The organism is Paludibacterium flexuosum, assembly GCF_037076605.1.
Taxonomy (GTDB): Bacteria; Pseudomonadota; Gammaproteobacteria; order Burkholderiales; family Chromobacteriaceae; genus Paludibacterium.
This window is the reverse complement of sequence record NZ_AP029060.1, coordinates 457,306-570,688: the sequence shown is the minus strand read 5'-3', so window position 1 is coordinate 570,688 and position 113,383 is coordinate 457,306. Positions and strand designations below refer to the sequence as shown.

At 61.8% G+C, this 113,383-nt stretch carries 110 protein-coding genes, 2 pseudogenes and 1 riboswitch (1 of these 113 cut by a window edge); of the genes and pseudogenes, 60 read left to right on the top strand and 52 right to left on the bottom strand.

Features of this window, described 5'->3' with window-relative positions; all coding sequences use genetic code 11:
• Positions 1-371: the beginning of a cysteine synthase A gene (gene cysK / locus AACH39_RS02750; protein ID WP_215782553.1), read on the bottom strand. 616 nt of this gene lie to the left of the window's left edge; 371 of the gene's 987 nt are visible here — the first part of the coding sequence; its start codon is at positions 369-371; the stop codon falls past the left edge of the window.
• 304 nt (positions 372-675) lie between these two features.
• Here cysK and AACH39_RS02745 point away from each other — a divergent pair, with 304 nt between their 5' ends.
• From AACH39_RS02745 to AACH39_RS02715, 7 genes are all read left to right on the top strand, one after another.
• Positions 676-990, top strand: a complete 315-nt coding sequence (locus AACH39_RS02745) for a DUF883 family protein (RefSeq protein ID WP_215782554.1) — start codon at positions 676-678, stop codon at positions 988-990.
• Between the two features lie 3 nt (positions 991-993).
• Positions 994-1,383, top strand: coding sequence for a phage holin family protein (locus AACH39_RS02740; protein ID WP_215782555.1), 390 nt, complete (start codon positions 994-996; stop codon positions 1,381-1,383).
• A 3-nt stretch (positions 1,384-1,386) separates the two neighbouring features.
• On the top strand, positions 1,387-1,647 hold the full coding sequence (locus AACH39_RS02735) for a hypothetical protein (RefSeq protein ID WP_338620830.1): 261 nt from the start codon (positions 1,387-1,389) through the stop codon (positions 1,645-1,647).
• Positions 1,648-1,661: 14 nt separating this feature from the next.
• A complete protein-coding gene (locus AACH39_RS02730; RefSeq protein ID WP_338620829.1) occupies positions 1,662-2,804 on the top strand; it encodes a DUF2827 family protein in 1,143 nt (380 codons plus the stop codon).
• Positions 2,805-2,812: 8 nt separating this feature from the next.
• Positions 2,813-3,463 (top strand): DUF1345 domain-containing protein, encoded by a 651-nt coding sequence (locus tag AACH39_RS02725; RefSeq protein ID WP_338620828.1) that lies wholly within the window; start codon positions 2,813-2,815, stop codon positions 3,461-3,463.
• 153 nt (positions 3,464-3,616) lie between these two features.
• Positions 3,617-5,110, top strand: a complete 1,494-nt coding sequence (gene fliD / locus AACH39_RS02720) for a flagellar filament capping protein FliD (protein WP_338620827.1) — start codon at positions 3,617-3,619, stop codon at positions 5,108-5,110.
• An 81-nt stretch (positions 5,111-5,191) separates the two neighbouring features.
• A complete protein-coding gene (locus AACH39_RS02715; RefSeq protein WP_338620826.1) occupies positions 5,192-5,668 on the top strand; it encodes a hypothetical protein in 477 nt (158 codons plus the stop codon).
• Here AACH39_RS02715 and AACH39_RS02710 read toward each other — a convergent pair.
• From AACH39_RS02710 to AACH39_RS02620, 19 genes are all read right to left on the bottom strand, one after another.
• On the bottom strand, positions 5,614-5,961 hold the full coding sequence (locus tag AACH39_RS02710) for a 2Fe-2S iron-sulfur cluster-binding protein (protein WP_338620825.1): 348 nt from the start codon (positions 5,959-5,961) through the stop codon (positions 5,614-5,616). The two genes, AACH39_RS02715 and AACH39_RS02710, sit on opposite strands and share 55 nt — an antisense overlap.
• A gap of 4 nt (positions 5,962-5,965) precedes the next feature.
• Positions 5,966-6,184, bottom strand: coding sequence for a hypothetical protein (locus tag AACH39_RS02705; protein WP_215782562.1), 219 nt, complete (start codon positions 6,182-6,184; stop codon positions 5,966-5,968).
• A gap of 22 nt (positions 6,185-6,206) precedes the next feature.
• Positions 6,207-6,683: a DNA-deoxyinosine glycosylase gene (locus AACH39_RS02700; protein WP_338620824.1), complete on the bottom strand. Its 477-nt coding sequence runs from the start codon at positions 6,681-6,683 to the stop codon at positions 6,207-6,209.
• A gap of 9 nt (positions 6,684-6,692) precedes the next feature.
• A complete protein-coding gene (gene rnhB / locus AACH39_RS02695; RefSeq protein WP_215782681.1) occupies positions 6,693-7,274 on the bottom strand; it encodes a ribonuclease HII in 582 nt (193 codons plus the stop codon).
• A 2-nt stretch (positions 7,275-7,276) separates the two neighbouring features.
• Positions 7,277-8,443, bottom strand: a complete 1,167-nt coding sequence (gene lpxB, locus AACH39_RS02690) for a lipid-A-disaccharide synthase (protein WP_215782564.1) — start codon at positions 8,441-8,443, stop codon at positions 7,277-7,279.
• 3 nt (positions 8,444-8,446) lie between these two features.
• Positions 8,447-9,232: an acyl-ACP--UDP-N-acetylglucosamine O-acyltransferase gene (gene lpxA / locus AACH39_RS02685; RefSeq protein WP_215782565.1), complete on the bottom strand. Its 786-nt coding sequence runs from the start codon at positions 9,230-9,232 to the stop codon at positions 8,447-8,449.
• A 1-nt stretch (position 9,233) separates the two neighbouring features.
• A complete protein-coding gene (gene fabZ / locus AACH39_RS02680) occupies positions 9,234-9,689 on the bottom strand; it encodes a 3-hydroxyacyl-ACP dehydratase FabZ (protein WP_215782566.1) in 456 nt (151 codons plus the stop codon).
• A complete protein-coding gene (lpxD, locus tag AACH39_RS02675; protein ID WP_338620823.1) occupies positions 9,682-10,728 on the bottom strand; it encodes a UDP-3-O-(3-hydroxymyristoyl)glucosamine N-acyltransferase in 1,047 nt (348 codons plus the stop codon). Before lpxD ends, fabZ begins: the two co-directional genes overlap by 8 nt.
• A 47-nt stretch (positions 10,729-10,775) precedes the next feature.
• Positions 10,776-11,264, bottom strand: a complete 489-nt coding sequence (locus tag AACH39_RS02670; protein ID WP_252346215.1) for an OmpH family outer membrane protein — start codon at positions 11,262-11,264, stop codon at positions 10,776-10,778.
• A 14-nt stretch (positions 11,265-11,278) separates the two neighbouring features.
• Entirely contained in the window at positions 11,279-13,561 is a 2,283-nt protein-coding gene (gene bamA / locus AACH39_RS02665) for an outer membrane protein assembly factor BamA (RefSeq protein ID WP_215782568.1), read from the bottom strand.
• A gap of 9 nt (positions 13,562-13,570) precedes the next feature.
• A complete protein-coding gene (rseP, locus tag AACH39_RS02660; protein WP_338620822.1) occupies positions 13,571-14,914 on the bottom strand; it encodes an RIP metalloprotease RseP in 1,344 nt (447 codons plus the stop codon).
• On the bottom strand, positions 14,914-16,095 hold the full coding sequence (ispC, locus tag AACH39_RS02655; protein ID WP_215782570.1) for a 1-deoxy-D-xylulose-5-phosphate reductoisomerase: 1,182 nt from the start codon (positions 16,093-16,095) through the stop codon (positions 14,914-14,916). The genes rseP and ispC overlap by 1 nt, the downstream gene beginning before the upstream one ends.
• 80 nt (positions 16,096-16,175) lie before the next feature.
• Complete coding sequence (locus tag AACH39_RS02650; RefSeq protein ID WP_215782571.1) at positions 16,176-16,982, bottom strand: phosphatidate cytidylyltransferase; 807 nt, start codon at positions 16,980-16,982, stop codon at positions 16,176-16,178.
• A 2-nt stretch (positions 16,983-16,984) separates the two neighbouring features.
• On the bottom strand, positions 16,985-17,734 hold the full coding sequence (uppS, locus tag AACH39_RS02645) for a polyprenyl diphosphate synthase (protein WP_215782683.1): 750 nt from the start codon (positions 17,732-17,734) through the stop codon (positions 16,985-16,987).
• A gap of 9 nt (positions 17,735-17,743) precedes the next feature.
• A complete protein-coding gene (gene frr / locus AACH39_RS02640) occupies positions 17,744-18,301 on the bottom strand; it encodes a ribosome recycling factor (RefSeq protein WP_215782572.1) in 558 nt (185 codons plus the stop codon).
• A 74-nt stretch (positions 18,302-18,375) separates the two neighbouring features.
• A complete protein-coding gene (gene pyrH, locus AACH39_RS02635) occupies positions 18,376-19,101 on the bottom strand; it encodes a UMP kinase (protein ID WP_215782573.1) in 726 nt (241 codons plus the stop codon).
• Between the two features lie 101 nt (positions 19,102-19,202).
• Positions 19,203-20,069, bottom strand: coding sequence for a translation elongation factor Ts (gene tsf, locus AACH39_RS02630; protein ID WP_215782574.1), 867 nt, complete (start codon positions 20,067-20,069; stop codon positions 19,203-19,205).
• Positions 20,070-20,148: 79 nt separating this feature from the next.
• The gene (gene rpsB, locus AACH39_RS02625) at positions 20,149-20,877 is read right to left on the bottom strand and encodes a 30S ribosomal protein S2 (RefSeq protein ID WP_215782575.1); all 729 of its coding nucleotides are present in this window, start codon (positions 20,875-20,877) and stop codon (positions 20,149-20,151) included.
• 142 nt (positions 20,878-21,019) lie between these two features.
• Entirely contained in the window at positions 21,020-21,205 is a 186-nt protein-coding gene (locus AACH39_RS02620; RefSeq protein ID WP_338620821.1) for a hypothetical protein, read from the bottom strand.
• 108 nt (positions 21,206-21,313) lie between these two features.
• On the opposite strand from AACH39_RS02620, the gene AACH39_RS02615 reads away from it, so the two are divergent.
• The 4 genes from AACH39_RS02615 (at position 21,314) to AACH39_RS02600 (ending at position 25,539) form a co-directional block, all read left to right on the top strand.
• Positions 21,314-22,513 carry a cation:proton antiporter gene (locus AACH39_RS02615; protein ID WP_215782577.1) on the top strand — a complete coding sequence of 400 codons (1,200 nt, stop codon included), beginning with the start codon at positions 21,314-21,316 and terminating at the stop codon, positions 22,511-22,513.
• A gap of 16 nt (positions 22,514-22,529) precedes the next feature.
• Positions 22,530-23,645, top strand: a complete 1,116-nt coding sequence (locus tag AACH39_RS02610) for a YbdK family carboxylate-amine ligase (protein WP_338620820.1) — start codon at positions 22,530-22,532, stop codon at positions 23,643-23,645.
• A gap of 73 nt (positions 23,646-23,718) precedes the next feature.
• A complete protein-coding gene (gene nudC / locus AACH39_RS02605; protein WP_215782579.1) occupies positions 23,719-24,519 on the top strand; it encodes an NAD(+) diphosphatase in 801 nt (266 codons plus the stop codon).
• Positions 24,520-24,525: 6 nt separating this feature from the next.
• The gene (locus AACH39_RS02600) at positions 24,526-25,539 is read left to right on the top strand and encodes an FUSC family protein (RefSeq protein WP_338620819.1); all 1,014 of its coding nucleotides are present in this window, start codon (positions 24,526-24,528) and stop codon (positions 25,537-25,539) included.
• Between the two features lie 22 nt (positions 25,540-25,561).
• On the opposite strand, the gene AACH39_RS02595 is transcribed toward AACH39_RS02600, so the two are convergent.
• The gene (locus AACH39_RS02595) at positions 25,562-26,047 is read right to left on the bottom strand and encodes a YajQ family cyclic di-GMP-binding protein (protein ID WP_338620818.1); all 486 of its coding nucleotides are present in this window, start codon (positions 26,045-26,047) and stop codon (positions 25,562-25,564) included.
• A 149-nt stretch (positions 26,048-26,196) separates the two neighbouring features.
• Between AACH39_RS02595 and AACH39_RS02590 the strand changes: the two genes are divergently transcribed.
• A complete protein-coding gene (locus tag AACH39_RS02590; RefSeq protein ID WP_215782582.1) occupies positions 26,197-26,754 on the top strand; it encodes a thymidine kinase in 558 nt (185 codons plus the stop codon).
• A 38-nt stretch (positions 26,755-26,792) separates the two neighbouring features.
• On the opposite strand, the gene AACH39_RS02585 is transcribed toward AACH39_RS02590, so the two are convergent.
• Together AACH39_RS02585 and AACH39_RS02580 are read right to left on the bottom strand one after the other, a co-directional pair.
• Positions 26,793-28,172, bottom strand: coding sequence for a glycosyl hydrolase family 28-related protein (locus tag AACH39_RS02585; protein ID WP_338620817.1), 1,380 nt, complete (start codon positions 28,170-28,172; stop codon positions 26,793-26,795).
• 133 nt (positions 28,173-28,305) lie between these two features.
• The gene (locus AACH39_RS02580) at positions 28,306-29,820 is read right to left on the bottom strand and encodes a peptide MFS transporter (protein ID WP_338620816.1); all 1,515 of its coding nucleotides are present in this window, start codon (positions 29,818-29,820) and stop codon (positions 28,306-28,308) included.
• Between the two features lie 308 nt (positions 29,821-30,128).
• Between AACH39_RS02580 and AACH39_RS02575 the strand changes: the two genes are divergently transcribed.
• The gene (locus tag AACH39_RS02575) at positions 30,129-30,764 is read left to right on the top strand and encodes a LysE family translocator (RefSeq protein ID WP_215782585.1); all 636 of its coding nucleotides are present in this window, start codon (positions 30,129-30,131) and stop codon (positions 30,762-30,764) included.
• Positions 30,765-30,778: 14 nt separating this feature from the next.
• Here AACH39_RS02575 and AACH39_RS02570 read toward each other — a convergent pair whose 3' ends face one another.
• Positions 30,779-30,922 (bottom strand): hypothetical protein, encoded by a 144-nt coding sequence (locus AACH39_RS02570; RefSeq protein WP_215782586.1) that lies wholly within the window; start codon positions 30,920-30,922, stop codon positions 30,779-30,781.
• A gap of 302 nt (positions 30,923-31,224) precedes the next feature.
• Between AACH39_RS02570 and umuD the strand changes: the two genes are divergently transcribed.
• The 5 genes from umuD to AACH39_RS02545 all read left to right on the top strand — a co-directional run bounded on the left by umuD (position 31,225) and on the right by AACH39_RS02545 (position 36,068).
• Positions 31,225-31,803 (top strand): translesion error-prone DNA polymerase V autoproteolytic subunit, encoded by a 579-nt coding sequence (gene umuD, locus AACH39_RS02565; protein ID WP_215782587.1) that lies wholly within the window; start codon positions 31,225-31,227, stop codon positions 31,801-31,803.
• Positions 31,804-31,850: 47 nt separating this feature from the next.
• On the top strand, positions 31,851-31,997 hold the full coding sequence (locus tag AACH39_RS02560) for a hypothetical protein (protein WP_215782588.1): 147 nt from the start codon (positions 31,851-31,853) through the stop codon (positions 31,995-31,997).
• A gap of 301 nt (positions 31,998-32,298) precedes the next feature.
• A complete protein-coding gene (locus tag AACH39_RS02555; protein ID WP_215782589.1) occupies positions 32,299-34,257 on the top strand; it encodes a lytic transglycosylase domain-containing protein in 1,959 nt (652 codons plus the stop codon).
• Between the two features lie 14 nt (positions 34,258-34,271).
• Complete coding sequence (locus tag AACH39_RS02550) at positions 34,272-35,495, top strand: multifunctional CCA addition/repair protein (protein WP_338621265.1); 1,224 nt, start codon at positions 34,272-34,274, stop codon at positions 35,493-35,495.
• A gap of 3 nt (positions 35,496-35,498) precedes the next feature.
• Complete coding sequence (locus tag AACH39_RS02545) at positions 35,499-36,068, top strand: GNAT family N-acetyltransferase (RefSeq protein ID WP_338620815.1); 570 nt, start codon at positions 35,499-35,501, stop codon at positions 36,066-36,068.
• Here the strand turns inward: AACH39_RS02545 and AACH39_RS02540 are convergent.
• The 9 genes from AACH39_RS02540 to ald form a co-directional block, all read right to left on the bottom strand.
• Complete coding sequence (locus AACH39_RS02540) at positions 36,050-36,841, bottom strand: RNA methyltransferase (RefSeq protein ID WP_338620814.1); 792 nt, start codon at positions 36,839-36,841, stop codon at positions 36,050-36,052. The two genes, AACH39_RS02545 and AACH39_RS02540, sit on opposite strands and share 19 nt — an antisense overlap.
• Before the next feature lies 1 nt (position 36,842).
• Positions 36,843-38,171 carry an HDOD domain-containing protein gene (locus AACH39_RS02535; RefSeq protein ID WP_215782591.1) on the bottom strand — a complete coding sequence of 443 codons (1,329 nt, stop codon included), beginning with the start codon at positions 38,169-38,171 and terminating at the stop codon, positions 36,843-36,845.
• Positions 38,158-38,889, bottom strand: coding sequence for a class I SAM-dependent methyltransferase (locus tag AACH39_RS02530; RefSeq protein ID WP_252346217.1), 732 nt, complete (start codon positions 38,887-38,889; stop codon positions 38,158-38,160). The genes AACH39_RS02535 and AACH39_RS02530 overlap by 14 nt, the downstream gene beginning before the upstream one ends.
• Before the next feature lie 23 nt (positions 38,890-38,912).
• Positions 38,913-39,809: a flagellar motor protein MotB gene (motB, locus tag AACH39_RS02525; RefSeq protein WP_215782592.1), complete on the bottom strand. Its 897-nt coding sequence runs from the start codon at positions 39,807-39,809 to the stop codon at positions 38,913-38,915.
• Between the two features lie 12 nt (positions 39,810-39,821).
• Positions 39,822-40,682, bottom strand: coding sequence for a flagellar motor stator protein MotA (gene motA, locus AACH39_RS02520; protein ID WP_215782593.1), 861 nt, complete (start codon positions 40,680-40,682; stop codon positions 39,822-39,824).
• Between the two features lie 161 nt (positions 40,683-40,843).
• Complete coding sequence (locus tag AACH39_RS02515; protein WP_215782594.1) at positions 40,844-42,208, bottom strand: aspartate aminotransferase family protein; 1,365 nt, start codon at positions 42,206-42,208, stop codon at positions 40,844-40,846.
• 69 nt (positions 42,209-42,277) lie between these two features.
• Positions 42,278-43,612 (bottom strand): glutamine synthetase family protein, encoded by a 1,335-nt coding sequence (locus AACH39_RS02510; RefSeq protein WP_215782595.1) that lies wholly within the window; start codon positions 43,610-43,612, stop codon positions 42,278-42,280.
• Between the two features lie 56 nt (positions 43,613-43,668).
• Positions 43,669-44,424: a gamma-glutamyl-gamma-aminobutyrate hydrolase family protein gene (locus AACH39_RS02505; protein ID WP_215782596.1), complete on the bottom strand. Its 756-nt coding sequence runs from the start codon at positions 44,422-44,424 to the stop codon at positions 43,669-43,671.
• Positions 44,425-44,437: 13 nt separating this feature from the next.
• Positions 44,438-45,562: an alanine dehydrogenase gene (gene ald, locus AACH39_RS02500; protein WP_215782597.1), complete on the bottom strand. Its 1,125-nt coding sequence runs from the start codon at positions 45,560-45,562 to the stop codon at positions 44,438-44,440.
• Between the two features lie 304 nt (positions 45,563-45,866).
• On the opposite strand from ald, the gene AACH39_RS02495 reads away from it, so the two are divergent.
• Complete coding sequence (locus tag AACH39_RS02495) at positions 45,867-46,412, top strand: cupin domain-containing protein (RefSeq protein WP_215782598.1); 546 nt, start codon at positions 45,867-45,869, stop codon at positions 46,410-46,412.
• Positions 46,413-46,484: 72 nt separating this feature from the next.
• A complete protein-coding gene (locus AACH39_RS02490; protein ID WP_215782599.1) occupies positions 46,485-47,975 on the top strand; it encodes an aldehyde dehydrogenase in 1,491 nt (496 codons plus the stop codon).
• 295 nt (positions 47,976-48,270) lie between these two features.
• On the opposite strand, the gene AACH39_RS02485 is transcribed toward AACH39_RS02490, so the two are convergent.
• The 4 genes from AACH39_RS02485 to AACH39_RS02470 all read right to left on the bottom strand — a co-directional run bounded on the left by AACH39_RS02485 (position 48,271) and on the right by AACH39_RS02470 (position 50,893).
• Positions 48,271-48,501 (bottom strand): zinc ribbon domain-containing protein, encoded by a 231-nt coding sequence (locus AACH39_RS02485; protein ID WP_215782600.1) that lies wholly within the window; start codon positions 48,499-48,501, stop codon positions 48,271-48,273.
• 12 nt (positions 48,502-48,513) lie between these two features.
• The gene (locus AACH39_RS02480) at positions 48,514-48,885 is read right to left on the bottom strand and encodes a group II truncated hemoglobin (protein WP_252346218.1); all 372 of its coding nucleotides are present in this window, start codon (positions 48,883-48,885) and stop codon (positions 48,514-48,516) included.
• A gap of 30 nt (positions 48,886-48,915) precedes the next feature.
• Positions 48,916-49,338 (bottom strand): tetratricopeptide repeat protein, encoded by a 423-nt coding sequence (locus AACH39_RS02475; protein ID WP_338620813.1) that lies wholly within the window; start codon positions 49,336-49,338, stop codon positions 48,916-48,918.
• An 82-nt stretch (positions 49,339-49,420) separates the two neighbouring features.
• Positions 49,421-50,893, bottom strand: coding sequence for a cobyric acid synthase (locus AACH39_RS02470; RefSeq protein WP_215782603.1), 1,473 nt, complete (start codon positions 50,891-50,893; stop codon positions 49,421-49,423).
• A 103-nt stretch (positions 50,894-50,996) separates the two neighbouring features.
• Between AACH39_RS02470 and cbiB the strand changes: the two genes are divergently transcribed.
• The 20 genes from cbiB (at position 50,997) to cobU (ending at position 74,247) form a co-directional block, all read left to right on the top strand.
• Positions 50,997-51,935 (top strand): adenosylcobinamide-phosphate synthase CbiB, encoded by a 939-nt coding sequence (gene cbiB, locus AACH39_RS02465; RefSeq protein WP_215782604.1) that lies wholly within the window; start codon positions 50,997-50,999, stop codon positions 51,933-51,935.
• Positions 51,928-52,920 (top strand): threonine-phosphate decarboxylase CobD, encoded by a 993-nt coding sequence (gene cobD / locus AACH39_RS02460; protein WP_338620812.1) that lies wholly within the window; start codon positions 51,928-51,930, stop codon positions 52,918-52,920. The genes cbiB and cobD overlap by 8 nt, the downstream gene beginning before the upstream one ends.
• Before the next feature lie 117 nt (positions 52,921-53,037).
• Positions 53,038-53,223, top strand: a riboswitch (cobalamin riboswitch).
• Positions 53,224-53,376: 153 nt separating this feature from the next.
• Entirely contained in the window at positions 53,377-57,396 is a 4,020-nt protein-coding gene (locus AACH39_RS02455) for a cobaltochelatase subunit CobN (RefSeq protein WP_338620811.1), read from the top strand.
• Positions 57,393-59,306, top strand: coding sequence for a putative cobaltochelatase (locus AACH39_RS02450; protein ID WP_338620810.1), 1,914 nt, complete (start codon positions 57,393-57,395; stop codon positions 59,304-59,306). Before AACH39_RS02455 ends, AACH39_RS02450 begins: the two co-directional genes overlap by 4 nt.
• Positions 59,303-60,064 carry a uroporphyrinogen-III C-methyltransferase gene (gene cobA, locus AACH39_RS02445; protein ID WP_338620809.1) on the top strand — a complete coding sequence of 254 codons (762 nt, stop codon included), beginning with the start codon at positions 59,303-59,305 and terminating at the stop codon, positions 60,062-60,064. Before AACH39_RS02450 ends, cobA begins: the two co-directional genes overlap by 4 nt.
• Complete coding sequence (locus AACH39_RS02440; protein ID WP_215782609.1) at positions 60,061-60,771, top strand: cobalt-precorrin-7 (C(5))-methyltransferase; 711 nt, start codon at positions 60,061-60,063, stop codon at positions 60,769-60,771. Before cobA ends, AACH39_RS02440 begins: the two co-directional genes overlap by 4 nt.
• A complete protein-coding gene (locus tag AACH39_RS02435; RefSeq protein ID WP_215782610.1) occupies positions 60,768-62,312 on the top strand; it encodes a precorrin-8X methylmutase in 1,545 nt (514 codons plus the stop codon). Before AACH39_RS02440 ends, AACH39_RS02435 begins: the two co-directional genes overlap by 4 nt.
• Positions 62,309-63,442: a cobalt-precorrin-5B (C(1))-methyltransferase CbiD gene (cbiD, locus tag AACH39_RS02430; RefSeq protein ID WP_215782611.1), complete on the top strand. Its 1,134-nt coding sequence runs from the start codon at positions 62,309-62,311 to the stop codon at positions 63,440-63,442. The genes AACH39_RS02435 and cbiD overlap by 4 nt, the downstream gene beginning before the upstream one ends.
• Positions 63,439-64,176, top strand: coding sequence for a precorrin-2 C(20)-methyltransferase (cobI, locus tag AACH39_RS02425; RefSeq protein WP_215782612.1), 738 nt, complete (start codon positions 63,439-63,441; stop codon positions 64,174-64,176). Before cbiD ends, cobI begins: the two co-directional genes overlap by 4 nt.
• Positions 64,173-64,976 carry a precorrin-4 C(11)-methyltransferase gene (cobM, locus tag AACH39_RS02420; protein ID WP_215782613.1) on the top strand — a complete coding sequence of 268 codons (804 nt, stop codon included), beginning with the start codon at positions 64,173-64,175 and terminating at the stop codon, positions 64,974-64,976. Before cobI ends, cobM begins: the two co-directional genes overlap by 4 nt.
• The gene (locus AACH39_RS02415; RefSeq protein WP_215776088.1) at positions 64,973-65,737 is read left to right on the top strand and encodes a cobalamin biosynthesis protein; all 765 of its coding nucleotides are present in this window, start codon (positions 64,973-64,975) and stop codon (positions 65,735-65,737) included. The genes cobM and AACH39_RS02415 overlap by 4 nt, the downstream gene beginning before the upstream one ends.
• Entirely contained in the window at positions 65,734-67,266 is a 1,533-nt protein-coding gene (cobJ, locus tag AACH39_RS02410) for a precorrin-3B C(17)-methyltransferase (protein WP_215776091.1), read from the top strand. Before AACH39_RS02415 ends, cobJ begins: the two co-directional genes overlap by 4 nt.
• Complete coding sequence (locus tag AACH39_RS02405; RefSeq protein ID WP_215776093.1) at positions 67,263-68,348, top strand: GTP-binding protein; 1,086 nt, start codon at positions 67,263-67,265, stop codon at positions 68,346-68,348. The genes cobJ and AACH39_RS02405 overlap by 4 nt, the downstream gene beginning before the upstream one ends.
• A gap of 21 nt (positions 68,349-68,369) precedes the next feature.
• Complete coding sequence (gene cobO / locus AACH39_RS02400) at positions 68,370-68,972, top strand: cob(I)yrinic acid a,c-diamide adenosyltransferase (protein ID WP_215776096.1); 603 nt, start codon at positions 68,370-68,372, stop codon at positions 68,970-68,972.
• A 1-nt stretch (position 68,973) separates the two neighbouring features.
• Entirely contained in the window at positions 68,974-70,275 is a 1,302-nt protein-coding gene (locus AACH39_RS02395) for a cobyrinate a,c-diamide synthase (RefSeq protein ID WP_338620808.1), read from the top strand.
• A complete protein-coding gene (gene cobT, locus AACH39_RS02390) occupies positions 70,275-71,309 on the top strand; it encodes a nicotinate-nucleotide--dimethylbenzimidazole phosphoribosyltransferase (protein ID WP_338620807.1) in 1,035 nt (344 codons plus the stop codon). The genes AACH39_RS02395 and cobT (AACH39_RS02390) overlap by 1 nt, the downstream gene beginning before the upstream one ends.
• Positions 71,309-72,079, top strand: a complete 771-nt coding sequence (locus AACH39_RS02385; RefSeq protein ID WP_338620806.1) for an adenosylcobinamide-GDP ribazoletransferase — start codon at positions 71,309-71,311, stop codon at positions 72,077-72,079. The genes cobT (AACH39_RS02390) and AACH39_RS02385 overlap by 1 nt, the downstream gene beginning before the upstream one ends.
• A gap of 26 nt (positions 72,080-72,105) precedes the next feature.
• Positions 72,106-73,140 carry a nicotinate-nucleotide--dimethylbenzimidazole phosphoribosyltransferase gene (cobT, locus tag AACH39_RS02380; protein WP_215776104.1) on the top strand — a complete coding sequence of 345 codons (1,035 nt, stop codon included), beginning with the start codon at positions 72,106-72,108 and terminating at the stop codon, positions 73,138-73,140.
• A gap of 4 nt (positions 73,141-73,144) precedes the next feature.
• Positions 73,145-73,711 carry a histidine phosphatase family protein gene (locus AACH39_RS02375; RefSeq protein WP_215776107.1) on the top strand — a complete coding sequence of 189 codons (567 nt, stop codon included), beginning with the start codon at positions 73,145-73,147 and terminating at the stop codon, positions 73,709-73,711.
• The gene (cobU, locus tag AACH39_RS02370; protein WP_215776111.1) at positions 73,696-74,247 is read left to right on the top strand and encodes a bifunctional adenosylcobinamide kinase/adenosylcobinamide-phosphate guanylyltransferase; all 552 of its coding nucleotides are present in this window, start codon (positions 73,696-73,698) and stop codon (positions 74,245-74,247) included. Before AACH39_RS02375 ends, cobU begins: the two co-directional genes overlap by 16 nt.
• A gap of 3 nt (positions 74,248-74,250) precedes the next feature.
• Here the strand turns inward: cobU and AACH39_RS02365 are convergent, their stop codons facing one another.
• The gene (locus tag AACH39_RS02365; RefSeq protein WP_215776113.1) at positions 74,251-74,682 is read right to left on the bottom strand and encodes a pyridoxamine 5'-phosphate oxidase family protein; all 432 of its coding nucleotides are present in this window, start codon (positions 74,680-74,682) and stop codon (positions 74,251-74,253) included.
• Positions 74,683-74,856: 174 nt separating this feature from the next.
• Between AACH39_RS02365 and AACH39_RS02360 the strand changes: the two genes are divergently transcribed.
• The 4 genes from AACH39_RS02360 (at position 74,857) to AACH39_RS02345 (ending at position 78,789) form a co-directional block, all read left to right on the top strand.
• Positions 74,857-76,131 carry an SGNH/GDSL hydrolase family protein gene (locus tag AACH39_RS02360; protein WP_215776116.1) on the top strand — a complete coding sequence of 425 codons (1,275 nt, stop codon included), beginning with the start codon at positions 74,857-74,859 and terminating at the stop codon, positions 76,129-76,131.
• Positions 76,132-76,174: 43 nt separating this feature from the next.
• The gene (locus AACH39_RS02355) at positions 76,175-76,948 is read left to right on the top strand and encodes a CDP-diacylglycerol diphosphatase (RefSeq protein WP_338620805.1); all 774 of its coding nucleotides are present in this window, start codon (positions 76,175-76,177) and stop codon (positions 76,946-76,948) included.
• Positions 76,945-77,394 (top strand): GNAT family N-acetyltransferase, encoded by a 450-nt coding sequence (locus tag AACH39_RS02350; protein WP_215776121.1) that lies wholly within the window; start codon positions 76,945-76,947, stop codon positions 77,392-77,394. Before AACH39_RS02355 ends, AACH39_RS02350 begins: the two co-directional genes overlap by 4 nt.
• An 84-nt stretch (positions 77,395-77,478) precedes the next feature.
• The gene (locus tag AACH39_RS02345; protein WP_215776124.1) at positions 77,479-78,789 is read left to right on the top strand and encodes an SGNH/GDSL hydrolase family protein; all 1,311 of its coding nucleotides are present in this window, start codon (positions 77,479-77,481) and stop codon (positions 78,787-78,789) included.
• Here AACH39_RS02345 and AACH39_RS02340 read toward each other — a convergent pair.
• Entirely contained in the window at positions 78,776-80,533 is a 1,758-nt protein-coding gene (locus tag AACH39_RS02340; protein WP_215776127.1) for an NAD-dependent malic enzyme, read from the bottom strand. The two genes, AACH39_RS02345 and AACH39_RS02340, sit on opposite strands and share 14 nt — an antisense overlap.
• A 103-nt stretch (positions 80,534-80,636) precedes the next feature.
• Positions 80,637-81,398: a sulfite exporter TauE/SafE family protein gene (locus tag AACH39_RS02335; protein WP_215776129.1), complete on the bottom strand. Its 762-nt coding sequence runs from the start codon at positions 81,396-81,398 to the stop codon at positions 80,637-80,639.
• Between the two features lie 107 nt (positions 81,399-81,505).
• On the opposite strand from AACH39_RS02335, the gene AACH39_RS02330 reads away from it, so the two are divergent.
• The gene (locus tag AACH39_RS02330) at positions 81,506-82,414 is read left to right on the top strand and encodes a LysR substrate-binding domain-containing protein (RefSeq protein WP_215776131.1); all 909 of its coding nucleotides are present in this window, start codon (positions 81,506-81,508) and stop codon (positions 82,412-82,414) included.
• Between the two features lie 14 nt (positions 82,415-82,428).
• Positions 82,429-83,310, top strand: coding sequence for a Kdo hydroxylase family protein (locus AACH39_RS02325; RefSeq protein ID WP_215776133.1), 882 nt, complete (start codon positions 82,429-82,431; stop codon positions 83,308-83,310).
• On the opposite strand, the gene AACH39_RS02320 is transcribed toward AACH39_RS02325, so the two are convergent.
• Positions 83,307-84,923, bottom strand: a complete 1,617-nt coding sequence (locus AACH39_RS02320; RefSeq protein WP_215776135.1) for a methyl-accepting chemotaxis protein — start codon at positions 84,921-84,923, stop codon at positions 83,307-83,309. The two genes, AACH39_RS02325 and AACH39_RS02320, sit on opposite strands and share 4 nt — an antisense overlap.
• A 173-nt stretch (positions 84,924-85,096) precedes the next feature.
• Entirely contained in the window at positions 85,097-86,089 is a 993-nt protein-coding gene (locus tag AACH39_RS02315; protein ID WP_215776136.1) for a LacI family DNA-binding transcriptional regulator, read from the bottom strand.
• A gap of 417 nt (positions 86,090-86,506) precedes the next feature.
• Here AACH39_RS02315 and AACH39_RS02310 point away from each other — a divergent pair, with 417 nt between their 5' ends.
• On the top strand, positions 86,507-88,180 hold the full coding sequence (locus AACH39_RS02310; protein WP_252346034.1) for a fructose-specific PTS transporter subunit EIIC: 1,674 nt from the start codon (positions 86,507-86,509) through the stop codon (positions 88,178-88,180).
• A gap of 7 nt (positions 88,181-88,187) precedes the next feature.
• Here AACH39_RS02310 and AACH39_RS02305 read toward each other — a convergent pair whose 3' ends face one another.
• Together AACH39_RS02305 and AACH39_RS02300 are read right to left on the bottom strand one after the other, a co-directional pair.
• A complete protein-coding gene (locus AACH39_RS02305; RefSeq protein WP_338620804.1) occupies positions 88,188-90,830 on the bottom strand; it encodes an ATP-binding protein in 2,643 nt (880 codons plus the stop codon).
• A complete protein-coding gene (locus AACH39_RS02300; RefSeq protein WP_215776139.1) occupies positions 90,827-91,486 on the bottom strand; it encodes a response regulator transcription factor in 660 nt (219 codons plus the stop codon). The genes AACH39_RS02305 and AACH39_RS02300 overlap by 4 nt, the downstream gene beginning before the upstream one ends.
• A gap of 138 nt (positions 91,487-91,624) precedes the next feature.
• Between AACH39_RS02300 and AACH39_RS02295 the strand changes: the two genes are divergently transcribed.
• Positions 91,625-92,260 carry a pyridoxamine 5'-phosphate oxidase family protein gene (locus AACH39_RS02295; protein WP_215776140.1) on the top strand — a complete coding sequence of 212 codons (636 nt, stop codon included), beginning with the start codon at positions 91,625-91,627 and terminating at the stop codon, positions 92,258-92,260.
• Positions 92,261-92,270: 10 nt separating this feature from the next.
• Here AACH39_RS02295 and AACH39_RS02290 read toward each other — a convergent pair whose 3' ends face one another.
• Positions 92,271-94,175 (bottom strand): DUF3857 domain-containing protein, encoded by a 1,905-nt coding sequence (locus tag AACH39_RS02290; protein WP_215776143.1) that lies wholly within the window; start codon positions 94,173-94,175, stop codon positions 92,271-92,273.
• A 144-nt stretch (positions 94,176-94,319) separates the two neighbouring features.
• Between AACH39_RS02290 and AACH39_RS02285 the strand changes: the two genes are divergently transcribed.
• Positions 94,320-95,612 (top strand): L-serine ammonia-lyase, iron-sulfur-dependent, subunit alpha, encoded by a 1,293-nt coding sequence (locus tag AACH39_RS02285; RefSeq protein WP_338620803.1) that lies wholly within the window; start codon positions 94,320-94,322, stop codon positions 95,610-95,612.
• A 3-nt stretch (positions 95,613-95,615) separates the two neighbouring features.
• The gene (locus tag AACH39_RS02280; protein WP_338620802.1) at positions 95,616-96,455 is read left to right on the top strand and encodes an MBL fold metallo-hydrolase; all 840 of its coding nucleotides are present in this window, start codon (positions 95,616-95,618) and stop codon (positions 96,453-96,455) included.
• A 22-nt stretch (positions 96,456-96,477) separates the two neighbouring features.
• On the opposite strand, the gene AACH39_RS02275 is transcribed toward AACH39_RS02280, so the two are convergent.
• The 3 genes from AACH39_RS02275 to AACH39_RS02265 all read right to left on the bottom strand — a co-directional run bounded on the left by AACH39_RS02275 (position 96,478) and on the right by AACH39_RS02265 (position 98,297).
• Complete coding sequence (locus AACH39_RS02275) at positions 96,478-96,678, bottom strand: DUF2788 domain-containing protein (RefSeq protein ID WP_215776152.1); 201 nt, start codon at positions 96,676-96,678, stop codon at positions 96,478-96,480.
• 91 nt (positions 96,679-96,769) lie between these two features.
• Entirely contained in the window at positions 96,770-97,993 is a 1,224-nt protein-coding gene (locus AACH39_RS02270; protein WP_215776156.1) for an argininosuccinate synthase, read from the bottom strand.
• Between the two features lie 103 nt (positions 97,994-98,096).
• Positions 98,097-98,297, bottom strand: a complete 201-nt coding sequence (locus AACH39_RS02265) for a hypothetical protein (protein ID WP_215776159.1) — start codon at positions 98,295-98,297, stop codon at positions 98,097-98,099.
• 263 nt (positions 98,298-98,560) lie between these two features.
• On the opposite strand from AACH39_RS02265, the gene dinG reads away from it, so the two are divergent.
• From dinG to AACH39_RS02225, 8 genes and pseudogenes are all read left to right on the top strand, one after another.
• The gene (gene dinG / locus AACH39_RS02260) at positions 98,561-100,684 is read left to right on the top strand and encodes an ATP-dependent DNA helicase DinG (RefSeq protein ID WP_338620801.1); all 2,124 of its coding nucleotides are present in this window, start codon (positions 98,561-98,563) and stop codon (positions 100,682-100,684) included.
• 81 nt (positions 100,685-100,765) lie between these two features.
• Positions 100,766-101,050: pseudogene (locus AACH39_RS02255) on the top strand (DUF3579 domain-containing protein); the annotation flags it as partial.
• A 279-nt stretch (positions 101,051-101,329) separates the two neighbouring features.
• Positions 101,330-102,487: a porin gene (locus tag AACH39_RS02250; RefSeq protein ID WP_215776167.1), complete on the top strand. Its 1,158-nt coding sequence runs from the start codon at positions 101,330-101,332 to the stop codon at positions 102,485-102,487.
• 101 nt (positions 102,488-102,588) lie between these two features.
• Entirely contained in the window at positions 102,589-103,386 is a 798-nt protein-coding gene (gene map, locus AACH39_RS02245) for a type I methionyl aminopeptidase (RefSeq protein WP_215776169.1), read from the top strand.
• A 300-nt stretch (positions 103,387-103,686) separates the two neighbouring features.
• On the top strand, positions 103,687-104,286 hold the full coding sequence (locus tag AACH39_RS02240; RefSeq protein WP_338620800.1) for a hypothetical protein: 600 nt from the start codon (positions 103,687-103,689) through the stop codon (positions 104,284-104,286).
• Positions 104,287-104,363: 77 nt separating this feature from the next.
• Complete coding sequence (locus tag AACH39_RS02235; RefSeq protein WP_338620799.1) at positions 104,364-105,071, top strand: response regulator transcription factor; 708 nt, start codon at positions 104,364-104,366, stop codon at positions 105,069-105,071.
• 1 nt (position 105,072) lies between these two features.
• Positions 105,073-106,356: an ATP-binding protein gene (locus AACH39_RS02230; protein WP_215776175.1), complete on the top strand. Its 1,284-nt coding sequence runs from the start codon at positions 105,073-105,075 to the stop codon at positions 106,354-106,356.
• Positions 106,357-106,474: 118 nt separating this feature from the next.
• The gene (locus AACH39_RS02225) at positions 106,475-107,332 is read left to right on the top strand and encodes a flagellin (RefSeq protein ID WP_338620798.1); all 858 of its coding nucleotides are present in this window, start codon (positions 106,475-106,477) and stop codon (positions 107,330-107,332) included.
• Between the two features lie 71 nt (positions 107,333-107,403).
• Here the strand turns inward: AACH39_RS02225 and AACH39_RS02220 are convergent, their stop codons facing one another.
• Genes AACH39_RS02220 through dnaB form a run of 3 tightly spaced genes read right to left on the bottom strand, consistent with a single transcriptional unit; the run spans position 107,404 to position 109,742 of the window.
• The gene (locus AACH39_RS02220; RefSeq protein ID WP_338620797.1) at positions 107,404-108,012 is read right to left on the bottom strand and encodes an alpha/beta fold hydrolase; all 609 of its coding nucleotides are present in this window, start codon (positions 108,010-108,012) and stop codon (positions 107,404-107,406) included.
• Positions 108,012-108,320 carry a (2Fe-2S) ferredoxin domain-containing protein gene (locus tag AACH39_RS02215; RefSeq protein ID WP_338620796.1) on the bottom strand — a complete coding sequence of 103 codons (309 nt, stop codon included), beginning with the start codon at positions 108,318-108,320 and terminating at the stop codon, positions 108,012-108,014. Before AACH39_RS02215 ends, AACH39_RS02220 begins: the two co-directional genes overlap by 1 nt.
• A 12-nt stretch (positions 108,321-108,332) precedes the next feature.
• The gene (gene dnaB / locus AACH39_RS02210; protein WP_215776183.1) at positions 108,333-109,742 is read right to left on the bottom strand and encodes a replicative DNA helicase; all 1,410 of its coding nucleotides are present in this window, start codon (positions 109,740-109,742) and stop codon (positions 108,333-108,335) included.
• 205 nt (positions 109,743-109,947) lie between these two features.
• Between dnaB and AACH39_RS02205 the strand changes: the two genes are divergently transcribed.
• Both AACH39_RS02205 and AACH39_RS02200 read left to right on the top strand, forming a co-directional pair.
• Positions 109,948-110,529, top strand: coding sequence for a Fe-Mn family superoxide dismutase (locus tag AACH39_RS02205; RefSeq protein ID WP_215776185.1), 582 nt, complete (start codon positions 109,948-109,950; stop codon positions 110,527-110,529).
• Positions 110,530-110,701: 172 nt separating this feature from the next.
• A pseudogene (locus AACH39_RS02200) lies at positions 110,702-111,407 on the top strand (IS3 family transposase); the annotation flags it as partial.
• 108 nt (positions 111,408-111,515) lie between these two features.
• On the opposite strand, the gene AACH39_RS02195 reads toward AACH39_RS02200, so the two are convergent.
• Entirely contained in the window at positions 111,516-113,360 is a 1,845-nt protein-coding gene (locus tag AACH39_RS02195; protein ID WP_338620795.1) for a peptidyl-prolyl cis-trans isomerase, read from the bottom strand.
• Positions 113,361-113,383 lie beyond the last annotated feature (23 nt).

Here is a 113,383-nt window from a genome sequence, read left to right as displayed (position 1 = left end):
CTCATTCCGCGCGCACCTTCGGTCAGAATCAGCTTGGCACCAAAAGACAGCAGCAGCTTGCGCCGTTCGATGCTCATGGTTTCCGGCATGGTCAGGGTCAGCGGAATGCCGCGGGCAGCAGCCACAAAGGCCAGCGCAATCCCGGTATTGCCGCTGGTCGGCTCGATCAGCTCTTTGCCCGGGCCGAGCAGACCGCGCTTTTCCGCATCCCAGATCATGGCGGCGCCAATGCGGCACTTCACCGAATAAGCCGGATTACGGCCTTCGATCTTGGCCAGAATCGTCGCGGGGGCGCCGTCGGCGATGCGGTTGAGTCGTACCAGCGGCGTATTGCCGATCGATTGGGAGTTGTCTGCAAACCATTGGGCCATGTCATGTTCTCCTGAGTGGCGATCCGTATGGGAACCTACTTTATACGCTCATTTATATAATTCAAAAGAATAAAAAATCATAATAGCCTGCAAAATGCGCATATACTGCCTGCCGCACGGCCTGGCACGCCCTGCCAAAGGGGGGAATTGATCCATCTCACATCCCCGGCGGAGATAGCGTACTATATTGAAGTCAGCCTCATACAAATGGCATAGTTTGTCGCGGAGTTTCAGGAAATTCGTCATGAAACCGGCGCCAGACAGCCATCCGAACAAGGTTTTTCTTGCGACAAGGAGCCTCTTGATGCCACACCAAGCCATGACAGCCGATAACGAACAGCTGCTGCAGGATGTCCGTCAGGTGCTGTCCAATACCGAAGACCTGCTCAACAGTGCCGGTGACGAAGGGGGTGAAAAGGTGCGCGAATTACGTCAGCGCATCGGCGCCAACCTGAAACAGGCCAAAACCCGTCTGATCGAAGCCGAGCAACTGATCGCCGGCAAAGCCAAGGCCGCAGCCAAGGCCACCGACCAGTACGTTCACGAGAATCCCTGGAAATCGATTGGCATCGCCGCAGGCGTGGGCCTGCTGCTCGGCATGCTGATCTCCCGCCGCTAAGCCATGACGGATTCCTCGCCACGCCCCGCCCGAGCCGGTACGATTCGTTCGTTGCTGGACCGGGCGGTCTCTTTGTTTCTGGTCCGCGCCGAGTTGTTCAGCATTGAGGCGCGCGAGCAGAAAGAAGCGCTGCTGGCGCAATTGCTGCTGGCCTTCGCGGCATTCTGCGCCCTGCTGCTGACCATGATGGCCGGCTTGCTGCTGCTGGTGGTGCTCACCCCTGCGGCCTGGCGCGCCTGGGTGCTGGCCGGCGTGACCCTGGTGGCGGCACTGAGCTGCCTGCTGCTGCTCTGGCGTCTGATGCACGCATTGCAGCATCAACCGCCCGCCTTCGCGACCACGCTGCAAGAGGTGCGCAAGGATTGCCAGACCTTATTCAAGCTGCAGGACTGACCGATGAATCGTCGAGAGCGTGAATTGCGCAAGACCCTGCTGCTGGTCAAGGGCGACGCCCTGCGCATGCAACTTGGGCTGGAACTGCAGCAACTGCAGCACACCCTTTCCCTGACCGGTTTACTGGGCCGATTGTTGCCACAGCTGATCGGTCTGGGAGGCCGGCAGGGTGGCCGCCGGCGCGGCTGGTGGCGCATCCTGCGGCTGTTGTTCGGCTCGCTCGGCATCTGGCGCACCCTGTCGGGCTGGTTCAAATCACGCTGACTGCCGGCCGCCACATGACCTCCCCCGCACCCAATATTGGTATCACCTGGTTTGCCACGCATCAGCCAGGCTATTCGATCTGGTCGAACGGCACCTTGCAGAATGTGCTGTTGCTGTTTCATTTGTTACGTCAGGCAGGTGCCGGGCAGATCTGGCTGATCAACGGCGGCGATGCCGACACGCTGCCGCCTGCCCTGCGCCTGGCTGAGCCGACACTGCCGCTGGTCCGTTTCGAGGAGGTGGCCGAGCAGCTGGACGTTCTGATCGAAGGCGGGGCGCAGGTTCAGCCCGCCCAGGCCGAGCAGGTCCACCGTCGCGGCGGCATCGTCCTGGCCTATCGCTGCGGCAATGACTATGTGATGGATGCCGAACGGATCTGCTTCGATTTGCCGGCAGGATCGGCCTTCAACGGCACGGTATTCGACGAAATCTGGACCCAGCCTCAGCACGAAAAGACTTGCCGGCACTTTTGGGAGCTGGCGCTTCGCGCCCCGGTGCGGATCATGCCGCATATCTGGAGCCCTCGTTTTATCCGCCAGGAGCTGGACAATCTGGCGCGCACCGACCCGGACGTCCATTTTGGCTACCAGCCGGGCAACGGCGCCAGACGGGTTGCGATCTTCGAGCCCAACCTGAATGTCATCAAAACCTTCATGACCCCCCTGCTGATCTGCGAAGCCGCCTATCGCAAGGATCCGGGGGCCCTGTCGGCCGTCTACGTCACCAATACCAGCGGCCTGACGTCGCATCCGAGTTTTCGTGACCTGACCGCCGCCCTGAGCGTCTGCCGCGACAAAGTAGCCTCTTTCGAGGCCCGTTACCGTATTCCGATGTTCCTGGGTCGCTATACGGATGTCGTGGTATCGCATCAATGGGAGAACGGTTTGAATTACCTGTATTACGACGTGCTGTATGGCGGCTACCCGTTGGTTCACAACTCACCCTGGTTGCGCGACTATGGCTACTACTACCCGGACTTTGATGCGAACGCCGGTGCCCAGGCGCTGCTGAGCGCGATTCGCCAGCATGATCAGCATGCCTTGCACTACCGTCAGCAGACCGAGCGGCTGCTGGCACGGGTCGACATCGGCCACCCCGACAACCAGCGTTGCCACATGCAGCGCATCCACGAGCTGCTGGCAGCCCGGCGCAACTGACCTTCACCATGAACCCGAAATCCTTGCTGACTGCCCGTCCGCGATTACTGCTGGCCATCCTGCTCGCGGCCCTGCTGATGTGCTTGCTGCCAACGGACCGACCGGTGCTGACGCGCGTCTTGCTGGCCTGGAACGGTGGCTGCTGGTTTTATCTGCTGTCGCTGTTGACCATGATGTTGCGTGCAACACCGGAACGCATTCGCCATGTCGCCCGCATCCAGGATGAAAGTGCCGCCATGGTGCTGACCTGTGTCTGTGTCGGGGTGGTGATGAGTCTGTTGGCGATTGTGCTGGAGCTGGCCAATGCCAAGGACCTGCACGGACTGGCGCGCAGCACCCATCTGGTGCTGGCCGCCAGTACCCTGCTCGCCGCCTGGCTGCTGGTGCCGACCATGTTTGCCATGCACTACGCCCATCTGTATTACGGCGCACGGGAGGATGCACGACCGCTGGTTTTCCCGGATCGGCCGGCCAGTCCGGACTATTGGGATTTTGCCTACTTTGCATTCACCATCGCCGTGGCCTCGCAAACCGCCGACATCGCACCTTTCAATCGCCGTGCGCGGCGCCTGGTGCTGGCCCAATCCATACTGGCGTTTGTGTTCAACACCAGCATTCTGGCCATGTCAATCAATGTGGCCGCCAGCCTGATCAGCTGACTTTCCTGGGCGCCAGCAGCGCCCGCCTTGCGATCGCGTTATTTCCTTGCAGAAAAATATAACTGACCTTATCCGCCATATCGGCAATCTCTGCAGAAACTTTAATCATTTTATCTATGATTAAACTGCGATGCATGTTACCGGTATGACATCATGAGCACTCTGAACAGCCTGTCCTCGCTCAGTTCACCGCTTGGCCTCTACTCAGCATTGAGCTCGGCCAGCAGTAGTCTGGCCACCACCACCGCCATCGGCAATGCCGCCAGTCAGAACAATCACGACCAGACGGTCATTTCCTCCTATGGGCAACTGCTCTCCAGCCTGTCGAATTTCATGTATGCGCTACAGCAGTTCGCCTATGGCGACAGCACCATGAATACGGTCAGCAGCAATAGCGCCGTGGCGACGGCTTCGGCTTATTCCTACGCACAAAAAGGGGTTTATCAGGTCAGCGTGAGTTCGCTGGCCCAGGCACAGGCCGTCAAGAGCACGACATTTGCCAGCGCCGGCACAGTGATTGGCAGCGGTACCCTGTCCATCCAGACCGGCACCTACAATTCGGGCAGCAATACGTTTGCCTCCGATGGTTCTTCACCCACCTCGATCAGCATCAGCAACGGCACACTAAGCAGCATCGCCAGTGCCATCAACAGCGCCGGCGCCGGGATCAATGCCAGCGTGGTACAGGACAGCGGCGGCTACCGCCTGCTGTTTACCGGCACCAAAACCGGCAGCACGGCCAACTACAGCATTACCGTCAGCAGCGATGGCGATGGCAACAATACGGACAACGCCGGCCTGTCCCAACTGGCCTACGACCCAACCGGCAGCAGCGGCGCCGGCAAGAACATGGTGCTGGCACAATCGGGCACGGATGCCGCCTATAGTGTCAACGGCACCAGCGCCACCAGCAGCAGCAACACCGGCATCACACTGGCCTCGAGTGTCAGCGCCTCGCTGCTGTCCACCGGCTCCACCACCATTTCGGTCGGGGTGGATCAGAACACCCTGTCCACCAATGTGCAAAGCCTGGCTACGGCTTTCAATAGTTTGCGCGCCGACATCAACAATCTGCTAATCCCCGGCGGTGCGCTGGAATATGACGCCGTCACCGGACAATTGGCCAACTCGCTCAATGCAACGGCACTGGATACCTATAGCAATAACAGCTCAACGCTGATCACCCTGAATCAGATCGGGCTGCAGTTTCAGCAGCCCCAATCGGCAGGCCAGGTGGGCATGTTGACGGTGAACAGCAATAGCCTGAATTTTGCCTACAATCTGGACCAGACCGGCGCAGCCAACCTGCTGACGCTGGCTTCGCAAAGCTTCATCAATCTGTCGCGCAATTATGCCGGGGCCGGGCACGGCATTTTGCCGGCCAGTGTGACGGCCCTGCAAAAACAGGTCATCAGCAACAACACCCTGATCGGCTACGCCAGCGGCAACACCTTTAACCTGGCCACGCTGATCGACCAGATGAACCGGGGTACCTCCATCCAGTCCGGACGCCTGACCGGCACGCAGATTGCCGCGCTGAATCAATACGCCAATGTGCTGGCCCTCAGCCAGCCTTTCTCGGTACAGGCACAGCTGGTGGGTTATCTTGGCCAGCTAGGCAGCAGCGGCTTCTCTGCGGTAGCCTGATCCTTCTTGACATGACAGCTGACTAAAGCGAATAATTGCGCCTTTAAAATAATGCCGCGATATTAAACAGATCGCATGTCAATGCTAAAGTCATCCCGCAAGTCCCGCCTACCCTGCTGGCCCGGCATTCTGCGTCCGCTGTGCCTGATGGGCGCCGAAATGCTGCTGATTCCGCTGTACTGGCAAATTGACCTGCCTGTCGCCGATGCGCTGCTGCTCGCCGGACAGGTGCTGATTGCGCTGGTGCTGTGGCGCTCGCTGACCAGGCCGCAGACATGGCAGATTCGACTACATCATCAGGACTGGCAGCGCACAGCATTCGGCGGCTATGCCCTGCGCATCAACCGCAGCCTGCATCAGCAGGGGGGCAATCCTGGCTTTGAGATCTGCCAGCGTCACGAGCGCATACGGGGATTGATCGATGAGGAAGGGAACATTCACTTGTTTTGCGACATGCCGGTGCAGGCTGACCTGCAGGTATGGCAACAATCGTGGCAGCGCCTTCAGACGGGCGAAGGAACAATCACGATCCAGTCCCTGTCATCCAGAGGCAGATGACAGGCCAGGCGCCAGCTGTCGGCCTGATCAGGCACATTCAGCGAGGCCAGCGCACTGGCGGGCAGACAGCCATGGCGCACCAGTACATTTCTTTCCTTGGGGGTGATCGACACCATACCGGGCTGATGAGCGTGCACGACACGCACCCGGCAGGTACCACAAGTTCCCTGGCCGCAGCGCCAGTGCAGCGGCACTTCGTTGGCGCGCGCCACATCCAGTAACAGCGTGCCCGGTTGGGCAAAGATATCCAGCAAGATCTCACCGGATTCGGTGCGAAAACTCAGTTGCGGCATGCCATCAGGCGACGCGGGCAGCTCGCGGCGACGCCACCGGCTCTTCAGCCTCGAATCGCTTCCAGTCAACAATCATCACCTGGCTCAGTCCGCAGTCAACCGCCAGTTGCGCTTCGATTTCTTCCAGCGCCTGATGACAGTGAATGGTCCCGTTCAAAGCCACTTCCGCCCGGCGCATCACACTGTCGTCGGGAGTTACAAACCAGATGCAGTAACGATTCATCACATGCCCCTATTAGTTCTGACTACAAATATCGCCTAATTTCACACCATTGGGCAAGTTTCTTGTCATAGGAAAGCGTGTAGGCCGGACTGGAAGACGGCAAGGCCAGCAAGGCAAGGCCGCTGGCCGCCAGCACGGGCATCGCCCGCGCCGCGGTTTGGCCATTGAAACCAACGGCCACCAGCGCAGGCAGTTGACCCAGCAAACTCGTCAGATCGTTGTACTGCACCTGGCGCAGATCGGCATCCAGACTGCCCTTGCGCACCGCAGCCCCCACCACATCCCACAACCCGATGCCGGCAGCCAGCAGCTGGTCGATACGCGCTTCATAAGGCAGGGAGATCAGCGGCAGCTCGAGGAGATCGCCCAACAGACGCCAGAACTGATTGCGCGGGTGGGCATAATAGCGCCCGGCAGCCAGAGAGGCCTTGCCGGGCAGCGACCCCAGCAGCAGCACGCGCGTATCAGCATTGACCCGGGGTGGAAAACAGCGATCCACACGTCCTCCTCAGAACAGTTCGCCCTGCTGCAGACCGAGCATCTTGCGCACGGGGCCAAATGTCTTGCGATGGACGGGCAGTACACCATGCGCGGCGATGGCCGCGAGGTGCTCGGGGGTGGGATAGCCCTTGTGGCGGGCAAAGCCGTAGTCCGGCCAGCGCACGTCCAGCTCGATCAACTCGGCATCTCGGGCGGTTTTGGCCAGGATGGAGGCCGCGGAGATTTCCGCCACCAGGGCATCCCCCTTGACGATGGCCTCGGCCGGCAGGGTCAGTTGCTTGGGCACCCGGTTGCCGTCGATCAGCACCTTGTCCGGCTGCTGCGTCAGCCCGGCCACGGCCCTGCTCATCGCCAACATGGTGGCTTGCAGAATATTGAGACGATCGATTTCTTCGACCGAGGCGCTGGCAATACTCCAGCACAACGCCTGCTGGCGGATCTGCAAGGCCAGCGCCTCGCGGCGCGCCTCACTCAGCACCTTGGAATCGGCCAGGCCGTCGATCGGTCTGGCCGGATCCAGGATCACGGCGGCAGCAAACACAGCGCCGGCCAGCGGGCCACGACCGGCCTCATCCACACCGCAAATCAGGCTCACAGCGCCAGTTGCAGCACGTCTTGCGCTGCCTGCCCGGAAGTATCCATACGCAGGCGCAGCTGCAATTCGTCGAACAGCACGGACAGCTCTTCCTGATAGTCCTTGTCCTGATAGATGCGTTCCAGCTCGGCCGCCAGCTTCTCCGGCCGGGCATTTTTCTGCAGCAGCTCCGGCACGACCAGCCGTTCACACAGGATGTTTGGCAAGCCGACATACGGCAGACGCAATTTATGCTTGACCATCCAGTAGGTCAGCGTGGAGAGCTTGTAGCTGATGACCATCGGCCGCTTGCACAAGGCGACTTCGAGCGTGGCGGTTCCGCTGGTGACCAGCACCACATCGCTGGCAATCACGGCCATCTGGGCATGACCGAACAACTTGCGGATCGGCAGCTCCCAGGCTTTCATGCGGGTCAGGATGGCATCGAAGCGGTCCCGCGTGGCGCGTGTGGCCAGCGGCACGACAAATTGCGCCTCGGGAAACTTCTTCAGCAGCAACCTGGCCGTTTCGATGTAGATCGGGGCCATGAAGTCCAGTTCGCTCAGGCGACTGCCGGGCAACAGGGCAAAAATCGGTGCGTTCTTCGGCAGGGCGAGCTGCTCACGCATCGCTTCCTTGTCGGTGGTCAGCGGAATTTCACTGGCCAGCGGATGCCCGACATAGGAGACCGGCACACCAGCCTTGCTATACAGCGGCGGCTCCATCGGGAACAGGCACAACACCTTGCTGACCGCCCGCGCGATACGCTGGATGCGCTCGGGGCGCCAGGCCCAGACCGAAGGGCTCACATAGTGCACGGTCGGAATGCCGGCCTGCTTGAGCTTGGTCTCCAGCGCCAGATTGAAGTCCGGCGCATCAATGCCGACGAAGACATCCGGCCGCGACTTGATCAGGAAATTGCGCAGATCGCGCCGGATGCGCAGCAGCTCGGGCAGCCGCTTGAGCACATCGGCATAGCCCATCACCGCCAGCCTTTCCTGCGGCACCATGGAGCGCATCCCCCTTGCCTCCATCTGCGGACCGCCAATCCCGAAAAATTCGATCCGCGGATAGCGGCGGATCATGGCCTCCATCAACTGCGCGCCCAGCTGGTCCCCGGATGCCTCGCCGGCAACCATCGCGACGCGCAGGGTCTTTTCGTAGTTATGAGTGATCTCTGGCATGGCTTAACGAATAATGCCGCGCTCCGAAAGCGCAAAGAAACGGGTAAACGGTGCCAGTTCTGCGCTGGCTGCCGCCTCGGATAGAATCTGCTCACGTGCCGTCTCGTACGGCAACCCCTGCCGGTACAGCGTTTTGTAGGCGTTCTTGACGCTGCGAATCGCCTCTGGCGAGTAGCCGCGTCGCTTCAGCCCTTCGCTATTGATGCCGGAGGGAACGGCACGATTGCCATGCGCCATGACGAACGGCGGCACATCCTGAGCCACCGCACTGCAGAACGCTGTCATGGCGTGTTCGCCAATAATGACAAATTGATGCACCGCAGTAAAGCCGCCCAGAATCACCCAGTCACCCAGATGCACATGGCCGGCCAGCGTGGCATTGTTGGCCAGGATGGTGTGATTGCCGACCTGGCAGTCATGGGCGATGTGCACATAGGCCATGATCCAGTTGTCGTTGCCAATGCGGGTCACCCCGACATCCTGGGCCGTCCCGGTATTCAGCGTGCAGAATTCGCGAATGGTGTTGTTGTCACCGATCTCCAGACGGGTGGGTTCACCGGCATATTTCTTGTCCTGCGGCTGGGCGCCCAGCGAACAAAACTGGAAGATATGGTTGTTGCGGCCAATCCGCGTGTGCCCTTCGATCACCACGTGCGGGCCAATGCGACTGCCGCTGCCGATCTCGACATTCGGCCCGATGATGCTGTAGGCCCCGACTTCGACGTCATCGGCCAGGCGTGCGGCCGGATCAATCAGGGCCGTCGGATGAATGCGTGCGGACGCGCTCATGTCACACCTCCCGCTGGGCACACATGATTTCCGCCTCGCAGGCGATTTCCTGCCCGACGCGCGCAATGGCGCTGTACTTGGCAATGCCGCGCTTGCTGTGCAACTGTACCGCTTCAAGGGTCAGCTGATCGCCCGGCACCACCTGACGGCGGAAGCGTGCCTTGTCGATACCGACAAAGAAGTAGAGTTCGTTTTCCTTGCGCTCATGGCCGGCACTGCGAATGGCCAGCACCCCGGCCGCCTGCGCCAGGGCCTCGATGATCAGCACCCCCGGCATCACCGGATAATGCTCGAAATGCCCCTGAAAGAACGGCTCGTTGATCGTGACATTCTTCAGACCGAGGATGCGCTTGTCAGCCTCGAACTCGACCACGCGATCGATCAGCAGAAACGGATAGCGATGTGGCAGGTAGCGCATGATTTCGCGCACATCGATCGAAACGGCATGTTCAGTCATTCGGGACGTCCTTGTTCTTGATGGTTTTGATTTCTTTTTCCAGCTGCTTGACCCGTTGCACCAGCTCATCGAGATGACGCAGATGCACGGCATTGGACAGCCAGTCTTTCATGGTGGACAACGGGTACGATGAAGCATAGTTGTCCGCCTGGCGGATAGATTTGGAGACCAGCGTGCCGCCACCAATATGGGTACGATCAGCAATCTCGATGTGACCGACAAACATGGCGGCACCACCGACGGTGCAATAGGCCCCGATACGGGTACTGCCGGCAATGCCGACGCAGCCGGCAATGGCCGTGTATTCGCCGATCTGAACGTTATGGGCGATCTGCACCAGATTGTCGATCTTGGCGCCGCGACGGATCACGGTATCGGCCAGCGCGCCACGGTCAATGGTGGTATTGGCGCCGACTTCAACGTCTTCTTCGATGATCACGCGGCCGGTCTGGGGAATCTTGAACCAGTCCTGTCCGGTCCAGGCAAGGCCGAAGCCATCGCCACCGACCACCGTACCGGAGTGAATGGCGACCCGGTTACCGATCAGGCACTGGTGGTAAACCGTGACATTGGGGTAGAGAACGACGTCATCCCCCAGCACGCAGTCGTCCCCGACGACCACGCCCGGCATCAGGCGACAACGTTCGCCAATGGTCACTCTTGCGCCAATGCTGACCTGCTCGCGGATTTCCGCGCTGGCGGCGATGCGGCACGCCTCGCCGATGACGGCGGAAGGGTGGATACCGGCCATCGCGGCCTTCGGCGGATGAAACAGCGTCGCCACCTTGGCAAAAAACAGGTAAGGATCGGGCGTCACGATCACCGGACGATCGACCGGCACGGCTTCCAGAATACGCGGCGAAATGATGATCGCCCCCGCTGCGCTGCTTTCCAGCTGCTTGCGGTACTTGGCATGCGTGATGAAACTCAGCTCTGCCGGACCGGCCTCCTCCAGCGGTGCAACGCGCGTCACCGCCAGATCCTGGCCACGCAGCTCGCCTCCGAGGCGCTCAACGATTTGCGATAAGGTATAGGACATCAAAAACAAAGCCGACCCGGGGCCGGCTTCTCCCGACGGTAAGTGGTTTATTTATCCAGCGCCTTCAGCAAGGTATCGGTCAGATCAAACTTCGGACTGACATAGACCGAATCCTGCAGAATCAGGTCGTAATGCCCCTTTTCGGCGATATCGCGCACCACCTGGTTGGCTCGCTGCAGGAAAGCAGCGAACTCTTCGGCGCGACGCTGATTGAAGTCTTCGCTCAGCGACGCTGATTTGGCATTGTATTCCCGGATGACCGAATCCAGTTCGCGCTGATCATTCTTGCGCTCTGCGTCCGGCAGATCCGGCTTGACCAGCTGGGCCTCCAGCATCTTGCCCTTGGCCTGCAGGGCTTTCAGTTCCTCCCGGCGGGAACCGAACTCCTGGTCCAGGCGCTTCATGATGGCCTGCGCAGGCGCTGCTTCGCGATAAACGCGATCGATGTTGATATAACCCAACTTGAAATCATCAGCCTGACACTGCCAGGACAGCATCATGGCTGCAACGAGTCCTACCCACTTGATCGGTTTCACACACACTCCTCCGCTTAGAACACGGTACCCAGCTGGAATTGCAGGCGCTGGATCTTGTCGCCCTGCTGCTTGTGCATCGGTACGGCATAGCTGAATTTCATCGGACCGACAGGCGACAGCCAGGTCAGGGCCAGACCGCCAGAGTAGCGGAAGCCGCTGCTGGCAGACACGCTGGGGTTCTTGTCATCCCACAGGGTACCGGCATCGCCGAACAGGCTCATGCGTACCGACTTGTTGTCACGCATGCCCGGGAACGGGAACAGCAGCTCGGTATTGAGCACCATCTTGCGGGTACCACCGAGGGCGTAACCATTGCTGTCTTTCGGCCCCATGCTGCCGCTGTCGAAGCCGCGCACCGATCCGATACCGCCCAGGTAGTAGTTATCGAAGAACGGAACCGTGCTGGTCTTGCCATAGCCGTTAATGGCGCCGACTTCCCCACCCAGCATCAGGGTATAGGTCTTGCTGAGCGGGAAGAACCACGACTCACTGTGTCCCAGGCGATAGTAGTTCACGTTGCCGCCAGGCAAGCCCGCATCGAACGACACATTGGCCGTGTAACCACGTGTCGGCCACAGCGCGCTGTCCCGCGTATCACGGCCCCAGCTCACCCCGCCTGACAGGGTAGTACTGTTGCTGCCGTGCTTGTTGACATAGTCAATATACTGCTGCGGACTATTGCTGAAGGTCGTGATATTGGTGACATCAAAACCCAGCGTGAAATTAACACGGTCGCGTTCGGTGACCGGCACCCCGGCCGTCACACTGGCCCCCGAACTGGTGGTCTTGTATTCCGACAGGTTGATGGTGTCCGGGTTGTACTGGCGTCGGTACACGTTATAACCCAGGCTCACCCCATCAGTGGTGTAGTACGGGTCGGTAAACGACAGCGACAGCGTCTTGTTGACCTTGCCGGTCGAGATATTCAATGCCGCTGTCTTGCCGGAACCGAAGACATTGCTCTGCGAAATCCCGGCCGACAGTTGCAGACCCTCACCCTGAACAAAGCCGATACCGGCACTGATGCTGCCAGTCGAGCGCTCTTTGAGACTCAGGTTCATATCAACCTGATCGGGCACATCACCGACCGCCGGGGTTTCAATGTTGATGTCCTCGAAATAGCCGAGCAGATCAACGCGCTCCTTGCTGCGCTTGATGTTGGCGCTGTTGTAGTAAGCACCTTCCAGCTGACGCATTTCACGGCGAATCACCTCGTCACGAGATTTGGTATTGCCGGAAATATTGATACGGCGCACGTAAGTACGACGACCCGGATCGACAAAGAAAGTCAGATTGGCAATGTCATGCTCGCGATCCAGCTCTGGCACCACATTGACGTTGGCAAAGGCATAGCCATCGCGCCCCAGACGGTCGGTCAGCGCGGTGACGGTTTCATTGACTTTTTCGCGATTGAAAATCTGCCCGGTCTTGACCTGCAGCAGCGAGCGCAGCTCGGCCTCCGGCACCTTGAGGTCGCCGCCCAGCCGAAGCTCACCCAGTGTATAGCGCTTGCCTTCGGTCAGATTGATCGTCAGATAGACCGACTCCTTGTCAGCGGCAATCGCCACCTGCGTCGAGTCGATATTGAATTCGAGGTAACCCTGGTTCTGATAGAAAGCACGCAGCTTTTCCAGGTCTCCGGTCAGTTTCTGTTTCGAGTACTGGTCGTCGTGACTGATCCAGGAGGTCCAGCTGCCCGTTGTCTGGGAGAACTGATCCATCAGGGTCGAGGTGTCGAATGCCTGGTTGCCGACCAGGCGAATTTCACGAATCTTGGCGGTAATGCCTTCGGTGATGTCGAGCGAAATCGATACCCGGTTACGATCCAGCTTGCTGATATGCGGATTGATCTCGACCGCATACTTGCCGCGGCTGTAGTACTGGCGCTTGAGTTCCTGCACGGCGCCATCCAGCAGCCCCTGATCAAACACGCGCGACTCGGCCAGACCGTTTTCCTTCAGCGCCTTCTTCAGCTGCTCCTTGTCGAACTCCTTGGAGCCGGTAATGGTGAGCTGAGCAATCACCGGGCGCTCGGCCACTTCCACCATCACGATGCCGTTCGACGACTCGACGCGCACATCATTGAAGAAGCCGGTGGCGAACAGCGCCTTGATGGCCTCGCTGGCCTTCTGGTCCGTAAAGGTATCTCCCACCTTCAGCGGCAGATAGTTGAAGACCGTGCCGGCTTCAGTACGTTGCAGACCTTCGACCTTGATATCTTTGATGACAAACGGATCGACAGCCCAGGCAGCAGAGGACAGGCCCAACACGGCCGCCGCGACGAGTTTCAATTTCATAGGATCTTTTTAACCCCCAAAAAGGCGGCTGATATCGTTTAGCATTGCAAAGGCCATCAGAGCAAACAGCATCGCAAACCCGACACGCTGTCCGAGCAGTTGCACCCGCTCGCTCAATGGCCTCCCCCTGACAAGCTCCGCCGTATAATACATTAAGTGCCCGCCATCCAGAACCGGTATCGGAAGCAAATTAAGTATCCCGATACTGACACTGATCAGCGCCAGAAACTCCAGATAGGCCACCAGCCCTTCGCGGGCGCTCTGGCCGGCAGCACGCGCGATGACCAGCGGGCCGCTCAAGTTATCCACGGAAGCCGTCCCCGCCAGCATGCGCCCCATGAATTTCACGCTCATCCAGCTGGTATCGAACGTTTTGGCCAGCGCAGCGCCGACAGCCTCCCCCCCGGCAAAATGCCGGGTAAACTGCAAGCTTCTGACCCAGCCGGCATCGACACGCGGACTCAGTCCCGCATGGCCGACAAACCCTTCGCCGCTGTCGACAGAGGCAGGGCGCAACACCAGAGTCAGTGGTTTGCCATCCCGCAGCAAACCGACATTCAGTGCCTTGCCAGGATTATCGCGGATGACCGTCACCCACGACTGCCAGTCCGTGAGCGCGCGACCATCGACCGTTTGCAGGACATCCCCGACACGGAAACCGGCGCGCTGCGCCACATCGCCTTCAACGAGGGCGCCGACCACCGGCAGATAACGCGCCGGCAGAATACCGATATCGCCAGACTCGAACGCCGCAGCGAACTGTGCCGCAAAACGGGGCACATCCACCCGGCGTACCGCCTCGCCCTGCCCGGTCTGCACGCGGACATCCAGCGCTGCATTGCGACCAGCCAGTTGATCCAGCAGGGCCAGGCGAGCCCCCTGCCAGTCATCGACGGCCTGATTACCCACCGACAGCAGGCGATCTCCCGGCACGAAACCGGCACTGGCGGCGGGAGAGCCGTTCACCACCGTCCCCACCCAGGGGTGCAGCTGTACCACGCCATGCACCATGACAGCCCAGTACAGCAGGAAAGCCAGCAGCAGGTTGGCCAGCGGGCCCGCGACCACAATGGCCATTCGCTTCAGGACATGCTGAGCATTGAAACTGTGCGGACGCTCCGCCTCGGTCACCGCCATTTCCCGCTCGTCCAGCATGCGCACATAGCCGCCGAGCGGAATCGGGCAGATCGTCCACTCGGTGTCGAACATGCGCCAGGACAGCAGGGGTTTGCCAAAACCGATGGAGAAACGCAGCACCTTGACGCCAAACAGCTTGGCGACGAGATAGTGGCCAAATTCGTGGAAGGTCACCAGGGCGCCGATGGCAACCAGAAAGGCAATAAATGTAATCATCAAACCCCAATCTGTGACAAAACAAATGCCCGTGTCGCCTGATCCTTGTCGAGCAGCTCGGCAAGGGTATGGCTGGCGGAAAGATCCAGACGGCTCAGCGCGGCATCGACCAGCGCCGGAATATCCACGAAGCGGGCACGCCCGTCGAGGAAGGCGGCCACGGCCACCTCATTGGCGGCATTCAGCACCGCCGGGGCGTCACCGCCGGTTCGCAGGGCCGCAAAAGCCAGCGACAGACAGGGAAAACGCGCCAGGTCGGGCTGCTCGAAGGTCAGCGCCGAGAGCGCACGAAAATCGAGCGGCGGCACCCCGGCATCCATCCGGCCAGGCCAGGCCAGGGCACAGGCGATCGGGGTACGCATGTCGGGCGAACCGAGCTGTGCCATCACCGAGCCATCGCGATACTGCACCATCGAGTGGATCACGCTTTGCGGATGAATGACCACCTCGATGCGATCCACCGGGGCATTAAACAGCCAGTGGGCCTCAATCACCTCAAGCCCCTTGTTCATCAGCGAGGCAGAGTCCACTGATATCTTGCGCCCCATCTCCCAGTTGGGGTGACGGCAGGCGTCCTGCGGGGTGATCTCGGAGAAAGTGGCCGCGTCGCGGGTGCGAAAGGGACCGCCGGAGGCGGTCAAAATGATCTTGCTGACACCGGCCGCATCCAGATCACCGCACCAATGCCCCGGCAACGACTGGAAAATGGCGCTGTGCTCACTATCGACCGGCAGCAATGTGGCGCCACCCGAGGTGACCGCCTGCATGAAGAGGCGACCGGCCACCACCAGGGCCTCCTTGTTGGCCAGCAGCACGCGTTTGCCTGCCTGTGCGGCAGCCAGCGCCGAGGGCAGCCCTGCTGCCCCGACAATCGCCGCCATGACGACATCGACCTCAGGCAGCTGAACCGCATCGACCAGCGCTTGGGCGCCATGGCCAACCTCAATGCCCGGAATACCCTGCTCCTGCAGCAACTGGCGCAGCCGGACGGCACTGGCCTCATCGGCCATGATAGCCAGCCGTGGCAGAAACTGGCGGCACTGCTGCAGCATACGCTCAACCTGCTGGTTGCCGGTCAGCACCACCACCCGGTAGGTTTCAGGGTGGCGAGCCAGCACGTCCAGCGTATTGACGCCAATACTGCCCGTTGCACCAAGTACGGCAATACCTTGAGGTTTCATCTATCGAACTCGGGAATCATCGTAGTACCGCACGCCACGCGTACGGCAAGAAGCGGATCAGGCGGCAGGGCCGCCGACCCTTACCACCCGGCCAGAACCCGCAGGGCGTTACTGACGGCCAGCACGGCCACCAGGCTGTCAATCCGGTCATACACCCCGCCGTGGCCGGGCAACAGCGCACTGCTGTCCTTCATCCCCGCCCCGCGCTTGAACCAGGACTCGAGCAGGTCGCCACACACGCTCACCAGGGTCAGCGGCAGGGCCAGCAGCAGCAGGCCGAGGGACGACAGCGGCAACAACATCCAGCCGGCCTGACCGACCCAGACGGCAAACAGCGCCACAGCGACCAGCGCACCCAGCACCCCTTCCCGGCTCTTGCCGGGACTGATGGCCGGGGCCAGCTTGTGGCGCCCGAAAGCCTTGCCGGCAAAGTAGGCTGCCACGTCAGCCACCCAGACCAGGGCCATGATCGCCAGCAACTGGCGGCCATGCGCCAGATCGGCGACCGCACGCCAGTTCACCATGGCAAACCAGGCGGGGAACATCAGCAGCCAGCCCAGCACGCCAGCGGCCAGTCCCTTGGGCAAGGCCCAGCGACGGCGCAACCACAGCGGCACCAGCAACAGCCAGAAGACCAGCACCAGTCCGTGCATGGCGACCGGCATCTCCCAGTGACGCCAGCCAATCAACCCCGCCAGCAGGGCGGAAATGATCAGGTAGAGGGCATTGTCACGCGGGCTGAAACCGGCCATGCGGGCAAATTCCCACAGGGCCAGCCCGCAGACCAGGGCGGAAAAACCCTGCCATTGCAGGGTCGGAAAGCCAAACAGCGCGGCGAGCATCAACGGCAACAGGACCAGGGCTGTGAGGATACGGGTTTTAAGCATGTTCAGCCCCGACGCCGGGCCTCGGGAAGTTGTTCACTGGTCTGACCGAAGCGACGCTCGCGTTCACGATAGGACACAATCGCCCGGTCCAGAGCACCTGCATCGAAGTCAGGCCAGAGTTCATCAGTAAAGTACAGTTCGGCATAGGCCAGCTGCCAGATCAGGAAATTGCTGATCCGCTGCTCGCCGCCCGTACGGATGAACAGGTCGGGCTCCGGCGCGTAAGACATGGCCAGACGCGAGGCCAGCGCCGCTTCGTCAATCTGGGTCACGCCATCGGCCACCAGGGCATTGGCTGCCTGCAGTACATCCCAGCGCCCGCCGTAATCGGCCGCAATGGTCAGCACCAGCCCGGTATTCGCCGCCGTGCGCGTCTCGGCTGCGGCAATGCGTTCAACCAGCGATGGCGCGAAGCGCTCGCGATTGCCGACGACCCGCAGACGTATGTTGTTGTCCTGCAGCCGCTCGACTTCGCTCTCCAGCGCCCGCAGAAACAGCTCCATCAGGAAGGACACTTCATCTTGCGGCCGGCGCCAGTTTTCGGTGGAAAACGCGAACAGCGTCAGGTATTCGACACCCAGCTTGCGGCAGGCGGTGACGATGTTGCGTGCGGCATCCAGGCCTCGCTTGTGGCCCGCCACGCGAGGCAGCAGGCGCTTCTTGGCCCAGCGCCCATTGCCATCCATGATGATGGCAATGTGACGCGGCACCACCGGGGCATCCGGCACCACCTGGGTCGAACTTCCAAACAGGGCCACGCTTTATACCGCCATCAGCTCGGATTCCTTGACCGACAGGGCCTTGTCGATCTCGGCCACATACTTGTCAGTGAGCTTCTGGATGTCATCCTGGCCACGGCGCTCGTCATCTTCGGTGATGTCCTTGTCCTTGAGCAGGGTTTTGAATTCGTTATTGGCATCGCGACGCACGTTGCGCACGGCAACGCGGGCATTCTCCGCCTCGGCGCGCACGACCTTGATCAGATCGCGGCGGCGTTCTTCGGTCAGCATCGGCATCGGCACGCGGATGATCTCGCCCATGGCCGCCGGGTTCAGGCCCAGATCGGAATCACGGATGGCCTTCTCCACCTTGGCCAGCATGGGCTTTTCCCACGGCTGCACGCCAATGGTGCGGGCATCGATCAGGGTGACGCTGGCAACCTGGTTGATCGGGGTGTCGTTACCGTAATAATCCACCATGATGTGATCAAGAATGCCGGTATGCGCACGGCCGGTACGCACTTTGGCCAGATCGTGTTTGAAGGCTTCCAGAGACTTCTGCATCTTCTGCTCGGCCGATTTCTTGACTTCGTTAATCATGCTGACTCCAACAGTGAAACTGGGAAAAACAAAGCGGAAGCGGCAGAGCGCCGATTCCGCCCGATCATCATTATTCAAGCTTGGCAGTGTACCAGCGTGCCTTCATCTTCGCCAAGCACGACACGCTTCAGCGCACCATCCTTAAAGATGCTGAATACCTTGATATCCAGGTGCTGATCACGGCACAGCGCAAACGCCGTGGCGTCCATGACCTTCAGATTGCGCGAAATGGCTTCATCGAAGGTCAGCGAGGCATAACGGGTCGCCGCCGGATCCTTCTTGGGGTCGGCCGTATAGACACCATCCACCTTGGTGGCCTTCAGCATGATGTCGACATTCATTTCCATGCCGCGCAGTGCTGCCGCCGTGTCGGTAGTAAAGAAAGGGTTACCGGTACCGGCAGCAAAAATCACGATCTTGCCCTCTTCCAGATACTGCATCGCCTTGCCGCGCACATACGGTTCGGCAATCTGCTGCATGGTCAGCGCGGACTGCACGCGCGCCACCAGACCTACGCGCGTCATGGCATCCTTCAGTGCCAGGGCATTCATGACCGTGGCCATCATGCCCATATAATCCGCCGTGGCACGATCCATGCCGGCGGCTGCCGGCGCCACGCCACGGAAGATATTGCCGCCACCGATCACAATGCCGATCTGCACGCCCAGCTCGGCCACCTCCTTGATTTGCTGCACGATCTGCTCGATCGTGGGCCGGTTGATGCCATAGCTGTCATCGCCCATCAGGGCTTCACCGGATAATTTCAACAGAATGCGTTTGAAGGCGGGAACTTGGCTCATTGCGGAGACCTCGGTAGTGATTTTTGTTAAACAGGCTTCGCCTGACAAAACGGCACCCTGAAGCAGGGTGCCGTCGTTGTGCCAACTACGAAATGCGAAAATCAGATCTTGGCAGCGGCGGCCACTTCGGCAGCGTAGTCCACAACCTTCTTCTCGATGCCTTCGCCGACCACGAACATGGCGAACGCCTTGACGCTGGCGCTCTTTTCAGCGAGCAGCTTCTCGACGGTCTGATCCGGGTTCTTGACGAACGGCTGACCCAGCAGGGTCACTTCAGCCAGATACTTGGTCACACGGCCTTCAACCATCTTGGCCACGATATCGGCCGGCTTGCCGCTTTGGGCTGCCTGCTCGGTATAGATGCGACGTTCGGTTTCCAGGGTCTCGGCCGGAACCTGATCCTTGGAAACGCAGATCGGCTTGGAGGCAGCAACATGCATGGCGATGTCGCGACCCAGCTGGTCTTCACCAACGAAGTCAACGATCACGCCGATCTTGCTGCCGTGCAGGTAGGTAGCGATCTTGCCGGCGGTTTCGTAGCGAACGAAACGGCGAACCGACATGTTCTCGCCCAGCTTGGCGATGGCCGCCTTGCGGATTTCTTCAACCGACTGGCCACCGACAACCACGGCGCCCAGCGCTTCGACGTCAGCCGGATTGGCCTTGACGACCGCTTCGGCAGCAGCCTTGGCAAACGCCAGGAAGGTTTCATCCTTGGCCACGAAGTCGGTTTCGCAGTTGACTTCAACCATGGCACCAACGGTGCCTTCGGTGAAGGTGGAGATCACACCTTCGGCAGCAGTACGGCCAGCCAGCTTGGCAGCCTTGCCGCCGGACTTGATGCGCAGGATTTCTTCGGCGCGCTTCAGGTCGCCCTCGGCTTCAACCAGTGCCTTTTTGCATTCCATCATACCCATGCCGGTCGAGGCGCGGAGGTCGGCGACCATCTTTGCGGTAATTTCCGCCATGCTAGAAACTCCTTAAAATTTTCCGTTACGTGAAGCTCAGGCCAAAAAAAGGGGCTGGCGCCCCTTTCATGCCTCGACCTTACTCGGCCGCTGCCGGTTCGGCAGCAACGATTTCCTGGATCGACTGGGCACGGCCTTCCAGCACGGCGTCAGCGATACCACGAGCGTACAGGCGGATAGCGCGACTGGAGTCATCGTTACCCGGCACGACATAGTCGATGCCTTCCGGCGAGTTGTTGGTATCAACAACGCCAATGACCGGGATACCCAGCTTCTTGGCTTCGACGATGGCGCCCTTCTGATAACCGGTGTCGATCACGAAGATCGCGTCCGGCAGGCCCTTCATGTCCTTGATACCGCCGAGCGAACGCTCCAGCTTGGCCACTTCGCGCTCCAGATCCAACAGTTCCTTCTTGTTGTAACCGGTTTCGCCAGCGCCTTCGAGTACGGCGCGCTTGTCTTCCAGGCGCTTGATGGACTGCTTGACGGTCTTGTAGTTGGTCAGCATGCCGCCGAGCCAGCGATGGTCGACGAACGGCATACCGCAACGGGTTGCTTCTTCACGGACGATCTCACGCGCCTGACGCTTGGTGCCTACGAACAGGACAGTACCCTTGTTGCCGGCCAGACGACGCACATATTCCTGGGCTTCCACGAACATCGGAAGGGTCTTTTCCAGGTTGATGATGTGAATCTTGTTGCGGCTGCCAAAGATGAACTGCGACATCTTCGGGTTCCAGAAACGGGTCTGGTGGCCGAAGTGAACGCCGGCTTCCAGCATTTGACGCATGGTAACGTTGGTGGACATACAAAAACTCCTTAAAGGGTTAGGCCTCCATCCGCGCAGACAACCCCTGCATCATGCAGCAGGCACCCTTTGGCGCGGATGTGCGTTATTTTCCCCCGAAAAATGGGGGACGCGGGATTTTATCACCCCGCATAAGACAAACTCAAGCTTTTACCCGTTTTTCCAGACGGGCCAGACGCATTCTGCGCCGACGCCGCAACACCCACCCCATGCCCAGCACCGGCAGCACCCCCAGAAAAAACAACACCGACACCGTCGCCGCCATCGTGGTTTGCGCAACGGCGAAAATCACGATCACATACAGCCAGGCCAACAAAACAACGACCATTTCACCCCCGAAAAAAGCCCGTCCGCCTGAAACTATAAAACATTTGCATGAACTTAGCGGGCTGCATATCTGTCCCTATAGTTTACGCCACAACAACGAGAGGAACGCATGACCATCAACGTCGCCTCGCTCACCCTGCTCAATCCGCTGACCGCCCTGGGCATCATCCTGGCGCTCGGCATCCTGGGCGGACAACTCGCCCGCAAAAGCAGCACCATCCCGACCGTCACCGGTTACATTGTCACCGGACTGATCATCGGCCCGCACGGGCTGGGCCTGATCAGTCAGCCCCTGATCGATGCCTCCGACCTGTTCGCCCAGCTGGCCCTCGGCATTGCACTGTTCGAACTCGGCCGGCGCATCGACCTGCACTGGCTGCGCCGCGAACGCATTCTGCTGCTGACTGCCCTGGGCAGCGCCGCCATCAGCTTCACCACCCTGCTGCTGGTCACCCCCGCCTTTGGCATGAGCCTCAGCGGCGCGGCACTGCTGGCCGCCCTGGCACTATCCTGCTCACCGGCCATCCTGCTGGAAGTCCTGCGCGAAAGCCGCGCCGAGGGCCAGGTCAGCGAGCGCCTGGTGGCCTGCGCCGGCATCGGCAATCTGCTGGCACTCACCGGCTACGGTCTGGTACTCGCCTGGGGACGCCAGGTCAGCGGACAAGCTGTCGAACAATGGTTGCTTCAGCCCGGCTGGCTGTTACTCGGCTCGGCCGCCATCGGCCTTGCCAGCGGCCTGGCGGCGATTCACCTCAACCGCTGGATCGGCGCCCAGTTCCGCGAAGCCCAGGAGGTGCTGCTGTTTGCACTCATCGCTCTGACCGTCGGCCTGTCGAGCGCCCTGCAGCTGCTGCCGGCACTGGCCCTGCTGATCTTCGGCCTCTCGACGCGCAATCTGCCGCATGGCTATGCCGTCGGCAGCCCCTGGGTCGTACGTCACAGCGTGGTGTTCTTTGCCGCACTGTTCGTCATCGCCGGCACCCGCCTCGATCTGCGCGTACTGAGCGAGCTATGGCCACTGGCGCTGCTGCTGGTCGCCCTGCGCAGCGGCGTACAGGTCGCAGTCGGCAGCCTGATGGCACACGCCAACGGACTGAGCCGCCGTCGCGGCGCCCTGATGGGCCTGGCGCTGATGCCGATGTCCGGCACCGCCAACCTGGCCCTGCTGTCTGCCAGCACCCTGCTGCCGCCCGGCGTCGGCACCATCCTGCCCCTCATCGTCGCCATGCTCTGCTTCACCGAACTGGCCGGCCCGCCCCTGACACAGCTGGCCCTGCGCCTCGCCGGCGAAACCAGCCAAACCCACTGAACCTGAGGAGACGCCCATGCTCGAATTCAAACCCAGCCAGCCCCTCACCCTCGGCGTGGAACTGGAACTGATGATCGTCAACCGCCGCGACTACAATCTGACGCGCGGCTCGGACGACCTGCTGACACTGCTGGACCGCCAGGCCCACGGCTACGACATCAAGCCGGAAATCACCCAGGGCATGATCGAAATCGCCACCGGCGTACATGAAGAACTGGGCAGCATGCGCCAGGAGCTGCACGCCATCCGCGAGCTCCTCAACCAGAGCGCCGAAAAGCTCAACCTCGGCCTGGCCGGGGGCGGCGCCCACCCCTTCCAGCGCTGGGGCGAGCAACGCATCTACCCCAAGGAACGCTACCAACTGGTATCCGAACTCTACGGCTACCTGGCCAAGCAGTTCACCGTCTTTGGCCAGCACATCCACGTCGGCTGCCCGGATGGCGACAGCGCCGTGCGGCTGACACACTTTTTGTCGCGCTACATCCCGCACTTCATCGCCCTGTCAGCCTCCTCGCCGTTCTATCAGGGCGCAGACACCCTGTTCCAGACGTCGCGCCTGTCCAGCGTCAACGCCTTTCCATTGTCCGGCTGCATGCCGCCGGTACAGAACTGGGACAGCTTCAATCACTATTTCGGCCAAATGCATGACCTGGGCATCGTCGCCAGCATGAAAGACTTTTACTGGGATATTCGTCCCAAGCCGGAATTCGGCACCGTGGAAATCCGCATCTGCGACACGCCGCTGACGCTGGGGCTCGCCCCGCTGCTGGCCGGCTATGCCCGCATGCTGGCCCATCACTGCCTGGAGACCAACTGGAATGCGATCGACAGTGCGCTGTACCTGCCTTACACCTACAACCGCTTCCAGGCCTGCCGTTTCGGTCTGGACGGCGACATCATCCCCGGCGGCGGGCAGCAGCGCCTGAGTCTGCTGGAGGACATGCTCGGCACCTTCGATCGCCTGAGCGACAGTGCGCAGGCACTCGGCCTGGAGGACTGCCGCCTGCAACTGCGCGAGCGCGTCGCCCGGCGCCAGAGCGACAGCGACTGGCTGCGCACCCGCTTCAACCTCAGCGGCTCACTGTCCGACACGGTGCGCCATCAAAGCGAGCGCTGGATGTATGACGCCTGAGCATGGCGGCTTTTGATCCGCCAACCCGGGCTTGTTAGAATCAGCGCTTGATAAACAGATCGGGAATAGTCTGGTGAGCGCAAGCAACGGAGAACAACAAGCAGAAAACCACCCGGCACGCTGGTTCATCTGGCACGAAGGCCAGGTCCTGCTGCTGCAGGACCGCCTGCCCGACAGCGACCTCGGACTCTCCCTGACCGGCAGGCGCCACATCGGCACAGCAGACGGCCACGACTGCTACAGCGCCGAACTGGTCGGCCCGCCGCCCGCCGGCAGCCGCTGGACCGCTCTGCGCCCCCTGCTGGCCGAAGCCGACGAACCAATGCGTCAGGCGCTGGCGCGCGCGCGCCAGCTGCTGACCTTCGAGCGCGAACACCGCTTCTGCGGCCACTGCGCCGGCCCCCTGCTGCAAAACAGCCACGACAGCGGCAAGCGTTGCCCTGCCTGCAATGCCCATTACTACCCCCGGCTGGCCCCGGCCATGATGGTGGCGATCACCCGGGGACGACAGATCCTGCTGGCGCGCGCCCCGCATTTTGCCGAAGGGGTCTACAGTGCGCTGGCAGGCTTCGTCGAGCCCGGCGAAACGCTGGAGCAGTGCGTACACCGCGAGACCTTCGAAGAGGTCGGCGTGCGCATTCACAATCTGCGCTACGTCGCTTCACAGTCCTGGCCCTTCCCGCACTCGCTGATGCTGGCCTTTGTCGCCGACTACCTGGACGGCGACATCGTGCCGCAGGCCGGCGAAATCGAAGACGCGCAATGGTTTGACGTCGACCAGCTGCCGACGCTGCCATTTCGCGCCAGCATCGCCTGGTCGCTACTGCAGCACGTCATCCGGGAAATCCGGCAACAGCAGGCACAACCGGACTGATCGCGCATGGACCTTCGCCGCCAACTCAACCACTGGCTACACCCGCGCTTCCGCTACCACCAGCTGGCGGTGATTCATGGCCTGCGCCTGGCCCTGGCCTTCCTCACCGCCAGACTGATCGGCGAGCTCCTCAATGAGCCCCACGCGGTCTGGATGACGGTGACGGTCGCCGTCGTCATGGGCAGCCTGCCCCATACCGGCAGCATCGTAGAAAAAGGCAAACAAAGACTGATCGGCACCACGCTGGGAGCGCTGGGCGGCTTTCTGGTGATCTTCCTGACCCACAACTTCCCCCCGCTGGCCTCGCTGGCGATTCTGGCCATCATCGGCTACGGCGGCTTCTGGGCGGTGCGCGGCGGTGGCTACATCGCCCTGCTCACCTGTATCACCCTGGCCATCGTCTCGACCAACAGCAGCTTCGACGTCGGCCTGTGGCGGATGGTCAATGTCTATGCCGGTGTAGTGCTGGCCATCGCATTCGGCATGCTCTTCCCGGAGCGCGCACGAGACCACTGGAGCTTCATGCTGGAAGAAAGCCTGGAGGGGATCAGCTGGTTGTATCGGGAAATGAATGCCAGCGGCGAATACAACAGCACGCTGGCGGAGGGCCTGGCCAGCCGGCACACCAAGATGCGCGAGCTGATTGCCGCCGTGGCTCGCGAAACCCGGCTTGGCAACAAGGTGTTGAAAGCCATCCTCAGTCAGCTGCACCATGCGCGCATCACGATCGAATTCCTCGCCAGCGAGGCCAGCGACCCGCAGCGCACGCCCGACAGCTCGGCAGAATCGGGGCACGACCGGGTGGTTGCCGCCCTGCAGCGGCTGGCACAGCAATTTGACATTCCGGCTGGCGACTTTCCGCCGCCAGCCATCCCCCCCAGCCCGCAGCAAGCCTGGCTGAACCTTACCCTGGCACGCCATCTGGAGGCGCTGGCGGAGACGCTGGACGACGCCCTGCCCAAGCTGCGCGGCGAAGGCAACGGCCTGCCGTTCGCCACGCCGCGCCTGCCTGGACAATGACCACCGGGGTCAGACCGGTGATTTAATCGCGGAAATTATTGAACTGAATCGGGAAGTCGGTAATTTCCTTGCGCATCAGCGCAATGCATTCCTGCAGAATGTCGCGCTTGGCGCCGCTGACCCGTACGGCCTCACCCTGGATACTGGCCTGCACCTTGAGCTTCGAGTCCTTGATCAGGCGGACGATCTTCTTCGACAGCTCGGTCTCGATCCCTTCGCGAACCGTGATCACCTGCTTCACCTTGTTACCGCTGACCTTTTCCAGCTTGCCATGATCCAGGCAGCGCACATCCACCCCGCGCTTGGCCAGCTTGCCAAGCAGGATGTCCTTGACCTGATCCAGCTGAAACTCGGCATCGGCAAACAAGGTCAGCACCTTGTCACTGGCCTCGATACGCGCATCGCTGCCTTTGAAATCATAACGCGTGGAGACTTCCTTGTTGGCCTGGTCCACCGCATTGCGCACTTCCACCTGATTGACTTCAGAAACGATATCGAATGACGGCATGATACTCACTTGTCAGTTAGCACTAAACCGCCAAATTTTAGAGACCAAGGGGCCTGCTGTCACCCGACACATCAATAAAAATCGATTGGAATAGACCAATCTCATTTGATAATATCTCGCCCCAGCTGAACTTCCCGGACCCACGCATCATGGCCAAGCTTTTTTTCCGCTACGCGGCAATGAACAGCGGCAAAAGCACCCTGCTACTGCAAATCGCCAATAATTACGAAAGTCTGGGGATGAGCGTCACCCTGTACACAGCGGCCATCGATGACCGCTATGGCAGCGGCAAGATCACCTCGCGGCTCGACATTCAGCGCGACGCCCTGACCTTCGACGATCAACTGGACTTCTTTGCCCTGCCGCTGACGCAAACCGCCTGCCTGCTGATTGACGAGGCGCAGTTTCTGACCCCGCAGCAAGTCACCCAACTGCACCGTCTGGCCCACCTGCGCAATATCCCGGTGATCTGCTTCGGCCTGCGCTCGGACTTTCAGGGCCAACCCTTCCCCGGCTCGGCCCACCTGCTGACCCTCGCTGAGGACCTGGAGGAAATCCGCACCATCTGCCTGTGCGGCCGCAAGGCCACCATGCATCTGCGGGTCGACAGCCAGGGCAAACGCATTGTCGATGGGCCGCAAATCGAAATCGGCAGCGAGGCGCGTTACCGCTCTGTCTGCGCCAAGTGCTTCTATAAAGCGCAATAAGCAGACGCCGTGCAGTGCACGGCGCCTGCCGGCCCGGCTCACGCACCAGGCTGAATCGGCTGCACGGTCAAGTACACACGCTTGCTCTCGGGCAAGCGTGCCACCAACTGATCCAGTGGCATATCGGTAAAGTCACATTCCGGCACCGCCAATCCGTCAGCAAAATGGTTGCTGGCAAAATTCGCCAAGAACTCACCGCCAATATTTCTATTGGTGGTGCTTACCCGACAACTGTGGTCGTCAACAGCGTCAAACAGATTGTCAAACACCAGAAAATCCTTCACCTCGATATGCTTGTCTGCCGTATCAGTAAAATTCTGCCAGTAACCAATGCCACCGCGCTCGATCTGATTATTAAAGAAATAGCTGTCATCCATCAGCATGGTGGCACTATTGTCGTAACTGCGCGCCACCACTGAAATGTGATCGAGGTAATTGGCGGCAAAAGTCAGGCCCTGAGCATTGCGAAATTTCAAACCGCCCGATTCATCATCCGGCCAGCCGGCAAAGTAATTCTGATAAACATCTACATTGTTGTACTGCTTGATATAGACGTTATGGTCACGACCAAGCTCGTACTTGCCAGTAAGCGGATTGAGCAGCAAGGGTAAATCATTGCCGGCAAAGAAGTTGCGGCGGAAGGTGGAATTGCTCAAACCATCCGTGGCATACCAGCCATTGATGAAGTTGCCTTGATCCGGCAGCATGACCAGCCCGCCGGCTCGGGCCGACGCCTGTATCCGGGTGATCAGGGCATCCGTCTCGCTGTCCAGATAAGCGGCAGCCTTCGCCTGATTGGCGGCATCGCCAAGATAATTACCCTCGATCAGGGTGGACACATTGCGATAAGTACTCAGGGCGCTGCCGGGGTGTGCACTGTCCCGCATAAAGACGTTGCCAATCACCTGATAGGGCACATGGGCAACGGATAACTGCTCGGCGCCGACCGTATTGAGGAACGCGTCATGGCTGATCGCAATCCGCGCCTTGCGGTTACCATAAAAATCCACCACGACATTATCAAAGACCATGTCGCGGATCGTCAGATCCGTCACGGGGACGGAGTAGTTTTGCTCCCCTACCTTGGGAGAGCGTTCAGTGCTGACACTGCGAAAGATGGTCAATCCCGCTTCTGAGCCGACCATGCTCATATAAGACCCAAGGACCAAATCGCCTTCAATGCGATATACCCCGCTCGGGAAATACACGCCTTCATGCTGACTGGCAGCTGTGGTGAGCGCGGCCATGATCTTTTCACGCTGATCCTCATCCGCATTCGCCACCACGCCCAGATCCAGCGCACAGCGCAAGGCGCCCCTGTCCACAGGCATCGTCTCCGAACCACACTGGGCTGCCCATACCTCTTGCAGATTCAGCACCCCACCTAATAAACAAGCAGCCAGCCACCATTTACGCATTACACATCATCCGGATAAAACCCGGAATGTATCGCACCACACCCAGAGCGCTCTTCGGGCGTAGTCTTAAAATGACAGACAAAAAAAATGCCCCTTCAGAAAGGGGCATTGGATTTGATACGGGCAAAGAACGTCAGGCACGCTGCTCCGCCAGCGCCGCATCATCGCCGGCCGCAGCGACCGGCTGCGCTTCATTGATCAGACGACGCAGGAAAGGAATCAGCAGCAACAGCAGCACACCGGTCACCACCGAGCCCCAGCCCAGCTGGCTGAACACTGAACTGAAGCCAGGATTGGTCGCCACCGGCGTCGAGCCGATATTCTGCGGCATCATGCCGGAAATGTAGCTGGCCAGAACCGAAGCCACCCCGGTCACCATCATCCAGCAGCCCATCATCACCCCCTGATAGCGCGACGGGGCCAGCTTGCCGATCATGGCGTAGCCGATCGGCGAAATCAGCAGTTCGCCGATGCTTTGCAGCAGATAGCTCAGGGCAATCCACTTGAAGGCCACCAGACCATCTGCGCCGGCCAGCGAAATCCCGATCGGCAGCACCAGCATACCCAGCCCCATGCAGAACAGCGAGGCGGCAAACTGCAGCGGAATATCGATCTTGCTGCCACGCTGGCGCATGCGATTGAACAACCAGGCCATCAGCGGGCCTCCGACCACAATCACCAGCGTATTGATGTTCTGGATCCATTGCGGTGCAACCTGAATCCCCCAGACATTGAGATTGATATTGTGTTCGGAGAACAGCATCAACCCCATGGGCGCCAACTGATACAGCGACCAGAACACCAGAGAGCCCAGCGCCAGGATCAGATAGGCCGCCATGCGCTTCTTTTCACCACGATGCGGGTGACGCAGGGTCAGCATCGACAGCCAGGCCAGCACCACCAGGCCCAGGACAATCACCGAAGAGTTGGTCAGCTCGGTATGTGTCAGCAGAATGCGGATGACCGGCACCAGCAGCACCAGCACCGCCAGGCCCGCGGCCATGCGCAGGAAGAAAGGTCGTCCGCTGGCCAGCTTCAGCGGTGTGCTGATATCCGCCAGGATGCGCCAGCACAGCAGGGAAATCACAATCGCCAGCACATTGCCGATCGTGGCAAACAGGAACAGCGAGTGATAGTCACCCGACAGCTGGTAGTAGCCCGCAACGGTAAAACCAAGGAAAAACCCCAGATTCATGCCAGCGTAATTCCACAGAAACGCGCTTTCGCGGCGCTCGTCATCGGGAGAAAAACGCTGGGTCAGCATCATGTTCAGGCAGGTCACGTTCAAACCACTGCCGGTCAGGAACATGGCCAGCCCCCAGTACAGGCCGGGCACCCCCATTTCGGCAATCAGATAGCAGCCAAAGACCTGCAACACCATGCCGAGAACAAACAAATTTCGGTTACTGAGAAAGCGACCGCCAAGATACCCGCCAAACATGTGCAAGCCGTAATTGAAAGCCCCGAAGACCCCCATCATGGCATTGGCTTTATCCTCGCTGAAACCCAGCCGCTTGGTGGCATAAAGCACCAGGGTCGAATACAACACGGCAAAACCCAGCGTGGCAAACATCTGGATGAAAAACAGCGCGACCGAACCACCGCTGGCGGTTCCGGCAGGCGACGGACTCTGTTGGGAAGGGCTCAAGATATCACCTATATGTTCTTGATTGACACACACTCACGAGGCGTAAAACCAGGATTTGAGCGACCGTGGAAATTTGAATATGGATCAGCATCCTGCAATGAGGCTTGCATAGAAATATCAAACTACGGAATTTTATGCCATACATTTTACAAAAAATGGCTAGGAAGAATCTCATTCCTTCCAAGTATTGACATTATTCTCATTTATCATGGCATGAAAAAACAATTACTTATCGCGCATCTCCCCCCTCACGCACTGGACACGCCGGAGGCAACACGTACACTGCTGCGTGAACAAAGGAGACCCGCATGCCCCTGACCCCCGAACAAGTCGCCACGTTTCTGGCTGCCGCCATCCTGATCACGCTGGCTCCCGGCCCTGACAATCTCATGGTACTGAGCACCGGGATCAGCAATGGTCGCAAGCCCGGCATGCTGTTCGGGCTCGGATGCGCACTGGGCTGCATCAATCACACCATCCTGGCCGCACTGGGCGTCAGTGCCCTGATTGCCGCCAGCCCGACAGCTTTCACCCTGCTGCGCCTGAGCGGCGGCGCCTACCTGATCTACCTGGGCATCCAGGCGCTGAGAAGCGGCGGAACGCGCTTTGAAAGCGGCCAGCCAACGGCATCACAGCCCTGGCGCCGCTACCTGCTGCGCGGCATCCTGGCCTCTGCCATCAACCCCAAAGTTGTGCTGTTCTTCCTGGCCTTCCTGCCGCAGTTCGTCGTCACCCGCCACGGACAGGTCAGCCTGCAGATCACCCTGCTCGGTCTACTGTTCACGCTGCAGGGCGGGCTGCTGTTTGCTTTGCTGGGGTATTTTTCCGGCGCAGTCGGTCAATGGCTCAAGCGACGGCCGCAGACGGGCCAATGGCTGGACCGTCTGGCCGGTAGTGTATTCGTACTGCTGGGAATCAAACTGGCGCTGACGCAGAGCCGCTGAGGACGTGCGCCGGATCAGGCCTTGGGCTTTTCCAGATCCATCAGCTTGCGCGCCACGCGCAGGTGAATCAGGCGCACCGCACCATCCATGGCCTCCCGCACCTCGGCACTCATGACGGCATAGCTGAGCGCATGGCCGCAGCCACGACAAAGCATCATATCTTCATCTTGCGGGAACTCGGGCCCCTCAATGTCCAGAGAGCAACATTTGGGACAGATCAGCAAGGGAGCCGGGTCGGACATGGAAGGCTTTCAGCAGCAAGGGGAACGATTCGGATTTTAGGCGGAACCAGCACCGTGTCAACCGCCTCGACACGGAAAGGCTGACGCCAGTCAAGACAACCCATTGTAATCGTTTCGTTTTTTCATTCTGTTGCAGCAACACATCACTCCCCGCCCAACAAACTTGCCTCACCGGATGATTATGTACATAATCAAAAAAACGCTGAAGGAGCAGTCAGATGACACAAGGCGGAAAACGCGAGGGAGCAGGACGCAAACCCCGCTTTGGCGCGGACAAGACGGTTGCCATGCGGGTGCCTGAGCCCCTCAAGCCCCTGCTGGACCAGTGGCTGAGCGATTATCGCGCACTGCGGACGCTGCAACGTAGCCAGGCGGAAGATTTTCGCACGCTCGGGCAAAGCCTGACGGCACTGTCCCTGCCGATGTTTGCCAGCCGCGTGCCAGCCGGCGCCCCCGTACCCGCAGATGATCTGCGCGAAGCCGACATCGACCTCAATACGCTGCTGGTCCGGCGCCCGGACACGACCTTCATGGTCACGGTCAAGGGAGAGTCCATGCGTGACGCCGCCATCCTGGATGGTGACATGCTACTGGTCGACAGCTCGATCGAGCCGCGCCATGGCAAGATCGTCGTCGCCGTCATCAATGGCGAGCTGACGGTCAAAAGACTGGAAAAAACCGCACAGGGCATCCGCCTGATGCCGGAAAACCCGGATTTTTCCCCCATTGAAGTGCCCGAAGATGCCAGCTTTTTCATCTGGGGCGTGGTGACCCGAGTCATCCACCAGGTGGATTAATCGTCAACGGACCGAGCCCCCCCGGCTCACCCGAACTGGAGCGCAACATGAACGTCAACGATCAACTCATCAAGATCAAATTCATGGACTGGCGTCGCCTGCCGCGCGCCTTCCGCAGCGTGGTCGCGGGCCAGCCGCAGGTACTGGTTTCGCGCACAGGAAAAAGCTTCTTCGTCCCGGTCGAATTCGTCTGACCCCCTCCCGCGTGCGGCCATGCCCCTGCGGCATACCGCACAGCGGAAGACCGCCATGACTCGCTGTCCGCCCCCGCCAAGCCATAGTAATTTTCAATAACAACCCCATTACGGCTGCCAAGCTGCACTGCAGCAAGTAAAATCCTATGGAATTTGCTCGATACCCGGCTGTCTAGCCATAAAAACCGGTCCTTCAGGACGCCATCGGCAAAATCCGGTTTTATCCCTTCTGCGGGATATTTGCCCTGAGCGACCGGCCACATGACAACCGGCAGACTGCGCCACCCATATGGATATTCGCATGACCGTCATCTCTCGTACCTTGCGCCAGGCCTTGCTGGCCGCCCTCCTCACCATGCCGGCCCTCAGCCAGGCCTCCACACAGAGCGACCTGATCGGCGCGCTGGATGCCTACCGGGCCAACGACCTGAGCCGCCTGCAACAATACGCCACCAGCATGGGGAACGACCCTCTGGCCATTTACCCAGCCTATTGGATCACCCTCAAGGCACTGGACAAAGACGACGACGATCAGATCAAGCGCTTTCTCGACCAGAATGGTCCGGGCATCCTGACGGAAAAAGTCCGCCGCGAGTGGTTGAAAAAACTCGGCCAGCGCGGCAACTGGGCGTTGTTTGCCAGCCAGTGGAGCAAGCTGCCGCCCGAAGGACGTGACGAGGAAACCCAGTGTTATGGCGATTTGCTGACGCTGCGCCAGGGCACGGCCCCCGCCAATCTGGACCGCTTCCTGGATGGCCGCCCCGCCCCGGAAGGCTGCACGACCCTGATCAACGCCGCAGCACAGCGCGGCCTGCTCAGCCAGGACTGGCTGTGGAAACGCCTGCGCCGACTGTTGACCGGCAATTACCTTACCCAGGCGCGTCAGCTGGCCGACAACAACAATCTGCCCTTCAATGCCACCCTGATCAACAGCCCGGGCAAGGTTGACCTCTCGACCAGACAGGGGCAGGAGATCATGCTGCTGTCGATCGAAAACAAGGCCCGCAACAACCCGCAGGATGCCGCCAGAGCGCTGAGCGCCGTTGAGGACAGCATCGGCAAATCGGCTGCCGGCTATGGCTGGGGCCAACTGGCGCTGCTGGCAGCCCGCAAGCTGCAGATGGACGACGCCCTGAACTGGTATGCCCGCGCAGATAGGCAGCAACTGAACAACGACCAATGGGAGTGGTGGGCCCGTGCCGCCCTGCGCCAGGGGCAGTGGGATCTCCTGCAAAATGTCATCCAGTCGATGCCGCCCGCGCTGAGCGCCAAACCAGCCTGGCAATACTGGCTGGCCCGCGCCCTGCGCACCCGCAATCAGCAAGGAGAGGCCAACGCCCTGCTGGCCCGTGCCAGCAACGATCGCGGCTATTACGGCCTGCTGGCTCAGGAAGAGCTTGGCAACAGCCTGAAGGCGCTGCCCGACCGCAGCACCCCCGGCGAGCAGGACAGTGCCCTGATGCGCCGCGATCCGGCCATCATCCGCGCCCTGGCCCTGTACGACATCGCCGAAAATGCCCGGCGCCCTGATCTGCGCAGCGAGGCCCAGAACGAGTGGCGCTGGGCCATGCGCGGCCGCAGCGACATGCAGCTGCTGGCCGCCTCCGAAATTGCCCGCAAGGTGGGTTTTTACGACATGGCCATCTACAGCGCGGAGCGGACCCAGACCCAGCATGACTTTTCCCTGCGCTACCTGACCCCCTTCAAGGAGATCACCCAGCGCTACGCCAAACAGATCGGCATCGATGACGCCTGGGTCTACGGTCTGATCCGCCAGGAAAGCCGCTTCATCACCATGGCCCGATCCGGCCCCGGCGCCACCGGGCTGATGCAGCTGATGCCGGCGACGGCACGCTGGGTTGCCAAGAAAATGGGCCTTTCCAACCAGCTGGCCATCAACGATATTGAAACCAATATCCAGCTTGGCACCTGGTACCTGAAATACGTACTGACCTCACTGTCCGGCAATCCGGTCCTGGCGACCGCCGGCTATAACGCCGGCCCGAACCGCGCCCGCGCCTGGCAGGCCAGCACGCCGATGGATGGCACCATCTATGCCGAGACCATTCCTTTCAGCGAAACGCGTGACTATGTGCAAAAAGTCATGGCCAACGCGGCTTACTACGGCAGCGCAATGAACAATGCAAACATCACGCTGAAAACCCGCATGGGCACCATCCCGGCCCGCGGCCAGTCCGGCAACGGCAGCGCCGACCAGAGCCCGGCTCAGGCCAGCCCGTCCCCGGAACTGACGCCATGAGGTTCCCGGCCCCGATTCAGGCCTATGTCGTCGGTGGTGCCGTGCGCGATCAGCTGCTCGGCCTGCCTGCCGGCGACCGTGACTGGGTGGTGGTCGGCGCCACGCCGGCGTGGATGCTCTCGCAGGGCTTTCGCCCGGTCGGCAAGGATTTCCCGGTATTCCTGCACCCGCAGACGCAGGAGGAATATGCCCTGGCACGCACCGAGCGCAAGACCGCACCGGGCTACCATGGCTTCACCTTCCATGCCGCCCCCGATGTTACGCTGGAGCAGGACCTGGCCCGGCGCGACCTGACCATTAACGCCATGGCCATGAGCCCGCAAGGCGAGCTGATCGATCCGTTCAACGGTCAGGCTGACCTGGCCGCCGGTCTGCTGCGCCATGTCAGCCCGGCCTTCGCCGAAGATCCAGTGCGAATATTGCGGGCAGCTCGCTTTGCCGCCCGCTTCAATTTCCAGCCGGCCGGCGAAACCCTGCAGCTCATGCGTGACATGACAGCCAATGGCGAAGTCGATGCCCTGGTGGCCGAACGCGTCTGGCAGGAGATGTCTCGCGCACTGATGACCGACACGCCCTCACGCTTCTTTGCCCTGCTGCGCCAGTGTGGCGCCCTGGCACGCATCATGCCGGAAGTCGATGCGCTGTTTGGCGTACCACAACCCCCGCAGCACCACCCAGAGGTCGATACCGGCATTCATGTAATGCAGGCGCTAGATTATGCGGCCCGTCAGGACATGCCGCTGGCCACCCGCTTTGCCGTCCTCTGCCATGATCTGGGCAAGGCGCTTACCCCGCGGGACATCCTGCCACGCCACATTGGCCACGAGTCACGTGGCGAACAGCCCTTGCTGAACTTGTGTGAGCGGCTGCGCATACCGGCCGAGTGCCGTGACCTGGCGCGCATCACCGTCCTGCAGCACACCAACGCCCACCGAGCCGGCGAACTGCGCGCCGCCACCGTGCTCAAGCTGTTCAAGGCTTGTGACGCCTTGCGCCGCCCCGAGCGCTTCCGTCAGATGCTGGATGCCTGCCTGGCCGACGCCCGCGGTCGTACCGGTTTCGACACTTGCGACTATCCGCAGGCAGACTGGCTGGCCGGCATGCTTGATGCCGCCCGGTCACTGAATGCCGGTGCCCTGGCCAGTCAGCTGACCGATAAAAGCCAACTGCCACAGCGCATTGATGAGGCCCGAATCGAACTCATCGAGCAATGGCGACGACAGCACCTGCCGGCATGAGTCATGATCCCCCGCGTCCTCGACACCGCCCGACTGATTCTGCGCGAATGGCAAGCGGAGGATCTGCCCGCCCTGCGCGTGCTGAATGCCGATCCGGTCGTCATGGCCCACTTCCCGGCCCCGCTCAGCGCCAGGCAGAGCGATGCCCTCGTCGAAAGACTGCAGCAGCGGATGATTCAGCAGGGGTGGGGATTCTGGGCGCTGGAGCGCAAGCGGGATGGCGAATGTCTGGGCTTCTGTGGTCTGAACCAGCCGGCCTGGCAAGCCCACTTCACACCATGCGTCGAGATCGGCTGGCGGCTGGCCCGGGCTCACTGGGGTAAAGGCTATGCACGAGAAGCCGCCCGCGCGGTCTTGCGCTACGGCTTCGATCAGTTGCAGCTCGCCGAGATCGTCGCCTTCACCGTACCGGCCAATCAGCGTTCCAGGGCCGTCATGCAGGCCATCGGGATGCAACGGGACGACACGGGCGATTTTCTCCATCCGCAGTTACCGGCAGACCACCCGCTGGCACCCCATGTACTCTACCGGCTGAATGCCGCGAGCTGGCGGACTCAGGCCGGCGAGAGCTGACGAACCCGTTCAAACAGACAGAGTGTGGCCGCCATGGCCACATTCAGCGACTCGGCATACCCAGGCATCGGAATGCGCACCCGGGCATCCGCCGCATCATGCAAGTCCGCCGACACCCCTGCACCTTCATTGCCGAACACGAAGGCCACATTGCCGGAGAGGTCCTGCTGATACAGCGAACGATCCCCGGCCAGACTGGTCACCAGGCGCACCCCGTCGAACTGCTGCAGCACCGACAGCAAATCCGCCTGTTCATGCAGCGACAGATAGAAGTGCGCCCCCATGCCGGCACGCAAGACCTTGGGCGCATACACGTCAACACAACCGGCACTGAGAAATACCTCGGTCACGCCGGCTGCGGCGGCCGAGCGCAGGATGGTGCCCATATTGCCCGGATCCTGGATATCTTCCAGCAACAAGCAGGATCGGCCCGTGATGACGGGTGGCACCGGTCGCTGGCAGATAGCCAGCAGCTCGGGCGCACTGGTCAGCGCAGTCACGCGCGCAAACAAGCCCTCATCCAGCTCGAAAACGGCAACACCGGCAGGCAGGCGCTGCAGCAAGGCCAGCACCTCAGCCTTGCCCAAAGCCTGGCGATTGACGAACAACTGCGTGCAGACCACCCCGGCGGCCAGCGCGGTCTGCACCAGATGAATCCCCTCCGCCACCAGCAAGCCTTGCTTGCGGCGCTCACGGGCATGCTCAATCAGGCGCACCAGCTGTTTGAGGGTATCGTTCTGGGCAGAGGAAATGACTTTGATGGACGGCTGCATGTCAGGCATGGCGGCCTGTGAGCGCCGCCACCAACTCCTTGAAACGTTGATAGACCGAGGCGTCGAGATGAATCTGCTCGTCACCGTAGTCAACGAAGAACACCCCGACCAGCTGATGGCCGGAGAACACCGTCATGGCGGCAAACTCGCCGCCGGGATGCATGCGGAAAAACTCGTCCGGATAGCTGGCAGCCAGCTTGGCTCGTGCCCCCTCGGGCGCATGAAAGCTCTGCGGCTTACTGCTCAGCACGGCAAAAAACGAGCCCGGCTCCAGTGTCACGGCATGGTTACGCAAGGGATGATCCGCCGCCAGGCCGACCTGATAGCGCAGCTTCAGACAATGCGCATCGTTGTCGTAACGCAGGAACATCACATGGCGCAAGCGCAGATCCTGCGCCAGATGACGCACGGTATCGCGCAAGGCGACATCCAGCTCGCCCTCCTCGTCATGCGGCGCAATGGCATGCATTTCCGGCTGATGGAACTCACCGGGCAGCATCATGAATTCGCGCAGCGGATAGCTATAAGACGGCGCTCGTGGTGAGCGGGCCACATGCAGGCAGGCGTAGGGCACCACGCTGTAGGCCACATTGGCACTGACACCGATCAGCCGGGCCGCAGCCTCCACCCCGGCCCACCACTGGGAACGCCAGGCGCCCTGCACCAGACCATTGGCCGTGGCGACCGCCAGCCGCAACAGTTGCTTGCGCCGCGACACACCGCCATCGGTGGCGATGATATTCAGCAGCCCCATCGGCAAGGGAATGGTCTTGACGAACTGTTCGAGCACTTTCGGGTAATCCATGCCGAACACTTCAGACACTTCCTGCAACAGCGGGCGCTCCGCCGTGCGATTGCTGTAAAGCAGATAGAAGCAGGCAGGCAGGTTATAAATCAGCGCACCGATGTAGCAATCTTCCACCTTGTGCTCGCCGGCCAGCGACAGCCAGTCCTTGGCGATGATGGCAGCAACCCGACCATGCGCCAGCCACAGACCAATGTCCTCCACCACGCCAGGATGCAGACGTCCGGTCACCGGCTCCAGCACCGTGAGCGAATTAAAACGACTAACCACCGGCTCCAGGCCGATCAGCATCATCGCCTGTTCAATGGAGGGCATGCTTTCATTGCGTTGCAGGGCGCGAGAGCCGCCGACAACACGAATCAGGTCGAACAGCAGCAAGGGATCGGAAAGCGTCAGGTTGGCCAGATCAGAAAAATTGATCAGATCACTATGGCGCGCACATGCCTGGCGCAGGTCCGCCATCGTACCCGGCAAGATCGGCCAGCGCCGGGCGGCAATCGAATTGAGCCAACTATTCAGTTCCATGCGCGGCCCGCCACAACAACAAGGACTGTTGCAAACGCCCGGACAGCGGCAAGCGCTGTTCCGGCTCGACACCTGGCACGGCGAAGGTATTGCTGATCAACATGGCCCCCGGTCTGGCTTGCATTTGAAATTTGTCCCATACCCTTTTCATCGGTGCCGGCGAGAGAAACACATAGACGGAATCGTAGTCTTGCCAGTTGACCCGCCAGAAATCCGACAACGCCACACGCACATTGGCCGGACGGCCGGCCCGCAGCCAGCGCAACCTCGCCAGACAGAAGCTGCCCCAGGCATTCTCCAGGGCATGCACCTGCAGATCCGGTCGCAGACTGGCCAGACGCAAGGCCAGCCGGGCATCGCCCGCCCCGGCTTCCAGCACCACGCCCTGCTCGGGCAACACCGCGGCCAGCTGCTGTGCCACTTCCTCGCTCGACCGATACAGCGGCACCCTGGCCAGCCAGGCATTGCGACCGAAGGCCAGGGTCAACAAAAAGGCCAGCATGAACAGCCAGGCCGGCAGGCCAGACTGACTGACCAGCACCGCCAGCGGCAACGGCAGGCCCTGCAACAGCACCGCCACACCCCGACTGCGACAAACGCGCGCCAGCAGGCAGGCAAACACACTGGCCAGCAACGCCCAGCGCCAGACATGCGCCAGGGGGGCCACAAAATACCAGGCCAGCAAGGCAGCCAGCAACTGAATCGCCAGGGCGCGCAACAGCCGCCACAGGGCGGAAGCAATCAGTGCAATTCTCCCTGCGGCTGCGAAGCCGCATCGATCGGACCGATCGGCTCATTATTGAGTGCCGGTTTGACCCCGTCATTCAGGATGGTCTGCTCGGCGTCTTTATTCAGTACCACGATGGTGATACGCCGGTTCTCGGCGGCAAACACATTGCCGTGAATCAGCGGGTCCGCATCAGCCAGTCCGACCACCCGCAGCACCTTGTCCGACCCCAGGCCCCCGGCCACCAGCTCACGGCGGGCGGCATTGGCCCGGTCGGCGGACAGCTCCCAGTTGCTGTAGCCACCGAGGCCACCGCTATATGGCGTCGAGTCGGTATGACCGGAAATGCTCAGATGGTTGGGCAATTGATTCAAATCCTTGGCCAGGGCCTGCAGCAAGGCACTGGTCGCTGGCAGCATGGTTGAGCTGCCGGAGGCGAACATCGGCCGGTTCTGGTCATCGACAATCTGGATGCGCAGCCCCTCAGGCGTCATCTCCAGCTTGAGCTGGTTCTTGTAGGCCTTGAGCTGCACACTGGCTTCGATGGTTTGCTGGATTTTCTTCTGCAGCTGGGTCAGCTGGGCCTTCTCCTTGGCCGGGTCCGACTGGGGGCTTTTCTTCACCTGACCGGACTTGCGCGTCAGATCGGTACCGCCACCCTTGACCAGCGCCGTCGCATCGCCGGTTCCCTGCCCGCCGGACAAGGCCACCTTGAGCGGGGTCTTGAAGTACTCGGCAATCCCGTCCAGCGTGCCCTGCGACACGGAGCCCAACAACCACATCAGCAGGAAGAACGCCATCATGGCCGTCACAAAGTCGGCATAGGCAATCTTCCAGGCACCCCCGTGATGGCCGTGGCCACCCTTCTTGATGCGTTTGACGATAATGGGCCGTTGCGATTCATCTGCCATGACGGACCTCTTTTAGCGATTCTTGGCCTGTTTGACGTGATCTTCCAGTTCCTTGAAGGACGGACGATCATGCGAAGACAGCGCCTTGCGACCGAACTCCACCGCCACCTGCGGCGCATAGCCGTTCAGACTGGCCAGAATGGTGACCTTGATGGTCTGGAATACCCGGGTACCGTCGGCGAGACGATGTTCGAGAATCGTCCCCAGCGGGCCGACGAAGCCATAGGAAAGCAAAATCCCGAGGAAGGTCCCCACCAGCGCGTGGGCAATCAGCAGACCCAGCTCGGCCGGCGGAATCCCCACCGATTCCATGGTGTGCACCACCCCCATCACCGCGGCCACAATACCGAAGGCCGGCATCCCGTCGGCAATGGCCTTGACGGCCGAAACCGGGATCTCGCCCTCGTGGTGATGGGTTTCGATTTCCACATCCATCAGGTTTTCAATTTCAAAGGCATTCAGATTGCCGCCCACCATCAGGCGCAGATAATCACAAATAAATTCAACGACATGATGATCTTTTGCGACGATTGGATATTTACTGAAAACCGGGCTGGCTTCGGGGTTGTCGACATCGTTTTCAATCGACATCAGGCCTTCCTTGCGCACCTTGGCAAGAATCTCATAGAGCATGGCAAACAGCTCCATGTAGAAGGCCTTGTTGTAGGGTGAGCCCTTGAAGACCTGAGGAAAGGCCTTGAGGGTGGCCTTCATCGCCGGACCGCCGTTGGCCACCACAAAGGCACCACCGGCCGCACCGCCGATCATCATGAGTTCAATGGGCTGGATCAGTGCCGCAAGATGCCCGCCAGCCATGACAAAGCCACCGAGCGTGGAAAGAAGGATCACCACATAGCCGATACCGACAAACATGCGTCACTGCCCCATAGTTTTAGTAGACGGTCAAGCCATTTTAATGACTATCTATTTTTATTTTTAACTAAAATAGCGGATTTGATTATACCAAATCCGCTATTGAAGGCGCAAAGCAGAAATCAGATATAACTAACTATACCTTAGTCAAAGTCATTCAATTAAAAAAGCACCTCTTTTTCGAAAGTCTCGACGCAACGCGCGGCCACAGACAGCATCTTGTCGATTTCTTCCTTGGTGATCACCAGTGGCGGCGCCGACACAATATGATCACCGCATGCGCGCATGATCAGGTTGTTGCGGAAGAAAATGTCGCGGCACTTCATACCCATGTTGCCCCAGTCCGGGAACAGTTCACGCTTGCTGCGATCCTTGACCAGCGTAAAGGCCTGGATCAGCCCGACACCGCGGATATCGTCAACATGCTCGAAATTGCCGAAAGTCTCGCGCCAGCGCTTCTGCATATACGGACCGGTTTCATTCTTGACGCGCTCGATGATGCCTTCGTCGCGCAAGGCACGCACATTCGCCTGGGCCACGGCCGCCGCGACCGGATGACCGGAGTAAGTAAAGCCGTGATTGAAATCGCCACCGGCCAGCAGCCCCTCGGCCACGCGATCACCGACAAACACCGCACCAATCGGCAGATAGCCCGAGGACAAGCCCTTGGCCGTGGTGAAAATATCCGGACGGAAACCCAGCAACTGGTGACCGAACCATTCGCCGGTACGGCCAAAACCACAGATCACCTCATCCGCCACCAGCAGGACATCGTACTTGCGGCAAATACGCTCCACTTCCGGCCAGTAGGTCGACGGCGGAATGATCACCCCGCCCGCCCCCTGGATCGGCTCACCAACAAAGGCGGCCACCTTGTCGGCACCGATCTCCAGAATCTTGTCCTCGACCCAGCGGGCGGCCTGCAGACCAAACTCTTCCGGCGTCATGTCCTTGCCATGCTTGTACCACCAGGGTTGCTCGACATGCGCAATGCCGGGAATCGGCAGATCGCCCTGCTCGTGCATATAGCTCATGCCACCCAGGCTGGCCCCGCCAATGGTCGAGCCGTGATAACCGTTCCAGCGACCGATCAGGGTCTTCTTCTGCGGCTTGCCCTGGGTGTCCCAGTAATGACGCACCATGCGCATCATGGTATCCACCGACTCCGAACCGGAGTTGGTATAGAACACATGACTGTAACCGGCCGGCGTCACCTCATTCAGCAGCGAGGACAATTCCACCACAGCCGGATGAGTGGTCTTGAAAAAGGTGTTGTAGTAGGCCAGCTCTTCCATCTGCTTCTTGGCGACTTCCGGCAGATCCTTGCGGCCATAACCGATGTTCACACACCACAGACCGGCCATGCCGTCCATGATTTTGTTGCCTTCCGAATCCCACAGATAAATACCGTCAGCGTGGGTGATGACGCGCGCACCCTGCTGATTGAGCGACTGCATGTCGGAAAACGGATGCAGGTGGTGGGCGGCGTCCTGTTGACGCAGGGTTTCGGTATTGTGCTGCTTCATCTGGTTTCTCCTGTTGATTCCCCTGCAGCCGGCGCGGGCCGGCTGCGCTCACGGCGTTGCGTTTCAGCCTTATACGTGCAACAGCAGGAACTTGCGCTCCCACGGACTGATCACGCGGAAATACTCCGAAAACTCCTTTTCTTTCAGGGCGACGTACATGCGCACAAAACGCGGCCCCAGCACCTCGGCCAGCTCCGGACACTCGCGCAGCTTGGCCAGCGCCTCCTCGGAGCCATGCGGGAACTGGAACGGCAGCTCGTAGGCATCACTCTGGCAAGGCTCTGAAGCCGGAATCTTGTTGATCATGCCGAGATAGCCGCAGGCCAGCGTGGCCGCCATGGCAATATAGGGATTGGCATCCACGCCCGGCACGCGGTTCTCCACGCGACGCGCCTGCGGCGAAGAATGCGGCACACGGAAGGCTACCGTCCGGTTGTCATAGCCCCACTGCACATTGGTCGGTGCGGCGGTATAGCGCGACAGGCGGCGGAAGGAATTCACAAACGGCGCAAACAGCGGCATGGCATGCGGCAGATAGGTCTGCAGGCCACCGATGAAGTGGAAGAAGTGCTCCGACGGCGAGCCATCTTCATTGGTGAAAATGTTCTTGCCGGTCGACCGGTTGATGATGCTCTGATGGATATGCATCGCACTGCCGGGTTCATTCTCCATCGGCTTGGCCATGAAGGTGGCGTACATATTGTGGCGGAAGGCCGCCTCGCGTACCGTGCGCTTGAACAGGAACACCTGATCGGCCAGCGCCACGGCATTGCCGTGCAGGAAGTTGATTTCCATCTGGGCGGTGCCGATCTCGTGAATCAGCGTATCCACCTCCAGCCCCTGTGCGTGGCAGAAGTCGTAGATATCCTCGAACAGCGGGTCAAACTCGTTGACGGCGTCGATCGAGTAAGAGCGCCGGCCGAACTCGGCACGGCCGGTACGCCCGACCGGCGGCGCCAGCGGAATGTCCGGATCCGGATTGGGCGACAGCAGATAAAACTCCATCTCCGGGGCCACGACCGGCTCCCAGTCGTGCTGGTCGTAGAGTGACAGCACACGCTTGAGCACATTGCGCGGCGAGACATCCACCGGCGTGCCGTCGGAGCGGGTGCATTCGTAAATCATCTGGGCGGTCGGATCGGCGGCCCAGGGCACAAAGCGCAGCGAACTCTCGTCCGGATACAGCACCATGTCCGGGTCCGTCACATCCAGGTAGCTGTCATCGGGATAATCACCCGTCACGGTCTGAATCAGTACCGCCTCGGGCAAGCGCATTTCCGGATCGCTGATAAATTTGTCACGCGGCACGATCTTGCCACGCGCCACGCCGGTCATGTCCGGCAAGATACACTCGACTTCGGTGATGTGGTGCTCGCGCATCCACTCGATGATCTCGTTGTTCATACAGAATCCCTCTATTTCAGTTGTCGGCCGTTAAAACGGCTCTGAAGACGCGCCGCTCAGCGGCTGCGTTGGGCACGGCGGGCGCGGCAGGCATCGCCGAACGCCTTGAAAATCGCCATGGAAACCGGATTGTCGGCAAACTTCCACTCGGGGTGCCACTGCACGGCCATCGCAAAGGCCCGCGCTTCGGGCACGCTGAAGGCCTCGACCAGGCCATCATCGGACAGGGCCTCGGCACGCAGGGACGGGCCGAGACGACGCACCCCCTGACCATGCAGGGAATTCACCTGGGCCTCCGCCACCGACAGCCATTGCCGGAACAGACTGTCCTGCGGGAAATGAACGGCATGCGCCGGCGCATACTTCACCGCCATGTCGTCGACCTCCGGTTCGCGATGATCGCGAAAACCGGGCTGCTCATGCACATACTGGAACAGCTCGCCGCCCAGGGCGACGTTCATTTCCTGGAAGCCACGGCAGATACCCAGTACGGGAATGCCGCGTTCGATCAGATGGGGAATCAGGGGCAGCGTGGTAGCGTCACGCGCCGGATCAGTGGGATTGCCGGGACGGCTGGGTTCGCCGTTGTAGTGATGGGGTTCAATATTGGATGGCGAGCCGGGAAGCAGCACGCCGTCGACCAGATCCAGAATCGCCTCGCGATGGGCAGGGTCCCCCATCGCCGGAATCAGGATGGGGACCCCCCCCGCACCGCCCGCCGCGGCGGCGATATATTTATCGCCGACCGCGTGGAACGGCAGCAGGCCGATCATCTTGTTATCACAAGGAATACCGATAATCGCTTGCTGCATGCCTACCTCTTTATCAGGAAGACGCCTTGATGGCCTCGATCGGATCAACGTACTGATAACCCAGATCCTTGGCAACCGCTTGGTAAGTCACCTTGCCACGGCAGATGTTCAGACCGTTGCGCAGATGAACGTTGTCGAGCAAGGCACCCGCCCAGCCCTTGTTGGCCAGTTCCAGCGCAAACGGCAAGGTGGCATTGGACAGCGCCAGCGTCGAGGTACGCGCCACACCGCCCGGCATATTGGCCACACAGTAGTGAACCACACCGTCGACCACATAGATCGGCTCCTGATGCGTCGTGGCATGACTGGTCTCGAAGCAACCACCCTGGTCAATCGCCACATCCACCAGCACGGCACCCGGCAACATCTTCTTCAGCATCGGACGGGTCACCAGCTTCGGCGCCAGTGCGCCCGGCACCAGCACGGCACCGACCACCAGATCAGCTGCTTCACATTGTTCTTCGATGTTCGAGGTATTGGATACCAGGGTCTTGATGCGACCCTCGAAGATCATGTCGATTTCTTTCAGACGATTCAGCGACTTGTCCAGAATCGTGACATCGGCACCCATGCCCATGGCCATGCGAGCCGCGTTGAGGCCCACGACACCACCACCGATGACCACCACCTTGGCCGGTGCCACGCCCGGCACACCGCCCATCAGCACACCACGGCCGCCCTGAGCCTTTTCCAGCGCATGCGCGCCGGCCTGGATCGCCATGCGACCAGCCACTTCGGACATCGGCGCCAGCAGCGGCAGGCCGCCACGGTCATCGGTCACCGTTTCATAGGCCACGGCAATCGCGCCCGACTCGATCAGCAGACGGGTCTGCTCGGGATCCGGTGCCAGGTGCAGGTAGGTAAACAGAATCTGGCCCGGACGCAGCATGCGGCATTCCACCGGCTGCGGCTCCTTGACCTTGATGATCATCTCAGCCTGATCGAAGACAGCCTTGGCGCTCGGCGCAATCGACGCACCAGCGGCAATGTATTGCTCATCGGTAAAGCCGATCGCCAGGCCGGCCTGGGTTTCGACCAGTACCTTGTGGCCGTGGGCGATCATTTCACGGGCACCGGACGGCGTCAGACCAACGCGATACTCGTGATTCTTAATCTCCTTCGGAACGCCGATTAACATACTTCTCTCCTGTGATTGATGTCTGGGTTCGGTATTGAGCGCAGGGCCTGCCGGGCATGAATCAGGCCACGGGACAGCCGTTTAATAAAATTTACATGCCACTTGCTGTCTGATACTGATTTTGACTATAAAATCTGCGTATTGCAAAGGACTATCGATTTTGCATTGCAGCAAGCTACCACGATTGCATCAACCAGCACATCACGGTAACGTCTAAAATTATTAACATCAACACACCAATGAAAAACCGCCCGGCTTCAGCCACACAACCCCAGCACGGGCAGGCACAAGACGAGGAAGCACAATGGATGTAGGCGCACGCCTGAGAATGGTACGAGACCGCTACGGACTCTCGCAGCGGGAGCTGGCAAAACGCGCAGGCGTGACCAACGGCACCATCTCCCTGATCGAGCAAAACCGGGTCAGCCCCTCGATCAGCTCGCTGAAAAAGGTGCTGGAGGGACTGCCGATGACCCTGGCAGACTTCTTTACCTTCGACGCCGAACCCCAAACCCCGAAAGTCTTCTACCAGGCCGACGAACTGCCCAACCTGGGCAACGATCAGATCCGCTTTCTGCTGGTAGGCACGGCGCATGATCATCGCGACATCGCCATCCTGCGCGAACATTACGAACCCGGCGCCGATACCGGCCCGGATATGCTGATGCACGAAGGCCAGGAGGGTGGCGTGGTCATCAGCGGACAAATTGAAGTGACGGTCAACGGCGAAAGCCGCACCCTCGGACCGGGAGATGCCTACTACTTCGACAGCCGCCTGCCCCATCGCTTCCGCAATGTGGGCGAAGGCATCTGCGAGGTCGTCAGCGCCAGCTCGCCCCCCACATTCTGACCAAACCGCCCTGAAACCGGCAGTGTCCGGCCCGCCAGCGGCAATGGCAACACAACGACAAAGGAGATGGAGATGGGTCTTTCCCATGCAGACTGGCAAGCCCGAGCCGCAAACCTGCGGATCGAAGGCCGCGCATTCATCAATGGCGCCTATCAGGACGCCCATGATGGCAAACGCTTTCCCGCCATCAATCCGGCAACCGGCGCCAGCCTGGGCGACATCGCCTGGTGCGGCCAGGCCGAGGTCGACAATGCCGTTGCCGCAGCGCGCATGGCTTTTGACCATGGCGACTGGGCCCATCTGGCGCCACGCGAGCGCGCGCGCATTCTCAAACGCTTCGCCGGGCTGATGCGCCAGCACCTGGAAGAGCTGGCCCTGCTGGAAACCCTGGATGCCGGCAAGCCGATCGGCGACACCCTGAGTGTCGACGTCCCCGGCGCCGCCTACTGCACCGAGTGGTTTGCCGAGGCCATCGACAAGGTCGGCGGCGAGCTCGCACCGGTCGACCCCAGCCTGGTCGGCCTGGTCAGCCGTGAAGCGATTGGCGTGGTGGCAGCCATCGTGCCATGGAACTTCCCGATCCTGATGGCCAGCTGGAAATTCGGCCCGGCGCTGGCTGCCGGCAACGCCGTCATCCTCAAGCCTTCAGAAAAATCACCGTTGACGGCCATTCGTCTTGGCCAGCTGGCCAAGGAAGCCGGCATCCCCGACGGCATCTTTCAGGTACTGCCGGGGGCGGGCGATGTCGGCAAGCTGCTGGCCCTGCACCTGGACGTTGACTGCGTCGCCTTTACCGGCTCGACCGCGGTCGGCAAGCTGATTGCCGGTTATGCCGCCCAATCCAACCTCAAGCGTGTCTGGCTGGAACTGGGCGGCAAGAGTCCGAACATCATCCTCAAGGACTGCAAGGACATCAGCGCCGCCGCCCGGGCCGCGGCCGGCGCCATCTTCTACAACATGGGTGAAATGTGTACCGCCGGCTCACGGGTACTGGTACAACGCGAGATCCGTGACACCTTCCTCGCCGAGCTGAAAAAAGCCGCCGCACGCTACACCCCGGGCGACCCGCTCGACCCTGACACCCGCATGGGCGCCATCGTCGACCGCATCCAGTACGACAAAGTGCTGTCCTACATCGACAAGGGCCAGAGCGAGGGCGCCAAACTGCTCAATGGCGGACGCGCCGCCAACCTGCACCCCCAGGGCCTGTTCATCGAGCCGACCATTTTTGACTGCGAGCGCCCTGACCTGACCATCTGCCGCGAAGAGATTTTCGGACCAGTGCTGTCGGTGATCACCTTCGACACCATCGACCAGGCTGTCCACATCGCCAATGACACTGAATATGGTCTGGCTGCTGCCGTGTGGACGGCCGATCTGAGCACCGCCCACCAGGTGTCGCGCCGCCTGCGCGCCGGCACAGTCTGGGTCAACTGCTACGACGAAGGCGGGGACATGAACTTCCCGTTCGGCGGCTTCAAACAATCCGGCAACGGCCGCGACAAGTCGCTGCACGCACTGGAAAAATACACCGAGCTGAAGAGCACATTGATCAAGCTGTGATTTAGCTGCAAAAACGCAAAACGCCATGCAAAATTGCATGGCGTTTTTTTAATTTGCCAGTTTATATCACTACATTTTCGACCAAATGATAGTCGATATCACTATATGATGTTTGAAATTCTAAACACCATTCCCCGGCCTTGCGCCCATCACCCTGATGCCATGAACGTCGCATATTTGCCACACCCCTCACCCAGCACCCGCTGCGTACCGACAAAACAAATTAATGCTCACGTGAGCAAATAAAAAGCCGGGAATCACCCGGCCAGATAAAACACGATGCGGCAGAGGCGCCTCACCCCGCTTCGACCACCTGCAGGCGCGTCTGGACACGAGCACGCGACTTCAGCTCATTGCACTGCGGACAAAACCAGTTACTGGCACCACAGGCCTGCAGCCGCTCCAGCTCGGCACCACAATCCAGGCACCGTCCCTGCACGCGGAAAGCCTGTGCACAGCTCGGGCAGCGCCACTGCCGCCCTTCCGGCAGCAACTCGGTCTGATCAACGGGACAGACTTTTTCCATGGCATTTCTCCATCAACGATTGCGCATGAAATCTGCCGTGTCATAAAACGCGGCCAGCAACTTTTCTTTCAGCGCCTCTTCCACAATCAGTTCACTGACTGCCTGGCGCATACAGAACATCCACTGATCGCGCGCGGCTTCATCCACGGCAAAGGGCAGGTGGCGCATGCGCAGCCGCGGGTGGCCGAAGGCCTCGACATACAGCTGCGGCCCGCCCAGCCAGCCGGAAAGAAACATGAACAGTTTCTGGCGCGAACCGGACAAGTCCGCCGGATGCATGGCCCGCAGGGCAGCCACTGCAGGCTCCTGGTCCATGATGTCGTAGAAGCGGTCACACAACCAGCGCACCACCCCCTCGCCCCCCAGCAACTGATAAGGCGTCATGAGCTGAACATCCTGCATGCCACCCCCGCCTCAGCTGCGCAGCAGCGCCAGATACTTGTCGTCTTCGCCGTCGAAGATCTCTTCACCGGCCGCATCCAGGGCATCCCGCAAACATTCGCGCGCTTCTTCCAGTTGCCCCTGCTCGAATAGCACCTGTCCCATGCGCAAATCGATATAGGCATTGCCCAGACCGCCCGGACAGGTCAGCGCATAGTCCAGCTCGGCCTCCGCCTCGGCAAAACGACCGGCAAAGAAATGGACGTCGGCCATGGAAATCTTGATCCAGGTCGCGGCCTCCCAGGCACGCTGCGGATCGGGCAACAAGGCCCAGGCCCTGGCATACTCGTCCAGCGCCAGCGCCAGTTCATCCGTTTCGGTGAAATGATCACCCTGGGTACAGTGTTGCTCGATGGCCTGGTAAACCTTGGCGTCAAGCCGAATATCCGATGACATGTTCATTCCTGTCTGTGCAATCTCTACAATCCCGCCATGATACGCGAGCCACCATCAAAAAGGCGCCGGACCTTGGAACGCGTCAGGCGCCCAGCCCCGGCAGCACGGCACTCAGACGCACCAGATCGAGATGTGCCTCCAGCGAATCTGCCAGCCGGTCAATGTGCTGCTGGCGCAGAGCCGGGTAATCGATGACTTCAGCCCTCGCCAGGCCCGCCCAATCCAGCAGGGACTGCAAAGCCTGCGGGTGATCGAACAGTCCATGCAAATACGTGGCCATGATCTGCCCGTCTTGCGACATCGCCCCGTCGCATTTGTCCGCCAGCAGCACCGCAGGCCGGTCCAGTGCCGGACCTTGCGTCACCCCCATGTGAATCTCGTAACCGGTGACCGAGGCCCCGCTGCCCGCCAGTACCCCTTCCACCCGGGTCAGACATTTCTCGGCTGCCAGCGTGGTTTCCATGTCCAGCAAACCCAGCCCCGGGCAACTGCCCGGGGCCCCCTCCAGCCCGAGCGGATCATGAATCTGCCCGCCGAGCATCTGATACCCGCCGCAAATGCCGATCAATTTACCGCCATAGCGCAGATGACGCCGGATCGCAGGCGCCCAGCCATGCTGGTGCAGCCAGGCCAGATCATCGCGCACGCTCTTGCTGCCCGGCAGGATCATCAGATCGGCCGGCGGCACCGGCTGCCCCGGCCCCACCAGGGTCAGTTCAACCTGGGGATGCAGACGCAAGGGGTCAAAATCAGTGTGATTGCTGATGCGCGGATAGACCGGTGCCACCACGCGCAGGACCGCACGCCCGGTACCGGCTTCGGCCGAGCCTTTCTGGCTGATGCTGTCCTCGGCCTCGATATGCAAGCCCATCAGATAGGGCAAGACCCCGAGCACCGGCTTGCCGGTCTTCTGCACCAGCCAGTCTAGCCCCGGCTGCAGCAGAGCGATGTCACCGCGAAAGCGATTGATGACAAACCCCACCACCCGCTGGCGCTCGCTGGGCGACAGCAATTCGAGCGTACCGACCAGATGGGCAAACACCCCGCCGCGATCAATGTCCGCCACCAGCAACACCGGGCAATCGACCGCCTCGGCAAAGCCCATATTGGCAATATCGCCCTCGCGCAGATTGATCTCTGCCGGGCTGCCGGCCCCTTCCACCACCACGCACTGATACTGTTCGGCCAGCCGGTGAAACGACGCCAGCACCGCCTCACGGGCCTTGGGCTTGTAGGCGTGATAGGGCACGGCATCCATATTGCCGATCGAACGCCCCTGGATGATGACCTGTGATCCCATATTGCTGTTCGGCTTGAGCAAGACCGGGTTCATATCGGTATGCGGCTCAATGCCACACGCCAGGGCCTGCACCGCCTGCGAGCGTCCGATTTCGCCGCCATCCACGGTCACGGCACTATTGAGCGCCATATTTTGCGGCTTGAATGGCGCAACGCGGACACCGCGCCGGGCCAGCAGACGGCACAGCCCGGCGGCCAGCGTACTCTTGCCGGCGTCCGAGGTGGTGCCCTGGATCATCAGGGTTTTTGCAGACATGATTTGATCTCCGGACGCGCATTTTTCTTGCACTCGTCCTAGAATGGCGACTTTTTCCATGACCCATTCGGGTCGCAAGAGCCGAATTATATAGGCCGACAAAGTGATCAACGCCAGTTTTCTTTTGCTTGCCCTGCTGCTCGACCGCCTGCTGGCCGAACCGCGCCGCTACCATCCTCTGGTTGGATTCGGCCGCCTGACGCAAGGCGTAGAAGCCATGTTCTACCCGCGCCACCCCGACACCGAACCGGCATGGCGCATGCGCCTGCGCGGGCTCTGCGGCATTAGCCTGCTGTTGCTGCCCCTGACACTGCTGGCCTGGGCCCTCGCCCGTCTGCCGCTGCTGGGCAACGCCGTCGCCGTGCTGTTGCTGTACCTGGCCATTGGCGCACAAAGCCTGGCACAGCACGCCGAAGCGGTGGCCAGTGCGCTGGAGCAGCACGATTTGCCGCTGGCACGCCAGCGGGTCGGCATGATCGTCAGCCGCCAGACCGACGAGCTGACAGAAAGCCAGATTGCGCGCGCCACGGTCGAATCCGTCCTGGAAAACGGCGGTGACGCCGTGTTTTCCGCACTGTTCTGGTTTCTGCTGGCCGGCGCCCCCGGCGTGGTGCTCTACCGGCTGGCCAACACGCTGGACGCCATGTGGGGCTATCGCAATCAGCGCTACCAGTACTTCGGCTGGGCCGCGGCACGCTTCGATGACCTGCTGAACCTGATTCCGGCGCGACTGACCGCGCTGACCTATGTCCTGCTGGGCAACACCCGTGTCGGCTGGCGCTGCTGGATGGCACAGGCCTCGACCTGGTACAGCCCGAATGCCGGGCCGGTCATGGCCGCCGGCGCCGGCGCCCTGAATCTCTCGCTGGGCGGCGCGGCGGTATACCACGGCAAGATCAAGGCGCGCCCCGCCCTCGGCGCCGGGCGCGAGCCAGAAATGGCCGACATCCGCCGCGCCGTCGCCCTGGTCCGGCGCGGCATGTGGGCCTGGGGACTGCTGGGACTGCTGGCCGCATTGTGCTGGGGAGGCTGGCATGCTTAAGCACGGAGGGGGACTGCGCGCCGCCGCGCGACAATACGGTATCGCCCTGGAAGACTGGGTCGACCTCTCGACCGGCCTCAACCCGCATGGCTGGCCTGTTCCGGCCATCGAGGCCAGTAGCTGGCAGCGCCTGCCGGAGCTGGACGACGGTCTGGAGCAAGCCGCCAGTGACTTCTACGCGGCGCCACAACCACTGGCCGTGGCCGGCTCGCAAGCCGCCATCCAGACCCTGCCGCGCCTGCGCCCGCCCTGCCGGGTCGGCATGCTGACACTGACCTACGCAGAACACCCGTACGCCTGGCAAAAGCAGGGACACCATGTTCTGCGCCTGGCACCGGAAGACATTGATGCCGCGCTGCCGCAAGTGGACGTGCTGCAGCTGTGCACCCCCAACAATCCGACCGGCTGGCTGCCCGAGCCGGCCCAACTGCGCGAATGGCATGCGCGCCTGCGTCAACGCGACGGCTGGCTGGTGCTGGATGAAACCTTCCTCGACGTCACACCGGAACGCAGCCTGCTGCCGCTGGCTGGCCAGCCCGGCCTGATCATCCTGCGCTCCATCGGCAAATTCTTTGGCCTGGCCGGCGCGCGCGCCGGCTTTGTTTTTGCCTGGCCAGCGCTGATCGAGGCACTGCAGGACGAGCTCGGCCCCTGGACCCTGGCCGGCCCGGCGCGCCAGGCCGTCAGAATGGCCTTGCAGGACCGGGCCTGGCAGGCGGCCATGCGCCAGCGCCTGCCGGCCGAAAGTGACCGGCTGGCCACGCTGCTGCGCCGGCATGGCCTGGCGCCAGGCGGGTCCACGCCGCTATTCCAGTGGGTGTGCCATCCGCAAGCGGCCATGCTGCATCGGCAATTGGCCAGCCAGGGCATCCTCACCCGCTTATTCGACGCGCCGCCAAGCCTGCGTTTCGGTCTGCCAGCGCAAGAAAGTGACTGGGCGCGACTGGATCAGGCGCTGGCCAGCCTCAGCCTGGTCAAAAGCTAACGCCGGCGGCACAGGCAATCGTTTGCCTGTGCCGCCGGAGGATACTCCCCCCTCCTATCCCGACCTAAGTCAAACTTTGTTCATTTTTTTACCAAAGTTACCCATTCATCACGTAATATTCGCCCTTTACATGACGGTGCCCGTGTTGCAACGGGTGAAACGGGAATGCGGTTCAATGCCGCAGCTGCCCCCGCAACTGTAAGCGAAGAGTCTGAATCCACTGCCACCGGGCATCCGACCGGGAAGGCGATTCAAGGCGATGACGCGCGAGCCAGGAGACCGGCCGTCAGACTTGTCGACGTGAGCTAGAACCAGTCGGGGTGTACTGGTGGACAAGCATGCAGACCGGACCATTCTCCCCAGACTGCTGCCCTCGCTCTCGACGACACAACGTCATCCGAGGGCGCCGATGCACCGCTACCATTTCCTGTCCGTCCATGCTGCCGAAGGTGTGGCATGAGTCACGGCATTGCCCTGCTGAGCCACGCCGGCACTGATCTGTCCGCCCTGCTGCGCGCCCCGCTGCCCGCCGACTTTGTCGCCGTCAACGGCATCAACCTGCAAGCCATCGACAGTGCTGAGGCCATGCAGCAGTTGCTGAACGGCCCTTTGCGCGACACCAGCGTCTTCGTGGTACGCGTCCTGGGCCGCGCCGAAGCCATCGCCGGCTTCGACCTGTTGCTGACCCATATCCGCCAGCACCATCACCATCTGGTGATCATCAGCGGCACCGGCGAGCCCGACCCGGACCTGACCGCCCTGTGCAATGTCGGCCACGGGCTGCAACAGGAAATCAACGCTTATCTGCAGGCTGGCGGCAGCGACAATCTGGCTCACATGCTGCGTTGTCTCTCCGACCGCCTGCTGATGACCGGTCATGGCTATGCCGAGCCGCTCACGTTGCCGGACCACGGCCTGTACCATCCGGAACTGGGCGCCCTGGCAACGCTGGATGACTGGCGCGCCATCCGCAACCCCCAATGGCCGACCGTCGGCCTGGTGTTCTATCGCGCCCACTGGCTGTCCGGCAATACCCGCTTTGTCGATGCCCTGATCGATGCCCTGCACGAGCGCCAGCTGAACACCCTGCCACTGTTTACCGCCTCGCTGCGCACGCCGGGCGAGCAAGGACTGCCGGCGGCGCTCAATGATCTGCTGGCCGAGCCGATCGAGGCGCTGGTCAACACCACCTCCTTTGCCATCGGCGAAGTCAACCCTGACGGTGCGACCCAGGCAGGCTGGTCGGTGAGCGCATTTGAGCAACTGGATGTGCCGGTATTGCAAGCCATCACCAGCAATATGACCGAGGCGCAGTGGCTCGCAGCCGACCGCGGCCTCAACCCGCTGGACACCGCCATGAACGTGGCACTGCCGGAGTTTGACGGCCGACTGATCAGCGTGCCGGTTTCCTTCAAGGAGGCGCATGCCGATCAGGCCAGCAGCGAAACCAGCTATGCCCCGGTGCCCGACCGGGTCCGCCGTCTGGCCGGCATCGTGGCACGTCAGGTCAGGCTGCGCACCACCCCGGCGCACGAGAAACGCATCGCCTTCATCTTCACCAACTCCAATAGCAAGGCGGCACAGATCGGCAATGCCGTCGGCCTGGACTCCCCCGCCTCGCTCTGGGCCATCCTGCAAGCCATGCAGACCCATGGCTATCAGGTCGAGGGACTGCCGGCAGACAGCACCAGCCTGATGCACCAGCTGATTGACCGGGGAGCCTACGACCAGGACTACCTGACCAGTACCCAGATGATGCAGGCGATTGCGCGGGTGCCGGCGGCACGCTACGCAGCATGGTTCGCCGAACTGCCCGCCTCGCTGCAACAACGCATGAACCAGCGCTGGGGTGAGGCCCCCGGTACGGCCTATGTGCATCAGGAGCAGCTTTACTTCTCGGGCATGCAGTTCGGCAATGCCTTTGTCGCCCTGCAACCGCCGCGCGGCTACGGCATGGATCCGGATGCCATTTATCACACCCCGGACCTGCCGCCGACCCACCACTACTACGCCCTGTATTGCTGGCTGCGCGACGAATGGCAGGCTGATGCCATCGTGCATGTCGGCAAGCACGGCACGCTGGAATGGCTGCCCGGCAAAGGCGTAGGTCTGTCACAAGACTGCTTCCCCGATGCCGTTCTGGGTGACATGCCGCTGTTTTATCCCTTCATCCTGAATGATCCGGGCGAAGGCTCGCAGGCCAAGCGCCGCGCCCACGCCGTCATCATCGACCATCTGACGCCACCGATGACCACGGCAGACACCTATGGACCGCTGGCACAGCTGACTCAGCTGGTCGACGAGTACTACCAGGTGGAAATGCTGGACCCATCCAAGCTGCCGATCCTGCAGCAGCAGATCTGGGATCTGATCAAGGAGGCCAAGCTGGATGCTGACCTGGGCGCCATGCTGGCGCATGGTCATGACCACGATCATGACCATGCCCACCCGCCGCTCAGGCCCGCCACCGCAGCCAGCAGCGGCTACCGCACCCCGGTCAAGGGGGCGGCCCACTACCGTCCGGCGGGCAAACCGCACGCTGCTCACGGCCATCACCATGGCCACCCGCACCCCCACGATCATGACCATGACCATGGTGACCACCATCACCATGATCACGATCACCACTGGGACGACACACCGGACGAGCACGGCGTCCCGAAGACCCTGGCCGGCATGGACGGGGTCGATGTCGCGCACCTGATCGAAGACATTGATGGCTATTTGTGCGAACTGGGTGCGGCACAGATTCGCGACGGTCTGCACATTCTCGGCCAGGCCCCGCAGGGCGAAGCGCTGATCGACATGCTGTGCGCCCTGACCCGACTGGCCAATCTGCAGATCCCTTCCTTGCCCGGCAGCGTGACACGCGCCCTCGGCCTGGACCCGGCCGCCCTGGAACAAGACAAGGGTCGTCGTCTGGAAACGGTACCAGCCCGGCTCGCCAGTCTGAGTCCACGACCACTGGTCACCCATGCCGATGCGCTGGAAGCGATTGCCGCCTTGTCGCGTCAGCTGGTGGCCGGACTGGCCAGCCATCACTTTGCCCGCGAAGCCATCCCTGCCTGCATCGCCACCGCGCTGCCCGGCATGGCACCGGATCCTGCATTACTCAGCGTACTGGACTATCTGTGCAGCCAACTGGAACCGGACCTGGCACGCACCCGCGAGGAAATCGACAACCTGCTGCACGGTCTGGCAGGCGGCTACGTGCCGGCCGGACCCAGCGGCGCGCCAACACGCGGCATGGCTCATGTCCTGCCGACCGGTCGCAATTTCTATTCGGTCGACCCGCGCAGTCTGCCGTCGCAGGCCTCATGGAAAATCGGCGCCGAGCTGGCACGCGAAGTCATTGCCCGCCACCAGCAGGAGACCGGCAAGCTGCCCGAATCCGTCAGCATCAGCGTCTGGGGCACCAGCGCCATGCGCACCCACGGCGATGACATTGCCGAAATCCTGGCCCTGCTCGGCGTACGCCCGGTCTGGCAGGCCGAGAGCCGTCGCGTACAGGGCATTGAGGTCATCCCGCTGACCGAACTGGGCCGCCCGCGCATCGACGTCACCGTGCGTATCAGCGGCTTTTTCCGCGACGCCTTCCCGCACCTGATCCATCTGGTGGATCAGGCGGTGGAAACCGTGGCAAGGCTGGACGAGCCGGTCGAACAGAATTTCCTGCGCAAGCACTATCTGCAGGATCTGACACAGCAGATTCTCGGCCAGCAGACCGAGGCCCAGGCCCTGCTGCGGGTCTTCGGCTCCAAACCCGGCACCTATGGCGCCGGCATTCTGCCACTGATCCAGCAGCAGAACTGGCAGGACGAGCACGACTTTGCCAGCGCCTACATCAACTGGGGCGGCTATGGTTACAGCCGCCAGCACAATGGCTGCGATGCCCGCGATGCCTTGCGCCATCGTCTGGCCGGCACTGAAGTGGCGCTGCACAACCAGGACAACCGCGAGCACGACATTTTCGATAGCGACGACTATCTGCAATACCACGGCGGCATGATCGCCACCATCCGCAGCCTGAGCGGCCGTCAGCCCCGGCAGGAGTTCGGCGACAGTCACAACCCGGATAACCCGGCGGTGCGCGGTCTGAAGCAGGAAGTCCTGCGGGTGTTCCGCAGCCGGGTGGTCAACCCCAAGTGGATCGCCAGCATCCAGAAGCATGGCTACAAAGGCGGTCTGGAGCTGACCGCGACCGTCGACTACCTGTTCGGCTACGACGCCACCGCCCACGTGGTCGACGACTGGGTCTACCAGACGCTGGCAGAACGCTATGCGCTGGACGCCGACATGCAACAGTTCTTTGCCGACAACAATCCCTGGGCGATGAATGCCATCACCGAGCGTCTGCTGGAAGCGGCGGAACGCCAGCTGTGGGCCGAACCGGATGCCGACACCCTGGCCCGCCTGCGCGCCCTGCACCTGCAGAGCGAAGCCTGGCTGGAAGCACGCGGAGAATCGCGATCATGAAGCAGATATACCCCTTTGCTGCCATCGTCGGTCAGCAGCAGCTGAAACAGGCGCTGCTGCTGTGTGCCGTCGACCCGACACTGGGTGGCGTGCTGATCCGCGGCGACAAAGGCAGCGCCAAGAGTACCGCTGCGCGCGGCCTGGCCGCCCTGTTGCCGCATATCGCCCGTACCCCGGGCTGTGGCTACAACTGTGATCCGCAACACCCGCTGGCGCACTGCCCGGTGTGCCAGGGCACCGACCATGTGCCACAGGAAAGCCCGGCCCCCTTCGTCAACCTGCCACTGGGCGCCACCGAAGACCGGGTGCTCGGCAGCCTGGATTTCGAAGCGGCCCTGCAGAACGGTCGTCAGGCCTTCAAGCCGGGGCTGCTGGCAGCGGCACACCGCGGCATCCTGTATATCGACGAAGTCAACCTGCTGGCCGACCACCTGGTTGATGTGCTGCTGGATGTCGCCGCCATGGGCAGCAACACCGTCGAGCGCGAAGGCCTGTCGCTGAGTCACCCGGCCCGCATCAGCCTGATCGGCACCATGAACCCGGAAGAAGGCAATCTGCGTCCGCAGTTGCTCGATCGCTTCGGCCTGATGGTGGATGTCAGCGCAGCGAAAGATCCGGCCGAACGCACGGAGGTGGTACGCCGCCGCCTGGCCTTTGAAGCCGATCCGCTGGCCTTCGAGCAGCAATGGCAGGCCGAAAGCCGGCAACTGCAGCAGGCCATCGCCGTCGCCCGGGACCAGCTACCCCAAACCCGCCTGTCTGACAACCTGCTCGGCTTTATCAGCCAGCTGTGCTGCGAATTTGAAGTGGCCAGCCTGCGTGCCGACATCGTGCTGTACAAGGCCTCCCGTGCGCTGGCAGCACTGGGCGGGCGCGACGAAGTACGCGCGGAGGACGTGCGAGATGCCGCCTTGCTGGTCTTGCCGCACCGGCGCCGCCACAAGCCGTTCGAGCAGACCGGCATGGATCAGGACAAGCTGGAGCAACTGACGCGCCAACAGCAGTCACCCCCACCTGCGGGACAACCTCCCGAGGGCGAGCAGACCGCCGAAGAACCGCAAGAAGACCAGAGCGGCGAATCGCCAAACGACGACCAGGACACCACGCTGATTGCCGCAGCCCCACCACGGGAAATCGGCCACCTGCAGGTCGACAGCCAGACACGCAGCAGCGCGGCCGGGCGACGCAGCCAGGCCGAGCACAGCCGCCACGGTCAGTATGTGCGCGCCGTACCGGACAGTCAGCCGTCACAGCTGGCGCTGGATGCCACCTTGCGTCACGCCCTGATGCGCGACGCGCAGCATTTTTCCGTCACCCGCGCCGATCTGCACCGCAAGGAACGGGTTGGCCAGCAGGGCAACCTGATCCTGCTGGTGGTCGACGCCTCCGGCTCCATGGCAGCCGAGCAGCGCATGGCCGCGGTCAAGAGCTGCGTGCTCAGCTTGCTCTCCGATGCCTATCAGCGCCGGGATCAGGTCGGGGTGATTGCCTTCCGCGGTCGCCAGGCCGAACTGGTGCTGGCACCGACGCGCCAGGTCGAGCAGGCACACGCAGCGCTGGAAAACTTGCCGACCGGCGGACGCACCCCCCTGCCACAGGCACTGGCGCTGGCCGGCGACGTTCTGGCCCGACACAGTGAGCAGATCGCCCCGCTGCTGGTCATCCTGTCCGACGGCCGCGCCAATGTCGCGCTGAACGAAGGTCAGGATCCGTGGCGCGAGGCCCTGACCTTCGCCCGCCAACTGGCCGATGAGGGTCATGCCACGCTGGTGCTGGACACGGAAAGCGGCTTTGTGCGGCTGGGACAAGCCCGGCAACTGGCCGAGGCCCTGCAGGCCGACTATCTGGCGCTGGACGAATTGTCCGGCGAGCACCTGACATTAACGATTCGCGAAAGGCTTGGCCGATGAAGGGCAAGGTATTTTTGATCGGCGCCGGCCCCGGCGACGTGGAACTGTTGACGCTCAAGGCGGTCCGCCGGCTGGGTCAGGCCGACCTGATCCTGATCGACGATCTGGCCAATCCGGAGGTCTTGCAGTTTGCCGCACCGAATGTGGAAGTGATTCATGTCGGCAAGCGCTGTGGTGCGCACTCCGCTGCCCAGCACGAGATCGAGGCCCTGTTGCTGCAGGCGGCGCAGGCCGGCCGACAGGTCGCCCGGGTCAAGGGTGGCGACCCGTTCATCTTCGGGCGCGGCGGTGAAGAAATGCAGACCCTGCTGGCCGCCGGCATTGAAGTCGAGATCATCAGCGGCATCACCTCGGGCAGCGCCGTGCCGGCCACGCTCGGCATACCGCTGACCCACCGCCATTTTGTCCATGGCGTGACCTTTGTCTCGGGCCACAGCCACAAGGACGGCGACGAGCCGGACTGGGCCGTCCTGGCGCAAAGCGGCATGACGCTGGTGGTCTACATGGGATTGAACAATCTGGCCCACATCAGCCAGCGCCTGATCGCCGGCGGCATGGCGGCCGACATGCCGGCCGCCGCCATTCAATACGGCACCCGCCCCGAGCAGCGCCAGGCGCTGGCGCCACTCGGCCAGCTGGCCCGCGCCGTCGAACAGCGCGGCATCGGCAGCCCGGCGCTGCTGATTATTGGTCGAACCGTCAGCCTGGCACACAGCGAATTCACAACGTCATTGCAGCAACTCGAGGAATTGACATGATTATCTGTATCGGCGCCGGTCCCGGCGATATTGGTTACCTGCCCCGCCGTTCCGCAGAACTGCTGGCTAACGCAGACGTCGTGGCCGGCTTCAATGCGGTCATCGACGTGGTGCGTCCGCTGATTCCGGCCAGCGCCGAAGTGGTGCAGATGGGCTACCGCGATCAGGTGGCACAGCTGGACAAGGTCGCGGCCATGCACCATGCCGGCAAGCGCTGCGTCGTGGTGTTCATGGGTGATATCCATTTCAGCGGCTTCCAGTACCTCGAGCGAGTCGAGCGCGCCTGCGGGCACCCGGTCGAAACCATGCCGGGCATCACCTCGGCCCAGGTACTGGCCTCGCGCGCCAAGGTCTGCTTCGACGAAACCAGCTTCATCACCCTGCACCGTCGCGGCGACCTCGAACCGTTCAAGCGCCATCTGGTTCACGTGCTGCAGGACGAGCGCAACGCCATCGTGATCCCCTGCCCGTGGGACGAGGCGCGCTCCTTCATGCCCTGGCACATCGCTGCTTATCTGATTGCACAAGGCATCGACCCGACACTCAAAACCGAAGTCTGGGAAAATCTGACGCGCAATGAAGCCGAGTGGCATGGCACGCTGGCCGAATGTGCCGAACACCGCTGCTCCGACATGAGCATCATGCTGATTCGCTGCAAGACCCCGATGGCCAGCCAGATCGAACCGGCGCCGGAGGTCGTGGCATGAACCCGGCAGACGATTTTGCCGTGCTGCTGGCCGGGCACGGCAGCCGTGACCCGGACGGCATCGACGAGTTCAACCAGCTCAGTCACCTGATGCAGCAGCGCCATCCGGCCCTGGCCCATGGCTTCCTGGAGTTTGCCGAGCCCACCATCGGCCAGGCTGCCGAACGCCTGATTGCCCAGGGCGCACGCCGCATCGTCATGACACCGGCGGTACTGCTGGCGGCCATGCATGCCAAGAACGACCTGCCGGCCGAGCTGGCGGCATTGCAAAACACGCACCCGGAGGTCAGCTTCCAGTTTGCCGCCACCATGAATCTGCACCCTAAGCTGCTGGAGGTCTGCCGCGAGCGGATTATTCGTGCCGAAGGCGACAGTCCGGCCACCGTGGCACGGGCTGATACCTGCCTGGTGGTGGTCGGCCGCGGCACCTCGGACCCGGATGCCAATGGGGATGTGCACAAGCTGGCACGCATGCTGCAGGAAGGCATGGGCTTTGGTGCCGCCTTTGTCTGCTACTCCGGCACCGCCAGCCCGCTGGTGGCCGACGGCCTGCAAAGTGCTGCCCGGCTGGGCTGCCGCCGCCTGATCGTGCTGCCCTATTTCCTGTTTGACGGTGTGCTGGTCAAGCGCATCTACAGTGCGGCGGACGATCTGGCGCAACGCCATGACGAGATCGAGGTATTGAAAGCCGGCTATCTCGGCGCCCATGCACTGGTCGCCGACGTGCTGCTGGAGCGGGCCGAACAGGGGCTGCGCGGCGAAGCCAACATGAATTGCTCGCTGTGCCAGTACCGCACCCGCATTGTCGGTTTCGAGAGCAAAGTCGGCCTGCCGCAGCAGGCACACCACCTCAAGGTCCGTGCTGATGCCGTGCTCACCGCAAGCGAGTGGCCGGCCTACCAGCCGCACCCGATCGAAGCCGAGAGCATGCGCATCATCACCGAAGGGCGTGACTGGTCAGCATTTCCGCCAGATCAGCACCTGGCGCTCAAGCGTCTGGTGCATACCACCGGCGACTTCAGCTGCGTCGACGAGATGTTCTTCTCTCCGGGCGCCGCCGACATCGGCATGCGCGCCCTGCTGCGCTGTCAGCGCATCGTCACCGACGTCACCATGGTGGAGACCGGCCTGAAACGTGCCGTACTCAAGCAGCTGGGCGTGGAAACCTGGTGCGGTGTGCATGACGAAGAAACCCGCCTGCTGGCCGAGGCACATGGCCTGACCCGTTCGGCGGCCGGCATTCGCCGCGCCTGGCAAAAATTCGGCAACGATGTGGTGGTGGCCATCGGTGATGCGCCGACCGCCATCATGGAAGTGGTTCGCCTGGTACGCGAACAGGGCTGGCGCCCGCAGCTGGTGGTCGGTCTGCCGGTCGGCTTTGTCGGCACGCGCGAATGCAAGGACGCCCTGAAGAAGCTGATGCAGGTCCCGCGCATTACCAATAGCGGCACCCGTGGCGGCTCCCCCTGGGCCGCGACCGTGGTCAACGCCCTGATGATTGCCGGCATCGAGCATGTCTACCGGGAGAAGCAGGCGCAATGACCGCACGCCGCGCCTTCGACCTGAGCGTACCGGCCCCCAACGGGCTGATGCGCGGCCGCACCACCGGCAGTTGCGCCACGGCGGCCGTCAAGGCGGCCCTGCTGCAATTGCTGGATGGCCGGCTGGTGTCATCGGTCGAAATCAGCCTGCCCGATCCGGATTTCTATCTCGACGTGCCGGTGGACAAGGTCTGGCCCGTCAAGGGGGGCATGGCGCGCGCCGAAGTGATCAAGTACGCCGGGGATGACCCGGACACCACGCAGGGCGCCACCATTTTTGCCGAAGTGCGACGCAACGACAGCGGTCAGTTGCGCTATCTGGCCGCCGAGGGGGTTGGCACCGTCACGGCGCCGGGGCTGCGCATCCCGCCCGGCGAGGCAGCCATCAACCCCGTACCGAGGCAGATGATGCGGCTGGCAGTCGATGAAGTCCTGGCCGGCCGCCCCGACCCTGGTTTCGATCTGGCCATCGGCTGTATCGACGGGGCACGCATCGCCCGGCGCACCTTCAATCCGCTGCTGGGCATTGTCGGGGGCATTTCGATTCTCGGCACCAGCGGCATTGTCGAGCCGATGTCGCTGGCCGCATGGATCGCCTCCATTGAGGTGTATATCCGGGTGGCACTGGGAGACAGCCCCCCGCCGGCCATTGCCCTCACACCGGGCAAGATCGGTCGCGGCTTTGCCGCCGAGACCCTGCAGCTCGCCAAACATCAGGTGGTGCAGATCGCCAATTTCATGGGCGATTCGCTCGACCATACCGAAGCCATCCTGCAAGAGCAGTCGGCACGCCTCGACACCCTGTGGGTGCTGGGCCACCCCGGCAAGCTGGCCAAGCTGCTCGACGGCAGTTGGGATACCCACTCCAGCAAGAGCCCGATGGCCATGCAGGGCGTGGCCCAGTTCGCCGCCCGCTTCGGCTTCGAACCCGAGATTGTGTTACAGATCGAGAAAGCCAATACCGTGGAAAATGTGATTCAGATTTTGCAGCCCGACCCGCGTGCACAGGCCTTCTGGCAGGCGCTGGAAGGCCATCTGGCCGGGTTGATGCATCCACGCGTCCCCAGCGTGGATCAATTGCAGGTCCGGCTGTTCAGCATGGATGGCACCCCGCTGGGAGAAGCCGCATGAGCCAGAAACCCGGACGATTCATCGGCATCGGCGTCGGCCCAGGCACGCCCGGCCTGATGGCGGTGGCCGCGCTCAACGACCTGAGACAGGCCGACATCATCATTCTGCCGCGCGCCCGCTCAAGCGACATTTCCATTGCCCGCCAGTGCCTGGCCGGTCTGGACATTGACCCGAGCCGCTTCCGCGAGATCGAGTTCAACATGGATCCGGACCGCAGCGTACTGGCCCGGCACTATGGCGAACTGGCGCAGACGGTCGCCGAAGATCTGCGCCGGGGCCTTACCGTGGCCTATCTGACCATCGGCGATGCCATGACCTATTCCACTTACGGCTACCTGCTGGCGGCGGTGCGTGACCTGCTGCCGCAGGCTGAATACCGCACCTGGCCCGGCATTACCAGTTTTGCCGCCACCGCTTCGGCGCTGTCCTGGCCGCTGGGCGAGGGCAAGGAGCGCATGCTGATCCTGCCCTGCCCGGACGATATGGCTGCCTTGCAGGCCGATATCGAGAGCCACGACATCGTGATCCTGATGAAGATCGGCAAACGTCTGCACGATGTACTGGCCTTGCTGACACGCATGGGCATTGCCGAGCACTGCGCCTATGCACGCCGCATCGGTCTGGCCGATGAGGTGTTGTGCGAGCGCGTCGATCAGCTGGATGCCAGCGATGCCGTCGGTTACCTGTCTACCCTGTTGATCCGCCGTACGGCGCGAGAAAAGAGACATCTATGAAAGTCTATTTCATTGGCGCCGGTCCCGGCGCTGCCGATCTGATCACCCTGCGCGGCGCGCGCCTGCTGGGCCAGGTTGCCATGGTGCTGTATGCCGGCTCGCTGGTGCCGCGCGATATGCTGCAGCACTGCCGGCCGGATGCCGAACTGCTCGACACCGCAGAACTGTCGCTCGACGAGCAGCAAGCCTGCTATGAACGTGCCCGCGACGCCAATCTGGACGTCGTCCGCCTGCACTCGGGTGATCCGGCGATTTACGGCGCCACCGCCGAACAGATGCGCCGGCTGGAAAAGCTGGGCATCGAGTATGAAATCGTGCCGGGCGTGTCTTCGTTTACCGCCGCTGCCGCCGCCCTGGGCAGCGAGCTGACCAAGCCGGAAGTGTCGCAGTCGATCATTCTCACCCGGGTTTCCGGCCGTGCCTCGGCGGTGCCGGAACTGGAGTCGATCGATCGCTTTGCCGCCCACCACGCCACCATGTGCATTTTCCTCTCCGGTCAGCGGCTGAAGGACACCATTGCCGACCTGCAGAAGCACTACCCGGACGACACCCCGGTCGCTCTGGTGCATCGGGCCAGCTGGCCCGATCAGCGCCTGCATCGCAGTACGCTGGGCAAACTGCTGGGCGAGATCAAGCAAAAGGACTGGTTGCTGACCACCCTGCTGCTGGTCGGTCCGGCGCTCTCCAATGAAGGCGGGGTCGAATCCTGCCTGTACTCTGCCGGCTACACGCATATCTTCCGCGACAGCGAAGAACGCAAGGCCAAAAAGGCCGCCAAAACCGAGGAAAACCCGGCGTGAGCGAACTGGGCATCTGGCTGGTCCGGCCGGAAGGCGAGGCGCTCGGCCGGCACCTGGCCCAGGCACTCGACGGGGTGTTGTACCGCCCCTGGCTGGCGCCGGGCGAGCTGTCCGCCAAGGTTCAGTTCCAGGCCACGTGGTCACAGCACCGTCGCTGGATTCTGGTGATGGCCAGTGGCATTGCCGTGCGCTATCTGGACGGTCTGCCGGCCAGCAAGTTGAGCGATCCGGCCGTGGTGGTGCTGGACGAGGCGGCACGCTTCGCCATTGCCCTGCTGTGCGGCCATGAAGGCGGTGCCAATGCGCTGGCCTACCGCGTGGCGCGTCTGTGCGGCGCCACCCCGGTGGTCACCACCGCCAGTGAGGCGCTGAAGCCGCTGACGCTCGGCATCGGCTGCAGACGCGGCAAACGCCAGGACGAGATTGAGGCTGCCGTCCGGCACGCGCTGGGTCCGCGATCCCTGACGGAAGTACGCGAAGTCGCGACCATCGACCTCAAGGCCGATGAACCCGGCCTGCTGGCCTTTTGTGCGCAGCACCAGCTGCCCCTGCGGGTGATTGCACGGGCTGATGTGGCAGCTCGCGGCTGGACCGGCATTGCCTCCGACTGGGTGCGGCAGAACGTCGGTGTCGATGGCGTTTGCGAACCCTGCGCCCTGATTGCCTGCCCGCGCGGGCAACTCATTGTCCCCAAAACAGCCTGCGACGGTGTCACCGTCGCAGTCGTTGAAGATTATTTTCACAAGGAAGCTGACGCATGAGCGGCAAACTCTATCTGGTCTCGGTCGGTCCGGGCACGGCACAACTGATTCCGCCGATGGTGCGCGAGGCCCTGGCGGCCAGCGAGGTCATCGTGTCCTATGAGCTGTACCTGACCTGGGTGCGCCCGTGGGTGGAAGGCAAGGAGATCCATACGCCACCGATGACCCAGGAGCGTGCCCGCGCACAACTGGCCCTGGAGCAGGCACGTGCGGGCCGCACGGTAGCCTTGCTGTCCAGTGGCGATATCGGCGTGTATGCCATGGCCACGCTGGCCTTTGAAGACATGCTGGAAAGCGACACTTTCGACGTGCAGGTCGTGCCAGGCATTTCCGCTGCCAATGCCTGCGCCTCGGTCCTGGGGTCGCCGCTGTCGCATGACTTCGCCACCCTGAGCCTGTCCGACCTGCTTTGCCCGTGGAGCTGGATCGAAACCCGTGCCAGCCACATTGCCCAGGCCGATCTGGCCTGCGTGTTCTACAACGTGCAGAGCCGTCAGCGTCAGGAAGGCGTCTACCGCATTCTGGACATCATGCTGCAACACAAGCGTCCCGAAACGCTGTGCGGCATCGTGCGCAACGCGTACCGCGAAGACCAGAGCCACGAGATCGTCACCCTGGCCGAACTGCGGACACGCCAGTTCGACATGTTCACCTCGCTGGTGATCGGCAACCGCTTCACCCAGCGCAAGCGTGACTGGATCTTCACCCCGCGTGGTTACGGCAACTGGCAGGACTCTCCGGAAACCATCAAGGCAGCCGAGCTGCCGTCCGGCGCGCTGTGGGTCTTCTCCGGCACCAGCGATGGCAATGCCCTGGCCCGGCAGCTGGCCGAGGCCGGCCATCAGGTGGTGGTCTCCAGTGCCAGCGAATATGGCGCCGAACAGGCGGCCCTGCACTGCCCGAACGTCACCACGGTGGCCGGCCGACTCGGCCTGGAGCGTCGTCGCGAGTTGCTGAGCCAGAGCCAGGCCCGTGCCATCATCGACGCCACCCACCCCTATGCCAGCGAGATGTCCACACAACTGATCGAGTTGTCGCAACAACTGTCGCTGCGCTATGTACGTTTTGAACGCCCCAGCCTGACGGACGAGTACCCGGCCGAACGCGTCGCCGACATGGATCAGGCGGCTCAACGTGCCATGCAGCTGGGCTCGCGGATTTTCCTTGCCACCGGGTCGAAGGATCTGGGCCGTTTTGTGCAGGCGCCGGGCGCCAGCGACAAACAGTGGTTCCTGCGCATGGCACCCGACCCACAGCAATTGCAACGCGTCCTGGACCTGGGGATGCCGCGCGGCCATCTCTGCGCCATGCAGGGTCCGTTCTCGCGCGAAGCCAACGAAACGCTGTGGCGTGACTGGGGCATCGACTGCGTGGTCAGCAAGGAATCGGGCGAGGCCGGCGGGTATCGCGCCAAGGCCGAGGCAGCGGCCCGCCTGGGTATTCCGTTTATCGTGGTAGAGCGCCCGCAGCTCGACTATCCGCAACGACTCGACAGCATCGAAGCCGTGCTGAGCGAGGTGGCATCATGAGTCAGCCGCGCATCCCGGTAACCGTCGTGACCGGCTTTCTGGGTGCCGGCAAGACCACCTTGCTGTCCAATCTGATCCGTGACACGCGCGGTCGCCGACTGGCGATTCTGGTCAATGAGTTTGGCGAGATTTCCATTGATGGCACGCTGCTGCGCGATCATCAGGACAGCGCGGTGGAGATTCATGATCTGGCCAATGGTCTGGTGGCCTATGACGATGATCAGGACTTCCTGCCTGCCATGCAGGCGCTGTGGCAACGCCGGGCTCTGATCGATCATGTGCTGATCGAGACCTCCGGTCTGGCCCTGCCCAGCGCGGTAATGGAACGGCTGCAAAGCCCGGAGCTCGCGCCCTATTTCGTGCTGGATGCCACGCTGGCGGTGGTGGACACCCCGCTGCTGCTGGCCGATGCGTTCAGCCAGCAGGCGGTGGGCGCCATGTTCGAACAGCAGTTGGCCTTTGCTGACATCGTGGTGTTGAACAAGATTGACCAGCTGGATGATGACGCCCTGCTGACCGCCGAGACCCGGGTGCGGGCTCTGGCCCCGTCCATCCGCTTCATCGAGCTGGCTTATCAGGCCAAACTGGACACCCGGCTGACGCTTGGACTGCACCTGCACGAGGCCAGTGCCGACCGCCAGCGCCACTTCGGCCCGATCGCCAGCCTGCCGGGCCCGGGCTTCCGCCCGCTGGCCGACCAGCGCCTGCTGGATGGCCACAGCCATGGCGGGGGGGCGGCACACAGCCACGGACTGAATACACACAAGCATTTTCATGAGCAGGACCCGGGCTGGCAGTCTTTCATGATCAAGAGCCCGGAGGCCCAGGATGGCGAACGACTGCGTGCTGCCGTGGCCGCCATTGCACGCGAGCAACCCCTGCTGCGCATCAAGGGGTTTGCCATGCCGGCCAGTGGCGAAGGTCGCCTGCTGATCCAGGGTGTGCGTACCCGCATCGAGTTGAGTCATGCCCCTCAGGCCGCGCCGGCCAGACAGGCGCAGCTGGTGTTCATCGGCTACCACCCCAGCCGCCCGGCGATTGTGGAACGTCTGCGAGAACTGACTGGCACAGTGTGGCGTTAAGGCAAACAGGAGAAACACGGCATGAAGACCGATCCGAATGATCATCTGCGCATGGCCCAGCGGCGCAAGGCCGGCTTTGAGAAGAAGAAGGCCGCCGCCACCAAGGAAAAGGGCCTGCTGATCGTGCATACCGGCACCGGCAAGGGCAAGTCCAGCGCTGCCTTCGGCATGGGGCTGCGTACGGTGGGGCATGGCATGCGACTGGGGGTCGTGCAATTCATCAAGGGGGCGCTGTATACCGCCGAACGCGATGTACTGGGCAGTTTCGACAACTGCGACTTTTACACCATGGGCGAGGGCTATACCTGGAACACCCAGAATCGCGAGGCCGATATCGCTACCGCTCGTCAGGGCTGGCAACAGGCCTGCGAGATGATCGCCAGTGGCGAGTACGACATGCTGATCCTGGATGAACTGAACGTCATTCTCAAATACCAGTACCTGCCGCTGGACGAGGTCCTGGCTACGCTGGCGGCGCGACCGGCCAGCCTGCATGTGGTCATCACCGGCCGCCATGCACCCGAGGCGCTGATCGAGGCCGCCGATCTGGTGAGCGAGATGCGGCTGGTCAAGCACCCCTATCGCGAGCAGGGCATCAAAGCCCAGGCCGGGGTGGAGTTCTGACATGCTGCGCCATTGCCCCGCCCTGATGATGACGGCCCCGGCTTCGCACCAGGGCAAGACCACGCTGACGGCCGGTCTGGCCCGCTACCACCGCGATCAGGGTCGGCGTGTGCGGGTGTTCAAGGTCGGCCCGGATTTTCTTGACCCCTACGTGCTGGAGCAGGCCTCCGGTGCCCCGGTCGAATCGCTGGATCTGTGGATGACCGGCGAGGCCGATTGTCGTGCCAGACTCTACCAGGCGGCGGCCGAGGCGGATCTGATTCTGGTGGAAGGCAGCATGGGGCTGTTTGACGGCACGCCCTCGTCGGCCGACCTGGCGGAGCGTTTCGGCTTGCCGCTGGTGGCGGTGATTGACGCGGCCGGCATGGCACAGACCTTTGGGGCCATCGCCCTGGGCCTCAGCAGCCTGCGCCCGGCGCTGCGCTTTCACGGCGTGCTGGCCAACCATGTCGCCGGCGCGCGCCACGCAGAAATGCTGCAACAGGGCATACCGTCCTTTATCCCTTACATGGGATATGTCGCCCGGCAAAGCGAGATGGGCCTGCCGGAACGGCATCTCGGTCTGGTGCAGGCGCAGGAAATCGCCGATCTGGAGGCCCGGCTGCAACGTGCGGCAGCACAGATGGCGAACACCGGCCTGGCCGCGCTGCCGCCGGCCGTGACATTCGCCCCCGTCGAACAACCGGCCATCCGGCCGCACCTGACGGGGTGCCGCATCGCCATTGCGCGGGATGCGGCTTTTTCCTTCCTCTATCCAGCCAATCTGCAATGTCTGCGGGCCATGGGGGCCGAACTGTCATTCTTCTCGCCGCTGGCGGATCAACCGCTGCCGGACTGCGATGCGGTCTGGCTGCCGGGCGGTTATCCGGAACTGCATCTCGCCCGCCTGTCGGACTGCCGCGTCACAGCGGCCGCTCTGGCACAGCATGTCTCGGCCGGCAAACCCCTGTACGCGGAATGCGGCGGCATGCTCTACCTGCTGGACCGGCTCACTGACCGTCATGGCCAGTCCGGCATGCTGCTCGGTCTGCTGCCCGGTCATGCCACCATGGGACAAAGGCTGGCCGCACTCGGGCTGCAGCAGGTCGAGCTGGATGGTCAGATTTTGCGCGGTCACACCTTTCACTACTCCAGCCTGCACACGGCACTGACACCGCTGACGCATGCCCGCCGGGCCAGTGGCACGCAAGCGGGCGAGGCCGTTTATGCACATGGCCCGATCCTGGCGAGCTATCTGCACGCCTGGTTCCCCTCCAACCCATTGGCTGCCAGCCGGTTGTTTGGCGGCCCCAGGACTGACTGATGCAGATTCCATTCATTGAGCCGATTGCCAACCCTGAGCTGGCGAACCGGCTTCAGGCCGCCATCGACAACAAGACCAAGCCGCTCGGCAGCCTGGGCAAACTGGAAACCCTGGCACGGCAGATCGGCCTGATCCAGCAGACCGCCGACGTGCAGATCACCCGGCCCGCCATGGTGATTTACGCTGCCGATCATGGCGTGACAGCGGAAAAGATTTCGCTCTACCCCGCCTGTGTCACCCGGCAGATGGTGGAGAACTTCCTGGCCGGTGGTGCCGCCAGCAGTGTGCTGGCGCGGCAACATGGCTTCGAAGTGCACATCGTTGACGGCGGCGTCGACCATGATTTTGCGCCGCGCCCCGACCTGATCGACTGCAAGGTGCGGCATGGCAGCCGCAATTTTGTTCATGAGCCGGCCATGACGCGTGCGGAATGCGAGCTGGCCATGCAGCGAGCCATGGCAGTGGTGGCCGGCCTCTGCGGCAATGTGGTGGCCTTTGGTGAAAAAGGCATTGGCAATACCACGCCGTCGGCGGCGCTGATGCACCTGATGACCGACATCCCGCTGGCACAGTGCGTCGGGGCAGGCACCGGACTGTCTGCCGCCGGCATCTCGCACAAGCAGCAGGTCATCGAACGTGCCCTGGCGCGTCATGGACGGCCGCCAGACCCGCTGGACATCATGGCCTGCTATGGCGGCATTGAGATTGCCATGATGGCCGCCGGCATGCTGCAGGCTGCCGCGCTGCGCAAGGTGGTGCTGATCGATGGTTTCATCGCCACCAGTGCCCTGCTGGTGGCACTGCGCCTGCAGCCGGCGCTGCTGGACTACTGTGTGTTCTCTCATTGCTCGGATGAGCATGGCCACGCACGCATGCTGTCTTTCCTCGGCGTTGAGCCGCTGCTGCATCTGAACCTGCGCCTGGGCGAGGCCACGGGCTGCGCGCTGGCCCTGCCCTATGTGCGGGCCGCCGTGAATTTTCTGCGCGAGATGGCCACCTTCCAGTCCGCGGCCGTGAGCGAGGCCACGCCGTGATGAACCCTTTGCGCCGATTTTTCATTGCCCTGCAGTTCTTTACCTGCATCCCGATCCCGCGCTGGGTAGGATTCGACAGCAACTGGCTGAGCCACGCGGCCGGTTTTTTCCCGCTGGTCGGTCTGCTGGTCGGCGCCCTCACCAGCGCCATCCTGTTGCTGGCACAACACTGGCTGCCCCTGCCGGTCGCCATTGTGCTGTCGATGGCCTTCAGCGCCTATCTGACCCGCGCCATGCACGAAGATGGTTTTGCCGACGTCTGTGACGGCTTTGGCGGGGGCTGGGAGCGCGAACGGGTGCTGGCGATCATGAAGGACTCCTGCGTCGGCAGTTTCGGCCTGGTCGGCATGCTGCTGATCTGCGGACTGAAATTTGTCAGCCTGAGCCAGCTGCCCGCAGGCGGGCTGCCGGCCGCCCTGCTGCTGGCCCATCCGGTTTCCCGCTTCATGGCCACCCTGCTGATCTGGCGCCTCGACTATGCCCGCAGCGGTGACAGCAAAGCACGCGCGGTGGCACAGCACATGAGTCATGGCGATTTTGCCCTGGCCCTGCTCAGCGGCCTGTTGCCCGCCTTGTGGCTGGCGCACTGGCTCGGTCTGCCGGCACGGGCCCTGATGCTGGCTGTGTTGCTGGCCGCCGTGAGCACGCTCTGGCTGGCCCGACTGTTCGTGCGCCGCATCGGCGGCTACACCGGCGACTGCCTGGGCGCCGTGCAGCAGGTCAGCGAAGTCGCCCTCTATCTTGGCCTGTTGGCCGCACTACCTCATTGATCCTTATAACAACTTCAGGAGCAGACATGCAGATCCCCTATATCAAACCAACCCACGATCTGGGACTGGCTGAAAGACTCAAAGCAGCCATCGACAACAAGACCAAGCCGATCGGCAGCCTGGGACGTCTGGAAGAACTGGCCAGCCAGCTCGGTCTGATCCAGCAGCGCGTGGAAATTGAACTGAACCAGCCGGCCATCCTGGTCTTTGCCGGCGACCACGGTGTCGTGGCCGAAGGCGTGTCGGCCTATCCTCAGGACGTCACTTGGCAGATGGTGGAAAACTTCCTGGCCAATGGCGCCGCCATCAACGTGTTTGCGCGCCAGACCGGCTGCGCCCTGCATGTGGTGGATGCCGGGGTGAACCATGATTTTGGCGTGCGTGATGGCCTGATCGACCGCAAGGTCGCCCCCGGCACGGCCAACTTTGCCCGGCAAGCAGCCATGACGCCCGAGCAGTGTGCCCTGGCACTGGAACGCGGCATGTCGCTGGCCCGTGACATCCCGGGCAACGTCATCGGTTTCGGTGAGATGGGGATCGGCAATACCACGGCAGCCGCGGCACTGATGCACGTACTGACTGGTTCACCGGTGGCCGACTGCGTCGGTGCCGGCACCGGACTGAGCAGCGAGGGCATTCTGCACAAGCAGAAGGTGATCGAGGCTGCCGTGGCCAGGCATGGCAAGCTGTGCGACCCGCAAAGCGTGCTGGCCACCTTCGGGGGGTTTGAAATCGCCATGATGGCCGGCGCCATGCTGCAATCGGCTGCCATGCGCAAACTGCTGCTGATCGATGGTTTTATCACCAGCAGCGCCCTGCTGGTGGCGTCACAGATGGAACCAGCCATTCTTGACTACTGCGTGTTCGCCCATGCGTCGCAGGAGAACGGCCACGCGCGCATGCTGGCCAGACTGGGTGCCAAGCCGTTGCTGCACCTCGACCTGCGCCTCGGCGAAGGCACCGGTGCGGCACTGGCCCTGCCTATCGTACAGGCCGCGGTGAATTTCATGCGCGAGATGGCGACCTTCCAGTCTGCCGCTGTCAGCCAGCAGTGCCAGTAAGCGTATGGCACTGTGGTTGATTCGACATCCTCGCCCCGAGCAGGCGGACGGCCGCTGTTATGGCCGCAGTGACCTCGGGGTCAGCGATCAGGCCCTGACAGAGGCAGGGCAGGCTCTGCGGGCAGCGCTGCCCGCAGGCGTGCCCCTGTATAGCAGTCCGCTGCAGCGTTGTGCCCGGCTGGCCGAAGTCCTGGCCCCCGGGCAGGTGCTGTACGATGATCGCCTGATGGAAATGGATTTTGGCTGCTGGGAAAACCGCCTCTGGCAGGATATCAATCCGGCTGAGGTCGACGCCTGGACACAGGATCTGCGGCATTACCGGCCTGGCGGGGGCGAAAGCCTCTGGCAGATGACCGGCCGGCTGCAGTCCTTTTGCCAGACCCTGGCGGACGCCGGTATCCGGGATGCCGTCCTGGTGTGTCATGCCGGCGTGATCCGGCTGTTGCTGGCACTCAGCCAGGGGCTGCCACCCGAAACGGCGGCTCAGGGCATGCACCAGATCGGCTACGGCACCATGCTCACCCTGTCATCCGACTGGCTGGGCCGGGAGAAACCATGTCTTGCACCTTGATCATGGGCGGGGCGCGCTCCGGTAAAAGTGCCCATGCCGAGTCGCTGGCACAGGCCAGTGGCAAGGAGGTGATCTATATCGCCACATCCCAGAGCGGGGATGTCGAGATGGCGGATCGCATTGCCCGGCATCGGGCACAACGACCGGCGCACTGGCTGACCGTGGAAGAGCCACTGGCCCTGGCCGACACCCTGCAGCGCCACAGTCGGCCGGACAATCTGCTGCTGGTCGATTGCCTGACGCTGTGGCTGAGCAATCTGCTGTTCGACCGTGACCAGCCATACCCGGAGGTCGGTCCGATTGCCTTGCCGGCACGCTTTGGCGAACAACGCCAGGCCCTGCTGCAGGTCCTGCCGACACTGCCGGGCGAGGTCTTGCTGGTCAGCAATGAAGTCGGCATGGGGATCGTTCCCTGGGGCGCAGTATCACGCACCTTTGCCGATGAGGCCGGTCGGCTGAATCAGGCGGTGGCACGGCAGTGCCAGCAGGTGGTGATGCTGCTGGCCGGTCTGCCGCTGGTGCTGAAAGGGCCCTGAGCCTTACTCCAGCCAGAGCGGATGGGTCTGCCCGTCCGCGCCCACCGTTCCTTCCGGCTGGCTGACCAGCGGCGCCACCTCGCTGACCTGCAGCAGGATCACGCTGTCGATCGGCCACTGGCCTGCGGTTCTGGCCAGCAAGGGGCGTCTGACATCGGCAAAACGTGCATCCTCCGGACCGACCAGTTGCGCACGCCCCTGAAGACGCAAGCCGCTCAGGCCGCTCTGATCGAGCAGACTGACACTGGCTTGCTGATTGTGCCGGACGTTGTTGACCGTTTGTGCCGAGGCAATATTGGCAATCACCAGGTCGGCCTCCCCGTACGGGGCAAACACGGCCTTGGGGCTCACCATCGGCCGACCCTGCACATCGACCGAGGCCAGCCAGCACAGGCGGGTTTGCTCGACCAGGGTACGAAATGCTTGTCGCTGCATCGACATCTCCTTACGCAATTATCATCAAAGATGAAAAAAAGGTAACAACATACCCATAGGCAGTCGCAAACTGGACTAAGTTCCGGCAGGCAGTTCAGGCATCTCCATTCATCATCAAGGCTTAAGCCCCATCGGTTTGAACCAGAGGGAACCTGTGATTGAGGAGGCTTGCCGATGCGACGGCCCACCATGCCCATCCTGACCCGACTGCTGTGCGGGCTGTCCCTCCTGCTGCTGTCCGCCCGGCTGCCGGCCGGCGAGACCCATACCTTTCTGCGCTGCTACTACAAACAGGTCGCCGGCAATCAGAACCCGGAGACCGGCTATGTCTGGGCACAGGACCCCGCGGGTAACGATTACCGGGTCTACGGTCACTGGGTACGCCAGGGCAAGCCCAGCTGGGTCAGCATGTTTTACAGCAACAGCACACCGGGGGCACTGGAGGCGGCGTGCCAGGCAACGCTGTCGCGCCAGCACAAGCCGGGACCGCTGGTCATGCTGGCCGCAGCGGACAAGCGGGCCTCTTACAACTACACCATCTGGACCCGGGAAGCCGCGCTGCCGCTCGCGGCGGGTCAGCGCTTTAACCGTCTGATCAGTTTCGGCGACAGCCTTTCTGACACTCAGAACCTGTTCAGTGGTTCGCAGTGGATCATGCCGGACAGGCACAGCTGGTTCATCGGCCGCTTCAGCAATGGGCCGGTGTGGGTGGAACACCTGGCCCGCATGCTGGGACTACCGCTGTATAACTGGGCAGTCGGCGGGGCCGCCGGAGAGCGTCATCTGGTGGTTCCCGGCCTGGTGCAACAGGTAGATTCGTGGCGCGGCTACATGCAGGCCGATCCCGATTATCGCGCGGAGCAATCCTTGTTCAGCGTGCTGATCGGGGCGAATGACCTGTTCAACTATGGCCGCACCCCCTCGGAGAGCATCGCCGCCATTCGACAGGCACTGCAGACGCTGGCGGATGCCGGTGCCCGGCATCTCCTGCTGCTGAATCTGCCGGACCTGAGTCGCACACCGGCGGCCGCGCATCGTGACCGCCTGCTGCTGCGCCAACAGGTACGCGACTTCAATCACCAGCTGGCCGGTCTGGTACAGACGCTGCGTCAGGGGCATCTGGCACTCGACATCACCCTGTTCGATACCGAAGCCATGTTCAATGACTTGCTGGACCGCCCCTGGTATTACGAGATGGACAATACGGCACAATCCTGCCTCGACCTGCCGGCGCATCCGCTGCTGCCCTACAACATTCGCCAAACCCTGCGCGCTGACTGTATCGAGGCCGATCGCTATGTGTTTTGGGATACGCTGCACCCCACGACGCGCACACACAAACTGCTGGCACACCATGTCCTGCAATTTGCCCGGCAACAAGGCATGTGGCTGGGCGGCGACAGGGCGGCGGCACCACAGGCCAATCAAATATTGCTGGACGAGCGCTAAGGCAGATTGAATAATCAGCCCCATCGCATCGCCGGAGCCAGACATGACCTTGTTGCGCCTGCGCCCTCTGCTGATTTGCCTTCTCTGCTGCCTGCCACTGGCCGCCTGCGCCGATCCCGATGCCTTGTGGCGCATCGTTCACGAGCAATGTGTGCCGAGTCAGCAGCAGGGTCAGCAACCCCCGGCCCCCTGCGACAACGTCGACCTGAGCCGGGGCGAAGCACAGGGCACCGCCTTGCTGAAGGACCGGCATGGCTGGCTGCAATACCTGCTGTTGCCCACGGCCAGAGTCAGCGGCATCGAGTCCCCCTGGCTACTGAACGACAGCGCCCCCAATTACTTTGCCGCAGCCTGGCAGGCGCGCAGCGCCATGGCTCGCCGTCGCGGCCAGGCCATCGACCGCACGGACGTCGCCCTCACCGTCAATTCCCGGCCGGGACGCAGCCAGAATCAGCTGCACATCCATATTTCCTGCGTCAGCCTGGCCCTCAAGCATCGTCTGGCGGAGTTGGCACCCTCGCTGGGTACGGCATGGCAACCCCTGCCGGGCGGACTGAATGGTCATGCCTATCAGGTCCGCCTACTGCATGACGCCACACTGAGCACACTCAATCCCTTCAAGGTGCTGGCTGCGTCGCTGCCCGGTGCGCCGCAAAGCATGGCCGAGCAGACGCTGGCGGCTGTCGGCGCCCGCTTTGCCGATGGCTCGGAAGGGTTTTATCTGCTGACCGACAAAGCAGACCTGCTGCATGGCGACTTTGCTTCGTCGGAGGGCGATGTCCAGGATCACGATTGCCAGGTGTTACGTCAGCCATGAACCAGAATCTGATGTCTTTCCGGCTGGCGACGCCAGCCCAGCGCCAGGAAGCCCAGGCGTTTTATGATCTCTGCGGCTATGCCGGCACCGAGATTGCCCCCCATGACCGGGTTCTGCTGGCCAGGCGCGGTGATCAGCTGGTAGGGATTGTACGGCTGTGCCCGGAGGCAGGTTTTTGCTGTCTGCGCGGCATGCAGGTCCTGCCGGACTACCGACGCCTCGGTATTGGCTCGCAACTATTGGGGCATCTGCTGCCGCTGATCGGCGACGAACCCTGTCTGTCGCTGCCGTTCCGGCATCTGGAACGTTTTTATGGCCAGATTGGCCTGCAGCGGCTGGCGCTGGCCGATTTGCCGGGGGTGCTGCAGCAACGCATGCAGGCGTACCAGACGCTGGGTATTGACGTGATTGCCATGGGGCGAGGCTGGCCCCCCGTCGGGGCCTGATCACCCGACCAGTCGCCAGTTTTGGCGTTCGACGCCACGATGCGGTCGTTATCACTCTGACGGCATAGCCGCGACGACCACATTATGAGCAAATCATTCCGCTGCCGTCTCCTGGCGCTCTGTTGGTGCGCTTTCACGACGGCCGCCCTGGCCAGCCCCCAGCCTGACGATCGTCTGGACGGCGTTCTGTCCGTTCAGCACCCACTCTCGGCAAGCGAATTGCACCGGCAACCCCGGATCACCCCCTTGCCGTTCGACAAACCCACGTTTACCTATTTGCGCTGCCATTATCGCCAGAGCAATGACCCCAACCACCCGGAAAGTGCCTATCTGTGGGCGCGCGACCCGGCTTCGGGAGACTACTTCCGCCTGCAGGGCGTCTGGCGTGCCGGCGGCATTCTGCCCTGGCGCAGCATGTTTTACAGCGATGCCACGCAAGCCAGTCTGCGCGAAGTCTGCCGGCAGACCCTGCGTGACCAGGCAGGGGGCCGCGAACCGGTCATGGTCTCGGCGGCCAATAATGCCCTCTCCTACAACCACACCATCTGGTCGCTGGCCAGCATCGACCCATCGGCCGGCCTGGAAAGGCTGATAGCCTTTGGTGACAGCCTGTCGGACACGCAGAACATGTATGCCATGTCTCAGTGGCGGCTGCCGCAAAACCAAACCTGGTTTCTCGGGCGGTTCAGCAATGACCGGGTCTGGGTGGAACGGCTGGCGGAGCGCTTGTCTTTACCGCATTACAACTGGGCTATCGGCGGTGCCGCGGGAGATCGCAAGGTCGTGTTGCCCGGCTTGCGCCAGCAGGTGGCCTCCTGGCAGGAGTACGCCCGGGCTGATCCGGCCTACCGGCCGGAACGCAGCCTGTTTACCTTGTGGATTGGCGGCAACGATCTGATCAACTACGGACGGACACCCGAGCAGGTGATTGGGGATCTGGACAGCGCCCTGAGCCAGCTGATTGCCCAGGGCGCACGTCATTTGCTGGTCCTGAATCTGCCGGATCTGGCGCAGACTCCGCTGGCCCGGGCGGGCAACCAGAGTCAGCAACTGGGACGCCAGGTCGACACCTTCAACCGCTTGTTGGCGGCCTTGCTGGAAACACTGCGCCAGCGTCACGGCAGTTCACTGCAGTTACATCTGTTTGATGCGCATGCGCTGTTCGACGATGTGATTGCCCGGCCACAGCAGTACCAGGTCGAGAATGTCCGTGACAACTGCCTGGCGATTCAGCCCGACAGCAAGCTGCCCTATTTCGGGCATTACACCCCGAGTCCGGCATGCCGCAACGCCGACCGCTACCTGTTCTGGGACCCGCTGCACCCGACGGCACATACCCATCAGGTGCTGGCAGATCGCGTCGCCGCCCTGCTGCAGGCAGCTACCAGGTCATGACGTCATCACGATGCGTGACATGACGCAGGATCGGGTAGCGCGGCTCCCAGATATGGGCACGAATCGTCGGCTCGATGCGATCCAGTGTCATGTCACCGTCCAGCAGGCCCTCATGGAAGGCGCGCAGGCCGACGGCCAGTGCCACACAGTAAGAAACACGGCGCAGGTCGCTGACCGGCGGCAGCAGGTTGGCACGCGGGTTGGCGCGTGCCGGCGAGATGGCAGCCAGCGCCTTGGCGGCGGCCATGAACAGACTGTCGGGGATGGTCTGGATTTTCAGCGCCACGGCCGCCAGGCCGACGCCGGGGAAGATGTAGGAATTATTGGTCTGGTCGATCTTGAAGGCACGGCCATCCCGCTCCACCGGCTCGAACGGACTGCCGGTGCCAATAATGGCGTGACCGGCTGTCCAGGCCAGCAGATCAGCTGGCCGGGCTTCGCTGTTGGCAGTCGGGTTGGACAAAGGAAAGATCACCGGCTGCGCGACATGACGTGCCATCTCGCGGACGACGGCTTCGCTGAAACCACCGCGCTGCCCGGAAACGCCGATCAGAACCGTCGGGTGGGCATGCCGCATGACATCGAGCAGGCTGTACTGGCCATGCTCTGCCGGCCCCCAGTCAGCGACGGCAGCCGCAGGCTGGACGAAACGCTGCTGGAAGGATTCCAGACCACTGGATGAGGGCAAGCCCTCGACCAGCAGGCCATGGCGGTCGACCAGCCAGAAGCGGCGATCGGCCTCTTCCGGGGTCAGGCCGGCCTCGACCAGGGCACGGTGAATCAGCGCAGCAATGCCGCAGCCGGCGGAACCGGCCCCCAGTACGGCAATGCGCTGTTCGGTCAGCGGCACGCCAGTGACATTGATGGCGGCCAGCAGTGTGCCGGTGGCGACGGCTGCGGTGCCCTGAATATCATCGTTGAAGGTACACAGTTGCTCGCGATAGCGCCCGAGCAGACGGTTGGCATTGTGTTTGGCGAAGTCTTCCCACTGCAGCAGCACATGGGGCCAGCGCTCGCGCACGGCACTGACGAACTCCTCGATGAAGGCATCGTATTCGGCGCCGCGTACGCGCTGGTGGCGCCAGCCGACATAGAGCGGATCCGCCAGACAATCCGCATTGTCGGTACCGACATCCAGCATGATCGGCAAGGTCGTGCGCGGATTCAGTCCGCTGCAGGCGACGTACAGTGCCAGCTTGCCAATCGGGATGCCCATGCCGCCCGCCCCCTGATCGCCCAGACCAAGGATGCGCTCGCCGTCGGTCACCACAATGGCCTCGACGGCATCGAAATGCGGATGGGACAGGATCTGGCGAATCAGATGCTTGTGCGGATAGCTGAGAAACAGGCCACGCGGACGGCGATACAGATGACTGAAGCGCTGGCAGCCGGCGCCGACGGTCGGGGTATAGATCAGCGGCAGCATCTCTTCGATGTTTTGCGTCAGCAAGGCGTAAAACAGCGTTTCGTTGCTGTCCTGCAAATCGCGCAGCATCACATAGCGGTCCAGGTCGCTGTCCAGCGCACGCAAGGCCTGCAGGCGACGGGCCACCTGCTCTTCCAGCGTCTGGATCGAGGGCGGCAGAAAACCATGCAGATGCAGCTCGTCACGTTCGGCCTCGGTAAAGGCCGTGCCCTTGTTCAGCAGCGGGTTGGACAGGACGTCGAATTCCCGCAGATCGGTTTCAATACTGAGTGGTTCGGCGTAGCGGATGCGATCGTCGGACTGGTGGGTAGCGCGCATGCTGACTCTTTCTCGGGAGGATAGCCGCTATTTTCCGGCAAACAGCGGCCCCGCCCCATGCGAATTTTGCATGGGGTCACACAAGAAAATCATTGCGGAACAATCAGCGCAGGAACAACCACAGGGTCAGCAAGCCCCCCACCAGCACGACAAAGCCGCGCAGCCACTTTTCCGGTAAACGGTGCATCAGCCAGGAGCCCAGCACGCCACCGCCGATCCCGCCAAGGCCAAGCGCCAGCGCGGCTTGCCAGTTGATCAGGGGGGAAAAGGCGAAAATGACCACGGCGGAAGCATTCATGGTCATGGCCAGGGCGTTCTTGGTGGCAGTGGCGGTCCTGACCGCCTGTCCGGCCACCGTGAGGGCCGCCAGCATCAGAATACCGATGCCGCCGCCGAAGTAGCCGCCATACAGCGCAATCCCGCCCTGGATGGCCAGCAAGGCCCCATAGGGAATCTGGGCCACGCCGACCGGGCCCGGCTTGCGCAGAAAGCTGCCCCAGAAAAACACGCCGGTGGCAAACAACACCAGCCAGGGCACCAGACGTGTAAACACACTGACCGGCGTAGACAGCAACAGGCAGGCGCCAAACACCCCGCCGGCCAGGCTGAGCCAGAACAGGGTACGAAAGCGCAGCGGCCCCACCCCCTCAACCAGCTTGCGTCCGGCAACGGCAGAGGTGATCTGGCTGGGAAACAGGGCGATGGTGGAGGTCATATTGGCGGCCAGGGGATTGAGGCCGGCCAGCAACAGGGCCGGGAAGGTGATGAATGACCCGCCCCCTGCCAGAACGTTCTGGGTTCCGGCATACAAACCCGCCAGGGCAATCAGCAAAAGGGTTGACCAGCTCAGGGGAACGGCAGTCATGTTGGCTTTCGGTTTTAACAAGAGTAAATAATTTACGACAATTGATATATCATATAAAGCCGTGCCTGACCGACCGGCCTCCGAACGCTGACTACCCCGACACCATCATGATCCGTTTTCGCCAGATTGAAGCTTTTCGCCATCTGATCATCACCGGCACTGGAACGGCTGCAGCCAAGCGCATGCAGATCACCCAGCCGGCCATCAGCCGATTGATTTCCGACCTGGAGGAAGACCTGGGCTTCTCTCTGTTCCGCCGCGAAAAGGGACGGCTGGAGCCGACGGTGGCCGGGCTGCGTTTTTATCGGGCAGTGGAAGAGAACTTTCTTGGACTGGAGCGACTCAAGCAGGTGGCCGACTCGATCCGCAGCGAGGCCTCGGAGAGCCTGAGCATTACCTGCCTGCCGGTCCTGTCGACCACCCTGCTGCCACTGGTGCTGCAGTTGTTCCGGCAAAGCCATCCGGAGGTGGTGGTCAAGGTAGATCCCTGCAGTCTGGGTGAGATCATGGCGCGCCTGCAGGACATGAAGACCGATGTCGCGCTGTCGCTGGAGTTTGCCGAGATTGCCGGTATCGAGATTGAACAGATTTTCGAGGCGCGCATGATGTGCGCCATGCCGGAAAATCATCCGCTGGCAGAAAAGACGCGGATTACGCCGCAGGATCTCGAAGGTCAGAACGTGATCGGCTGGCTGCCCAAAGGCTCGCTGTCCTTCGGGGCCGAGCGTTCGATTTTTGAAAATGCCGGCGTGCAGCCGCATTACACCATCGAAACCAACAATTCTCATACCCGTTACGCCATGGTCGCCAACGGGATGGGCGTTTCGATTGTCGAACCCTTTGCCTATAGCGTCTGGAAAGCCCACGGTGTGACCATCCGGCCCTTCGAACCGGCCCCCAGCTACGGCTATGTACTGGCCTACCCGCGCGCCAGCCTGCGCTCCGAGATCACCGAGGCCTTCCGCCAGGCCGTGCTGGAAGTGGTCAAGGGATTCAATTTCAACGTTAGCCCCTGAAAAGAGGATGCCACATGTCGTCAGACAGCCAGATCGTTACCGCCCGGATCAACCCGGCCGAAGGCCAACCCGCGGATAGCGACCTTTTACTGTCGGCGCTCGAGACCGGCAAAGTATTGCATGTACCCAGCATGCCTTTCGAGACCACGCCTGAAGAGCGACAAATGCTGGATCCGGTCCATGCAGTCAAAGGCCGCAAGAACATCAGCCTGCCCCCGCAGGCCGGACAGCTGATCGGCGTCGACCCGGCCAGTGCCGCCCATGACATCCTGCACGGCCTGGTGGCGCGTTACGCCCGCTCGGCGCGTCAGTGGATTGATCTGCTGTTTCCGGCCTATGCGGCCCACCTGATTGCCGCACCGACCAGTCTGCGCCTGCACCGTGTCGAGACCCGCCACGCCTCCTGGCGCAAGGATGACAGCCGGCTGCATGTCGATGCCTTCCCCTCGAGACCCAATCACGGCGAACGCATCCTGCGCGTCTTCATGAACATCAATCCGCACGGCGAGCCGCGGGTCTGGCGTGTGGGCGAAGCGTTTACGCCCATGGCGCAGCGCTTCCTGCCGCGCCTGCCCGTGCAATGGCCTGGCTCTGCCTGGCTGCAGCACCGCCTGGGCATTACCAAGCGTTATCGCACACGCTACGACCACATCATGCTGAACCTGCACGATGCCATGAAGGCCGACCTGGCCTATCAGGCCGAGTGCCCGCAGGAAACCATCGCCTTTGCGCCCGGGGCTGGCTGGATCTGCTTTTCGGATCATGCCTCGCATGCCGTCATGTCCGGCCAGTTCATGCTGGAGCAGACCTTCTTCCTCAAGCCGGAGCACATGGCCGACCCGCAGCAGGCACCGCTGGCCATGCTGGAAAAGCTGACCGGACGTACGCTGCGCTAAACCCTGAAGCGCCTGATGGTCTCGTGCATGTGCAGCGTCAGCTTGTCCAGGGTGGTGGCCATTTGATGGGTATCGTGCGCCACGACGCTGTTATCGCTGGTCATGGCGGCGATGCGCTCGATCTGTTGCTTGATGGCCAGGCTGACTTCTCCCTGTTCCCGTATGGCGGCACTGATATGGGTCGCCATGCGCACGGCCTCCTCGCTGCCCTGCTGGATATTGCCGATGGTGCTGGTTACCTGTGAGGCGCGTTCGACACCGCGATCAACCAGCGTCACGGCTTCGTCGGTGCTGGTCACCGCCTCGCTGGCACTGTCCTGCATGGCCTTGATGGTCTGGGCAATCTGATTGGTCGAGGAGGTGGTGCGCTCGGCCAGCTTGCGCACCTCGTCGGCCACCACGGCAAACCCCCGCCCGGCCTCCCCGGCACGCGCCGCCTCAATCGCCGCATTCAAGGCCAGCAGGTTGGTCTGTTCGGCGATTTCACTAATCACCTGCGCCACCCCGCCGATCTGCTGACTGCTGTCCACCAGACCATGGATGCATTCGGCGACACTTTTCACCGAACGCGAAATCTCGTGAATGTCACTCACCGTGCTCTCGATCACCACCCGCCCCTGCTGCGCCAGCTCGCCGCTTCGGGCCGACACAGTCGCCGCCTCCTGCGACTGATCGGCGACATAGGCGATGGCATTGGCCATCTGCTCGACATTGGTCGCCATGGCCGAAGCCGCTTCATTTTGCGCCGCACAGCGGGTAGACACCTTGCCGGAGTCCTGGCTCAGCCCCTGCACCATGCAAGCCACTTCACCAATATCGTGATTCAGCGCTTTCATGCTCTGCTGCAGCATCTCGAGCAGACGGTTGAAGGCCTGGATGGTCTGGCCGATTTCATCCTGACGTCCATGCTGAATGCGACGCGAGAAGTCCAGATGATCAATGACTTCGACGACCGTCTTGCGCATGGCCGCCAGCGGCAGCACGGCGGCTCGATACAGCCAGACCATCATCAAAAGGAAGATCGCCAGTACGGTGGCAACGCCGATGACGACACCGGCCTTGACCTCGTTCGCCACCCGAATCATCTCGTCCTGTGTCGAGGCGTATTGCTGGATGGACTGCTTGTTCAAGGCTTCCAGCTGACTGGTCATGGCATCAATGCGAACGTCAAAACCACTGCCGGGTTGTTTCATCATGGCATCGCCAGCCGCCTTGCCCTGCTTGAGGTAGGCATTGGCCATCTGCACACCGCTGTCATGCAAGGCATTCGCCTTGCTCTTGAGCTGGGCAATCTGATCGGCCGAGGAGGGATTGGCTTGCCGGGCCTGGTCCAGCGCCTGCTGCAACAAATCCAGATTGGTTTGAGCCTCTTTGAAGCTGTCGCTGTCACCCGTCAGGCTGGCATCGTTGAGGAATTGCTGAATCTGCACCGTGTTGTACCGCGCCATCGACAAGGCATCGGCAAAGGTATTGGCCTGGGGCAAGGATTGGCTGATCCCGCGATCCAGCGTTGACAATGACCACAGGCACCCCAGCAGCAAGACGCACAACAGCAAGGCCATGGTGCTGGCGAACACCAGCATCATGCCTTTGAAACTGAGTCCGACGCGCATGACACCCCCTGTCAATTTTTGGCGCTGCACAATTTATACTAAAGGCATATAGAAATTGTTAGGTCAGTCAAAACCAATAATCAACAAAAACCTTGGAGAAAGGCCCTGTCGCCGCGTACACACTTGATGCGCAGCGACCCACACCCCAGCGGCCAAACCTCTGCACAAGGTGCCTACGCACTCCTGCCGGAAGGACCTGGCGTTGAGCCGCGGATCCGCAGTTGACCGGCAAGGACCAGTTTGCGTCTGACCAGATCAGGTTGAGCGATTCGCGCCAGCAGCATGTCGACTGCTGTCGCGCCGATCTCGCGTACCGGCTGTTCGATCACCGTCAGCCCGCCGCCGACCAGCTCGGTCCAGATATCGTTATCGAAGCCTGCCAGCGCAACATCGGCCGGAATGGCAAGCCCCATCTGACGCAAACTGCGCAAGGTGTCGAGCAGCAGCAGGCCATTGCTGGCCAGCACTGCCTCGGGACGCTCCTCGCAGTGCATCAGGCCGGCCAGAACAGGCGCCGACCCCGCGCCACGTACAAAATGGGCCATCGGTGACAAGCCATGACGACGCATGGCGGCCTCATAACCAGCACAGCGCTCGGCCCCCGTGACGCTGAGGCTGCCAAACAGACCGAGAATGCGGCGATACCCCCGTTCGATCAGGTGCTCAGTCAGGTCACCGGCTGCACGGTGATTATCCAGGACCACGACATCCGCCAGCCCATCCGGCGCCTCACGGTCAATCATGACAATCGGGAAATCATGCTGCTGTGACCGAAAGCTGCGTGCCGTCACCCCCGTTGGCGCAAAGATCACGCCAGACACCCTTTCTTCAGCCATCAGTCGCAAATACATCGCCTCTCTTGCCCTGTCCTCATCGGCATTACAAAGAATGACTCGCTGGCCATGGCGATAGGCGACGTCCTCTACCGCTCGACTCACGGCGGTGAAGAAGGGGTTAAGAATGTCGGCAACGATCAGCCCGATGATGCCGCTCTGGCTTGATCGCAAGCGCCGGGCACTCAGGTTGGGGTGGTAGCCGAGCGCGCTGACCGCATCCATCACCCGCTGACGCAACGCCTGGCTGACCGGACCATTCCCCAGCGCCCGCGACACCGTGGCGACCGAGACACCGGCCAGGACGGCCACATCCTTGATCTTGACACTCATCCGCTCTCCCGCTGGCGCTGCTGCTCTCTGCACCGCTACGCACTAGCAAATTTTCAAATTCAATGACAAACGGCCACGCCATCCACCTGGCGTTGCCCCGGTTAAATGCAATCGTTTTCAATGCGTACACCCCGACCACCAAGGACACCCCGCCGATGCACAACACAAGGATAAACAGCTGCACACCCACGCCATACCAAGACACAAGCGACAAAAAGAAAGCATCGACTGACAGGCCGACACGATGACCGATCGTGTCCTGACAGGCCGCTGGCCAAGGCCTGGTGAAAACGTTCGCACACCGGCACAGGCCCAAACCCGCTGAGTCCCCATCCGCCACGCATTGTCTGCGCTGTCGGACAAAAGCGCACTTCGGCGCAGCACGCCGAAGCGCACCCCACCCACTCTGGAGAGTCCATGTACCATTTATTGCTCGTTCTGCATCAAACCGACCCCATGCCTGAGACCGCCACGGTCGCCAAGGCATTGCAAAGCGCTGCCACCGCCTTTCCCTGCCGCCTGACCACATGCTATGCCGGTGACGCGCGCCCCCCTCTCCCTGACGCCCATTTCGACGGTATCCTGCTGGTGGGCGACCCCATTGCGTTGCCATACGCCTCGACGCCCGTCCACCCGTTGAGTCTGCAAGCCGCACAGGCTGACCCGGATGGTGCCTGGCGCACCTTGCTGGCAAAGCTGTCACCGGCACAGATGCCGCTGTTCATCGTGGCCATCACGTCCTGCACGGGAGGGGTGACGCATACGTTCATGGCGGCCGAGGGGCTGGAGATGGCGGCAGAGCAGATGGGGCACCGCATCAAGGTGGAGACCCAGGGGCAGGTAGGTTTGCGCAACACCTTGACCGAACAGGAGATCGCCGATGCCGATCTGGTCATCATCGCTGCAGACACCCAGGTGATGCTGCACCGGTTTGTCGGCAAGCGGGTGTACCGCACCGCCAGCGGCCAGGCCATCCGCGACGGCAAAAGCGTGATCGAGAAGGCCATCCGCGAGGCAACGCGACTGCCAGAGGGACCAACCGGCTCGGCGCAGCCGGTCACGGGAGGCAGGCTCGGTCATGCCGGCCCCTATGAGCACCTGATGACCGGGGTGTCTTTCATGTTGCCGCTGGTGGTCGCGGGGGGCTTGATCATTGCGCTGGCCTTTGCCCTGGGCGGCATCTTCGTCGGCGACACCAGCCCGCCGGGCAGCCTGTCCTGGGCGTTGTTCCAGATTGGCGCCAAAGCGGCCTTCCCCTTGATGGTGCCGGTGCTGGCAGGCTATATCGCCTACTCGATCGCCGATCGGCCCGGCATTGCACCGGGGCTGGTGGGGGGCATGGTCGCCGTCAACATGAATGCCGGCTTTCTCGGCGGCATCGCGGCCGGCTTCATTGCCGGTTATGGCACGGCCTGGCTGACGCGGCATCTGCGCTTGCCGCGCCATCTGAACGGGCTGGTGCCGATCATCCTGCTGCCACTACTGGGCACCCTGCTGACCGGATTGCTGATGACACTGGTGGTGGGTTCGCCCATGGCCTTCATCATGCAACAGCTGTCGGCATGGCTGAGCGGACTGCATGGCTCGAGCGCCCTGCTGTTCGGGGCACTGATCGGTTTGATGATGGCTTTCGACATGGGGGGACCGGTCAACAAGGCAGCCTATGGCTTTGCCACGGCCTTGCTGAGCGCCAAGGTCTGCGGCCCGATGGCAGCGGTCATGGCGGCCGGCATGACACCGCCGCTGGGGGTGGCGCTGGCCACCTGGTGGTTCGGCAGCCGCTTCAGCGAACAGGAAAGACAGGCGGGCAAGGCGACGGCCATCCTCGGCATGGCATTCATGACCGAGGGGGCCATTCCCTATGCGGCCCGCGACCCGCTGCGGGTCATTCCGGCGCTGATGATAGGCTCGGCCGTCACCGGGGCGCTGACCATTCTGCAGGGTATCGAGCAATGTGTGCCGCACGGCGGCATTTTCATCCTGCCTTTCCGGCAGATGATGTCTCAGCCCTGGCTGTTTTGCCTGAATGTGGCCATTGGCAGCATCGTCACTGCCCTGACCCTGCGCCTGCTCAAACAGCCGGCAACCTGAATGTCCCTCATTGCAGGCCGGCGTCGGCGTTCTGAGCCAGCCAGGCACGACAGGCTGCCGCCAGGGCATCGGACAGCCGGAAGACGGTGGTCAGGCAGGCACTCATCGCCGCGACATCCTGTGCGGCCGCCAGCTCTTCCAGCTCATAGAGCAGATCAGCATAGGCCGGATTGAGATAAAGGGCGGCACTGCCCATGCGATGGGCAGTCTGCCCGAGTGCCTCATAGTCTTCTGCCTGCCAGGCTTGTTTCAGCCTGGCCATGTCCTCCGCATCGCAATCCAGATAGCGCGCCACCAGCGCGCGCACATCCGCCAGATTCCCCTCGAACAGGCTCAGCAACTGCTCGACCTCGATGACCGGCTGGGCCTGCTCTGCGGGATCGGCGGTCGGTGGTGCAGTATCGGCTGTCGCTTCAGGCACCAGACCGAAGCGTTGCAATGCGGCACGCAGGGTATCGAGGCTGACTGGCTTGGTCAGATAGTCGGCCATGCCCGCCTGTCGCCCTGCTTCGAAATCAGAGGGGAAGGCATGCGCAGACAAGGCGATGACCGGCACATCGGCCAGTTTCTCTTCGGCATGAATGCGTCGGGTGAGTTCGAAACCATCCATGTCGGGCATGGAGATGTCGGTCAGCACCAGGGCCACATCACCAGCCTGACGCAGTTGTGCCAGCGCCTCGGGCCCCGAGCTGGCAAAGCGGGCCTCGACCCCCAGCGTGCGAAACTGAGCGCGCAGCGTGGCCTGATTGATGGGATGGTCTTCGACCACCCAGACTTCCCCCGTGCGGTAGTGCTCAATGCCGGCGGCCCGGGCGCCATCCTGCACCGGGGAAAATTCGGCTGCGGCCGCTTGCTCGCAGGGCAGACGCACGCTAAAGCGACTGCCCTCGCCCGGACGGCTGTCAACCGTGACCGAGCCTCCCGCCTGATCCAGCAATTGTTTGATGATGGCCAGCCCCAGGCCACTGCCGCCGTAATGTCGCACGGTCGAGGCATCCGCCTGGGAGAAGGGCTGGAACAAGCGCGAGATCTGCTCGTCGGTCATGCCGATGCCGCTGTCTTCGACATCAAGCTGCAGCCAGCCCTGCTGATAATCGATCCGGACGCTCACCACCCCCTCCGCAGTGAACTTGACCGCATTACTGAGCAGATTGCCGAGAATTTGCCGCAAGCGGTAAGGATCGAGTGAAAGCGTCAGATCCGGCGCTGACGGCCCCTGCCGCAGACACCGGACCGGCTTGCCGGCCACCTGGATGGCCGCCCGCTGTGACTCCAGCAGTTCGTCCACCAGTTCGCGAATGCACACCGGTTCATGGACAAATTCAACTTTGCCGGTCTGCAGGCGGGTGAACACCAGCACATCACTGATCACATGCAGCAACACACTGCTGGAACGCTTGATCAGGGACAGCGACTCACGCTGGGAGGGACTGAGCGGCTCATGCTCGAGCAATTCGAGCATGGCCATCACCCCATTGAGCGGGGTTCGGATCTCGTGACTCATGACCGCCAGGAACAGCGAACGGGCCTGACTCGCCTGCTCGGCTTCTTCCTTGGCGATCTGCAGCGAGGCATTGCTGTCACGCAGAGCTTGCTGGTAGTGCAACACCGCCGACAGAGCCTCCTCCGTCGGCCGCAGCATCAGCCGGCGCAAGGTCAGGTAAAACCAGATCAAGGCCAGCAAGGCCAGCAGCCAGACCAGCGCATGCGGCACCAGCTCGCGCCACTCGACCCCCGGTTCGTCCTTGCGCGACGGGGAATAGAGCAACACCCAGGGAAGCTGACTGAGCGCGTGCTTGAGCAACAGCTTGCCATCCCGCCGCACGGTTTCGGTCAGGCCAGACTGATGGGTCGCGGTCAACCCCTGCCAGCGCCCCAGCTCACTCCCCTCGGAGGCATACAAGGTCTGCTGCCCTGACTGCAGGGCAAACCAGCCTTTGCCGGCAAACAGCAAATCCAGATGGGCCAGCGGGATCGTCTGCACCAGCACTTCGGAACGGCCTTCGGCCTGGATGCCGATATAGGCCGCAACACAATCGCAGACCTGGTTGTCTGCGCGACGAAAGACCGTCCACTGGGTTTTGCCGGGCGGCAAGGGCGGCAACTGACGCACCCAGGACTGCATGCTGAGCAGAAACCGATGCTCCTGCGCTGCGGGATAAGTGGCGACATAGCCCCCGGCACGGTCCACCAGCGTCAGAGATCCTTGCCAGGTGAGTACTTTGATCTTGCCGTAGGCCTGATAAAGCACATTGCCGACATGGGGTAAATCCAGCGGCATGCCGGGCTTGTGCCACACCACGCCGAGAGCGCTTTGATTGCCCCCGGGCAGCGCCATGCCGATGGCCTCGATACCGCCCTCGGTGGCATAACGTGACACGGGCTCCAGGCGGGGATTGGAAAACGGGTGACTGGCAATGCGCCGCAAATAGACATCAATCAGGGCACTCTCGTAATCGAGCGTTTCCTGAACCGGCATCAGACGATCCAGCGCTTCGCCATGCACCATCTGCACGCGGGCCTGGAAGCTGGCATACACCACCAGGGTCACGGCCAGCGAAGCAAGCACGAGCATGACGGCACCACCGCGGCGCAGCAGTCGCGCCGCGCGTGCCAGCGAACCGGGGTCAAAATCAGCCGATTGGCTCATCGAGACGGCAGATCAGTCAGCGGCGCGGCATCATTGACGCCCAGCTCACCGGCCAGGCGGAACAACTCGGCGTCGCTCTGAATATTCAACTTGCGGAACGCTGTCTGCTTCTGCGTGCTGACGGTCTTGATACTGCGATTCAGCCGCGCCGATATTTCGCTGACACTCTGCCCGGCCAGCAGCAGACGTACCACCACCATTTCTCGCGGCGACAGGCTGAGAAATGCCTGCTCGAATCCGGAGGCCCGGCGCACCTCGCCCTGCAATGCCGGATCGATGTAGATACCGCCCTTGGCCACATTGCGAATCGCTTCACGCAAAGGGTCCCCGGACTGTGTCTTGCGCATGAAGCCATGAGCCCCGGCTTCGATGCAGCGGCTGGCCAGTGCCGCCGATGCCGTACCCGAGAACACCAGCAGACGGGTCTCGGGAAAAACCCGTGCCAAATACTGAATCAGCCCGATGCCGTCGAGTTCTCCGGGCATGGAGTAATCCAGAATCACCAGATCGCAGCGTTGCTCACGCAACAGCTTGATCAACTCGGGGCCCGAAGCCGGCTCACCCAGAATATTGAACTCCGGGTCGCTGCGAAGCACGGTTTTGAGCGCCAGCGACACCAGGGGATGATCATCACAAATAACAGTGTTTATCAGCATTTTCTTTCCCATGATGAACGATGATCATCCATCGTTGATAACCTGATTCTGATTGTTTTTTTCAGCATAATAGTCCAATTATGCCGTCAAGATTTCAGACAAAACATGATCGAATAATAGGAAATTCTGATAATAGCCATGAAAATCTACTCAGATTCAGTCATCCAAATCTTACATGAGTGCTCGGCTGCCGCGCTGGCCACCCATGCAGCCAACCTGCCCGGATTTCCTTATGCCAGCTCGCTCTCGTATGTGCCGGATGTCGACCACTGTCCCTTGTTCCTCATCAGCCGGCTGGCGGAACACACCCGCAACCTGATGGCCGACCCGCGCGCCAGCCTGCTGATCCAGACCCCCAGCGCGGAGGGGCCGGAAACAGCCGCTCGTCTGACACTGATCGGCGAGGTCAGACCGGTTGACGACACCGCGGCACGGCGCGCGCGCTATGTGCGCTATTTGCCGGCGGCTGCGGATTATCTGACGCTGGGAGACTTTACCTTCTTCCGTTTCCAGCCGCAGCGGGCCCGGCTGGTGGCTGGTTTTGGTCGCATGGGCTGGCTGGAACAGGCACAGTGGGACGACATGCCGACATTGCAGGCCGCAGAAGAAGCACAACTGCTGGCCAGTCTGCCGGCAGAAAGCGACGTGTTGGGCATTGATTGCTTCGGTGTGGACCGGCGCTTGCAAGGTGTGCGCCAGCGCCTGGCCTTCGGCCAGACACTGGCGTTCGAGCAGATTCCCGCTCAGCTGGTACAACTCGGACTGCGGATCTGACCCTTTCCGCTCAGTGCTGCGGCTGCAGCAGGATCTGGGCACGCAGGTCGCGCGCCACGGCATGGACCAGCTGGCGCAACTGCGGATAACGCTCTGGTGCCAGAACCGGCGGATTGTCTTTCAGCACCAGCAGCCGGCGCACCTGGACCGACTGGCCGACGTGCAGATACTCGGCACGATAGTCCCCCAGAGGAGACGTCATGTGCACCGGGCGCGGCAAAGCCAGCACACCCACGCCAGGGGGCAATTGCAACGTCAGGGTTTCCTGGAAATAGCCATTGTCCAGCATGGTGGGGGTACGACGGCTGGGCTGGGTACCGCCGGAATCAACGAAGGCAGACAGGCCGAGCACATTATCGGCCCCGCTGGGCAAAACCACGGCGGTCGGGCCACTCAGGTCGACATACTCCGGCAGGGTAAATTCGGACTGATAGCCAAACGGCTTGTCCAGCGCATACAGCGGATCGAGCCGCAGCGTGCCACTGCCTTGCAGTCCGCGATTGGCCAGCAGGTGACCGGCGGCTTCGGCCTCCATGCCCGGGGTGATGCCGGACAAGGCCGAGCGGGCCAGGAAGTCATACACCCCGCTGTGGCGGATCTTGCTGGCGCCCTTGAGACTGCCGTCCGGCAGCAGGGCAAATTGCGTATCGACCAGCACCCGGTCATGCGCCGGATTCAGGATCGGCAGGGTCATCAGCCGCGGCTGGCCGCTGCCGTCATCCATGACCAGCGCTGTCTTGCCGGCCTCGGTATCCGGCAAGGTGCCGAACGGTGCCAGTTGCGCCGTGGTATCGACAAACAGGTCCCATTGCGGCAGGTAGTTGATGGCGTGATTGAATGCCCCGGTGGGCACAGCCACACGTGACAACCACCAGCTTTGATCGGCATTGATCAGCACGGCACTGCTCTTGATGCCGCGAGCCGTCAGCAGCGCCTGATACAGGGTGACATGGTCCTTGCAGTCGCCGTAGAGTGCGCGCGCCACCGTTTCGGCATCGTGCGGCACCACGCCGCCGGCGCCAAAATAGATCGCCACATAGCGGATATTGTTGCTGACCCAGCGATACAGCGCTTCGGCCTGGGCGCGCGGATCGCTGATGCCGCGCGTAATGTCTGCGGCCAGTTGACGGATATAGGGCGTAACGGCCGCCTTGGGGTCGGCGCGCTGCGCATAGGCGCGCGCCAGCGCCTCGTAGCCCGAAAGCGTCGACAGGGCGACGCGCGGGCTGTAATCGACCTCACTGATGGCATCACTCTCCGGCGCCTGTGCCGCGTTGCGGCCGGCCTGCCAGTGCCAGCTGCGGTAACCGGCACGGATCGGCGCCACCTCACCTCCCTGCACGCCAATGGCCTCCACCTGCAGCTTCATGCTCGCCGGCAGGTGTACATACAGATCCGAGGACTCGCGGTCTTCGTTGAGCGAGTAATACTCCTGCAGCGCAAATACCCCGGGAAACAGCGGCTGACGCACCAGGCGGCGGAACTGGACATGTACCCTGGCGCCGGGCGACAAGGCGGGAAAAACGACATTCATCACCTTGGAGTCGTCAAACATCGGCGCACCGGCACTCTCGCTGCTCTGCTGCAGCAGGATGCCCTCCTTGCCGACACGGATTTTTTTACCCTCAGGCGTCAGGGTATAGGCATTGATCACCTGGACCGATTGCAGGGAAGAACTAAACTGAATCGGGTACTGCCCGAGCACATCCACACCCGCCTGGGTATTGACGCGCAACTCCTCCGTCACGTCTTCACGGTAGCTGCCGTCAGCCTTGACGTCGTAAACCGCGACCGACTTGAGTACCGTATACGAAGGCGTATAGCCCTCGGTGACGGCCGGAGCCAGCGGCACGGCGGCCATGGCCAGCGCAGGGAATATCAGGAATGCGAGCAAGAAGAAACGATGACGAACCATGCCTACCCCAAAATGACATCCATTGAAGCGCCGACCGGGACCCGGCGTCCGACGCAGTGAATATTACGAATTGATCTTTGCATTGAACCAACCATTCTATAGCATGACAAACCCGTAGCGTTTTCCATTATGGCCCATTAGACCATGCAAATAGACACCCAACTCTGGCCAGAATTCATCAAGGCCGTCCGCAAAGAAGTGGTTCCGGCACTGGGCTGCACTGAACCCATCTCGCTGGCCCTGGCGGCAGCCATCGCGCGCGAGCATCTGGGCGCGCCCCCGCAACGCATTGATGCGGCCGTCTCACCCAACCTGATGAAGAACGGCATGGGGGTCACTGTCCCCGGCACCGGCATGGTCGGCATGCCGATTGCCGCGGCCGTGGGCGCCCTGGCAGGAGACCCGCACGCCGGGCTGGAAGTGCTGAAGAACCTGCAGCCACAGGATGTCGCCGAAGCGCGCGCCATGCTGGATCAGGGGCTGGTGCGCATCAGCGTGGCACCGGTCGACAATGTGCTGTATTCAGAGGCGCGCCTGCAGGCCGACGATCACTGGGTGCGGGTGGCGATCGCCGATGCGCACACCCGGGTCGTACTGATTGAAAAGGATGGCCAGACGCTGTTCACCCTGCCGCCGACACCGGCCAACAGCAAGAGCGACAGCTACTCGCTCGCCGGGGCCAGTGCGCGTGCGGTGTTCGAGTTTGCCACCCTCGCCCCGCTGGAGGACATCCGCTTCATCGCCCAGGCCGGCGAGCTGAACACCGCCCTGTCAGATGAGGGACTGAAGGGTGAGTACGGCCTGGCCATCGGCGCCTCCCTGCAGCGCAATATCGAGCGCGGCATTCTGGCCGACGATCTGCTGACCAGGGTACTCAAGCGCACCACGGCCGCATCGGATGCCCGCATGGGCGGTGCCATGGCGCCGGCGATGAGCAACTCCGGCTCGGGTAATCAGGGCATTGCCGCCTCCATGCCGGTGGTGGTGGTGGCCGACCACCTGGAGGTCAGCGAGGAGCAGCGCATCCGCGCCCTGATGCTGTCCAACCTGATGGCCATCTATATCAAGAGCTACCAGCACAAGCTGTCTGCCCTGTGCGCGGTCACCACCGCGGCCATGGGCTCGGCGGCCGGCATGGCCTGGCTGCTGGGCGGAGATGTCGAAACGGTCGGCCGGGCCATTTGCAACATGATTGGTGACGTGGCCGGCATGATCTGCGATGGTGCCAACAATGGCTGTGCCATGAAGGTGTCCTCTTCGGTCGGCGCCGCGGTCAAGGCGGTCTTGCTGGCGCTGGACGGCATCCGTGTCGGCGGCAGCGACGGCATCGTATCGGAAGATGTCGACCAGACGATTCGCAATCTGGCATCGCTGGTCAATCAGGGCATGGTGGAAACCGATCAGCAGATCCTCCGGATCATGCTGAGCAAGGACTGAGTCATGCCCCTGACCGTGACGGTGCTGGTCGAAAACCGGTCACTGCGTGACGACCTGCTGGCCGGACGCGGTCTCTCGCTGCACCTGCAGGCGGACGAACACAGCGTGCTGTTCGACACGGGCCCGGATGAACGGCTGATTACCAATGCCGAGCGACTGGGCATCGACCTGAGCCGGGTCAGTACCATCGTGCTGTCGCACGGCCATTACGACCATAGTGGCGGTCTGCCGGCGCTGGCTGCCTGGTTTGCCCGGCGCAGCCTGCGCCCGCAACTGGTGGCACATCCCGCCGCCTTCCTGTCACGTGGCATCCTGCTGCCCCTGAGGCGCCGTGCTCAGCCCTGGCGCCAACTCGGGTCCCCGATGGATCAGACGGCGCTGGCCAAACACTTTACCCTCACCCTGAGCGATACCCCGCTCCCCTTGCCCGGTCGCCTGTGCTTTCTGGGACAGGTACCACGCCGAACCGGCATCCCCGGCGGCAAGTCGCTCGGCGCCAAACTGACTACGCAAGGCTGGCGTCGCGACGAGGTCGCCGACGATTCCGGGCTGGTCTGGCAGGGTGATGACGGGCTGGTGGTGTTGAGCGGCTGCGCGCATGCCGGCATCTGCAACCTGACCGAGCAGGCGCGCCAGGTGGGCGGCGTGTCTCAGCCGGTGCAGGCGGTACTGGGCGGTTTTCATCTGCGCAGCAGCGGACCCGGGGATTTGTGGCAGGTGCGGGGGTATTTCCGCCAACTGGGGGCGGCGCGGGTGGGGGCCTGTCACTGCAGCGGCTGGGGGCGCCACTGGCTGCCGGGTCAGAGCGACATCAGCACGGGCAGCCAATTACAGTTTCAGTGAGCCCCCGTGGGAAAAAAAGGATTCAGCGCGCCAGGATTTCGATCATCACATCCTTGATCAGAAAACCGAACACACCGACACCCAGCACCAAAAACAGCATGGCTGTGCCGAAGCGGCCCGCGCCGGACTTCTTGCCAAGATCCCAGATGATGAAGCCCATGAAGACCATCAGAACGGTGAGGCAGCCATACATGCTGAGATTGGTGAATTCCTGTTCCGACATGCTTGCTCCGGGTGATTTAAAAAACGCAATGCAATATTAATCAAAGACTTGCCAAAAAGAAAGAGCCACCTTGCGGTGGCTCCTGGCCTGCTTACTTGTTCAGGTGCCGGTGGTGGGCGGCAATCCGCATGCGCAGGGCATTGAGACGAATGAAGCCGGCAGCATCAGCATGATTGTAGGCGCCGCCATCCTCATCGAAGGTGGCAATGCGCGCATCGAACAGCGAGTCGGAGGAGTCGCGGCCGACGACATAGACAGCGCCCTTATAGAGTTTGAGACGTACCCAGCCATTCACCGAGGCCTGCGAGGCATCGATCATCTGCTGCATCATCTTGCGCTCGGGCGACCACCAGTAGCCGGTGTAGATGAGGTTGGCGTACTTCGGCATCAGCTCGTCCTTGAGGTGCGCCACTTCCCGATCCAGGGTGATCGACTCGATGGCCCGATGCGCCTTGAGCATGATGGTGCCGCCCGGGGTTTCATAGCAGCCGCGCGACTTCATGCCGACATAGCGGTTTTCCACCAGATCCAGCCGGCCGATACCGTGCTTGTTGCCCAGCCGGTTCAGCTCGGTCAGCACGGCGGCCGGGCTCATGGCGTGGCCATTGATGGCCACGATGTCGCCGCCGGCGAACTCCAGCTCGACGTACTCTGCCTCGTTGGGTGCATTTTCCGGACTGGTGGTCCACAGCCACATCGACTCTTCCGGCTCTTTGGACGGATCTTCCAGGATCGCGCCCTCATAAGAGATGTGCAGCAGGTTGGCATCCATCGAATACGGGCTGCCGCCATTGCGTTTATTGGAAATGTCGATGCCATTGGCCTCGGCATAGTTGAGCAGCTTCTCCCGCGACAGCAGGTCCCATTCACGCCACGGCGCAATCACCTTGACGTCGGGCTTGAGGGCGTAATAGCCCAGCTCGAAGCGCACCTGATCGTTACCCTTGCCGGTGCAACCATGGGAGACGGCATCGGCGCCGACCCGGTTGGCGATTTCGATCTGGCGCTTGGCGATCAGCGGCCGGGCGATGGAGGTGCCGAGCAGGTATTCACCTTCGTAGATGGCATTGGCGCGGAACATCGGGAACACGAAGTCGCGCACGAACTCTTCGCGCAGATCATCGATATAGATGTTTTCCGGCTTGATGCCGAGCGAAATGGCCTTGCGCCGGGCCGGTTCGACTTCTTCGCCCTGGCCGATGTCGGCGGTAAAAGTCACCACCTCGCATTGATAGGTGTCCTGCAGCCATTTGAGGATAACCGAGGTATCCAGACCGCCAGAATAAGCCAGAACTACTTTATTGATATCCGACATGATTCATTCCCCACATTTGCAAAAGTCGTACGCAACCATCACGGAAACACCGTGAGTCAATCCATCACTTGGCGCCACATGGGCGCATCAGGGGCAGGGTTGGTTAGCGGCTTCGTCGCAAAGTCTGGGCAAGAGCGCCGGTGGCGAGATTGGACTGGACGTTGGAGAGAACCTGGCCCAGCCGCGCCACATTGGACAGAAGCCGGCCATATCGTCGCTCGCGGACCAGTCGTCGCACGAAGAGACCACGGATCTCTTCATGGGGCTGGCTGCTGTGCGATGGATATTTGATGGTTTCCGTCATGGTTACTCTCTAAAAAGATGCCATTACGCGCATCGGGTAATACGCGCAACGGCTCACAAGTACACGCTGGTCTCAAGTCATTCATGTCGCAAGGTTCCCGACAAGGCCAGAAACGTACAGATTTGCGACACGTCTTTATATGTATCGGAATTTTTACCGTCTGACAAGCGCTCTGGCAAAAATATTTCGCAGCGCAACATTAGCAATAGGAACTGATATACGCAGACAAGCAGTCGGACGCACCTTCAGGTAAAATTCGCCGCATGCTCACCGATGTCGAAAAAGAGGCGATTCGCCACCACTACCGCACCATGACGCAGAATCTGCCCGGTTTCCGCCCGCGGCCGGCTCAGCGTCAGATGCTGGCGGAAATTGCCAACGCCTTCTCGCGCTCCCTGGAGATGGACGGCGAAAACAATCCGCAGCGTGAAGGCGAAAGCATCGCCGTGATCGAAGGCCCCACGGGCGTCGGCAAAAGTCTGGCCTATCTGCTGGCCGGCGGCGTCATGGCGCGCTCACGCAATCGCAAGCTGGTCATCTCCAGTGCGACCGTGGCCCTGCAGGAACAGCTGGTCAATCGCGACCTGCCGTTCGTGGTCACCAACAGCGACCTGCCGCTGACCTATGCCATCGCCAAAGGCCGCAGCCGCTACCTCTGCCCCTACCGCGTCTACCAGCTGACCGGCGACTACTCGCAGGGCGAGCTGCTGGCCCCCGACCCTTCTTTCCTGTGGGACCGCAAGCCGGAGCAGGCCGAAATCACGCAGCTGCGCGAACTGGCCGATGCCTTCGAGTCGCGCAAATGGAACGGCGACCGCGACCAGTGGCCGGAGGTCATTGAAGATGCCCTGTGGTCGCGGGTGACCACCGACCGCCACGGCTGCCTCAAGGCGGCCTGCCCCAACCGTCCGGAATGTCCGTTCTTCCTGGCGCGGGAAACCCTGGAAACCGTCGATGTGGTGGTCACCAATCATGACCTGCTGCTGGCCGATATCGGCATGGGCGGCGGTGTGATCCTGCCCCCGCCGGAGCAAAGTTTTTACTGCATCGACGAGGCGCACCACCTGGCGAAGAAAGCCGTCAATCAGTTTGCCGCCGAGCACTCGCTGGGGGTGGCACTGGCCTGGCTGGACAAGGTCGACCTCACCGCCGCCCGCGTCGGCGCCCTGACCAACAAGGGCGAACTGGCGGCCCAGGCCAGCGAAGCCGCTGCCGCCTGCAGCGAAACACTGAACGAATGGCTGTGGCTGCTGGAAGGCGAGAAAGCGCTGGCACTGGACAGCGACAATCTGGAACCGGTCTGGCTGATCGAGGACGGCATCCTGCCCGAACATCTGCAGGCGCCGGCCGCGAATATGGCCATGTCGGGACGCATGGTATTCAAACATCTGTCGCAGCTGAACGATGCGCTGAGCGAAACCCGCAAGGACAAGGGCAGCGACACCGCGGCCATCGACAAGAGCAGCAGTGAGCTCGGTTTTCTGCTGGCGCGGGCCGAGCAGCTGATGGCGCTGTGGGATCTGTTCGAGAAGCAGACCGGCGAGAATGAGCCGCCGATCGCCAAGTGGATTGCCCGCAAGAGCGAGGGCAAGGGCGACTATCTGTTCTGTGCCTCGCCGGTCAGTGCTGCGGCCAGCCTGGCGGCCACGCTGTGGCGTCGCGCCGCCGGGGCCCTGCTGACCTCGGCCACCCTGCGTTCGCTGGGCGCCTTTGACCTGCTGCTGGCGCAGACCGGTCTGAAATGGCTGCCACAAGTCAGCTGCATTGCCCTGGACTCCCCGTTCAACTTCAGCGAACAGGGGGAGCTGTACCTGCCGCCACTGTTGGCCAGCCCCAAGGATGCCAATGCGCATACCCGGGAAATTGCCGAGTGGCTGCCCAAACTGATTGCGACCGGCGAACCGGTCGGCTCACTGGTGCTGTTCTCCTCGCGCAAGCAAATGCAGGAGGTGGCCGCGCTGGTGCCGACTGCCCTGCGGGACTTGCTGCTGGTTCAGGGCGAGCTGCCCAAGAGTGTGCTGCTGGCCGAGCATCAGCAGCGCCTGGATGCCGGCAAGGCCAGCGTGATCTTCGGGCTGGATTCGTTTTCCGAAGGGCTCGACCTGCCCGGCGAACGCTGCGTGCATGTCATTATTGCCAAATTGCCGTTTGCCATGCCGGACGACCCGGTAGGCCGCACCCTGTCGCGCTGGATTGAAAAGCGCGGCGGCAATCCGTTTACCGAACTGACCGTACCGGAAGCCTCGATCAAGCTGGTACAGGCGGTCGGGCGACTGATTCGGAGCGAACGCGATTACGGCCGCGTCACCATTCTGGATAATCGACTGGTGCGGCAAAGCTATGGCAAAAAAATGCTGGCCTCATTACCACCCTTCAAGCGCATATAGTTTGTGTTAAAATCAAATGGGGGTTGGCCCCCGAAATCATGCAAGACCAATAACAATGCTGCGCAAAGCGAACACGCAACCATGATCTGCAACCCCTATGAAATCGTCATCCAGGGCCTGACCCACGACGGCCGAACCTTCCGCCCGAGCGACTGGGCCGAACGGCTGTGCGGCATTCTCTCTTCGTTTGACGACAAAAAACTTTCCTACCATGCCTACGTGCGCCCGATGCTGCTGGAGGGGGTACGCTGCGTAGCGGTCGACAAGAAACTGGAAAAAATTCAGCCGCAGGTGTTCCAGTATCTGACCGACTTCGCCCGTGACAACGATCTGCGCGTCGTCGATTGCCGCACGCTGATCGACGAAATCTACCCTAACCGCTTCCTCGCCTGACCGCCACCGCCCGCGCTGATCGACAGCCCGGGCGTGTACCCGCCCCAACTCGTCTCGGTTACGCAACAACCCCATCGTTTCGTCGCAGACACACCACACACTTCGCGTCCGAAGCCCCCTTTGTGTATCTTTTTGCATACGTCATCAATCAGTAATGCCCATGTAACATTCATTAACAATACTCTCGCCTATTCCGGGCTGACAGCCCAAGACAGTTACCTACCACCTGACTTAGTGAATCGGGAGCTTTTCATGCAGAAGAAAATCATTGCCCTCGCCCTTGCCGGTGCCTTCATCACCCCGCTGGCCATGGCCGACGTGACGATTTATGGCTTCATCAGCGCTGCCGTTGAAGGCGCATCTGCCAGCAACAGCAATTCGAACGCCACCTACCCGGGTCGCGCCCGCGTCCAGGATCAAAACTCGCGCATCGGTTTCAAGGGCACGGAAGATCTGGGCAATGGCCTGAAGACCATCTGGCAAGTTGAATCCAGCCTGAAGAACTTCGACCAGGGCGGCACCAACGACAAGGGCGAGCAAGCCACCTTCGCGACCCGCAACACCTTTGTCGGCCTGAGCGACAGCACGCTGGGGACGGTTCGCCTGGGTTACTATGACTCCGCCTACAAGCGCTTCACCAACGTCGGCGCCAACATCATGGCCGACACCACTGCCGACATCATGGGCTCGAGCAGCATCGCTGGCCGCGGCGAAGCGCGCCTGAAGAACTCCATCCACTACGAAACCCCGGTATGGAGCGGCTTCCAGGCTGGTCTGTCCTACGGCTTCGATGAAAGCACCACCCAGAACCCGAGCACCAACACCGGTCGCTGGAGCCTGGGCGCCAGCTACACCAACGGCGGCCTGAAGGTTGGCGCGGCTTACGATCGCCAGTCCGACACCTCGACCAAGGCACTGACCAGCACCAGCGGCTTCTCGGCCTCGACCCGTACCGCAGGGGTGAACACCACCTTCTGGCGCCTGGCTTCCAGCTACAAGTTTGACTTTGGCACCATGGTCGCAGCCAACTACGAGTCGGCTTCCTACGGCAACATCGCCGGCGCCGGCAGCTCCAACCTGAGCCAGAAGGACTGGACCCTGGCCGTTTCGCAAACCTTCGGCAATGCAACCGTTGCCCTGTCCTACACCAAGCTGGGCGGTCTGAGCAATGTCAGCAGCACCAACTCGGGTGACTGGGGCGCCAATCAGTGGGTACTGGGCGGCACTTACAACCTGTCCAAGCAAACCCAGATTCTGGCTTATGCCACCCGCCTGAAGAACGAAGCCAACCAGAACGTCAACTTTGCCAACAACGCGATCTACACCAGCGGCGTCGGCAGCAGCACCGCCGCACTGGCAGCCGGCAACACCCTGAAGGCCATCGGCCTGGGCATGAAGTACAGCTTCTAAGCCTCTGCCGCAAGAAGTCAGACATTTGCGGGCATCCCGACGGGATGCCCGTTTTCTTTAGCTTTGCTAGAATAGCGGTTTAGACCGACAAAGATTTCAGCATGCCCGTCACCATCAAGACCGCCGAAGACATTGAAAAAATGCGCATCGCCTGCCGCCTGGCGGCCGAAGTGCTCGATTTCATCGCGCCTCACGTCAAGCCCGGCGTCACCACCGAAGAACTCGACCGCCTGTGCCATGACTACATGGTCAACACTCAGGGCTGCATCCCGGCACCGCTGCACTATACCCCGGAAGGCATGACGCCCTATCCCAAGTCGATCTGCACGTCGATCAATCATGTGATCTGTCACGGCATTCCCAATGACAAGCCGCTGAAGAACGGCGATGTGATGAATATTGACATTACCGTCATCAAGGATGGGTATCACGGCGACACCAGCCGCATGTTCTATGTCGGCGAGGTCAGCCCGCAGGCACGACGCCTGGCGAAGATCACCTACGAATGCATGTGGCTGGGCATCGAGAAGGTTCGTCCGGGTGCCCGTCTGGGTGATATCGGCTACGCCATCCAGCGCCACGCCGAAGCCAGTGGTTACAGCGTGGTTCAGGAGTTCTGCGGCCACGGCATCGGCAAGAATTTCCACGAAGAACCCCAGGTTCTGCACTACGGTCGCCCCGGAACCGGGCTGGAACTGGCCCCCGGCATGATTTTCACCATCGAGCCGATGATTAATCAGGGCAAGCGCCATCTGCGCGTGCTGGCCGATGGCTGGACGGTGGTCACCAAGGACCGCAGCCTGTCGGCACAGTGGGAGCACACGGTACTGGTGACTGACACCGGCTATGAAGTGCTGACCCTGTCAGACGGCGCCCCGCCGAAACCGGTTTTCAAGTAAATCCTGCCGCCGCCCTGCGCCAGCCACAGGGCGGCAACTCCGCTTGCCGCCCCGGCAAAAACTGCCGCCAGACTCTTCCGTCCCGTTTTTTTTGCCTTTTTTGCCCCGTTGCCCCGGCCTTCCCCCGCCCGGTGCGCCTGTTACACCTCATTTCTTGATGCTTGTTGACGGATCTTTACTTTTCTTTACCCTTCACACCCTTCTCGACCGCCGTCACTGGCCGATAAATTGCTAGCCATGGCCTGACGGAGCTGGCATCTGGGCCACGCTCTGCTTCTTTCATCATCAGGGAGTGTTGTCATGTCATCCATTACCAGTATTACCAGCAGTAGCACCACACAGAGCATCAGCAGCACCCGCAGCCACCACAGCCACCGCAGCGGCCAGCAGGTGGCCGATCAGCAACAAGGCGGCAATGATGGCGGCCTGATGCAAAGCGTTGCCCAGGCACTCAGCCAGATGGGCATCAACCTGCCCACACCCGGCGGCCAGGGCGACATGCCGCCGCCCCCAAGTGACGATGGCAACACGAGCAGCAGCGACAGCTCGTCGAGCAACAGCGTCCCGCAGGCGCTGGGGCAGCTGATGCACGATCTGTTCGATGCCACTCGCCAGGCATCAAATACCAGCAGCAGCGCCAGCAGTTCGTCTTACGGTGATTTTTCCAGCGACTTGCAGTCGCTGATCAGCCAGCTGGACAGCGGCAGCTCAAGCAGCAGCTCGCAACTGAATACGGATTTCAGCAATCTGCTCAGTGCCATTCAGTCCCAGGGCGGCAGCAGCACCAGCAGCAGTGACAACAGCAGCCAGACCCTGGTCAACTTCCTGAAGAACCTGCAATCCAATCTGGCCAGTCATACCACATCCTCACTCGGCAGCCTGGTCGGTACGACCAGCTGACCCCCTGGCGGGCTGTCGGCGACAGTCCGCCATATTAGGCATTTCCCATTCACTTCATTCACACCGATAATGTCTGCATGCAGATCGCGACACCCCCACTACCCCACGTCTTGCTGATTGATGACGATACCGAACTGACCAGTCTGCTGGCCGAATACCTGCAGCAGGACGGCTTTCGGGTCTCGTGTCGCCACGATGGTGAATCCGGCCTCCTGCAGGCCCGCTATGGCCGCCATGATATTCTGGTACTGGATGTCATGTTGCCTGACAGTAATGGCATCCAGCTCTTGCGCCAGTTGCGCACCGAGGGCGTCACCCTGCCTGTGCTGATGCTCACCGCTCGCGGCGACGATATCGACCGCATTTTAGGGCTGGAGCTGGGGGCCGATGACTATGTCACCAAGCCCTGCTCACCCCGCGAGCTGTCGGCCAGACTGAAAGCCATCCTGCGGCGCAGTCAGTCCGCGATCGAGACCGCGACAGCCAGCCTGGCGGTCGGTGCACTCCGTCTGACGCCCGCTCAGCGTCTGGCTTCGTATGCCGATCAGCCACTGAGACTGACCGGTATCGAATATAACCTGCTGGAAGTGCTGGTTCGTCATGCCGGCCGAATCGTCAGCCGGCAGAATTTGTCCGAGTGGGCACTGGGGCGATCGCTGGAGCCCTTCGATCGCAGCATCGATGTCCATATCAGCAGCATTCGCCACAAGTTGCCGCTACAGCAGGATGGCCAGTCGAGCATTCGCACCATCCGCGGCATGGGCTATCAGCTGGTCGTGGATTAAGATGCTGCGCCTGTTCAGCCGATTCATTCTGGCCTTCTGGCTGGCCTTTATCGCCATTGCCCTGACCGCCGGCGCCACAGCCGGCCTGATTCGCCACTATCACCCGCAATGGCTGGCCTGGTCGGCGCCTCCCGGCAACCACGCGCCACCGCCACCGCTCAACACCTTCGCCACCCTGCTGCAAGCCGGCCAGCTCGACAGCGTGAGATTGCTGCTGCAAAACCAGTCGGGACAACATCACCCGGCACTGCGCATCCTGAGTGCCGATGGCCAGGCCATGCCCGGCAGCGCCAGCGGCGAGGTGGTGGAAGGCCAGTGGCAGGTGAGCACACCCTCTGGCCAGCGCTATACCCTGCAATGGCTGGCCGCGACCCCAAGCAGCTCGCCACCGCACGGCCCGCCGCCACCCCCCTGGTTGCTGATTGTCATCGCCATGCTGGTCAGCCTGGGGTTCAGTGCCGGTCTGGCCTGGACCATGTTGCGCCCTGTCCGTCTGCTGCGGCAGGCTTTGCGTGACATTGCCTCGGGGCAACTGGAGACGCGAATCAGTGAACGCATGGGACATCGGCGTGACGAGCTGGCGGCACTGGCGCAGGACTTTGATCAGATGGCCTGGCAGCTGCAACAACAAATCGGGGCCCAGCAGCGCCTGCTGCATGATGTCTCCCACGAGTTGCGTTCACCGCTGGCACGGTTGCAGGCGGTACTCGGCCTGCTGCAGCAGCACCCGCAACAGCTGGATAGCGCGCTGAGGCGCATCGAGCGTGAAATTGAGCGGCTGGACAACCTGGTGGATGAAGTGCTGACGCTGGCGAGACTGGAAAGTGGCGTGGCGACCAGCGAAACCACGGTGGATGTGATGGATCTGCTGAGCGAGATCGCGGCAGATGCCGCCTTCGAGGGCCAGGCACGCGACTGCCGGGTCTCGCTGCAGGCGTCCGGCAGCTTTGTCCGTTCCGCTCAGGCGGCCCTGCTGCACCGCAGCCTGGAAAATGTGGTGCGCAATGCCGTGCGCTTTGCGCCGGCAGGCAGCACGATTGAACTGCGTGCCGAACAAGACGCGACAGGGTTGCAGATTCTGGTCCGCGATCACGGCCCTGGCGTGGCCCCATCCGAACTGGAGGCCATTTTCTCGCCCTTTTATCGCGGCACTCAGGGGCATGGTGACGGCTATGGTCTCGGGCTGGCGATTGCCCGCCGCGCCATTGAGGGCCATGGCGGGCAAATCCGCGCCTTCCTCCCCGACGACGGCGGGCTGGCCGTGGCGATCACCCTGCCGCGGTGATTTGCCCATATTTTCTTTTCCGATCAGACACTTGATAACAATATGACACTTGCTGACCAAGCAGACGGGATCTAGACTGAACTGTCGAATTGCCTTCTGAAACCAGGGGAGAGGCACCATGGCCCTGACCATCAACACCAATACCAACTCGCTGAATGCACAACGCACCTACACGCGCAACCAGCAGGCTGTCAATCAGGTGCTGGCCCAGCTGTCATCGGGATCAAGCATCAACAGCGCCGCGGACAACCCCGCCGGACTGGCCATCTCGCAAGGTTTTACCTCGCAGATCAATGGCGATCAGCAGGCGCTGACCAATGCCAATGACGGGATTTCGCTGACGCAAACCGCCAGTGGCGCCCTGAGCCAGCTGGCACAAAACACGCAGAAGATTCAACAACTGGCGCTACAGTCCAGCAATGGCATTCTGTCCAGTTCCGATCGCCAGGCACTGCAGCAGCAGGTGGACCAGCTGACGCAGGAAAACTCGCGGATCGTGCAGACTACCCAGTTCAATGGCCAGCCCCTGTTGTCAGGCAATAACGCCACCACCTTCCAGGTGGGTGCCAACGGGACCAGCAGCAACCAGATCACCCTCAATGCCAGCGGTCTGGACAATGCACCGGCCAGCGGGGGGCTGAATACCTATAACAGTAATCTGTCGGCCACCAAAACCATCGACATCACCACTCAGGCCAATGCCCTGAATGCGACCGGTCAGTTAAGCCAGGATCTGAACACGCTGAGCAACACCCAGGCGAATGTTGGCGCGGCGCAAAATCGCTTCAGCACCACCATCAACAATCTGTCCAACAGCAATCTGAACGCCCAGGAAGCGCGCAGCCGCATCAGCGATGCCGATTTTGCGGCCGCCAGCGCCTCTCTGGCACAAAACCGGATTCTGTCGCAGGCCAACGCCGCGACCCTGTCGCAAGCCAATATCTCGCAAAGTGCCGCCCTCACCTTGCTGCGCTGAACGCCTGCGTGATGCATAAAAAACGCCCGGCTTCGACCGGGCGTTTTCTTTCGGGTAGAGCAGGCTCTGCGTCAAAAGCGCTGACGAATGAAGGCCGCCAGCTCCACCAGCTTGCCATGGAAAAAATGCCCCACACCGGGGAAGACCGTTACAGGCAGACTTTGCGTCCGTGCCCAGCTGAGCACATCGGCCAGCGGAATCACCTCATCCTCTTCGCCATGAATCACCAGCGTGCCGGCAGGTACCGCCGGCGTCGGCAGAACGTACTTGCCAACCGCCACACCGATGAGCAGCAGTTTGTCGGCCTCGATGCGCTCACGCACCCTGGCCGCCACAAAACCGCCAAAGGAGAAGCCGGCCAGGGCCAGTGGCAGACCGGGGTGATCCGCCTGTGCCCGCCCGATGACCGCCAGGACATCTTCCACCTCACCCGCGCCGTGATCGTGGGTACCGTGACTGGCACCGACTCCGCGCAGATTCGGGCAATAGCAGGCATATCCTCGTTGCGACAGGGCCTTGGCTGCGGTCTGCACCACCTTGTTGGTATTGGTCCCCCCCTGCAGCGGGTTGGGATGGCAGATCACCGCCACCCCGGTGCACTCGCCTTCCGGCGCCAGAAACAGGGTTTCCAGGTCGCCGACCGGACCGTCTACGGTCAGCGCCTGCGTGGTGCGCGCCATCAGATCTTCAGCCTTTCCACCGGCTTGCCGGCCAGCAGATGCGATTCGATGACCTCGTCGATATCCTGCTGATCGACGAAGGTGTACCAGGTCTCCTGCGGGTAGACCACCATGACCGGGCCATGGTCGCAACGCCCGAGACAACCGGCCTTGTTGATACGAACCTTGCCCTCGCCGTTCAGGCCCCGCGCCTTGACCTGATCTTTCATATAGGCCAGCAGGTCGCTGGCGCCATGGTTGTTGCAGCAGGTCTCGCCGCCTTCGCGCTGATTGCAGCAGATGAATACGTGATGTTGGAAGTAGCTCATGGTGTTCGCCTGTTAACCGTCGCTGTCCGCCCAGCCGGTTGCGCCGTGCAGGGCGGCATTTTCAAATTTGGCATACTGACCGACGAAGGCCAGTCGCACGGTACCCGTCGGGCCGTTACGGTGCTTGCCGATAATGGCCTCGGCCAGCCCCTTGTCCGGCGAATCCGGATTGTAGTACTCGTCACGATACATGAAGATGATGATGTCGGCGTCCTGCTCGATGGCACCGGATTCACGCAAGTCGGACATCATCGGACGCTTGTTGGGTCGCTGCTCGACACTACGCGACAGCTGCGACAACGCGATCAGCGGCACTTTCAGCTCCTTGGCCAGCCCCTTCATGCCGCGGGAAATTTCGCCCAGCTCGGCGGCACGGTTCTCGCCACCGCGGCCGGAACCACTCATCAGCTGCAGGTAGTCGATCACGATCAGGCCGAGTTCCCCGCCATGCTGGCGCGCCAGCCGGCGAGCCCGCGCACGCACCTCCAGCGCCGTCAGCGCCGGGGTTTCGTCAATATACATCGGAGCCTCGGACAGCTTGCCGATGGCAAAGGTCAGCTTCTGCCAGTCCTCGTCGCCCAGGCGACCGGTACGCAGCACGTGCTGATCCAGCCGGCCGACCGAACCCAGCATACGCATCACCAGCTGGGTGCCGCCCATTTCCATGGAGAACACCGCCACCGGCTTGCGCTCCTCGACCGCCACGTGCTCGGCAATATTCATCGAGAAGGCGGTCTTGCCCATGGAGGGACGACCGGCGACGATCACCAGGTCCCCCGGCTGCAGGCCGGAAGTGCGGGCATCCAGATCGATGAAGCCGGTCGGGATGCCGGTCACCTCGTCCGGATTCTCGCGGCTGTAGAGCATGTCGATGCGCTCGACCACTTCCTTCAGCAGATTGGGCATCTCCAGGAAGCCCTGCTTGGATTTGGCCGTGCTTTCGGCAATCTTGAATACCTTGCCCTCGGCCTCGTCCAGCAGCTGCGCCGCATCGCGGCCCTGTGGGTTATAGGCCGATTCGGCGATCTCGGCACCGACCGCAGCCAGCTGGCGCATGATGGAACGCTCGCGCACGATCTCGGCATAGCGCCGGATGTTGGCCGCCGACGGGGTGTTCTGTGCCAGCGAGGCAATGTAGGCCAGGCCACCGATCTCGGCCAGTTCGCCGCTCTTGTCCAGGCTCTCGGATACCGTGACCACGTCGGCCGGACGGGAGTGTTCGACCAGCTTGGCAATGTGCTGGTAAATCAGGCGGTGATTGTGGCGATAGAAGTCCGCATCCGACAGGACGTCGGCAATCTTGTCCCAGGCGGCATTATCCAGCAGCAGGCCACCCAGTACCGATTGCTCGGCCTCCATCGAGTGCGGCGGCGTACGCAGACTCAGCGTCGCGTCTTCATAGTTTTCGTTCTGATCACTCATCTGTGCTTGAGACATTTTCGGACTAAACGACAATTCTACCAGTTTTATCCTGCCTGCCGCAGCGCCCTCCCGCATTAGCACGGAATATCCATAGAAGAAACAAATCCCAAGGATATTAGTCAACTATTGGCATGTCATCGCCGCTTACAGTAAACTTGTGGCACAAGCAAAAAGGTTGGCCAATCCCAACAGATAGGAGAGCAAGATGGAACACAAACTGCCGGAACTGCCGTACGCGCTGGATGCCCTGGCCCCTGCCATTTCCAAGGAAACCCTGGAATTCCATTATGGCAAGCATCATCAGACCTACATCACCAATCTGAACAACCTGATCAAGGGCACCGAGTTCGAACAGGCGTCCCTGGAAGACATCGTCAAGAAGTCTTCGGGCGGGATCTTCAACAACGCCGCCCAAGTCTGGAACCACACCTTCTACTGGTTCGGCCTGTCGCCGAACGGCGGCGGTGAACCGACCGGCGCCCTGGCCGATGCCATCAAGGCCAAGTGGGGCTCCTTCGAGGAGTTCAAGAAGGCCTTTACCCAAACCGCCATCGGCACTTTCGGCTCCGGCTGGGCCTGGCTGGTCAAGAACCCGGATGGCTCGCTGGACCTGGTTTCCACCAGCAATGCCGCTACCCCGCTGACCAGCGACAAGAAGCCGGTCCTGACCTGTGACGTTTGGGAACACGCTTACTACATCGACTATCGCAACAGCCGTCCGAACTACCTCGACGCGTTCTGGAAGCTGGTCAACTGGGACTTCGCCGCCAAGAACTTCGCCGGCTGATCTCTCTGCCGACACGGCAAAAAGGACCCCTCTGAACTGCACCCCAAAGGTTGGACACCCGTCCAAACTTTGGGGTGTTTTCATGACGAAACATAGCAAGCCTCCCAATTCCCAGATCACCAAGTCTGACGAAGCACGTGCGTTGAATGCCCTTCAAGAAGCGAATGAGCTTCTGCGCGCGGAGGTGGCGTATCTAAAAAAATGGGATGCCTTGGTTCGAGCCGCTCAGCAAGCTGTGCCCAAAAAGCGCAAGCCGTGATCGAGCTAAGGCAGGAACATGCGCTGCCCACCTTGCTGAAGGTGGCTCAGTTGTCGCGCAGCACTTTTCCTACCGGGGCGATTACCCTGTTGAAGTGCCGAACGTACTGAGTCGGCAGTTTCAGGCAGACCGGCCAAACCAAAAGTGGGTGACCGATGTGACCGAGTTCAACGTGCGAGGCGACAAGCTTTACCTTTCGCCGGTGATGGATCTCTACAATGGGGAGATCATCGCCTGCGAGATGCAAGCGCGACCGCACTTTCCCTTGGTGGGCAACATGCTCCGCAAGGCATTAGCCAAACTGACGAACCCTGATGCGCCAGTACTGCACTCTGATCAAGGATGGCAATACAAGATGCCTGCCTACCGGCGCCAACTCGCGTCTCATGGCCTCACCCAGAGTATGTCGCGCAAGGGAAACTGCCTGGATAATGCCGCGATGGAGCGCTTCTTTGGCACACTGAAAGCGGAATTCTTCCACCTGAACCGCTTCGAGAGTATCGACGCTTTACAGGCGGGCATTCGGAAGTACATCCACTATGACAACCATGAGCGTATCAAGCTCAAACTAAAAGGCCTGAGTCCTGTGATGTACAGAACTCAGGCCTGGCAAGGCTAGTAGCAAACTGTCCAACTTATTGGGGTCAGTTCACTCGGGGTCTTTTTTTCATGTCGCCCACAAGCAAAAAGCCCCTTGCGGGGCTTTTTGCCGACCAGACCGTGAGACTTATTCGTCCTGCGACTGGCTGTTGAGCTTCTGCTTGCCTGCCAGCACCGGGTACTTGGTACGCAGGGCCTTCAGATAGCCTGCCACCTGGGCGTTGGTGTTCATCGTTCCCACCAGGCCTGTCAGCTGCGTGAGCTGATCCGGAGTCAGCGCCGGCGCCGGCTTGAGGGCAGAGATACGGTAGATCACATATTCACCGGTATCGTGCTTCAGCCCGACATAGGCTGGCAACTTGCTGACATCGGCACCAAAGATGGCACGCAGATCGGCAACCGGCAGTTGCGGTGCCTGCTGGCGCGACAGGTCATGGGTCGGCGTCCACTGCGCCGTCACCGGCTTGCCGGCCTTCAGGTCAGCCAGATCGGCCTGGCCCTTGGCAGCTGCCAGCTTGGCACCTTCGGTGGCAATCAGCTGCATCTTGATGGCGTCACGAACCTCATCCAGCTTCAGCTGGTGCGCCGGCTGGTGATCCGTCACACGCAGCACCACCAGGGTGTTGTTCCCCATGTCGATCGGTTCGCTGTTGTGCTTCTTGACCAGTACGTCATTGCTGAATGCCGCTGCCAGCACCTTGGGATTGGATTGCAGCGGATCCTGACCGGACGGGTCACGCGTGATCCAGCCACTTTGCTGCGGCACAAGTTTGAGCGCATCCTGCACGCCCTTGAGCGAATCGCCCTGTTGATAGGCCACTTCGGTCAGGGTGTCGCTCTGACTGCGGAAGACGGCAGCCGCCTTCTGCAGCTTGAGCTGCTGCGCCACCTGTTCCTTGACAGCATTAAAATCCGGCTGCTGGATGGCATCCAGGCGAATGATGTGGAAACCATACTCGCTGCGCACCACTTCGCTGATCTGGCCCGGCTTCATCTGGAACACCACATTGTCAAAGGCCTTGACCATGGCGCCACGCGGGAAGAACCCCAGATCACCGCCCTTTTCCGCCGACCCCGGATCTTGCGAGCGGGCTCGTGCCACCTGGGCAAAGCTGGCCGGATTGGCCCGCACCTGCTTGAGGATGGCATCCGCTTCGGCCTTGATCTTGGCGACATCCTGCGGCGCCGCCCCCTGCGGAACGGTCAGCAGGATGTGCGAGGCACGGCGCTGCTCCTGGCCGAACTGGTCCAGATGCTGCTGATAGAACTTGTGCAGTTCTTCATCCGTGACATTGAGGGATTGCGCCAGCTGCGCCTGCGACAGCACGACATAGCTCAGCTTGACGGCTTCCGGTGCTTTGAACTTGGCGGTATTGGCCTTGTAGTAGGCGGCAATGGTGGCATCATCCAGCTTGACCTGCGAGGCAAAGGCCGGCGGGGTCAGCACCATGGCACTGACCGTGCGGGTCTCGCCCAGAATCTGGCCGATGCGGCCGGCCAGTGCCTGCGAGGTGATCTGGCCGGAGGTAAAGGCCGACATCTGGTTCTGCATCAGCAGGTCGCGGCTGATGCGCTCTTCGAATTGCGGGCCGGTCATCTGGCGCTTGGCCAGAAAATCCTTGTACTTGTCCAGGCTGAACTTGCCGTTGTCCTGGAAAGCCGGAATCGAGGCAATGGCCTGCTGCAGCTGCGCGTCGCCAACCAGCAGACGCGTCGAGGCGGCCTCATTGAGAATCAGGTTGCGCTGGATCAGCCCTTCGAGCGCACGCTGGCGCGCATCGGCATTGATCGGCTGACCATCCAGTTCGCGATCGATGTCGCGCAAGGCAATCTTGGTACTGCCGACTTTGACCAGATACGGGTCCTCGGCCACAGAGCTATAGCTGCTGACACCGAACCCGACAAACGTCAGGGCCACCAGGCCAAGAATGACCTGGATGACGATTTTGTTGTTCTCGACGAACTTGAACATGGCGACCTAACTCGTAGTAAAAA

What these genes read in the sequence shown, in the direction of transcription:
- AACH39_RS02745 (WP_215782554.1), top strand. Translation starts at nt 676, where the DNA reads ATGCCACACCAAGCCATGACAGCCGATAACGAACAGCTGCTGCAGGAT.
- AACH39_RS02740 (WP_215782555.1), top strand. Translation starts at nt 994, where the DNA reads ATGACGGATTCCTCGCCACGCCCCGCCCGAGCCGGTACGATTCGTTCG.
- AACH39_RS02735 (WP_338620830.1), top strand. Translation starts at nt 1,387, where the DNA reads ATGAATCGTCGAGAGCGTGAATTGCGCAAGACCCTGCTGCTGGTCAAG.
- AACH39_RS02730 (WP_338620829.1), top strand. Translation starts at nt 1,662, where the DNA reads ATGACCTCCCCCGCACCCAATATTGGTATCACCTGGTTTGCCACGCAT.
- AACH39_RS02725 (WP_338620828.1), top strand. Translation starts at nt 2,813, where the DNA reads ATGAACCCGAAATCCTTGCTGACTGCCCGTCCGCGATTACTGCTGGCC.
- fliD (WP_338620827.1), top strand. Translation starts at nt 3,617, where the DNA reads ATGAGCACTCTGAACAGCCTGTCCTCGCTCAGTTCACCGCTTGGCCTC.
- AACH39_RS02715 (WP_338620826.1), top strand. Translation starts at nt 5,192, where the DNA reads ATGCTAAAGTCATCCCGCAAGTCCCGCCTACCCTGCTGGCCCGGCATT.
- AACH39_RS02710 (WP_338620825.1), bottom strand. Translation starts at nt 5,961, where the DNA reads ATGCCGCAACTGAGTTTTCGCACCGAATCCGGTGAGATCTTGCTGGAT.
- AACH39_RS02705 (WP_215782562.1), bottom strand. Translation starts at nt 6,184, where the DNA reads ATGAATCGTTACTGCATCTGGTTTGTAACTCCCGACGACAGTGTGATG.
- lpxB (WP_215782564.1), bottom strand. Translation starts at nt 8,443, where the DNA reads ATGCCAGAGATCACTCATAACTACGAAAAGACCCTGCGCGTCGCGATG.
- lpxA (WP_215782565.1), bottom strand. Translation starts at nt 9,232, where the DNA reads ATGAGCGCGTCCGCACGCATTCATCCGACGGCCCTGATTGATCCGGCC.
- fabZ (WP_215782566.1), bottom strand. Translation starts at nt 9,689, where the DNA reads ATGACTGAACATGCCGTTTCGATCGATGTGCGCGAAATCATGCGCTAC.
- lpxD (WP_338620823.1), bottom strand. Translation starts at nt 10,728, where the DNA reads ATGTCCTATACCTTATCGCAAATCGTTGAGCGCCTCGGAGGCGAGCTG.
- bamA (WP_215782568.1), bottom strand. Translation starts at nt 13,561, where the DNA reads ATGAAATTGAAACTCGTCGCGGCGGCCGTGTTGGGCCTGTCCTCTGCT.
- rseP (WP_338620822.1), bottom strand. Translation starts at nt 14,914, where the DNA reads ATGATTACATTTATTGCCTTTCTGGTTGCCATCGGCGCCCTGGTGACC.
- ispC (WP_215782570.1), bottom strand. Translation starts at nt 16,095, where the DNA reads ATGAAACCTCAAGGTATTGCCGTACTTGGTGCAACGGGCAGTATTGGC.
- AACH39_RS02650 (WP_215782571.1), bottom strand. Translation starts at nt 16,982, where the DNA reads ATGCTTAAAACCCGTATCCTCACAGCCCTGGTCCTGTTGCCGTTGATG.
- frr (WP_215782572.1), bottom strand. Translation starts at nt 18,301, where the DNA reads ATGATTAACGAAGTCAAGAAATCGGCCGAGCAGAAGATGCAGAAGTCT.
- pyrH (WP_215782573.1), bottom strand. Translation starts at nt 19,101, where the DNA reads ATGAGCCAAGTTCCCGCCTTCAAACGCATTCTGTTGAAATTATCCGGT.
- tsf (WP_215782574.1), bottom strand. Translation starts at nt 20,069, where the DNA reads ATGGCGGAAATTACCGCAAAGATGGTCGCCGACCTCCGCGCCTCGACC.
- rpsB (WP_215782575.1), bottom strand. Translation starts at nt 20,877, where the DNA reads ATGTCCACCAACGTTACCATGCGTCAAATGCTGGAAGCCGGCGTTCAC.
- AACH39_RS02620 (WP_338620821.1), bottom strand. Translation starts at nt 21,205, where the DNA reads ATGGTCGTTGTTTTGTTGGCCTGGCTGTATGTGATCGTGATTTTCGCC.
- AACH39_RS02615 (WP_215782577.1), top strand. Translation starts at nt 21,314, where the DNA reads ATGACCATCAACGTCGCCTCGCTCACCCTGCTCAATCCGCTGACCGCC.
- AACH39_RS02610 (WP_338620820.1), top strand. Translation starts at nt 22,530, where the DNA reads ATGCTCGAATTCAAACCCAGCCAGCCCCTCACCCTCGGCGTGGAACTG.
- AACH39_RS02600 (WP_338620819.1), top strand. Translation starts at nt 24,526, where the DNA reads ATGGACCTTCGCCGCCAACTCAACCACTGGCTACACCCGCGCTTCCGC.
- AACH39_RS02595 (WP_338620818.1), bottom strand. Translation starts at nt 26,047, where the DNA reads ATGCCGTCATTCGATATCGTTTCTGAAGTCAATCAGGTGGAAGTGCGC.
- AACH39_RS02590 (WP_215782582.1), top strand. Translation starts at nt 26,197, where the DNA reads ATGGCCAAGCTTTTTTTCCGCTACGCGGCAATGAACAGCGGCAAAAGC.
- AACH39_RS02585 (WP_338620817.1), bottom strand. Translation starts at nt 28,172, where the DNA reads ATGCGTAAATGGTGGCTGGCTGCTTGTTTATTAGGTGGGGTGCTGAAT.
- AACH39_RS02575 (WP_215782585.1), top strand. Translation starts at nt 30,129, where the DNA reads ATGCCCCTGACCCCCGAACAAGTCGCCACGTTTCTGGCTGCCGCCATC.
- AACH39_RS02570 (WP_215782586.1), bottom strand. Translation starts at nt 30,922, where the DNA reads ATGATGCTTTGTCGTGGCTGCGGCCATGCGCTCAGCTATGCCGTCATG.
- umuD (WP_215782587.1), top strand. Translation starts at nt 31,225, where the DNA reads ATGACACAAGGCGGAAAACGCGAGGGAGCAGGACGCAAACCCCGCTTT.
- AACH39_RS02560 (WP_215782588.1), top strand. Translation starts at nt 31,851, where the DNA reads ATGAACGTCAACGATCAACTCATCAAGATCAAATTCATGGACTGGCGT.
- AACH39_RS02555 (WP_215782589.1), top strand. Translation starts at nt 32,299, where the DNA reads ATGACCGTCATCTCTCGTACCTTGCGCCAGGCCTTGCTGGCCGCCCTC.
- AACH39_RS02545 (WP_338620815.1), top strand. Translation starts at nt 35,499, where the DNA reads ATGATCCCCCGCGTCCTCGACACCGCCCGACTGATTCTGCGCGAATGG.
- AACH39_RS02540 (WP_338620814.1), bottom strand. Translation starts at nt 36,841, where the DNA reads ATGCAGCCGTCCATCAAAGTCATTTCCTCTGCCCAGAACGATACCCTC.
- AACH39_RS02535 (WP_215782591.1), bottom strand. Translation starts at nt 38,171, where the DNA reads ATGGAACTGAATAGTTGGCTCAATTCGATTGCCGCCCGGCGCTGGCCG.
- motB (WP_215782592.1), bottom strand. Translation starts at nt 39,809, where the DNA reads ATGGCAGATGAATCGCAACGGCCCATTATCGTCAAACGCATCAAGAAG.
- motA (WP_215782593.1), bottom strand. Translation starts at nt 40,682, where the DNA reads ATGTTTGTCGGTATCGGCTATGTGGTGATCCTTCTTTCCACGCTCGGT.
- AACH39_RS02515 (WP_215782594.1), bottom strand. Translation starts at nt 42,208, where the DNA reads ATGAAGCAGCACAATACCGAAACCCTGCGTCAACAGGACGCCGCCCAC.
- AACH39_RS02510 (WP_215782595.1), bottom strand. Translation starts at nt 43,612, where the DNA reads ATGAACAACGAGATCATCGAGTGGATGCGCGAGCACCACATCACCGAA.
- AACH39_RS02505 (WP_215782596.1), bottom strand. Translation starts at nt 44,424, where the DNA reads ATGCAGCAAGCGATTATCGGTATTCCTTGTGATAACAAGATGATCGGC.
- ald (WP_215782597.1), bottom strand. Translation starts at nt 45,562, where the DNA reads ATGTTAATCGGCGTTCCGAAGGAGATTAAGAATCACGAGTATCGCGTT.
- AACH39_RS02495 (WP_215782598.1), top strand. Translation starts at nt 45,867, where the DNA reads ATGGATGTAGGCGCACGCCTGAGAATGGTACGAGACCGCTACGGACTC.
- AACH39_RS02490 (WP_215782599.1), top strand. Translation starts at nt 46,485, where the DNA reads ATGGGTCTTTCCCATGCAGACTGGCAAGCCCGAGCCGCAAACCTGCGG.
- AACH39_RS02485 (WP_215782600.1), bottom strand. Translation starts at nt 48,501, where the DNA reads ATGGAAAAAGTCTGTCCCGTTGATCAGACCGAGTTGCTGCCGGAAGGG.
- AACH39_RS02480 (WP_252346218.1), bottom strand. Translation starts at nt 48,885, where the DNA reads ATGACGCCTTATCAGTTGCTGGGGGGCGAGGGGGTGGTGCGCTGGTTG.
- AACH39_RS02475 (WP_338620813.1), bottom strand. Translation starts at nt 49,338, where the DNA reads ATGTCATCGGATATTCGGCTTGACGCCAAGGTTTACCAGGCCATCGAG.
- AACH39_RS02470 (WP_215782603.1), bottom strand. Translation starts at nt 50,893, where the DNA reads ATGTCTGCAAAAACCCTGATGATCCAGGGCACCACCTCGGACGCCGGC.
- cobD (WP_338620812.1), top strand. Translation starts at nt 51,928, where the DNA reads ATGCTTAAGCACGGAGGGGGACTGCGCGCCGCCGCGCGACAATACGGT.
- AACH39_RS02455 (WP_338620811.1), top strand. Translation starts at nt 53,377, where the DNA reads ATGAGTCACGGCATTGCCCTGCTGAGCCACGCCGGCACTGATCTGTCC.
- AACH39_RS02450 (WP_338620810.1), top strand. Translation starts at nt 57,393, where the DNA reads ATGAAGCAGATATACCCCTTTGCTGCCATCGTCGGTCAGCAGCAGCTG.
- cobA (WP_338620809.1), top strand. Translation starts at nt 59,303, where the DNA reads ATGAAGGGCAAGGTATTTTTGATCGGCGCCGGCCCCGGCGACGTGGAA.
- AACH39_RS02440 (WP_215782609.1), top strand. Translation starts at nt 60,061, where the DNA reads ATGATTATCTGTATCGGCGCCGGTCCCGGCGATATTGGTTACCTGCCC.
- AACH39_RS02435 (WP_215782610.1), top strand. Translation starts at nt 60,768, where the DNA reads ATGAACCCGGCAGACGATTTTGCCGTGCTGCTGGCCGGGCACGGCAGC.
- cbiD (WP_215782611.1), top strand. Translation starts at nt 62,309, where the DNA reads ATGACCGCACGCCGCGCCTTCGACCTGAGCGTACCGGCCCCCAACGGG.
- cobI (WP_215782612.1), top strand. Translation starts at nt 63,439, where the DNA reads ATGAGCCAGAAACCCGGACGATTCATCGGCATCGGCGTCGGCCCAGGC.
- cobM (WP_215782613.1), top strand. Translation starts at nt 64,173, where the DNA reads ATGAAAGTCTATTTCATTGGCGCCGGTCCCGGCGCTGCCGATCTGATC.
- cobJ (WP_215776091.1), top strand. Translation starts at nt 65,734, where the DNA reads ATGAGCGGCAAACTCTATCTGGTCTCGGTCGGTCCGGGCACGGCACAA.
- AACH39_RS02405 (WP_215776093.1), top strand. Translation starts at nt 67,263, where the DNA reads ATGAGTCAGCCGCGCATCCCGGTAACCGTCGTGACCGGCTTTCTGGGT.
- cobO (WP_215776096.1), top strand. Translation starts at nt 68,370, where the DNA reads ATGAAGACCGATCCGAATGATCATCTGCGCATGGCCCAGCGGCGCAAG.
- AACH39_RS02395 (WP_338620808.1), top strand. Translation starts at nt 68,974, where the DNA reads ATGCTGCGCCATTGCCCCGCCCTGATGATGACGGCCCCGGCTTCGCAC.
- cobT (WP_338620807.1), top strand. Translation starts at nt 70,275, where the DNA reads ATGCAGATTCCATTCATTGAGCCGATTGCCAACCCTGAGCTGGCGAAC.
- AACH39_RS02385 (WP_338620806.1), top strand. Translation starts at nt 71,309, where the DNA reads ATGAACCCTTTGCGCCGATTTTTCATTGCCCTGCAGTTCTTTACCTGC.
- cobT (WP_215776104.1), top strand. Translation starts at nt 72,106, where the DNA reads ATGCAGATCCCCTATATCAAACCAACCCACGATCTGGGACTGGCTGAA.
- AACH39_RS02375 (WP_215776107.1), top strand. Translation starts at nt 73,145, where the DNA reads ATGGCACTGTGGTTGATTCGACATCCTCGCCCCGAGCAGGCGGACGGC.
- cobU (WP_215776111.1), top strand. Translation starts at nt 73,696, where the DNA reads ATGTCTTGCACCTTGATCATGGGCGGGGCGCGCTCCGGTAAAAGTGCC.
- AACH39_RS02365 (WP_215776113.1), bottom strand. Translation starts at nt 74,682, where the DNA reads ATGCAGCGACAAGCATTTCGTACCCTGGTCGAGCAAACCCGCCTGTGC.
- AACH39_RS02360 (WP_215776116.1), top strand. Translation starts at nt 74,857, where the DNA reads ATGCGACGGCCCACCATGCCCATCCTGACCCGACTGCTGTGCGGGCTG.
- AACH39_RS02355 (WP_338620805.1), top strand. Translation starts at nt 76,175, where the DNA reads ATGACCTTGTTGCGCCTGCGCCCTCTGCTGATTTGCCTTCTCTGCTGC.
- AACH39_RS02350 (WP_215776121.1), top strand. Translation starts at nt 76,945, where the DNA reads ATGAACCAGAATCTGATGTCTTTCCGGCTGGCGACGCCAGCCCAGCGC.
- AACH39_RS02345 (WP_215776124.1), top strand. Translation starts at nt 77,479, where the DNA reads ATGAGCAAATCATTCCGCTGCCGTCTCCTGGCGCTCTGTTGGTGCGCT.
- AACH39_RS02340 (WP_215776127.1), bottom strand. Translation starts at nt 80,533, where the DNA reads ATGCGCGCTACCCACCAGTCCGACGATCGCATCCGCTACGCCGAACCA.
- AACH39_RS02335 (WP_215776129.1), bottom strand. Translation starts at nt 81,398, where the DNA reads ATGACTGCCGTTCCCCTGAGCTGGTCAACCCTTTTGCTGATTGCCCTG.
- AACH39_RS02330 (WP_215776131.1), top strand. Translation starts at nt 81,506, where the DNA reads ATGATCCGTTTTCGCCAGATTGAAGCTTTTCGCCATCTGATCATCACC.
- AACH39_RS02325 (WP_215776133.1), top strand. Translation starts at nt 82,429, where the DNA reads ATGTCGTCAGACAGCCAGATCGTTACCGCCCGGATCAACCCGGCCGAA.
- AACH39_RS02320 (WP_215776135.1), bottom strand. Translation starts at nt 84,923, where the DNA reads ATGCGCGTCGGACTCAGTTTCAAAGGCATGATGCTGGTGTTCGCCAGC.
- AACH39_RS02315 (WP_215776136.1), bottom strand. Translation starts at nt 86,089, where the DNA reads ATGAGTGTCAAGATCAAGGATGTGGCCGTCCTGGCCGGTGTCTCGGTC.
- AACH39_RS02310 (WP_252346034.1), top strand. Translation starts at nt 86,507, where the DNA reads ATGTACCATTTATTGCTCGTTCTGCATCAAACCGACCCCATGCCTGAG.
- AACH39_RS02305 (WP_338620804.1), bottom strand. Translation starts at nt 90,830, where the DNA reads ATGAGCCAATCGGCTGATTTTGACCCCGGTTCGCTGGCACGCGCGGCG.
- AACH39_RS02300 (WP_215776139.1), bottom strand. Translation starts at nt 91,486, where the DNA reads ATGCTGATAAACACTGTTATTTGTGATGATCATCCCCTGGTGTCGCTG.
- AACH39_RS02295 (WP_215776140.1), top strand. Translation starts at nt 91,625, where the DNA reads ATGAAAATCTACTCAGATTCAGTCATCCAAATCTTACATGAGTGCTCG.
- AACH39_RS02290 (WP_215776143.1), bottom strand. Translation starts at nt 94,175, where the DNA reads ATGGTTCGTCATCGTTTCTTCTTGCTCGCATTCCTGATATTCCCTGCG.
- AACH39_RS02285 (WP_338620803.1), top strand. Translation starts at nt 94,320, where the DNA reads ATGCAAATAGACACCCAACTCTGGCCAGAATTCATCAAGGCCGTCCGC.
- AACH39_RS02280 (WP_338620802.1), top strand. Translation starts at nt 95,616, where the DNA reads ATGCCCCTGACCGTGACGGTGCTGGTCGAAAACCGGTCACTGCGTGAC.
- AACH39_RS02275 (WP_215776152.1), bottom strand. Translation starts at nt 96,678, where the DNA reads ATGTCGGAACAGGAATTCACCAATCTCAGCATGTATGGCTGCCTCACC.
- AACH39_RS02270 (WP_215776156.1), bottom strand. Translation starts at nt 97,993, where the DNA reads ATGTCGGATATCAATAAAGTAGTTCTGGCTTATTCTGGCGGTCTGGAT.
- AACH39_RS02265 (WP_215776159.1), bottom strand. Translation starts at nt 98,297, where the DNA reads ATGACGGAAACCATCAAATATCCATCGCACAGCAGCCAGCCCCATGAA.
- dinG (WP_338620801.1), top strand. Translation starts at nt 98,561, where the DNA reads ATGCTCACCGATGTCGAAAAAGAGGCGATTCGCCACCACTACCGCACC.
- AACH39_RS02250 (WP_215776167.1), top strand. Translation starts at nt 101,330, where the DNA reads ATGCAGAAGAAAATCATTGCCCTCGCCCTTGCCGGTGCCTTCATCACC.
- map (WP_215776169.1), top strand. Translation starts at nt 102,589, where the DNA reads ATGCCCGTCACCATCAAGACCGCCGAAGACATTGAAAAAATGCGCATC.
- AACH39_RS02240 (WP_338620800.1), top strand. Translation starts at nt 103,687, where the DNA reads ATGTCATCCATTACCAGTATTACCAGCAGTAGCACCACACAGAGCATC.
- AACH39_RS02235 (WP_338620799.1), top strand. Translation starts at nt 104,364, where the DNA reads ATGCAGATCGCGACACCCCCACTACCCCACGTCTTGCTGATTGATGAC.
- AACH39_RS02230 (WP_215776175.1), top strand. Translation starts at nt 105,073, where the DNA reads ATGCTGCGCCTGTTCAGCCGATTCATTCTGGCCTTCTGGCTGGCCTTT.
- AACH39_RS02225 (WP_338620798.1), top strand. Translation starts at nt 106,475, where the DNA reads ATGGCCCTGACCATCAACACCAATACCAACTCGCTGAATGCACAACGC.
- AACH39_RS02220 (WP_338620797.1), bottom strand. Translation starts at nt 108,012, where the DNA reads ATGGCGCGCACCACGCAGGCGCTGACCGTAGACGGTCCGGTCGGCGAC.
- AACH39_RS02215 (WP_338620796.1), bottom strand. Translation starts at nt 108,320, where the DNA reads ATGAGCTACTTCCAACATCACGTATTCATCTGCTGCAATCAGCGCGAA.
- dnaB (WP_215776183.1), bottom strand. Translation starts at nt 109,742, where the DNA reads ATGAGTGATCAGAACGAAAACTATGAAGACGCGACGCTGAGTCTGCGT.
- AACH39_RS02205 (WP_215776185.1), top strand. Translation starts at nt 109,948, where the DNA reads ATGGAACACAAACTGCCGGAACTGCCGTACGCGCTGGATGCCCTGGCC.
- AACH39_RS02195 (WP_338620795.1), bottom strand. Translation starts at nt 113,360, where the DNA reads ATGTTCAAGTTCGTCGAGAACAACAAAATCGTCATCCAGGTCATTCTT.